The sequence below is a fragment of the Haloterrigena turkmenica DSM 5511 genome (assembly GCF_000025325.1).
Lineage (GTDB): Archaea > Halobacteriota > Halobacteria > Halobacteriales > Natrialbaceae > Haloterrigena > Haloterrigena turkmenica.
In genome coordinates, this window is record NC_013743.1 from 670,353 (window position 1) to 780,171 (window position 109,819).

Below are 109,819 nucleotides of genomic sequence, written 5' to 3' on the forward strand. Positions count from 1 at the left end.
CGCTTTTCTTTCGACACCCGACGGCGCCAGCGACCGCACTCGTGTCGGGGGGCACGACGGGGGCGTGGCCCGTTAGTGTACCCGAACCCGAACTCGAGTCCGAGTTCGACGTGCTTTTGCCCCCGTCGGGACTAGCGTCGATCGATGCAGGTCGTCGTCCCGTTCGCCGCGACGGAGCCGAAGACCCGGCTCGCCGACGTCCTCACGCCCGCGGAGCGGACGGCGTTCGCACGCGCGATGCTCGCGGACGTCCTGACCGCGGTCGTCGAGGCGGGCCACGAGCCGACGGTCCTCGCGACGGCGCCGCTCGACCTCGAGACGCTCGACCTCGAGGCCGCCGTTCGAGACGCGGGCTCGGTCGCGGTCGACGACCGACCGCTCACCGAGGCGGTCAACGCGCGGCTGCCCGAGCGCGGCGACGGCGGTGACGACGGCACCCATATCGACCCCGTGGCCGTCGTCATGGCCGACCTCGCGCTGGCGACCGCCGACGCGCTCGAGGCGCTGTTTTCCGCCGCGGCCGACGTCGCGGTCGTCCCGGGTCGGGGCGCCGGGACGAACGCGCTCGTCGTCGACCACCCCGAGTTTCGGGTCGACTACCACGGCGCGTCCTACCTCGATCACCGCGAGATCGCCCACGACGTCGGGGCGACCCTCGAGACGGTCGATTCGTTCCGGCTGGGGACCGACATCGACGAGCCCGCGGACCTCGTCGAGGTGCTCGTCCACGGGACCGAGACCGACCGCGCGCCCGCCCGGCTCCGCGAGTTCGGGTTCGAACTCGAGCGAACCGACGGTCGCGTGACCGTCGCGCGACTCGAAGAGTCCCGGCCGAAGTAGCGCTGTCGACGGACGGCGTTGTCACTCGTCGATGCGTGTGAACTCGAAATCGGACGGCTGAGAGGCCTCACTCGGTCGCCGGGTCGGCTTCGGGACGGGACCACGCTCGGATCCGATCCGAGTACGCGCCGAGGCCGAGCCCCGAGATAAACGTCAGGAGGCTGGGAACGAGGATCCACAGGAGGTCGGGATGTTCTGTACCGGTGTGAAGTGCGATATCGAGCATACGGATCCCCCTTTGCCGGACCACTGACGTAATACAATCGGTTGCCGCCCTTATCGCCGCCTGCGACTGTGATCGGCCGACCTCCTCCACCGCGCTCGGCGAGCCGTCCGGAAGTGAAGGGCTTATGTATCGAGCGCCGGGATTCGGAGGTAATGTTCCCCGGGGCGAGCGAGTACGGCGTCGACATCGCGGTCGACGACGCGGCGGTCGAGGACCTCCTCGAGGTCACGCCCGCCGACGTCGACGCGCCGCCCGCGCTGACCTTCTCGCGAAACGTCTTCGTGCCGCTGACGACGGCCTGCCGCTACACCTGTACCTACTGTACCTACTTCGATCCGCCGGGACAGGCCTCGCTGCTCTCTCTCGAGGAGATTCGCGAAATCTGCCAACGAGGGGCCGACGCGGGCTGTACCGAGGCGCTGTTTACCTTCGGCGACGACCCCGACGAGCGCTACACCGAGATCCACGCGCAACTCGAGGAGTGGGGCCACGACTCCATCCACGAGTACCTCCGCGAGGCCTGCGAGGTCGCCCTCGAAGAGGGGCTGCTCCCCCACGCCAACCCGGGCGATCAGACCCGCGAGCAGCTGGCCGAGGTCGCCGACGTCAACGCCAGCATGGGCGTGATGCTCGAGACGACCGCCGAGGTCCGCGCCCACGGCGGCCCGCGCAGCAAGGAGCCGGGTCAGCGCCTGCGGACCATCGAGAACGCCGGGAAACTGGACGTCGCTTTCACGACCGGGATCCTCGTCGGCATCGGCGAATCGTGGCGCGATCGGGCCGAGAGCCTGCTCGCGATCCGCGAACTGCACGACCGCTACGACCACATCCAGGAAGTGATCGTCCAGCCGGTCGTCGACAACGAGCGCTGGTCGGAGGGGTCGCCCGACCTCGCGACGATGCGCCACGTCACGGCGATGGCCCGCGTCGCCCTTCCCGAGGAGGTCTCGGTCCAGGTGCCGCCGAACCTCGCACGCGCCGAAGAGCTAATCGACTGCGGCGTCGACGACCTGGGCGGGGTATCGCCCGTGACGGACGACCACATCAACCCCGAGTACGAGTGGCCAGCGCTGCGCGAACTCGAGGAGATCGCCGCGTCCGCCGAGCTACCGCTGGGCGAACGGCTGCCGGTCTACGAGCGATTCCTGCCCGCGGATCTGCGCACGGACGGGTTCGACGGCGTGGCCGCCGACGGAACTGCGTATGCGAACGACGGGCGAGATCCGAACGTAGACCGCGAGTGGATCTCACCGACGATTCGGGAGGCACTCGAGGCCGACGACGAGGCCGGGGAGCGCTACCGGCGCGTACTCCGTCAGGAACCCGACGAGTAACGATCGCTTGCAGTAACCGTTCATCCGAGTTGTGCCGGATAGCTTATAGTGAACTGGGCGCTATGGTCCACCATGGTGTGTCATACCATGTCAATGCTGATCGACAGTCGGAACGTGAGGGGTGATTCCCGATGAGCGAAGAACGGTCGGACGAGAACGGGGACGAGGACGACCCTCCCCCGTCCCGATCCGACGACGAAGAAACGGATCCGAGCGGCTTCCACCTCGATGCCGGGTTACGGCCGTTGAGGGATCTCCTCGGACATCTGGTCGAAGTCACCGTCACCGACTCCCCGCCGCCGTCGGAAGAGACCACCGACTGGTCGTCCGTGGACGACGACTCATCGGGGCGATCCGTGAGCGAACCGAGCCAGCCGGTTGACCACGACACGAATCGGCCCCGAAAGAGGCGCCGGCGCACGTCGCCGTCCGACGGATACCTCGTCGACACCCGACGCGAAGACGGGGAGTTCGTCGTCACCGCCGATATTCCTGATGCGAGCAGGGACGATCTCTCCATCGGGATCGATCCCCGGACGAACGAACTGGTAATCGGCGTGGCGGGAACCGCCCTCGAACGCATCGATCCGCCCTGGCGGTCGGTCGAGGCAACGAAGGTATGGTTCAACAACGGCGTCCTCGAGGTTCGACTGCGGCCGGACGGGTCGTAACCGCGCCGGCCCGCGCCGTTCGCGCTCGCTGCCGGCGGCGAGTGCTATCACACGGTACTCGAGTCGACGTCCGCACCGCGCTAGAAGAACTCCTCGTGGACCGCTATCCCTTCTTCCTCGAGGATTGGACCCGCTACTGTCGTCGAGCCATCGGCCCGGTCGACGACCTCCTCGCAGGGGATCTCGATCACGCCGTCGCCTCTGAGTTTCGCGAGCGAGTCGACGGAAACGCTGTAGACGACCCGGCCGAGTCCCGCGTAGACGATCGCGCTCGCACACATCGGGCACGGCTCGGTGCTGGGTCCCTTTCGGCGCCGGCGTTGAAACGATCCCTCTCGTCGCCGACTGGTGTGGTGGACTGTGGGTCTCGGTTCCCTCGAAGTCGAGGCCGCCGTTCGCCACCGGACTGAACGACTCAGTCGTCGGCCGGTAGCGCCCGCTCGGCGCGTTCGTCCGCGGTGAGCAGCGGCGTGCCGTCGGCCTTCGGCCCGAGTTGCGGACCGAACGGCGGGTCCTCGGAGTCGATGACCCGTCGCGTCTCGTAATCGGTCGATCGCTCGACCGGGACGCGGCCGATCGAGGAGATCATCTCGACGTAGTCCTCGAACGAGCGGAACTCGCCGTGCTCGCCGCCGGCGCGGGTCGTGATCTCCTCGGAGAGGATCGTCCCCATGTAGTCGTCGGCGCCGCAGGAGAGCATCTTCAGCCCCTGTTCGTCGCCGTACTTGACCCACGAGGACTGGACGTGGTCGACGTTGTCGAGGAAGAGCCGCGAGACGGCGATCATCAGTTCGTCCTCGTCGATGCTCGCGCCGCTCGAGACCACGTCGTGTTCGAACAGCGGCGTGTTCTGGTGGATAAAGGAGAGGGGGACGAACTCGGTGATGTTCCCCGTTCGGTCCTGCAGATCGCGGATCCGTTTCAAGTGTAGCGCGCGGTGTGCCTCGTTCTCGACGTGGCCGTACATGATCGTCGCCGTCATTCCGAGGCCGACGTCGGCGGCGGCCTCCATCGCCTCGAGCCACTCCTCGGTGCCGATCTTGCCGGGACAGATGACGTCGCGGACCTCCTCGACGAGGATCTCGGCGGCCGTCCCGGGCACGGTGTCGAGGCCGGCGTCTTTCAGCCGTCGGAAGACCTCCTCGTAGGACCAGTCGGTCCCGCGGCGGGCGTGGTAGGCCTCCTCGGGGGTCATCGAGTGGACGTGGACGCCGTCGACGCTCATCGCCGAAATCTGGTCGACGTAGGTGCCGGGGCTCGTGACGTAGCGTTCGGGCGGCTTGTAGTTGATCTCCTTTGGCTCGGGGTGGGCCTCGAGGATCTCGCGGTGCTCCGCGTCGAGCGCGAATGCGGGGTGGAGACCGGAGACCGAGGTGACCTCGTAGATGCCCCGTTCCACGGCGTCGGCGACGATTTCGCGGGACTCGTCGGGCGTCTTTGTGAAGCCGGCGGTCTCGACCTCGGCGTCGCGCTCGAAGGTGTGGGCGGCGTCCTTGAAGTTACAGAACAGACAGCCCACGTTACACGCGGTCGTGACGTTGTTGTTCAGGTTGGCGACGAAGGTGACCTCCTCGCCGACGTCCTCGGCGCGCCGGCGATCGGCGGCCTCGAGAACTCGCTCCTTGCGCCGCTGGTCGATGCCCTCGCTGTCGGTTCCCGTCGTGAACAGCTCGATGGCGTCGTCGACCGTTAGCCGGTCGCCGTCGCGCGCCTTCTCGAGTGCGTTCTCGAAGGACTGGTCGGTCTGGGGGACGTGGTCGAACGTGAGGTCGGCCTCGGTCACCGGTCGCTCCATCGGCGTATCAATGCCGGTACAGTGAGAAAAGGATGATGGATCGCTTCCCTCACGACTCGTCGAACGCCTCGCGGGCCGTGGCGGAGAGGATCACCCGCGTGGCCTCCTCGGGGGCGTCCCAGTGCGGGTAGTGTCCGCTGCCTTCGAACCAGTAGAGTCGCGCGTTGGGGAATCGGTTCGCGGCGCGCTTGGCCTGTCGCGGGAGGGTGACCCGATCCTTACGACCCCAGCCGATCACGACCGGTCCCGGCGTCGACTCCGTTCCCGGCTGACCGGGTCCGAAGGCCAACCGCCGCAACAGTTCGTCGAACGACGGCGACTCGGCGAAGGTCCGCATCTCTTCGCGGGCGACGTCGGCCGGGAGGTCCCAGGGTCGCGCCGAGAGCTGCGCCAGGAGCAGGGTGCGACCCGCGGCGCTGCTCACGAGTCGATCCATCACGGGCTGCAGCGAGCGGACGAGACGGATCGACGGGGCGAGCGTCGCGTAGAAGAAGTACCGTTCCCAGCCCGTCCAGAACCCGCCGGGATCGAGCGCGACGGTCGCGCCGACGTCGCCTCGACGCGCGAGTTCGAGGACGAGCCGTCCGCCCATCGAGTTCCCGACGACGTCGACCCTCTCGAGATCGTGCGTTTCCAGAAACGACGCGACGGCGTCGGCGAGGGTGTCGATCGAAACCTCGCCGGACAGCGGCGGCGTCTCGCCGTGGCCGGGGAGATCCACGGCGATCACCTCGCGCTCGGCGGCCAGCCCGTCGAGAACCGGCGTCCACGTCCGCCAGCTTCCGCCGAGCCCGTGAACGAGGAGCAGTGGCTCGCCGTCGCCGCGACGAATGTGATCCATTTCCATACGCGTCGAAGGAGCGCCAGCCGTGTCGAAGTTTTGCACCGATACGGACGGGAAGAGCGCGAAAATTTGTCGACTCGCGGACGGACCGGTGTCGCGTCAGTCCTCCGGTCAGTCGTCGGACGGTCCCGCGGTCCGTCCGTCGAACGCAGGTCCCGGAGTTATCGGCGGTGGCCGCGAACGATCGTCTATGAGCTCACGGACGCCGGAGGAGTGCACCGACCTCGCCCTCGACGAGGGGGCCGACGAAGCGAAGCGCGCGGGTGCGATCCGCGAACTGAAGACGGCCAACGAGTGCGACGAACTCGCGGATATCGTCCGCACGGAGCCCATCGCCGACCGGTACCGACGGCAGGCGCTCGAGGCGCTGGCGACGCCCCAGTGCGATTCGGCCCTTCGACATCTCGTCGAGGACGAGGTCCTCGAGGAATCGCTGCAGCGGGACGCGGAGGAGCTGCTCGAGACCGTCGACGGCGAGTGAACGAGGTCTCGGTGGTCGATCCGGACGCCGGTTCGACGCCGCGTTCCTCTGACCGGGGGTTGCTGCGCGATACTGAAACCTTCTTAGGGGCCGGCCACGGCAACTGGGATATGAACTGCGGCGGCGGACACGTCCTGAGGTGTCTCGCATGACTGCTCTCGCAGCAGAGCTGCTCAAACACCACGTTCGGAACCATCGGAGGTGTCTCACGTGACGAGTGTCAAGGAGTTCCGGATCGAGGAGGAAGCGAACGCCGAGGAACTCGGCGCAGGGTCGTTCGTCTTCACCGACGCCTACTCCGTCTTCGACTGGGGCCAGATGCCCGATCGCATCCCCGATAAGGGCGCCAGCCTCTGTACGATGGGCGCCTTTAACTTCGAACTGCTCGAGTCCGAGGGCGTCCCGACCCACTACCGCGGAGTCGTCGAGTCGGGCGAGGTCGTCCCGCTCGAGGACGCCTCGAGCCCGCCCTGGGAGATGGCCATCGACCTCACGCAGGTCCCCGACCTCCCCCACGAGGGCCGGGAATACGATTACGACAGCTACCACGAAGCCGCGGGATCGAATTACCTCGTCCCGCTGGAGATCGTCTTCCGGAACCGCGTTCCCGTCGGCTCGAGCCTGCGCCACCGGACCGAGCCCGCAGACCACGGCCTCGCGTTCGACGAGTGGCCCGACGAGGCTGTCGACCTCGAGGAGCCGATCGTCGAGTTCACGACGAAGTACGAGGAGAGCGACCGCCAGCTCGACCGCGCCGAGGCCGACGAGATCGCCGGCCGAGCCGACATCGAGGAGCTCGAGTCCCTCGCCCGCGAGGTCAACCGAATCGTCACCGAGCAGGCCGAGTCGGCCGGACTGACCCACGAGGACGGCAAGATCGAGTGCCTCTACTACGACGGCGAGATCCGCGTGGGCGACGTCGTCGGCACGTTCGACGAGAACCGCTTCAGCTACGAGGGCACTCAGCTCTCGAAGGAGGTTCTTCGGCAGTACCACAAGCGCACCCAGCCCGACTGGGTTCAGGCCGTCGACGAGGCCAAGGCCGAGGCCAAACGGACCGATGTCGCCGACTGGAAGTCGCTCTGTGACGAGAAGCCCGAACCGCTCGACGAGAGCGTCATCGAGACCGCTCGCGACCTCTACTGCGCCGGCGCCAACGCCTACACCGGCCGGGAACTGTTCGACGCGCCGCCGCTCTCGAGTGCGATCGGCGCTGTCAGGCGGCTCTAGTCTGGGCGGACTGCGACTGGCCGGCCGTTCTCGGATCGACGACCGACTCGTCGAGCGGAGACCGCTGCCGGCGAAGTGAGGGCTGTGATAGCAATCCGCACTCGAGTTCTGAGAAGTAACCCTCATATTGGGGGCCGAAACACATTCGAGCGAGCGCAAATGTCTCTCACCGCCAGCGGAATCGCAGCGGGTATTGTCCTGTTCAACCTCACGGCCGGGATCGGTACCGTCGCGAGCGCCGTACTGGGGCTGTTCGTCCTCGTGATGCTCTACTTCACGCTCGCGTCGGCGTTCTCCTCGGACTGGTCCGGCCGGGAAGAGGCGGCGGCGACGAACGCGACCGGCACCGAACCCAGCGACGACTGACGACCGATTCGATTTCGATTTTCGCGACCAGACGAACAACGACCCGCGTCACGTTCTATATGTTTTCCGTCGCTGAAAGGGGAGTATGGAAACCGAGATCACGGTCTACGGGCCGCTCCGGAGCGCGACCGGCGAGAAGACGGTCTCGCTCGAGTGGGCGGGCGGCACCGTCGCGGACGCCATCGCGGCGTTCGTCGACGCCTATCCGCGAGCGGAGTCACAGCTCTACGACGGTGAGACGGTGCGGCCGAGCGTCAGGGTGACAGTCGACGGCGAGCGCGCGGCCCTCAAGGACCCGATCTCGGCCGACGCGTCGCTGACGCTGATGCCCGCCGTTCAGGGCGGTTCTCGAGACGGTCCGCTATGATTCGGACAATTGGGCGATCGAGACACTGCTCACGTGGCAACTAGGGAGGCCACACCCTCCCCAACCGATTCGCTCGGTCACTCCGTTCCCTCGCTCATCCCTCGCACGATATCGAATCGGGGTTTGTCAGTGACTCACCCCGATTCAGCGCGCGCCACCGCAGTACGACCACCGAGCCGTTTCTCGCCTACAGTCCGTACTGATCACGCACTAGATGCGCCATGCCCCGCTCCTCGAGTACGTCCAGCGGCGCGAGCATATCGAGCTGTACCACGCCCGGCAGCCGCCCGATCTGGACGCCGCCGGTGAACGTACACCGCGAGCGGATCTCGCCTTCGCTCATGTCCAGCAGCTTCGTGGCGCGGTCGAAGGCGTTCTGCGTGGCGTCGTTGACCGTCGCGCCGGAACCGATCACCTGAATCGGGCCCATGTCGTCTTCGATATCGACGCCGTGTTCGGCGCCGAGTTCCGCTCCCGCTTCGCGCTCCTCGTCGCTGTAGGGTTTGCTGATAAAGGGCAGGTCTTCCTCGGGCGGCAGCAGGACGGGCCCATCGAGTTCGAGGTCCTCGATGACCTCCACGTCCATCGTGACGGTCCCGCTCACGTCGGTCGTATGCAGGGAGAGTTCGCCGTCGCCCTGGTTCGCGTGGAGGTCGCCGACGTAGACGCCGGCGCCGTCGACCTTGACGGGACAGAGTAGCGTCGCGCCCGGCCGGACCTGCGGAATGTCCATGTGGCCGTCCGTGCGGGCCTCGAGTTCGTCTTCGCTCTCGACGCCGTAGTCGTGCTCGGCGCCGATGAGGTACTGGCCGAAGTCGCCCGCGTTGTGCGAGTCGGGCATCGTGATCGGCGGCGTCGTCCCGACGTTCCCGATGAACGGGCGCAGCCGCCCCAGCGTGCCGGGCATCTCGCCGGGCTCGTACAGCAGGATGGGGTGTTGGCGGGAGTTCTCGGGGATGTCCATCACCTCGTCGGCGTTCTCGGCGAGTTCGTGGGCGGCGTCCTCGTCGAGCGTGATCCCGACGGTGTGGTCGTCGTCGAACGCGACCGTATAGCCGTACTCGAAGCCAAACGAGGAGGCGTTCGCGCCGCACTCCGCACATTTGATCGCCTCCTCGCCGGTTCCCTCGACGACCGTCTCCGGCCACTCGGTGCCGCACTCCGGACAGCGGTGATCGACGAACGGATCGTCGTAGAACGCGTCCTCCCGCTCGGCCATCGAGCCCGTGCTCGTGGCCATACTCGTCACCTCGACGTCCCGGATATGGAGCGCGACGGCGTCGCCGACCTCCGCGCCCTCGACGCGGATCGGGCGCGTGACCTCGTGGCCGCCGCGGAACTCGGGTGTCACCATGGGCCCCCAGCAGCCCGGCGGCGTGTACGTCTTTATCGTCCCCCCGTCCGCGACGGTTCCGGCCCACTCCTGATCGGGCCCGACGAGGCCGAGCGTGTACCGATCGACGGACAGTTCCTCTCGGACTTCCCGCTCGTCTTGCTGTGACATACCACACGAAACTACGACGGAGACCGCGATAAGCCTACTGTCGCCGGAAGCCGCATTTCGAACCCGTTACTCCTTGATTTTGACAATCGTAGCCCGCGCTTGCAATCGATGGCAACGCCGGTAGTGGCGGGGACCGCGTCACTAGCGATCGGTGGTGACCGAGACGGACGAATCCGACTTCCACGACCGCGTCGCGCAGTCCAGCGAGATCGACGAAGTGGAACCGATCGCGAAAGCGACCGCTCCCGGTTCGCTTCGCTCACCGGTCGCTGTCTCCGTGGCGCGTGGCGCCACGCTCTCGAGACCCTCGGCGAGACGCTCTCGAGCGGGCAGGCCGAAGACGTCGCCGAGTACCTCCTCGAGGGATACGCGTCGACGCTGACGGACGCGAGCGAGCGCGCCGGCGACGCCGAAAGCGATACCGATGTCGAGCCCGACGACGCCGAGCAGTTCGCCGAGGCAGTTACCGACGCCGTCGCCGCTGCGCTCACGGAGGGCGAGGTCCGAGACCTCAAGTCCCAACTCGACGACGATCTCCACCCGCTGTTCGAGGATGTGACGGTCGACCCCGAGCAGCTCTGAGCGGGTTTTCGCCGTCAGATGGCTTCAACGGGCGGATCTATCGGCCGGTGGCCGTATCAGCCGCGATAGGTGCGTTCAAGTGGGTCTTGTCCCTTCAGTCACCTAATGGCTGATTCGACGGACGAGGACTCACAGGAGTGCCGCGTGTGTGGCGACACCGTTGCATCGTCTGCTAACTACCGCGTCGTGACCGCCGTCGAGGACGGCGAGACGGTCTACAAACACTTCTGTAGCGGCGACTGCCTCGAGAGCTGGGAGTCGTAGTTCGCGGACTCGAGAACGAACTTGAACTTCGCGGACTCGAGAACCGAAATCGGACTGCGGACGGACGGGGTGTGGGAACTTCCCGTCTACTCCCGGCCGATCCGACTCGTTACTGTTCCTTCGCGACGACGTCGCCGATGCCGTCGACCGGTCGGTCCGGCGTGACCTCGTCGATCTCCTCGGGGAGGCCGAGCTGGTACTCGCTCTCGTTCTCCCGGACCGAGGTCCGACCGCGGTGGACCGAGACGTCGCCGTTGAGGTGGAGTTTGACCGCCTCGAGTAGGGCGTCGGCTTCGAGGGGCTGGCCGCGGCGTTTCATCTCCTCGATGTCGGCGTCGTCGGGGACGTCGAACGCGCGCTGGGTGATGATCGGCCCCTGATCCAGATCGGTCGTCACGTAGTGGGCGGTGACGCCCGCGACGCGGACGCCCTCCTCGAGAGCCTGACGGTACGCTTCGGCCCCGGGGAACGCGGGCAGCAGAGAGGGGTGGACGTTGATGATGCGGTCCTCGTAGCGGAAGACCACGTTGGGCGAGAGGATGCGCATGTACCGCGCGAGCACGATCAGGTCGACGTCGTACTCGGCGAGCAGGTCGAGCAGTTCGTCCTCGTTTTGCTGGCCCTTCTCGTCGCCGATGTCGTGGAAAGGGACGTCGTAGTGTTCGGCCAGCGGCTGGAGGTCGTCGTGGTTGCCGATGACGACGCCGATGTCGGCGCCGAGCTCGTCGTTGGCCCACGCCTCGAAGATGGCCTCGAGACAGTGGCTCTCCTTCGTGCCGAGAACGGCGATCTGCTGAGTCTCGCGGTCGGCGGGGAACCGAACCTGAACGTCGAGTCCGAGGTCGTCGCCCAGTTTGCGGAGATCCTCGCGGAGCGTCTCCTGGGTACAGACCATCTCAGAGGTATCGACGGCGAGATACATCCGGAAGACGCCGTCGCGGACCGCCTGATCGAGGTCCTCGATGTTGATTCCGCGCTCGAACAGGAGGCTGGTCACGTTGGCGACCAATCCCGTGTCGTCGTCTCCGATCACGGTGATTTCAGTGATATCGGTCGTCATCGGGGCCACCTCCGCTCGAGCGAAAGTATAGTCATCAGTATGGAGTCAACGGATGGGTCGTCAAAAGTCCTGCTTTCCGTGGTTAGTTCTGAGAATACTACTGACAGGCGCACCGACACGTCCCCGCCCGGTCCCTCTCCGCCGCGCCCGACCGGTCGGGGAAAACCGACGGCTGCATCGGCTCTCGACGGTCGGTTACTGCCGAGACGAAACCCCGCGGACTCGCTCTCGGTCTCGTCCGACCGGGGAGTATCCACGAACGTGTATTACGAATTCAAGACGAAAGCGTTTTTGAGCACGGATACGGGGGTACAGGTAATGACCGCCTACACCGCGACGGTGACCGTTCGGCTCAAACACGGCGTCCTCGATCCCGAGGCAGAGACGACCCAGCAGGCCTTAGAGCGGCTGGGCTTCGACCTCGAGGACCTGCGTTCGGCGGACCGCTTCGAGGTCGATCTCGAGGCCGAATCGGCCGAGAGCGCCCGCGAGCGCGCAGACGAGATGGCAGAACGGCTGCTGGCGAACCCGACCATCCACGACTACGACGTGGAGGTCGACGAGCGGTAGATGACGGTTTCCATCGTTCGCTTCGGCGGCTCGAACTGCGACCGGGACGCCGAGCGCGCCCTCGAGCACCTCGATATCGACGCCGAGATCGTCTGGCACGAGGACGGCCTGCCGGCCGACACCTCGGGGATCGTCCTGCCGGGCGGGTTCTCCTACGGGGACTACCTGCGTGCGGGTGCGATGGCCGCGCGCTCGCCGATCATGGCCGAGGTCCGCGAGGCCGCGGCCGAGGGGACACCCGTCCTCGGCGTCTGCAACGGCGCCCAGATCGGCTGCGAATCGGGCCTCACCGAGGGCGCCTTTACCACCAACGAGAGCGCCCGCTTCCAGTGTGAACACGTCTACCTTCGCGTCGAGCGGGCGGACACGCCCTGGACCGCCGCCTACGACGAGGGCGACGTCATCGAGGTGCCCATCGCCCACGGCGAGGGACGCTACGAGATCGACGACGACCGCCTCGACGAACTCGAGGACGAGGGTCGCGTCCTCTTTCGCTACTGCAACGAGAACGGCGAGACCGGGCCCGAGGTCAATCCGAACGGCTCGAAACACAACGTCGCGGGCGTCCTCGGCGAGCGCGAGAGCGTCGCCGTGTTGATGCCCCACCCCGAGCGGGCGACGCTGCCCGACGTCGGTCCGACGGACGGACAGGGGATCCTCCGCGGCTTCGAACTGGCCGAAACGGAGGCGTAGACGTCCGCTGGACCCCATTAATCACCCATTCGCCTTCCCCGTCGGAGTGCCGACCGCGCCACGACTCAATTTTTGAGTCGAGTCGAACAGTAATGACATGGCAGTTCGTTGAAGCCGGTATATCCAACTGGAGGGGACGAGCGCATGGGATCTGAAACGGGGGTCGTCTACGTCTGTCCCGCCGCCGACGGGACCGTCCGAGAACTGCGCGAACGCGTCGGTCGAGTTACGACCGTCGACGCTATCGCGGAGCGTCAGGCCGTTCTCTCGAATGCCGACTGCGTCGTCGTCGGCGACGGCTCGCCCGACGCCGATCCGGTCGAGTGCTGTCGCCGGCTCCGGGACCAGTGGTCCGACCTTCCCGTGATCGTCTTTCCGGCCGACGGCAGCGAGTCGCTGGCCGGCGCGGTCGTCGCCGCCGGCGCTGACGGCTACGTTCCCCGCGCCGACGGTGTCGACACGCTCGCGAGCCGTCTCGACGCGCTCCTCGCGGACGACGGGACCGAGACGCCGACTGTCGACTCCTCCGCGTCCGATTCGGCGACCGCGCTCTCGAGTCAACTCGAGTCGCTGATCGACCAATCGCCGTTCGCCATGATCGAGTGGTCCCTCGAGTTCGACGCTGTGAGCTGGAATCCGGCGGCGACGGAGCTGTTCGGCTACACGGCGTCAGAGGCCCACGGTCGGGCCGCGACCGAACTGATCGTTCCCGCCGACATTCGGGACGAGATCCGCAAGCACTGGGAACACCTACTCGACGGGGAGTTCGACGGAAACTCCGCGTGGCGGACCAACGAGAACGTTCGCAAGGACGGGTCGACGATCACCTGCGAGTGGCTCAACACGCCGCTGACCGACGACGACGGCGCGGTCGTCAGCGTCCTCTCGTTCGTTCAGGACGTCACCGCTGAACGCAAGCGCGCGAACGCCCTCGAGGCGCTGCAGGGGACGACCCGCGAGCTGATGCGCGCCGAGTCGGCCGACGAGATCGCGCGGATCGTCACCGATGCGACCGACCACGTCATCGACCGCCCCCTCGCGACGGTCCGGTTCCACGACGAGGATCGCGAGACGCTCGAACCCGCCGCAGTCAGCGAGACGCTCGACGAGGTCTCGGGCGAGATCGCCGCTCTCGGGCCGGGCGACGGGATACTCTGGCAGTCCTACGAGGACGGCGAACCGGCTATCGTCGAAGACGCCTGGACCGAGCGGCTCCCCTACGATGTCGGGGTCGATGTCGGCACGACCGTTTTCCAGCCGCTGGGTGACCACGGGGTGCTGACGGTGGCATCGGTCGGCGACGCCGACCTCGATCCCGCCGAAATCCACCTCGTGCACGTCCTCGCCGCGACGGCCGAAGCCGCGCTCGACCGCGCCGCCCGCGAACGGGAACTCGAGCGGACCCAGACGATCGTCGAGACGGTCGGTGACTGCGTCTACCAGCTCGATGCCGAGGGCCGGTTCGTCACCGTCAACGACACGATGGCGAAGACGTGTGACTACGGTCGCGACGCTCTCGTCGGCGAGCACATCTCGACGGTCCTCACCGACGAGAGCGTCGAGCGCGGACAGCGCCACATTCGCCGTCTCCGCTCGAACGATCGACGTATTGCGACCTACGAGGTCACGCTGGTGGGGCGCGACGGCGAACGCACCCCGGCCGAGGTCAACATGGCCCTGTTGCGCTCGGACGGCGAGATCGTGGGCTCGGCCGGCATCGCTCGCGATATCAGCGAACGCAAGCGGATGGAGCGAGAGCTGGTCAAACGGAAGGCGAAGATCGAGCGTCTTCACGAGATCGCCTCTCGCCTCGAGAACTGTCGGAGTCGACAGGAGATCTACGACTGCACCGTCGAGGCGGCCGAAGACGTCCTGAACTTCGACGTCTGCGTCGTCAAGCGTCTCGAGGGCGAACACCTCGTCACGGTGGCTCTCTCCTCGAAACTCGACGCCGAGTTCGACCGGCGGATGGGGATCGACGAGGGGATCGCCAGCAAGACGTATCGAACAGGGGGGACCTACCGGATCGACGACCTCCGGACGGCGCCCGACGCCGCGCCGGTCGACGGCACGCTGCGCTCGGTGCTGTCCGTCCCGATCGGCGACCGGGGCGTGTTTCAGACGGTCTCGAAGACGGTCGACTCGTTCAGTCGGGAGGACGAGGAGCTGGCGGAGCTCCTGTTGTCACACGTCACCGACGCGCTCGATCGACTCGCGTTCGAGGAGCAGTTGCGGGCGGAACGCGACCGGTTCGCGGCACTGTTCGAGAACGTCCCCGACGCCGTCGTCAGCGCGCGCCAGACGGCCGACGACGCGATCGTCGAGGCGGTCAACCCGGCGTTCGAACGAACGTTCGGCTACGAGGAGTCGGCGGTCGTCGATCAGTCCCTCGATCAAATCATCGTCCCGCCCAACAGGACCGCGGAGGCGGAAACGATCACCCGCCGCGGCGGCAACGGCGAGACCGTCGAGACCGAGGTCAAGCGGCGGACCGCCGACGGATTGCGCGATTTCATGATGCGCGTCGTTCCGGTCGACCGCGGCGAGTCGACCGACCACACGTTCGGCCTCTACACCGACGTCACCGACCGGAAACAACGGCAGAAGCGCGTCGAGATCCTGAACCGCGTCCTGCGCCACGACATGCGAAACGGTATGAACATCATCGACGGCTGCGCCGAGATGCTCGCCGACGCCGTTGACGACGACGATATCGAGTACGCGACTACCATTCAGGAGCGGGCTAGCGAACTCGTCTCGCTCGCCGAGAAGACCCGCACCGTCGAGCGCGTCCTGGACCGCGAGCCGACGACGACGGGGCCGACCGACGTCGCCCAGACGATCGCGGAAACCGTCGACCGCCTCGAGTCCGACTATCCCGGCGTCACCGTCTCCCGTTCGGTCCCCGACCGGCTGTTCGTCCGGATCGACGCCTCGCTGGAGACGGCGCTCTACCAGGTGCTCGAGAACGCCGTCGAACACCACGACGGGACGGCGCCGACGATCGAGGTGTCGGTCTGCGACCGGAGCGACGACGGAATGCTCTCGCTGTCGGTCGCCGACGACGGGCCCGGAATGCCCGACGAGGAGCGGGAGCTACTCCAGGGCGACCGGGAGATCACGCAACTGCGCCACGCCAGCGGGCTCGGCCTCTGGCTCGTCAACCTCGTCGTCACGCAGGCCGGCGGCCAGCTGTCCTTCGACGCGAACGAGCCGCGAGGCACCGTCGTCACGCTCGAGATTCCGCGCGCCGACACGGAGTTGGTGCAACCGACCGGGGACGAGGCGGCTACCGGCGACTAATGGGGTCGTCTCCGAACGCAAAATAGCAGAGCGTCGGCGGCGACGACGACTTAGCGAGTCAGCGGCTGGTTGAAACTCCGCTCGCGTTCCATCACGGTCTCCCAGGTCAGTTCGCACTCACAGGAGACCTGCTCGAAGACCGAGGGGTCCTGCCGGAGGTCGAAGTCCTTGATCGCCTTCTGGACGAGGTCGTCACACTCCGTGCAGTTGTGCGGTCCGCGGTCGGAGCCGTGGCCGACCGGGTCGGAGACGACGATCGCGTCGACGTCGGCCGTCTCCTCGAGCACGTGGGCGACCGACCAGAGCCACGGCGGGCGGTAGCCGTCGTTGAAGTAGAGCTCGTCGACCATCGTGTAGCGCTGGACGTTACAGGGGTTCATCGAGACGGTGTGACAGCCCTCGACGTCGGCACAGCGCTCGATCGACGAGATCATGTCGTCGACGGCCTCGGACTCGGTGAGGAACGGCGGCTTCATCAGGAGGTAGGCCTTGATCCCCGCCTCGGCGTCGTCGGCCTCGTCGTCCGCCGTCGCGGCCTCGGCGCAGGCGTCCTCGAAGTCCGCGAAGTCGAAGTACTTGTTCACGCAGTCGTGGCGGACGCGGTCGGTCGCCGTCTCGAGGCCGATCGCGATGTCCGTGTCGATCCCGTACCCGGTGAAGTCGCCGATCTTCTCACGATCGACGAAGTCCGGCAGCGACTCGAGGACGATCCGGTCGCGGTCGGCGAAGGTCTCGGCGATGGCGCGGCGGCTCTCCGCGCCGATCTCGCGCTCGTCCAGGAAGGAGCCGGAGGTGTAGATCTTGATGAGCTCGGCCGGCTCGTCGGCGTTCTCGTCTTCGTGTGCGAGACAGACGTCGATCTGGTCCATCAGCGCTTCGTGGCTGACGCTCCCGCCGTCGACGCTCTCGGCGACGTAGCCGCACATCGTACAGCCGCCGGCGCGGGCCCACCGGCAGCCCCCCGTGTTCAGAATGATCGTCAGGCTCCGCTTAACGCCGCCGGGGGTGTTGTCCTCGTCGAGCCAGACGCGGGTGGGCTCGTGGGGATCGTAGCTGGCCTCCTTGCGCGATCGGATCTCGCGCATGACCTGATTGTGGGCGTCCATGCCCTTGCCCTGCTCGTAGACATCGGGGCTCGGTTTGCTCATTACGAGGGGCAAGCAGTCCGGCGCGTAAAGCGCCTTCGTCTGGGGTCACGAGTACAGCGCTACGATAGTGGCCGGCGTCACTCGGAGACGACGACACCGCCATCTGCGCCGACGCGAACGTCGTATCCGCAGTACGTGAAGCGGATCGTCGATTCGGTCCGTGCGCCGTCGGCAGCCGACGACTGAACGAGCGAATCCAACGCGTCGGGATCGATGGTGTCGTACAGCGGGGGTAACGCCAGCGGATCGGTCTCCTCGAGCGAGGCGACCCGTTCGATGATCTCCAGACTCGGTGTCTCGCTCGATGGCTCCGCAGAGAGAGCTGGTTTACTCATTACCTGATGGTCTCCTTCGATGGTCTCGTATCTACTGTCGTATTCTTCCCCCATTTATATTGGAACGGATATTTGGGGATCGACTATCCCTCGGATCCGGTCAGTCGTCGAACAGGTGGCGAAACACTTTGGCCATGATCCGCCGCAGATGCGTCGATAGCGTCGATTGTGAAATATCGAGTTCGTCGGCGACTTCGGCCGCACTCGCGCCCTTCGGTTCGTAATAGCCCATTCGGGTCGCGGTCCGGGCGACCTCTCGCTGGCGTTCGGTGAGAGCGACCTCGGCGCGACCGCCGGAGACCGCATTCGCTCGCGATTCGGTGCTGTAAATCTTCTCAAGATCGAATCGAATGTTCTCCTCGCGACAGAACTCCCAGTAGTCGCCGAGCCGTTCTCGATCGGGCGCGTGTAATCGCAGTCCCCAGCCCCGGCCGACGGTCTGACTGGAGAGCACCTGTAGTCCGAGATCGGCGATTTCGGGGGTCGTGAACTTCGTCTCTCGGGTGTGATAGATCTGGTAGACGCGGTGGTCTTGGAACTCCATCGTCACTTCCCATTCGGCTACCGTGTGATCGGTCTCGAGCGCGGAGTCGAACGCTCGAAAGTCGCAGTCCGTTACCGAATAAAAGAGGATCGATCCGGACCGATCGGGATAGGTCAACGGTTCCGATTCCACCACTATTTCCGCGCCGTCGACGGTCCGGATCGTCGGCGTCAGTGGGAGGTCGGGGTGAGAGATCGTCATTTCGGCGATGAAGCTCTGCGTCATCGGTCTCACCTCGATGACGAGGGCACGAGACGGGAAAGTGTTGGGCTGCCACGCCGAGACGCGGCGATGGCACTCGGGCCCCCGGAGCGACCTCCGGCTGGCCGTCCGTCGCCGACCGTCCTAGTCGAGTCGCATCTCTCGAGTTTCGATCGCGTCACAGGTCGGACAGACGAACTGGTAGGTGACGCGGCTCCCGGTCGTCTGGACGCGCCAGCCCCCCTCCGTGTCGACGTAGCCACACGCCGGACATTTGGGGTCGGAGTCGAACTTCGCCTTGAGTTGCTCGAAGGGTGACCGATAGGTAGACATGTGTTTAGCTATGCTATGGCAACACATAACAACCTAGGGTACCAGTCCGATCGTTGAACCGTCCGGCCGAGCACCGCGGTTCTTACGGCGTTGCCGTCCCAAGGAGCGCTATGGAGAACGCCGATGCGGCGGAGAACGAGGGTCAGGTCGCGCCCGCAGTCGCTGCGCTCGAGGCCGTCGTTGACCCCGTCGTCGCCGTCGTCGACGGGACGATCACGTACGCGAACGACGCGGCGCTGACGGCTTTCGATCTGGCAGCATCGACCGAGAGCGAGGCCGACGACGAGGCCGGCGAGTGGGACGCGGCGAGCGCGCTCGACTCGTGGCCGCGACTCGAGACGGCCGTCGACGAGACGACCGTCGGGACGGTCCGCCGGGTGCCCCTCGAGGACGAGACGTACGACGCGCGCGTCCACCGGGACGCGGCGATGGCGACGATCACGTTCGACCGCGAGCGCACCGCGAGCAGCGAGTCGGCGGCGGAGACCGACAGCGCGGCGCTCGGCGAGGGCGACCGGACGGTCAAGGATCGCGCGATCAACGAGGCGCCGGTCGGGATCACTATCTCCGATCCAGATCTCGAGGACAACCCGCTGGTCTACGTCAACGACGCCTACCAGGAGATCACCGGCTACGGCTACGACGAGGTCGTCGGCCGGAACTGCCGGTTCCTGCAGGGAGAGGACTCCCAGGAGGTGGCCATCGCCGAGATGGCCGCGGCCATCGACGAGGAGCGGCCGGTCACCGTCGAACTGAAGAACTACCGCAAGGACGGCACCGAGTTCTGGAACGAAGTGACGATCGCGCCCGTCCGCGACGAAGACGGGACGGTCACCCACTACGTCGGCTTCCAGAACGACGTGACGGCGCGCAAGGAGGCCGAACTCGCCCTCGAGCGCCGTACCGAGGAGCTCGACGATCTCTTAGAGCGCGTGGAGGGGCTGATCCAGGATGTCACGGACGTCGTCGCGGGCTCGACGGACCGGTCGGAACTCGAGGCCGCGGTCTGCGAGCGGATCGCCGCGGAGGCGGGCTACGACGGCGCGTGGATCGGCGAGCGAAACCCCGCGACGGGGTCGATCGACGTCCGAGCGAGCGCCGGCGCGTGCGACGATCCGGAGGGTGAGCCGATCGACGCTGACCACCCCGCCGCCGCGGCGCTCGAGGAGCGCGCTGCTACGACCGAGGCGGTCGAGGAGGGGACTCACGCTGCGTTCCCGCTGTCGTACAACGGCATCGAGTACGGCGTGCTCACTGTCCGCACCGACCGGGACCGCGAAATCGACGAGCGCGAGCGGGTGATTCTCTCAGCGCTGGCCCGCGCGGTCGCCAGCGGCGTCAACGCCCGCGAGACCAGCCGCGTGCTCGAGACCGACGCCGTCGTCGCCGTCGAACTCACGCTGACCGATCGCTCGGTCGCGCCCGTCGCGCTCACCGCGGGAGCCGACTGCCGACTCGAGTACCGCCGCTCGGTCCACCGCACCGACGACGAGACCGCGTCGCTGTGTACCGTTACGGGCTCCGAGGCCACCGCGGCCGACCTCGTCGCAGCGGCCGACGCCGCCGAACTGGACTGCCGGGTCGTCCTCGAGCGCGAGGGGGAGTGTCTGGTCGAACTCGCCGGCGGCGACGACCTCGTCGGCTGGCTCTCCGAGCGGGGCGTTCGCCTCCAGTCGATCGAGAGCGAGGACGGGCGGGCCCGCGTCACGCTCGAGATTCCGCGCTCGGCCAACGTCCGTTCGATCGTGGAGGCCCTCGAGGACCGGTACGCCGGGACCGACGTCATCTCGTTCCAGCAGCGCGAGCGCGAGGGCGAGACCCGCCAGGAGTTCGCGGCCCGCCTCGAGCGGGACCTGACCGAGCGCCAGTTCGCCGCGCTCCAGCGGGCGTACCTGAGCGGCTACTTCGAGTGGCCGCGTCCGACGACGGGCGAGGATCTCGCCCAGTCGATGGGTGTCTCCCGGCCGACGTTCCACGAACACCTTCGAACCGCGGAAGCGAAGCTGTGTGGCGCGTTCTTCGGAGACACTGAGTCTTCGGGCTGACACTGCAGGGCTGAATGCCCGTCTTAACCGACTGTAGCCCGGCGCTAGCGGTTGGACGGTCGCCGAGGTTTATCTGTCCCTTCGTGATAGACCAGCCTATGTTCCACCTCACAACGGCGGTACCGCTTCAGACGGGCGGCGGGTTCCTGTACTGGGCAGTGATCTTCTTCGTCCTGGCGATCGTCGCGGCCGCCGTCGGCGCCCGCGGCGTCGCGGGGATCTCGATGGAGGTCGCGCGGATCTTCGTGCTGATCTTCATCATCCTCGCGATCGTCTCCCTGTTACTGTAGCGGGCGACGGCCGCCGTGGAATCGGCGACTCCGGCGGCCGACTCGAGTTAGTGTAGTTACGACGTCGCAGTATTTGCGAGTCCCACCCGATCCGTTAGTTCGATGCATCGTCCACTCGTCCCGCGATCGCTCGAGCGACGACTCGAGCGAGGTGATAACCGGATCCGGTTACACTAGGGTGAGAACGACTAACAGGATAGACGACTAATTGAACGGTGAGGAGTTATCATGACTGATATCGGTGGATTCCAGGATCACGTCGCCCGCATCGATCTCTCGGAGGGGGAGGTCGCGTACGAGTCGATCGACGACGAGGACGCGAAGAAGTATATCGGCGCACGCGGCCTCGGGGTAAAGCACGTCTTCGAACAGGGTCCCGACGTCGACCCGCTCGGGCCAGACAACCTGCTGGCCTTCATGAACGGGCCGCTGTCGGGGACGCAGACGACGATGAGCGGTCGGATCGCCGTCTGCACGAAATCGCCGTTGACGGGCACCGTCACGGACAGTCACCACGGCGGCTGGTCGGGTGCCCGGCTGAAGTGGGCCGGCTTCGACGGCCTGCTGTTCGAAGGCGAAGCCGACGAGCCGGTCTACGCCTACATCGAGGACGGCGAGGTCGAACTCCGAGACGCCTCTCACCTCTGGGGGGAGGGCTTCCACGACACGCGTGACACGATCGAGGAGGAGGTCGACGGCGCCTACGGCAAGAACCTCTCGATCATGGGGATCGGCCCCGGCGGCGAGAACGGCGTCAAGTACGCCTGCATCATGAACGAGGACGATCGGGCCTCCGGTCGCGGCGGTACGGGCTGCGTCATGGGGTCGAAGAACCTCAAGGCGGTGGTCGTCAAGTCCGGGACGAAGATGCCCAAACCGGCGGACAAGGAGACGTTTATGGAGGGCCACCAGCAGGCGATGCAGGCCATCCAGGAGTCGGAGGTCACCGCGCCCAACGAGGGCGGCCTCTCGATGTACGGCACCAACGTCCTCATGAACATCGGCGAGGAGATGGACGGCCTCCCGACGAAGAACGGCCGGTACACCTCCACGGAGAGCATGCGCGAGGCCGAGGGCGCCGACATCGACGCCGAGCGCGTCTCCGGCGAGAACGTTCGCGAGAACATCCTCGTCGACGAACCGACCTGTCACTCCTGTCCGGTCGCCTGCAAGAAGGAAGTCGAGGTGACGGCGATGCACAAGGGCGAGGAGATGAACGTCCGCACGGAGTCCTACGAGTACGAATCGGCCTACGCGCTCGGCCCGAACTCCGGGCACACCGACCGGGACAAGATCGCCCTCATGATCGATCGCTGTAACGACATGGGCGTCGACACTATCGAGACCGGAAACATGCTCGCGATGGCCATGGAGATGTCCGAGGAGGGCAAACTCGAGGACGAAGGCGAACTCGAGTGGGGCGACCACGAGACGATGCTCGAGCTGATCGAGCGCATCGCCTACCGCGAGGACGACCTCGCGGACCTGCTCGCCGAAGGGCCGCGCCGCGTCGCCGACCGGAAGGACGCCCACGACAACTCGCTCGCAGTCAAGGGCCAGACCATCGCGGCCTACGACCCCCGCTGTATGAAAGGGATGGGCATCGGCTACGCGACCTCGAACCGCGGTGCCTGCCACCTGCGCGGGTACACGCCGGCCGCCGAAATCCTCGGCATCCCCGAGAAAGTCGACCCCTACGAGTACGAGGGCAAGGGCGAACTCACCGCCCAGTTCCAGGACCTCCACGCGATCAGCGACTCGTTCGACATCTGCAAGTTCAACGCCTTCGCGGAGGGCATCGAGGAATACGTCACCCAGTACAACGGGATGACCGGTCTCGACGTCACCGAGGACGAACTCCTCGAGGCCGGCGAGCGCATCTACAACCTCGAGCGCTACTACAACAATCTCGTCGGCTTCGACGGCAGCGACGACTCGCTGCCAGAGCGCTTCCTCGAGGACGGCATCCCCGGCCAGGGTGCCAGTGAGGGCGAGTACTGCGAACTCGAGGAGATGAAAGAGGAGTACTACGACCACCGCGGCTGGGTCGACGGCGTCGTCCCCGACGAGAAACTCGACGACCTCGGAATCGATATCGGCCCCGGAACGGGTGTCTCCGCAGGCGACTCGGCGGCGCCGGCCGACGACTGATCGCCGACACGACGCGGTCGGCCGGATCGTCGGGCCGTTCGGAGACGGCGTTTCCGCGATAGCGTTCCGGACGATGGCTTCGCGATACAACTTCGGTGTCTATCACTGGCGGCGACGGTTCCGTTCGATAGCTGTCGCGCTCGTCGCGGCCGTCGTCGGTGTCGCCGTCCGACGGCGGACGAACGACGCTCGAGTTCGGCTGGCCGCGGCCGGGGTGACGATCGGTGCGGCCGGTTACATCGTCCGCGTGCTGCGTCGCCTCCTGTCGCCGCCACCGTGGGCGCTCGAGCGAGCGAAGTACGACGCGCTCGCGACGCGACTCCCGCTGGCCGACGCGGATCGCGTTCTCGACGTCGGCTGTGGGACGGGCCGGTCGCTCGCGGGGCTCGCTCCGCACGCGTCGCCCGATTCGGTCGCGATCGGCCTCGACGTCTTCGACGATCGCATCATTCTCGGGAACGGGCCGGCGCTCGCGCGGCGCAACGCCGACCGCGCCGGGCTCGCGGCGACCCCGATCATCGGCGACGCAGCGGCGCTCCCGCTCGCGGCCGATTCGATCCCCGTCGTCACCGCCTGCCGCGTCCTCCACGACCTCGAGGCGACGGCCGCGGATCGAACGCTGCGCGAGATCCGCCGCGTGTGCGAACCCGACGGAACGCTCGGGATTCTCGAGTTGCCGTTGACCCCCGACGGCGTTTCCCGTCATCCCGAACCCTACTGGACAGATCGCGTCACCGCGGCGGGCTTCCGAATCGAGTCGCTCGAGCGACTCGAACGCGATACCGGGACCCCCTATATCGTGATCGTCGCGACGCCGCGAATCGAGAGTGACGACGGATGACCCGCCCGCCGCCGGCTCCCGCCGGCCGGACCGCCGGCAGGCATCGACTCGAGACGGTCACCGGAAACGGACTACTTAACGGAACGTACAAATCCTTTATTCCGGGGTTCGTGGTTAGCACCTCCTGTGGGAGATAATGGCAAACATACGCTACGATCGCCGCCGATTCCTCGCCGTCGCGGGGGGCGTAACTTCGACCGTCGCTGGCTGTCTCGGCGGTCCAGGTGAGAGCGACTCGAGCGATACCGCCGACGGCGAGCCCACCGTCACCGACGTCTCGCTGCTGCTCAACTGGCGGATCAGCGGGCTGCACGCGCCCTACGTCGCGGCCCGTGAGAACGGATTTTACGCGGACGAGGGGTTCGAGAGCGTCGATATCGAGAGCGGGGACGGCTCGGACTTCGCCGCGAATCAGGCCGGACTGGGGAACGTCGAGTTCGCGATCACGAGCGCCGATCAACTGCTGAACGTCAACAGCCGCGGTCTCTCGCCGCGCTGCGTCGCGGTCGTCATGCAGCGCAACCCGAACGTGGTCTTCGCGACCCGCGACGGATTCGGCGAGCTGACCGACCCCGAGCAACTCGAGGGAACGACCGTCGGCAGCGGTCCCGGGATGGTCCGCCAGATGACCGAGGCGTACCTCGATCGCCACGGCGTCCTCGAGAGCGTCGACTACGTCGACGCCGGTTTCGACACCGTCCAGCAGCTGCTCGCGGGCGACCTCGACGCCGCCGGCGGCGTGTTCGGCGACGTCGTCGACGCCGAACATCAAGGCGCGACGGTCGACGTGCTCTCGATCGACGAGACGATCCGCTCGTACGGCCACCTCATCGCGACCGACGCGGACTTCGCCGGTTCGAACGAGGCGACCGTCCGCTCGTTTCTCCGCGCGACCGCGAGGGGTGCCGCCTGGGCGAGCACCAACCCCGCTGACGCGGTCGACCTCCTCGTCGACGCCCAGCCCGAACTCGAGGAGGTCCGCGAGAACCAGGCCGACAAGTGGGATCGGATGCACGCCGAGTACATGTTCTCGGAGACCGTCCGCGAGCGCGGCTGGGGATACAGCGAATCGGGACCGTGGGAGGAGACCTACGAGACGCTCGCGGCGGCCGACGTCTTCGAGGACGACGTCGATCCCGAAACGGTGTGGACGAACGACTACCTCGATGATGAGTCCGAACACATCGCCGACTACGCGGCACGGGTCGAATCGTAACCGCCCGCGAGCCTCGAGGCCCGCCGCGAACCGGTGGCCGATCGAGGGACAGCGGATTCGACGGAGCCGACGGAACGGCACCGAACCGACGCCGGAAACGGAGCGAAATCGATGAGCGACGGACGGAGTGAGTCGATGCCCGACGGTGATAGACCGGGAACGGGAGCGGGAGCGATGCCCGATGGTCGAACCGACCGCCACCGCCATCGCCCGGTCCGGACGCCGTCGATCGGGCGATCGCGATCCGTCCGCGATCGAGTCGCGCCCGTCGGGAAACGCGTCGGACCGCCGGCGCTCGTCCTCGTCGTTCTGCTCGCCGCGTGGCAGGCGGCCGTCGTCGCCACCGGGCTCCCGACGCTGCTGCTTCCGTCGCCGACCGACGTCGCGACCGCGCTGCTCGAGACGTATCCGACCCTGCTCGGCGATGCGGTCGTGACGGGCGTCACCGCCGCAGCGGGGCTGCTCGCCGGCGGTCTCGTCGGCTTCGCGCTCGCGTTCGCGATGACTTACTCGCGGACGGCGACGCGGACGCTGGTGCCCTACGTCGTCGCCTTACGGATCGCGCCGCTGATCGCCGTCGCGCCGCTGCTGTTCCTCTGGTTCGGCCGCGGAATCCCGGCACGGGCGCTGCTCGTCGCGACGCTGACCGTCTTCCCGATGACGATCGCCGCGCTCGACGGACTGCGGGAGACGCCGGCGGCGTACCTCGACCTCGCCGACTCCGTGGGCGCGTCGCGGCTCGAGACCTTCCTGTTCGTCCGCGTGCCGGCCGCCGCGCCGAGCGTCGTCGCCGGGTTCAAGATCGCGGCCACGCTGTCGGTCATCGGCGCGGTCGTCGCCGAGTTCGTCACGCTCCGGGCCGGGCTGGGCTACCGGGTGTTCGACACGGCGACGTACCTCGAGACGGCCGAGACCTACGCCGCGCTGGTCGTCCTCGCGGCGCTGGGGATCGGGTTCTATCTGGTCCCGGTGGCGCTCGAGCGGTTGCTGTGGTCGGCTTCCGAACGATAGTCGCGAACGGTAGCGGCTCTCAGATGCGCGTGCCGGTTTCGACACCGCGTAATGGAACGCGCGTATTCGGCACCGAGGACAGGTAGAAGATCGCCCCGAACGATACAGACGTCTGGATCGGGCGTTACGGCTCCTAACTCACACGTTCGTACACGCCCTGGACGACGGCGATCCGGTCTTCTTCGAGGTTCCGGACGACGTTCGCCGCTTTGACCGGCGTTTCCGATCCCATCAGGAGGTTGAGTCCGAGCGGTGGCGGCGCGTCCGCTGGCCGCGATCGCATCGACTCCACCACGTTCCGAAACCACTCGAGGCTCGGCCCCGTGACGTCCCTCCAGGCGATCTCGTCGAAGCCGCGACCGAGGACGATCTCCCGGAGTCGCTCGGGCGGATCGAGGTGGCTGAGGGACGCATCCGACGCCCAGGGGACCGGGAACACCGGTTCGCCCCGCGGCCCGGCATAGATTTCGTACAGTGCGAGCGTACCCCCTGGTCTGCAGACGCGCCCCGCTTCCTCGACCGCCGCTTCCGTGGCCTCGACGTTCAGCAACGTGTGCTCGAACCAAACGACGTCGAACGTCTCGTCCTCGAACGGCAGGTCGAGGGCGTTTCCGCGCTGGAAGCGGACCTCGTCGGTCAACCCCACTCGATCGGTAAAGAGCGTCGCAGCCCGACAGTACTCCTCGACGATATCGATTCCGACGACGTCGCAACCGAACTCGGAAGCGAGGGTGCGAGCGGGCCCACCGATCCCGCACCCGATGTCGAGGACGCGAGAGTTGGCTTCGACCGCCGCGAGGTCGGCGACTTCTCGGGTCGCCTCGCGGCCGCGGATGTGGAACTCGTCGAACGACGCGATATCGTCCCGAGTGAGCGCGTCGACGTCTTTCCCGGCGGCTTCGAGGGCGGCGAGGATTTCGTCGCCGAGGTCGGTCACTCCGTAGTGTTCGTTCAAGGCCGCTTCGCGGGGGCTGTCCGCTTTCGATTCATCGCTCGTCATGTCGTACCCTCCCTCGACAGGAGACGTCACAGTGGCCGGCCACCGCGTTGCTCCCGTCGTCTCTCGAGTCGGCCATCATCTTCGGTTCCCTGGCACGACATCGACTGAGTGCGGTGAGTTCCTGCGGCAGGACATCTCGATTTCCCGTGGACGTCGTTCGTATAGTTCCATTCTAGATGGCTATGGCATCAGGCACCATAGCGTTTACACGACCGTCGCTGATTCGCGGTTGATTTCGTCTCAGCAGGATGGGCGCGAGATCTGCCCCTCTGTATGCAGCAGGCGGTTTTCGGCGGACGGCTGGTTATCGATAGTCGGTCCGGTAACTGCTTCGCCTGTACTCGTCGCGGGATTCGCGAGCGACGACGAAGAAGGAACATCGACGACTACCTGTCGCGATCAACCCGCCATTTCGAGCCCCAGCCACCGCTTCACACCGCGCTGGACGAGCACCACCGCCCCGTACAGTGCCAGTCCCAGTGCCAGCAACACCGCGAGCGCCGCGAGCATGACGTCCGGGCGGACGTTCTCCGAGCCCATCAGGATCAGAAAGCCCAGTCCGCGGTCCGCGATCACCCACTCCGCGACGACCGCGCCCACCACCGCGAGGGTCACCGACTGCTTGAGCCCCGCGAAGACGTCCGGCAGCGCGTACGGGAGGTCGACGTAGACGATCCGCTCGAGCGGGCCGGCGTCGACCGACCGCAGCAGGTCGCGGTGGGCCGACGGGGCGCGCTCGAGGCCGGCGGCGGTGCTCAGCACGAGCGGGAAGAAGGTGATGAGCGCGACGAAGACGACGGCGGTCTCCGTTCCCGTCCCGAGGTAGATTAACAGCAGCGGCGCGACGGCGATCTTCGGCAGGACTCTGACGGCCACCAGATAGGGGTAGACCGCCGTCCGGAACCAGGGGAGGTAGGCGACGAGCACCGCCAGCAGGAAGCCGGCCGCGATCCCGACGCTGCCGCCGTAGAGGACCGTCTCGAGGGTATACCAGGCGTTGTGTGCGTACAGTGTCGGATTCCCCGTCAGTCGAGCGACGACGGCGCCCGGCGAGGGCAGGACGAACGACGGTACGTCGCCGACGACCGTCACCGCCCACCAGCACAGCGCGGCGACGGCCAGCGCGGCGGTCGGGAAGAACACGTCGCCCGCGAGCGTCCGGATTCGCGCCGTCATCGGTCTCGCCCTCGATCTCGCTCCCGGTCTCGGTCGTGGGCCTCGTGAAGCGTCCGTCGGACGGTCGCAACTTGTTCCTGGAACGCCCGCGAGCCGAAGACGTCCGCGTCCCGCGGTTCGGGCAGGTCGATTTCGTAGGCGGCCTCGATCCGGCCCGGTCGCCCGCAGACGACGAGACAGCGATCGGCGAGAAACACCGCTTCGGGAACGCTGTGAGTGACGAAGACGACCGTCTTCCGCTCGCGGCGCCAGACGTCCCGGATCTCGACCCCGAGTTCGTCGCGTGTGATCTCGTCGAGTTCGCCGAACGGCTCGTCCATCAGGAGCACGTCCGCGCCGAGGTGGAGCGCGCGAGCGATCGCGACCCGCTGGCGCATCCCGCCGGAGAGCGCCGCCGGTCGGGCGTCCGCGAACCCCCCGAGGCCCATCGTCTCCAGCAGCGCCCGCGCGTCGGCCTCGTCGGGTTCCTCGCCGGCCAGTCGCCGGAGAAAGGTGACGTTCTCGAGGGCGGTCTTCCACTGGAAGAGAGTGTGGCGCTGGAAGACGAAGCCGAGGTCGGCACCGGCCTGTGCGGCCGCGGGCGGCTTCCCGTCGATGCGCACGCGGCCGGTCGTCGGCGTCTGGAGGCCGCCGATCGTCCGCAGCAGCGTCGTCTTCCCGCAGCCCGACGGACCGACGACCGTGACGAACTCGCCGTCGTCGATCCGGAGATCGACGTCTTCGATCGCGGTGATATCGTCGAACCGAACCGTGACGTCCGCGAGATCGATCACGCCGCATCACCGAGCAGCGAACCCTGCGCTAAGGCCGTTCGGAGGCGGTCCCACATCTCGGGTCGATGCCAGCCCCAGCCGCGTTCGCGGACGGCGTCGCTGCTGCCGAAGTCGGACGCCGCGCGAGCGAACGTTCGCCGAATTCGCTCCGGCGGGTCGTCGCTCTCCGCGGCGATCCGCTCGGCCGCCGGGCCGGGATCGCGACGCGCCGCGGCCCAGCCGCCGGTCGTCCCCGCGAGGACGTTCCCGATCTCCCGCGCCCGCTCGTCGAGCGTCCGCTTATGGGCGACGATCGTCGGCCCGTAGATCGGGAAGTGATCGGTAATCGGGAGCACGTCGACGGTCGCTCCATCTCGCTCGAGCTCTCGCGGATCGGCGATCGATCCGGTCACGACGTCGGCCTCGCCGCGACGGAGGGCGTCGCGCTCCTCGCCGTTCGTATCGACGACGGTGACGTCCTTGTCGAACGCTCTCTGCGAGAGAAAGAGTCGTCCGAGCAGGCGCGTCTCGGCGTTCGGCGGCATGCCGACTCGTCGGCCCTCGAGCTGATCGACGCTGCGCAGGGGCTCACCGAACGCCTCGCGGACGGTGTAGAGGACGGTCATCGCCCGCTGGTAGAGCGGCGCGACCGGGACGATCGGCTCGCCGGCCTCGCGGGCGCGGACGACCGTCGCGGCGCCGGCGAGGGCCAACTCCGCCGTTCCCGAGACGACGCGCTCGAGCGCTCGCCGGGAGCCGTCACGATGCTCGAGCCGGACGTCGATTCCGAACGCGTCGTACCACTCGGCCGCGATCGCCGCGTATATCGGGAGGTGAAGCGCGTTCGGTCGCCAGTTCAGCGCGAGTTCGATCGGCGAGTCTGACGGTGCTGCCGCGCCGGACCGCGGTTCCACTGTCGCGCCGCCGCGGAAGCCATCGGCGAGTTCGAGCAGCGCCCGTGCGTGACTCTCGTAGGTCGTTTCGATCGTCGGCTCGATGCCGGCGGTCGGTCGCCACGCGGTCCGCGGTCGACCGCCGGACGCGGCCGCGTTGACGGTCGTCCGCTCGACCAGGTCGCGGGACTCGAGTCGCGCCATCGCCTCGCTGATCGTCGTTCGGTTCACACCGGTGCCGATCTGCAGGTGAACGTTCGTCGTCGGATCGGTCTCGCGCTCGGCTCGCAGGAGCAGATACGCGAGGAGTCGGGCCGGCGTTCGCCCGATCCCGGCCGCGATACTGTCGACGACCGGGTCGTCCTCGTCGTCGAGTGCCCAGACGGAACGCGTTCGCATTGAGACATGATATCAATCCACGCCCAATTGCATAAGGCTAGCACTACGTGCGAGAAGTGTACCCGAACACGGCAGCATCGACACGCGGGGTCCGTCCTCGGATTCGCCGTCGGTGACTGGCCCGCGTGAGTTTTGGCTACCCTACTGGATGGTGCGTTCAGTTAGATATTCATTTCTGCTGTCTCCGTATTAGTTTAGATATTATATTTTGATGCCGATTCCATTGATAAGTATTATCCAAACACGTGATGGCTCATTATGTGTGGTGGTAACATGAGTCAGACACCAACGACGTCGAACACGAAACTCGCAGAACGAGGCGATCTGGCAACGGTGCTCGGCGTCGATACGGCGGGTGAGGAGGACGTAACGTGGACGAACCTCGCGGGGCGGGTCGAACCGCGACCGGATCCAACGTTCGCCTCGAGGGGGGCGACGATCCGCGATGACCTCGGCGACCGACTCGATCCCGACCTGCTCGAGCGCGAGCGCGAGCGGATCGCGGACGAGATCGGTCGGCTGCCGGACGTCCGCGCGGCGGGCGTTCCGGACGAGCCCGAGGGGCTGTATACGGAGGTAGCCGAACCCGGTTGGCGCCTCTACGACCACCTGCTCGAGGTAGGGTTCTTCGAGCGCCTCGACGAGACCCTGCCGCGGTTCACGGCCGAGCACGTCGAGACCACGGCACGCGAGCTGGTCCTGACGGAACCGCTCTCGTCGGCGCTCGACGACGTCGGCTTCGACGAGGGCGAGAAGACGGCGCTGCTTTCCGCCGTCGCCAACGACAGCGAACGGCTCTCTCGGTGGGTACCGTCGAATCAGATTCCGGACGACGTCGAGTTCGATACATCGACGATTCCCCCGTTACATCAGCGGGCGATGGGCGGAGCGCTGCTGTGGATCCGCGGTCTCGACAGACACCTCTGGCAGAACGAGGTGCTCGTCACCGAGGAGATCCTCGACGATGCGGCGTGGTACGTCAAGGCGATGCTGGGCGGCCTGTTCGTCTCGGCGACCGCCGCTCACGATCTCGCCACAGCGGAACGGTTCACGGACGAACAGCTGACCGCCGCGCTCACCGCGGGGACGGCCGTACAGATCGTCAGTCAGGAAGAGCTGCTGCACGCCGTCTTCTACATCACGGACGAGATGCGCGCGCCGAGCGAACTGAGGTGATTATCCCATGGCACTTCGCAACGACAGGGCCGTTCAGGCCGCACGCGACATCGAACTGGTAGAGATCGAGGACGGCTATACGCTGGTCGGTGGGCCGGAGGAATCGATCACGCAGCAACACGACAGCGACCGAATCCCGGAGGTCGACGTCGATCAGGAGATGTTGAGCAACTCGGGCGAGGATCCGGAATCGTGGCTGATGTACGGCGGCAACTACGAACAGCACCGGGTCACGACCGCCGATCTCATCACGCCCGACACCGTCTCCGACCTCGAGCTCGAGTACGAGCTGTCGGTCGGCACCGGCTCGAGCATGGAGGGGACGCCGATCGTGGTCCCGGGCGACCCGCCGGTCATGTACCAGACCAACGGGCCGAATCACATGAAGGCGATCGACCCCCGCGAGGGGGAGGTCCTCTGGAGCTACACCTACGCGGTCCCGATGGGGGTCGAACTCTGCTGTGACGACAACAACCGCGGGGCCGCCGTCTGGGGCGACAAGGTCTACATGACGACGCTCGACTCGGGGGTCGTCGCACTGAACCGGTACACCGGCGAAGAGGAGTGGTACACGAGCACCGCCGATCACGAGGTCGGCTACTCCGCGACGTGGGCGCCCGTGATCCACGACGGGACGATCTACACCGGAAGCGCCGGCGGCGAGTACGGCGTCCTCGGATTCGAGGCCGCGATCGACGCGGAGAGCGGCGAGATCCAGTGGCAGACCGACACGCTCCCCGAGGACGAGTGGGTCGGAGCGAGCCGGGAACACGGTTGCGGGACGACCTGGATGACGCCGACGATCGACGAGGAACGGGGAGTCCTCTACACGGCGGTCGCGAACCCCGGACCGGACTTCGACGGAACGGTGCGGCCGGGACCGAACTTCCCGACCTGCGGTACGATCGCGCTGGACTTAGAGAGCGGCGAGTTCCAGTGGGGTTTCCAGAGCAGTCCCCACGACGTCTGGGACTACGACGCGGTCGCGCCGCGAGTGCTGCTGCGCGACGTGGACGTCGACGACGGCCCGTCGGAGATGGTCGTCGGCTCCGACAAGACCGGCTGGGTCTACATGATGGACGCCGAGTCCGGACAGCTCCACGAGCGAAGCCAGGAGATCTGCCAGCACATCAATATGTGGGAGATGATCCCCCACATCAGCGCGGACGAGCGGATCCCGTTCGTTCCCGGCGCACCGGGCGGAAACGACTGGCAGCCGCCGTCGTACAACCCCGAGACGGGGTACGTGTACGTCGTCCACCAAAACTTCCCACAGGACCTCTACTGGCGCTACGAGGAGTACAGCGAGGGCAACCCCTACTGGGGCGGCGGCCTGGACGATCCGGCCTCCGAGATGCCCGATGAGTGGAACGAGTCGATTACGGCCTTCGCCGCGGTCGATCCCGCGACGGGCGAGCGCGTCTGGCGCGACTGGATCGAGAGCGAAGACGAGTTCTACATGTGGGGCGGCTCGATGTCGACGGCGACGGGCCTGGTCTTCAACGGGACCCAGAACGGAAATCTCGTCGCCTACGACGGCGAGAGCGGCGACCGCCTCTGGGAGCACGAGTTCGACGTCCCGATCAGCGCCTCGCCGATGAGCTGGTACGACCCCGGCGAGGAGAAGCAGTACGTGGCCGTCCAAGTCGGCGGCAGCGGCTGGCTCCGACAGGGAACCCGCGGCGACACGCTCGCCGTGTTCTCGATGGGGGCCTGAGGGGATCGACAGACGACCAACAACCGACACAGAACACAACTATGACCAACGAACAACGCTCACGCGAGGACGTTTCCCGTCGCGGCGTGCTGAAGGGAACGGCGGCGCTGGCCGGGACGGCCGCGCTCACGGGCCGTGCCGGCGCCTACCGCGACGTCGTCGACTACCCGCTGCCGGCCGCGCAGGGCGATGTCGAGGGCCGGACGCTCTCGCTGCTCGGCATCGTCGGCGGCTGGGTCGGCGTCGCGCCCGCGGAGATCGACGGCGCTTCGAACCCGCCGCTGCGACTGATGGAAGGCGTAGAGAACGAGATCATCTGGACGAACGGCGACGGCTCGCGCCACAACTTCACCATCGGTGACGACCAGGACGAAGTGATCGAGGCGACCGAGTTCGTGGAGGAACAGGGCGAGTCCACCTCGCTCACGATCACTCCCGAGGAGGGAATGGCCCAGTACTACTGCATCCCGCATCCGGTTCAGATGCGCGGTCCGATCGAACTGGTCGATCCGGGGGAGGTCCACGAACTCAGCGTCCGCGTCGAGGACGAGAACGGCGACCCGCTGGGCGCGGAGGTCTTCGTCGGCGATCACCACTCCTTCTCCAACGTCGTCGCCCGAGGGGGTCCGGACCAGGAAGGCCAGAGCGGAGAGTCGCAGGAATTGGAACCGGGCGACGACGAAGGCGGCAACCAGACGGCCAGCAACGAAACAGTCGGTAACGAAACGGCAGGTAATGAGACGGTCGGCAACGAAACGGCAGGTAATGAGACGGTCGGCAACGAAACGGCAGGTAACGAGACGGTCGGCAACGAAACGGCAGGTAACGAGACGGCCGGCAACGAAACGGCCAGTGACGGCGTTCAGGAGGAGGAAACGCCGGCCGACGAGGACGCGCCGGCGATCGCCCGTTTCGACATGCTCGAGGACGGCGAGTACGACCTCGAGGTCTGGACCTACGGCCACGAGCGGGTCACCGACACGGTGACGATCGACGGTGAGGATCAGGAGATCACAGTCACGCTGCCCGCAACGGATCCGGGCGAACCGACCGAGACCTTCTCGATGCGTCTCGAGGAGGGCCAGTGGGTCGGACAGGAGCCCGAGGCGATCGCCGACCAGACCAACCCGACGCTCGAACTCGAGGCGGACGAGACCTACGCGATCGAGTGGGAGAACGGGATCGGTCGCCTCCAGCCCGAGGGGGAGAACCGGGTCTTCGAACCTCTTCCCGGCCACAACTTCGTGATCGCCAGCGGCGGCGACACCAACGAGTGGAACACGTACGTCCGGTCGGACTTCCTCAGCGAGGAGGGCGAGACCCAGACCGTCGAGTTCGTCGCCAACGAGCAGATGGGCGTCTACTTAGACCAGTCGCAACTCGAGGCGGTCGGCGAGATCGCCATCGGCGGTGCGGCCGACGGCGAGGCGGTCCCCGCCGGCGACGAGACGGCCGGTAACGAGACGGGTGGCAACGAGACGGCCGAGGGAATCGGCAACGAAACGGATGGCAATGAGACGCTCGAGACGGTCGACAACGAGACGCTCGAGACGGCAGACAACGAGACGATCGAAGCCGCCGGAAACGAGACGGAGGGCAACGAGACGCTCGAGACCCCCGGCAACGAGACGGGCGACGACGACTGACGCCGGTCCGCCGTCCGACACCGGTCGGTTTTTCGGTGTGGCTCCGACGCGCACAGCGCGTCCGCCGGGTCGAAACCCGATCGAGCGCGTCGCACCGTCCGCGTCCGCGGAGTCGCGAGCGAAAGCCGCGCCCGTCACGCGTAGTTCGCGATCCAGTAGCCGACATAGAGCGCGAGCAGCGCCGCGCCGCCCGCTCGCGTCACTCGACCGCGAGCGAGCAGCCCGGCGACGACGAGCAGACACGCGGCGAGAAACGGCCAGTGGACCGTCATCACCGCGCCCGCGGTATCGATGGGGCGCAGCAACGCGATGAGGCCGACGTTGGCCGTCACGTAGAACACCGTGCTCCCGACGACGTTCCCCACGGCGAGGTGCGCTCGGCCCTGTCGAACCGGTTCGACGGTGAGCGCCAACTCCTCGATCGAGGCGATAAAGGAGAGCACCGTCGCGCCGAACGCGAGCCCTGAGATGCCAAGCGCCACGAAGATCCCTTCGGCGCTCACCACGGTGAGTCCGGAGCCGATCGTCATGCCGACGATCGCGAGGAGCGCGACGGCGAGGCTGAACCGTCCGCTTTTCCCCTCGAGGTCGGGGACGAACTCGTCGAGGTCCAGATCGAGATCGAGGTCGCGATCCGCGCGTCGGTCGTCGCGCTCCGAACCGAGAGCGGGCGCTCGATCGCCACCGTTGGGTTCCGCGCCCGCACCTGCGACCGCTGTCGATTCCGCCGCTGCGCCCGCCTCCGCGTCCGCCTCGAGGTCGACGACCTCTTCGACCTCTCCCGAGAGCAGGAACGTCGTCTCCGACCGTCGTTCGCGCCAGAAGATGCCGGCGAGCAGCGGGACGAACAGGACCGTCAGGATCGCGCCGTCCGTCCAGTCGAGCGTGCCGTCGAGCGAGAGCGCGAACGCCGGGAGGGGGACGAGAACGAGCAACAGCAGGTAGATCCGGGGGACGGTCATCCGAAACGGGACGGCCAGCCCCGCGACGCCGACGGCGACCGCGAGGACGAACAGCGACTCGCCGAACACCGTCCCGAGCGCGAGGGACGGGAGGTCGACGAACGCCGCCGTAACGCCGAGGATCGCGTTCTCGAGGTCGATTCCGGCGAGGAGGACCGCGAGGAAAAACCCGGAGATGCCGAGAGAGACGGCGCTCCGGGCGACGGCCTCGATGAAGACCTCGACGCACCAGATCACGAGGACGACGCCCGTCAGAAACAGGGCGGCGAGACCGACGAGCTCCGCGGCGCTCATACGGAGACCGAACGGCGCCGGCGAACTTAATTCCCGAAGCCGCGTTCAGCGTTTCGAGACGGCCGTCCCGCGACGGTCGTCGGCGATCCGAACGCTCAGTCCGGAACCGGGACGCCGCCGAAGACGAGGAGTGCGACGATCCAGTACGCGACGTACAGTCCGACCAGTAGGTAACCGTGCCCCCGCCGGAGTCGCCCCGTGGCGATGGCGTAGGCGGCGACCGCGGTCAGGACGATCACCGCCGGGAGGTGGAAGACGAGCACGGACGACGGAATCACGACGTCCGCGACGAGCGCGATGACGCCGACGTTCGCCGTGACGGAAAACATCACGCTGCCGACGACGTGACCGATCCCGATCTCCGGGATCCCCCGTCGGACCGGTTCGATCGTCAACAGCAGGTTCTCGAACGTCAGAACCAGCGTGAGCACGGTTGCGCCGAAGACCGTCTCCTCGATCCCCCACGACGCGATGATCGCTTCCGAACCCGCCTCGAGCAGGAGCGCGCCCGCGGCGACCCCGACGAGCGCGAGCAGCGACAGTCCGAGCCAGAACGCCCCTTCGTGGCGCGATCCGGTGACGAACCGGTCCTCGGGAATCTCCTCGAGAATCGTTCCGCGGTCGATGTTCGCGAGGTCGAGTCGGTCGATCGGCACGCCGCCGTCGGCCTCGATGCGTTCCGCGATCTCCGAGTCCCTGAACACCGGGACGTCGCGCTGGTACTCCCGACCGACGACGTAGCCGAGGAGGGCGACGAACGCCGCGACGAGGACGAGGCCGTGGACGACGCCGAGCGTGCCCGCGAGGACGAACGGAACCAGGAGAAACGGCGAGAGGACGAACAGCACCAGGTAATCCCCGGGCACCTCTACGGGAAACGGCCGAACGATCGCCGCCACCGCCAGCGTGATCCCGGTGATCGCGAGGGCGGTCCCGAACGCCGTCCCGAGCGCGACTCGCTCGAGACCGCCCGCGCCGAACACCAGTGCGACGACGGTGTCGTCGAACTCGAAGCCCGTGAAGATGATCGCGAGCGTGAAGATCGAGACGCCGAGACCGATCGCGGCCCGAGTGAGGTAGCTGATGAGTTTCTCGACGCTGTAGGTGAGCACGACCGCGCCGGCGGCGAGGACGACGTACGCGAACCACGGCCCCTGGCCCTCGATGGCGCTCTCGAGGAGGTCTTCGACCATGGGCTACCGGATGTTACCTGATACCATATAGCTAACAACCCGGAGAGAGAATTCCGTTGGAAATCTATACACGCGTCGCGGACTGATCGCCGGAGCGACCGTCGGGACGGACGAACCGACGGCCGTCGAGTGAACTCCCGTCGTCGGGGCTGGGTCCGCTCGTTTTCGACGCGAAAATCAGTCGTTCAGGTCGGAGCGCGAAGACCGCTGAACGCCGTCGTTACGGAGAGCGTTCGTCGAATCTGTCGACGCCCGACTCCGCGACGTCCATGTCCTGCTCGACCGCGCCGCCGCTAACGCCGATCGCCCCGACGATGTCACCGTCCCGCTCCAACGGATAGCCGCCGCCGAAAATGACCATCCGTCCCTGGTTGGTATTCTGCAGGCCGTAGAGCGATTTGCCTGGCCGGGTCGGATCGGCCAGATCGTGCGTCGGCATGTCCAGGGCGGCCGCCGTGTAGGCCTTGTTCCGCGAAATATCGATCGACGCGAGCCACGCGCCGTCCATCCGGTGTTGGGCGACGAGATTGCCCTCGGAATTCGAGACCGCGATCACCATCGGATTGTCGATCTCTTCCGCTCGCTGCTCGGCCGCGTCGATGACCTCCTTCGCCGTCTCGAGTTGTACTGACTCAACCATGCGGAAGGCTACCACACTTCGAGGATTCATAAATACCCGCCATGGAAAGCCGACTAGATACTGTCAGTGATCAATGGGAAATCGAGCGACGAGACTGTCGCTCTCGCTGGTGGTTTTCCGGCGACCATCGCGACGTGCGACCTCGTCTCGTGACGGCGATCGCGCGCAACGGACGAGGGAGAACGAGGCGGCCGACCGACGGTTCCAGTCACCAGCAGAGTGGGCGTGCTAGCACGCTTTCCACGGACCGAACGGGTGGTGACGGATCCGACTCGAGCGCAGCGACCACGCGAAGGTTTACAACGGAGTTCGTAGTCCGTTCATCGAGGTTTGATAACCAATGTCAATGGACGCCGTCGTCTATCAGGGACCGCAGGAGGTAGCCGTCGAGTCGGTCGACGAGCCCGAGATCGAACACGAGAACGACATTATCGTCGATATCACGACGACGTGCATCTGTGGATCGGACCTCCACATGTACGAGGGGCGGACCGCGGCCGATCCGGGGATCGTCTTCGGGCACGAGAACATGGGCAACGTGATCGAGACCGGTGACGCCGTCACGTCGCTCGAGGAGGGTGACCGCGTCGTGATGCCGTTCAACGTCGCCTGCGGGTTCTGCCGCAACTGTGAGAACGGGTATACCGGGTTCTGTACCAACGTCAATCCCGGCTTCGCCGGCGGCGCGTACGGCTACGTCGCGATGGGACCGTACAAGGGCGGACAGGCCGAGAAACTCCGGGTTCCCTACGCCGACTTCAACGCGTTGAAACTGCCGGAGGGCAACGAACACGAGGACGCCTTCGCGCTCCTCGCGGACATCTTCCCGACGGGATGGCACGGTACCCGACTCGCGAACCTGCAACCCGGCGAATCGATCGCGATCTTCGGGGCCGGTCCCGTCGGCCTGATGGCCGCCTACAGCGCCAAGATCCAGGGCGCATCGGAGATCTACGTCGTCGATCGCGTCGAGAGCCGCCTCGAGATGGCCGAGGACCACTGCGACGCTCGCCCGATCAATTTCGAGGAGAGCGATCCAGTCGAGCAGATCAAGGACGTACACGGCGGCGGCGTCGACAACGGCGTCGACGCGGTGGGGTATCAAGCGATCGACCCCGAGACGGATCCGGGTGACGACGCGTACGATCCGGCCCGAGAAAACCCCGCGGTCGTGCTCAACCAGCTCATCCAGGCCGTCCGACCGACCGGCGAGCTCGGGATCCCGGGGTTGTACGTCCCGTCGGACCCCGGCGCGCCCGACGAGATGGCGGCCCAGGGCCGACTCGGTATCGACTTCGGCAAACTCTTCGAGAAGGGGCTGAAGTTGGGCACCGGCCAGTGTAACGTCAAGGAGTACAACCGGGAGCTGCGTGACATGATCATCGAGGGACGCGCCGACCCAAGCTGGGTCGTCTCCCACCGCGTCGACCTCGATCGCGCTCCGGAGATGTACGAGAAGTTCGACGAGCGCGAGGAGGGCGTTATCAAGGTCCTGCTCGAGCCGTAGCCGTCTCGCCGTCGGTTCCGGTCGGTAGCGGTCGTCTCGAAGCGACCGATCGGACCGGGCCCTCGCCGCGGTCCGCGGGTGTGCCCCGACGTCAGCTTCGCATCCACGCCATCGGGTGTTCGTCGCGGAGGTGATCCTGATACCGTTTGATCAGTTCCGGATAGGATTCCGCGATCACGTGCCACTCGCAGTGATCGCACGCTCGTTCGACCGTATCGTCCGCGTTACTGACGTATCCGCCCTTCCGATTCATTTTTATCGTCGTTCCATTGAGATCGCATAGCGCTTCCGGCCCGTCCGACGCTCACTCGCGTTCGATGCCGCCGTGACTTCGCTCCGTCGCTTGCGACCGGCCGGAGCCAACTCGAGCGGAGAAACGGGTATACCGCCGGCCGGCGTAGCCCGACGCATGTGCCAGTACTGCAGCTACTCCCTCCACGACGGCTGGACGCGGCTGCTCGAGTACGACGACGTCTACCAGAACGCCCTCTCCGACCGAGCGACGGACCAGTCGACTCACGGCTTCCACGAGTCCTGGGACGAACTCAGCGACCAACTGGAGTCGTAGGGATCGGGAAGCGGTCATAGCGGGAACGGATCGACCGACGGTTCCATCTCCGCCACTTCGTCGCCCGCGATCACGCACGCCTCGAGTTCCTCTCGAATCCGCTCTTCATCCATCTCTCGGCCGATGAACACCAGTTGCGTGCGCCGGTCGTCGTCGGGCCGCCACTCGCCGATCGGACCGGCCCTGACGGACGGGCCGGCCTGGCTGACGCCGATCACGTCCTCGCGGTCCGCGACGTAACAGACGCCCTTGGCGCGAACGATCGATCCGTCCCACTCCTCGAGCCAGTCCGCGAGTCGCTCCGGGTGAAACGGTCGGTCGGACCGGAAGACGAACGACGAGACGCCGTGCATCTCGGCAGCGGTGCGCTCTCCGTTGTGGGCGTCCGGCCCGTCTCCGTGATCGTGGCCCTCGCCACGCAGGTGACGTTTCCAGCCCTGCGAGCGCTTGGCCGACTCGAAGTCGAACCGACCGGTGTCGAGGACGACGTCCGGATCGATCTCGCAGTAGCTCGTTCGGAGCCGTTTCGCTCGCGGTTGGAGGGTCTCGACGACCGCTTCGATCTCCTCGAGGACGTCGTCGGGAACCATGTCGGACTTGTTGAGCAGCAGGACGTCGCAGAACTCGATCCCCTCGACGAGGACCTCGCTCAACGGTCGGTCGGCGTCGGGTTGTGCACCCTCCGGAAGCCGCTCTCCGGCGTCGAACTCCTTCCAGAACCCGTACGTATCGAGAACGGTCACCATCGTGTCCAATCGAAACAGCGTCGTCGGATCGACGTCGCTCTCGTCGGTCCCCTCGGTGAAGACCTGTGCCACGGGAATCGGCTCGCTGATCCCCGAGGACTCGACCAGCAGGTAGTCAAACGTTCGGCGTTCCGCCAGCCGCCTTGCTTCCTCGAGGAGATCTCCCCGTAACCGACAGCAGATACAGCCGTTCGAGAGGTCCACGATCCCGTCCTCATCGTTTTCCCGCGCGATGCGGTCCGCATCGACGTTGATCTCTCCCATGTCGTTGACGATCACCGCTATCCGCCGTCCGCCCGGATTCGACAGCACGTGATTGATCAACGTCGTCTTTCCCGCTCCGAGGTAGCCGCTGACGACGGTGACGGGAATTGGGCCGTTCTCTGTCATACGGTATCTCCTATCACGACAGGAGCGCTACTAAGTGACCGGTCGGGATCCGCCGACAGTATCGAACGCGGGACTATTAGGTGTCGATCGGACGAGTCTCGGGACGACCGCGTTGCGTCACTGCTCGAGCGGCGACCGCTGCCGTGACGGCGGACACGAACCGTGCCGGCGATCCGATCGCTCACCGATCGGACGGTTCCGACGCGTTGATCTCGTCGGCCTGCAGGACGAACGTCCGCTCCGGCGGCGGTGCGATCCGTAACTCGAGTGAACTCGTGAGTCGGTAGTACTTCCGGTTGCCGCGCATATACCACTCGACTAAGCCGGCGTCCTCGAGCGTCGAGAGGTGGTGGACGGCGCTCGTTCCGTCCATGCCGACCGCCTCGGCGAGTTCGGAGACGTACTTCGGCCCCCGGGAGAGTTCGCGCAGAATCTCGAGTCGGGTCCCGTTCCCCAGTACCTCGATCAGGGACATGGAGTCACGTGGGTCGCCGGCCCAAGAAGGATTTCGCCGGTACGCTCCCCCTACATACAGGATTCGAAGGACGTTGGTGCAGGTTTATGCCAATAAGTGTGGTACCAAACACCATGTCGGATCGAGTTACCCTTCCGGAAGACCGCGATCGAGACCGGCGGACGATCACCGACGGGTTCTTCGAACGAGAAGTCTACCTCTCGCGGCAGGAGACGGCCGCCTTCCTCCGGGAGCTCGCCGATCAACTCGAGGCCGACACGACGGTGACGGTCGCGGGGTCGACGTGGGAGATCCCCTTCGAGTACCGCGATCCGGTCGAGGTCGAGATCGAGTTCGCCAGCAAGCGCGAGCGCGAACTCGAGATCGAACTCGAGTTCACCGAACGGGGCGACGGGTCGGATCTCTCCGTCCGCTGACGGCCCTGGCGAGGGCTAGTCCCGGTCCTTCCACAGCCGCCAGAGCGCGCGGTACAGCGTCCACATGTCGCAGTCGAATCGGTCCGCCAGCGAGCGACAGGTCTCGAGGTACGGCTCGTAGTCCGCGACCGACGGCGGCTCGGGGTACAGTTCGGACAGTTGCTCGCAGTCAGCGAGGACCGCCCACTCGCGCTCGCTGACGACGATGCACCGCTCGGGATCGGTAAAGAACAGGAACGCCGACGCCACCGGGACGTCGACGCCCTCGAGGGCAGTCAGTCGGTCGATTCGATCGGCCGGATCGGTCGCGGCGGCGACGTCGGTGATCGCGTCCCGAACGGTCTCGAACTCGTTTCGTCCGAACCGATCTTCGCGCTCCCGACGGCGGGCGTCGGGGATCGCACCGAGGAGGCGACGGTAGTACCACTGGACGACCCACTCGGCGTCGCGTCGACTGAACTCGCCCGCGGCGAATGCGTCCGGAAGCGTCTCGATCGACTCCCGTTCGACGGGATAGAGGGGTTCGCGCTCACGGTACTCGTCGGCTTTCGCCTCAACCAGTGATCGGGTGAGCTCCATCGCCGTTGGTACGATTTGGCACGCGTGGCCGTGAGCGTTCCCCCTCTGTCTCGCTTCGGCGACGAGCAGCGGGGTTCGATCCGACGTTCGTTCGATACGGATCGCGTCCATTCGGTAATTGGTATCGATTTTCGCGATATGTGCTAGAAAGACTCATGGGTGCGGACGAAGTCAGTCCACGTGGCACCGAACCGCAGGCCGACAGCCAGAACTTAGACCAATGTCCAGCGATCAGCAAGAGCACCACGATCCGGTCGAGACGATCTGCCCGTACTGCGGCGTCGGGTGTGGCATTCAGATTCAGCAGGGCGACGACCCCGGCGACGTCCAGTTCATGCCGTGGGGCGACGCGCCGGTCAACGAGGGCCGCATCTGCATCAAGGGCGGCGCAGCAACGGAAGTGATCGACCACGAAGACCGACTCACCGAACCGCAGATCAAGGAGGACGGCGAGTTCCGCGAGGCGACCTGGGAGGAGGCCTACGAGTACGTCGTCGACGAACTCGAGCGGATCCGCGCCGAGTACGGCCCGGACGCGATGGGCTTTTTCGGCTCCTCGAAGACGATGAACGAGGAGAACTACCTCCTCCAGAAGCTCGCGCGCCGGTACGGAACGAACAACGTCGATAACTGCACGCGGATGTGCCACGCCTCGACGGTCTGGGCGCTGCGGACCAGTCTGGGCGCCGGCGCGATGACCAACAGCATGCGCGACCTCCGCGAGGAGTGCGACCTGTTCTGGATTCAGGGAGCCAATCCCGGCGAGCAACACCCCATCGCCAACAGCCAGTACTTCCGACAGGCGGTCCTGGACGGCGCGACCGTGATTCAGGTCGATCCGCACGCGAACAAGACGACGCGGTCGTTCAAGATCGACGACACGGAGCGCCACCAGCACCTCCAGTTGAATCCCGGCACCGACATCCCGCTGCTGAATATCGTCCTGAAGACGATCCTCGAGCACCACGAGGACCATCCCGAAGACGGTTGGATCGACGAGGAGTTCGTCGAAGATCGCACGGAGGGGTTCGACCACCTGAAAGAGACCCTCGAGGAGTTCGACAAGGAGGCCGCGGCCGAGGAGTGTGGCCTCCCGCTCGAGGAGATCGAACTCGCGGCGGAGAAGTACGCGGCGGCCGACAACGCGGCCATCTTCACGGGGATGGGGATGAGCCAGCACGCCTGCGGCGTCGACAACGTGCAAAACGAGATCAACCTGGCGCTGATCACCGGCAACCTCGGCCGGCCCGGGACGGGGGTCAACCCGCTACGCGGTCAGAACAACGTCCAGGGGACCTGCGACGTCGGCGCGATGCCGAACGTCCTCCCGGGCTATCAGCTGGTCGACGACGACGAGGCCCGCGAGTCCGTCGAGGACGTCTGGGGGTTCGAGATTCCGGACGAGCCGGGACTGACGAACGTCGAAATCTCCTACGCGGCCGGCGACTCGATTCAGGGGCTGTACGTCATGGGCGAGAATCCCGTGATGAGCGAGCCCGACGCTAACGCCGTCGCCGAGCGCCTCGCGGACCTCGAGTTCACGGTCGTCCAGGACATCTTCCCGACCGAAACCGCGGAATTCGCCGATGTGCTCCTCCCGGCGACGACTTGGGCCGAACGCGGCGGCACCGTCACTAACACCGATCGTCGCGTCCAGCGCATGCGCGGCGTCGAGAAAGTCCACGAGAACACGAAGCACGACCTCGAGATCCTGACCGAAGTCGGGAAGCGGCTCTTCGACGACGGCGACGACCTGTTTGATTTCGACGACCCGGAAGAAGTCTTCGAGGAACTGCGGCAGGTCTGCCCGAGCTACCACGGGATGACCTACGACCTGCTCGGCGAGGAGGGGCTGCACTGGCCCTGCTACGAACTCGGCGACGAGGGCGATCCGTTCCTCTACGAGGAGGAGTTCGAGACCGAGAGCGGACTGGGCCACATCGAGGGCGTCCAGCACACCCCGCCCGCCGAAACCCCGGACGACGAGTACCCGCTGATCCTCACGACCGCGCGCCTCGAGGAACACTACAACACGGGGACGATGAGCACCCGATCGCCGACGCTCAATCGCCAGACGCCGGAGAACTTCGTCGACGTCCATCCCGACGACGCCGAGCGCTACGGGATCGAGGACGGCGAGTACGTCCGGCTCCACTCGCGACGCGGCGAGATCACGCTCGAGGCTCACGTCACCGAGGACACCAAGGAAGGGGTCGTCTGGACGACGCCGCACTTCGCGGCCGCCTCTGCCAACCGGCTCACGAACCACGTCCTCGACGAGCGGGCGAAGATCCCCGAGTACAAGGCCGCGGCCGCGGAGATCGAGGTCGACGTCGAACCGCTCGGCGAGACCGCCGATCCGGCGGCCGACGACTGATCGACGCTCACTGCCGGGTGTCGTCAGTTCGGAACTCGAGGTCCCCGAACCGCTCGCGGTTCATCGTGGTGATTCCCTTATTTTCTATATACAAAACATAACATGCTAAGGTGAAAGGTCGGAATCGTCGCCGGCGGTCACGCCCCGCCGTCCCCCGCCGATACCCACTCGAGGAGCGGACTGGACTCGCCGACGGCGAGCGCGGCGATCGATCGCTCGCAGGTCTCGCAGTCGGTCTCGAGGGCCACCCGCGGCCGTCGACAGCAGTGTTCGACGCGCTCGCAGCGCGTCTCGAGACGACCGTCGCAGGCGGGACAGCGCTCCCGGAGGAGTCGCAGCCCCGTGAGCACGTCGCGGCGATCCGCCGGCTCGAGCGTCTCCCAGCCGTTCAGGCGGGTCCGGAGTTCTCGGTCCGCGGCGACGTCGGCCGCGAGCGCCGCGTCCGATTCCCACCTGAGCCGCTTCGTCCCGTTGAGTTCGACGGTAGCCTCGCCGTACGAGTCGATCTCGTCGGCGTCGACGAGGGGTGCAACGGCGTCTGCGGCCGATTCCACCGCGCCGCCGGCCGGGAGGCGGTCGGTCCATCGCTCCCGGAAGTCGTCGGTCAGGCGGAGCCCGTCACCGTTCGCCGTCGAGCGCACTACGTCGGCCGCTGAGAGGGTCTCGACGGCGGCCCCGAGGTCAGCCGTCTCGATCGCCGGCCGTCGTTCGGGCTCCGGGGCGTCGGCTTTGCCGAACCACGCGAGGATCCGGTCGGGGAGGTAGCGCCGCGTGAGCGTCGGCGTGCCCGGAATCAGATAGCCTCGGAGGTAGACGAGAAGCAGACAGCACGCGAACGCGATCGCGCCGACGAGCGCGGAGCCCGCGATACCGATCCCGACCGCGAGGACGAACGCGATCGCGACGTTCACTGCCGTACACGGGAGACACCGGTTCTCACCGGTGTACTCCGGTTGTTCGAGTCGCGCGAACGCGTCGGGGACGTCGATCACCGGGACTCACCGCCAACGACTACGCGCCGAACGGCGAAAAAAGGCCACCGCCCGACGACCGTCTGCGTCGACTCGAATCGCCGTCTCTCACTTTATCCAGCAGATCTCTGGTATGATTTCGGAACAGTTCGTTGATATTCGTTCCACGACTATCGGTCGTTCGTAATGAATGTGAGGCAACAACTAACACACTTCGGCGGGAAGAGCCGAGTGTGAACGACGATGACTGAACTCGGCGGATTCCAAGACAACGTCGCACGTATCGATCTGAGCGATGGGGAGGTGAACTACGAGTCGATCGACGACGAGGACGCGGAGAAGTATATCGGGGCTCGCGGCCTCGGTGTGAAGTACGTCTTCGAACAGGGTCCTGACGTCGATCCGCTCGGGCCGGACAACCTGCTGGCCTTCATGAACGGGCCGCTGTCGGGAACGCAGGTAACGATGAGCGGTCGGATCGCCATCTGCACGAAATCACCGCTGACGGGCACCGTCACGGACAGCCACCACGGCGGCTGGTCGGGTGCCCGGCTGAAGTGGGCCGGCTTCGACGGCCTGCTGTTCGAGGGACAGGCCGACGAGCCGGTCTACGCCTTCGTCGAGGACGGCGAGGTCGAACTCCGGGACGCCTCCCACCTCTGGGGGAAGGGCGTCCACGAGACCCGCGATACGATCGAGGAGGAGGTCGAGGGAGCCTTCGGCAAGAACCTCTCGATCATGGCGATCGGTACCGCGGGCGAGAACCTCGTTCGCTTCGGGAACATCATGAACGAGGACGATCGGGCTTCCGGTCGCGGCGGCACCGGCTGTGTCGCCGGCTCGAAGAACCTCAAGGCGGTGGTCGTCAAGTCCGGGACGAAGATGCCCAAACCGGCGGACAAGGAGACGTTCATGGAGGGCCACCAGCAGGCGATGCAGGCCATTCAGGAGTCGGAAGTCACCGCACCCAACGAGGGCGGCCTCTCGATGTACGGCACCAACGTCCTCATGAACATCACGGAAGAGATGGACGGCCATCCGACGAAGAACGGCGTCTACACCTCAGGGAACGCCTACAACGAGAGCGAGGCCGATCGACCGCACGACCTCGACGCCGACCGCATCAGCGGCGAGAACGTTCGGGAGAACATCCTCGTCGACGAGCCGACCTGTCACTCCTGTCCGGTCGCCTGCAAGAAGGAGGTCGAAGTCGACGTGATGCACAAGGGCGAGGACATGAACATCCGGATGGAGTCCTACGAGTACGAGTCCGCGTGGGCGCTCGGGACGAACTCCGCCAACGACGACCGAGATCAGATCGCCCTCATGATCGACCGCTGTAACGACTTCGGGATGGACACCATCGACACGGGCAACATGCTCGCGATGGCCATGGAGATGAGCGAGAAGGGGAACGTCGACGAGGACGTCAACTGGGGCGATACCGAACAGATGGTCGAGATGATCGAGCGCATCGCCCACCGCGACGGCGACCTCCCCGACGCGCTCGCGGAGGGCGCCGAGGGCGCGGCCGAGCGGTTCGACGCCCACGACTGCCGACTGGACGTCAAGGGCGAGACCATCGCCGCCTACGATCCCCGCTGCCTGAAGGGGATGGGCATCGGCTACGCGACCTCGAACCGCGGTGCCTGCCACCTGCGCGGGTACACCCCCGCTGCGGAGATCCTGGGTATCCCGGAGAAGGTCGACCCCTACGAGTGGGAGGGGAAGGGCGAACTCACCGCCCAGTTCCAGGACCTCCACGCCATCTCGGACAGCTTCGACATCTGCAAGTTCAACGCCTTCGCGGAGGGCATCGAGGAGTACGTCACCCAGTACAACGGGATGACCGGTCTCGACGTCACCGAGGACGAACTCCTCGAGACCGGCGAGCGCATCTACAACCTCGAGCGCTACTACAACAATCTCGTCGGCTTCGACGGCAGCGACGACTCGCTACCCGAGCGCTTCCTCGAGGACGGCATTCGCGGCCAGGGTGCCAGCGAGGGCGAGTACTGTGAACTCGAGGAGATGAAGGAGGAGTACTACGACCACCGCGGCTGGGTCGACGGCGTCGTCCCCGACGAGAAACTCGACGACCTCGGCATCGACATCGGCCCCGGAACGGGCGTCTCCGCGGGCGATAGCGGCGCTGCGGCACCGGGCGACGACTGAGTTCGGCGTCTCCCGACCGGTTTCTTTTGTGGACCGCAGATAGCGTGGTCAGTACAGGCGAAAGGGTGTGCACTCACCGTGAGCGAACGAAGTGAGCGAACGGGCCGAGGAACCCCCGAAGCCGCGCCATTGGCGCGGCTTCGGGGGTGACGTGGTTCGAAAGACGCTATGCGTCTTTCGTCATCAAGCGAGACGGCTTTGCCGTCTCGAACGACCGCGCTTTTCATCAACGCTAAGCGGAATCTTCGATCCCGCGAGGTCGTCGGTGCGAAGCGCCGACTGCAAGCGATTCCGAAGGAATCGCCCAGTCCAAAAGAGCGCGAATCGCTCTTTTGAGGATTTTGCCGAGTGCGGTCGCGAAGCGACCGCACGCAGCGCGAAAGGTTGGTGAGCGACGTAGTTAGCCCCCAGTATCAAACCGGCGCGAGTGGAACGGTTCACATGGCGACCGAACGGTCCGACGTCAGGATCCACGAGCCGCGGGGCGACAACCAGTGGCTCACCGGGCTCGTGTTCGTCGCGCTCGCGGCCCAGTTCATGACCGTCAGCATGCTCGCCGCGTCGATGGCACCCGGCTACGATTTCGCGCAGGGGGCGATCAGCGATCTCGGCGTGATCGACGAGACGGCGCCGCTGTTCAACGCGTCGCTGGTCGCCGCCGGCGCGCTGAACCTCGTCGGCGGCTACCTCTTCTACCGCTCACACGGCACACGATGGATTCTGGCCGTCTACGTACTCGCCGCCATCGGGGCGACCGGCGCGGGCGCCGTCCCGCTCGACACCGGCGACCTCCACGGGCTGTTCGCCCTCGCGGCCTTCCTCGGATTCAACCTCGAGGCGATCGCCAGCGGGACTCGCGTCGCCGGCCCGATGAAGGCGATTTCGGTCCTCGCCGGGGTCGTCGGACTCGCCTTCGTCGCGGTGATGGCCGTCGGCGACGCCGGCACTCCTGCGGTCTTCGGCCCGATCGGCCACGGCGGCGCGGAGCGGCTGATCGTCTACCCGCCGATGCTGTGGCTGCTGGCCTTCGGCGGCTATCTGCTGGCCGAGCCGCCGATTGACGCTGCCGCGGACTGACTCGAGTACGGCCCCGCTCGAGGATGTGCCGGTTACTCGCTCGCGGATCGCGCCTCGAGCGAACCGACGGCGGATCCGATACGAGGGGCCCTCGGTCGGCGGTACAGCACGTAGTTCCTCGTGAAGATGGGAGGCCGTCCTGCCCACCGTGGCAACAGGGATTTCCACACCCACCCCAGCCGATTCGCTCGCTCCTTGCAGTCGCTCGCTCATCCAGAGGAAGACGCTTCGCGACTTCCAGGCCTTCACTCACAGGTTCGCGAAGACCTCGCACGACATCGATGACCGTTCTCGCATTTGCTCACGGGTCACTTCGTTCCCCGTTCGCTTTCGAGGTGCTCCCGTCGGTCGCACCTCGCTCCCCTCGGACGGCCAATAGCGCGCGCCACCGCAACGGTAAACTGTCGAATCAGTAGTCGACCACTAGAAGCGCGAGCGCCGATGAACGTATCCCCGCTCCGTTCCTACGGGGTCTCCCATGATGGCTACGACCCACGTCTTCGCGGGACTCGCGATCGCCGCCGCCGTCGCCGTCGTCGCGCCGCAGTTCGCGGTCGTCGTCGCGAGCGCGGCGATCCTCGGGGGGCTGCTCCCCGACTTCGACCTCTACGCGGGCCACCGGAAGACGCTCCACTTCCCCGTCTACTACGGCGCGCTCGCGGTTCCCGCGAGCCTCATCGCCGTCCTCGTCCCGACCGACGTGACCGTCGGCCTCGCGGTCTTCCTCCTCGCTGCTGGACTCCACTCCGCGAGCGATCGGTTCGGCGGCGGCCTCGAGCTGAAACCCTGGCGGGCGACCTCCCAGCGGGCGGTCTACAGTCACTATCACGGCCGGTGGCTCGCGCCTCGCCGGTGGATCCGTTATGACGGCGCACCCGAGGACCTCCTCCTCGCGGGTGTCCTCTCGATCCCCGCCCTGCTCGTCTTTGAGGCGCCGATTCGGACGGTCGCGCTCGCCCTCCTCGCTATTTCTGTCGGCTACACGGTCGTGCGAAAACCCCTCGTCAGCGTCGCCCAGCGGCTCCTCGAGCGCGCGCCGGATACCATCCTCTCGATCGTGCCGGACCGGCTGCTCCCGCTCGAGGATGACTTCGAGCAGACGGCCGATTGAGCCGTCGAGCCGTCGCTACTGGCTAAGTACGGTAGTTCAAAAGATCGATCCGCGGGCCGTCGGGACGTCCGCTACGACGTGATCCGAGCAGTGGTGTTCCCAGCGGCTCGTCCGGTCACGTCGGGGGACGTTAGTCGTCGGCGACGGCGTAGTTCGCGCTGGCGTCGGTTTCGGCGTCGGGTTTCGTCATCTCGATCTCGATCTCGCCGCCGTCGATCGAGACGTGGACGTCGTCGAAGGACTTCCGGTACTCGGTCGCGTGTTTGCCGGAGGTGTTGATCCGGACGCGCTCCTCGACGAGTTCGGCCTCGGTCAGTTTCTCGACCTTGCGGTAGGCCGTCGACATCGGAATGTCACACTGCTCGGACAGTTCCGTCGCGGTCAGCGACTCCTCGCTCGTCGCCTCGAGGATGGCGCGGCAGGCGTCGTCGTCTAGCGCACCGAGCACGGCGCCGGCGTCGATCGCGTCGTCGGTTGCGGGCCATCCTCGCTTCGTGGTGGAGTTCGTAGCGGACATCGTCTTCACTCTCTACTATCGGCCGGACCCCCTCCAAATGAGTCCCACTAAATCTGGGTCCTTTATATGCGGATGCGAAAACCGGCGTGTGGCGTGCTATCGAGCTGGTTCCGCGTGGGGGCGAATGGTGGGTTCCGTGGTACCCACCAGCACGACCCCCGAAATGTCGGGTGTCGCCGGCGAGCGAGACGGGACGCAGGGTTTAGGAGGCCGGCTCCCCCAGCAGTAGCTATGCCTTCGGGGATTCGAGCGGAGATCAAGATCGACGATCCGGCCGACTGCGTCGTCACGGCGGCCTCGGCGGCGGCGAGCGGTCGCGTCCTCTCCGTCTCGAAGAGCACGAATCCGGACGCGCCCGAGCGCGTCACCGAGGAGTTCACGCTCGAGGCCGAGGAGTATCCCGACGAGTTCGATGTGGACGCCGACGTCGACATCGAACCGGTCTTCTCCTACGGCTCGAGCGAGGTGTATCGGTTCGGTCGCGAACTGGGGTGGGGCTGTCCCTGCGAGTGTATCGAACGCCACGACTCGCCGCTGGTCGACGTCCGCACGAAGGGGGCGTCGTTGTATCTGACCTTCCACGCGTCGGATATGCACGGCCTCCAGGCGATCATCGGCGACCTCAAGGAGCGGTACTCGAACCTCGACGTCCAACGGCTGTTGCAGTCCCAGCAGGACCACGGCGAGCGCAACCTCGTCTTCGTCGACCGGAGCACCCTGACCGCCCGCCAGCTCGAGGTCCTCGAGACGGCCCACCGAATGGGCTACTTCGAGCACCCGAAGCGAGCCAACGCGGGCGAGGTCGCCGAGGAGCTCGGGATCACTAGCACGACGTTCACCGAACACCTCGCGGCCGCGCAAACGAAACTCCTCGACGCGATCCTCGAGTACGACGACTGAGCGCGCCGATCGTTCATGATTCAAAAACGCTTCGGGACCTACTGCGGATCGGCGTCGAACCGCAACCCTATATATAGTGGACGCACAGCTATGAACGTAGACGATCCACGAGACACACGGAATACGCCCCTCTCATGAGCAGATACGAATTTACCTGTCCAGAATGCGGCCAAGCGATCGAGGTCAACGAGGAGATGCGCGAGGCCACGCTCGAGCACGGGTGTCCGGTCTGCGGTGCGGACGTGACGACCGCGGCCTTCGTCGCCGAGCAACAGACGAACTGAGAACTCGATCGCTACGCGCCGATGGCACCTACCTGCCGACGTCACTCCTCGCGATCGACTTCGGTTCGCCGTCCTTCCAGGGTGTCCGGATCGAGTCGGTAGAGTTCGATATCCAGATCTTCCTTCCCCTGCGCCCAGATCTCGAACAGCGGCCGCTTCGCCTCCCCGTACTGGGCGATCTGGTCCGGCGTCAACTCCGCCGGCGGAATGTCCTCTAACCGCCCCGTCGCGATGACGCTCCGGTAGGTCGAGTCCTGCTCGTCGTAGACGACGAGCCGCGCCGTCGGCGAGGACTCGAGGAACGCTCGTTTCTCGCTTTCCGGCGTCGACACCAGCCGCATATAGAACACGCGCTCGTCGTCGTCGTACCCGTACGAGATCGGAATCGCGTAGGGGTCGTCGGTCCGTGCGAGCGATAACACCCCCGTCTCGTGGTCGCCGAGGAAGTCGTCGATCTCCGCGTCGGCCATGTCGGTCTCCTGATCGATAGCCATCGTCTCAGTGCATTGAGCAAGGGTGAACACGCTCTTTATAGTTGCCATCGGCGTCGGCCGCCGGTTCGGCCCGGCGCCGCCCGCTCACCGGTCCGTGTCACCGTCGGTCATGCCGCTGTCGGTCGTCTCCCTCGAGTCACCGTCCGCCGCGTCCGAGGGGCCGTCCTCGCGCGGGCCGTCCGAGTCCTCTCCTCCTCCAGCGTCCGATTCGTCCCCGTTCGCGCCGCTCGTCCCGATACAGACCGGTTCTCGGATCTCGAGGGCCGTCTCGAACGTCTCCTCGCGGTCGGTTCGGCGCCCGATCCGCAGCAGTTGCTCCTCGTGTGCGCGGCGGACGGCCGACCGCTCGCGGTCGGTCATGCCGAGTTCCTCGCCCAACTGTTCCCAGTGTCCCCACTCGACCAGAAACGCCTCGCGCCGGTCGTCCGCGTGGACGCGCTCGTACTCCCGCCGGTAGCGCTCGCGGTCGGCCGCCAGACGGCTCTGGGCGCGGTCGACGAGTTCCGGCAGCCGCGTCGGCGCGACGCTCGCCTTCGCCGCCGTGAGCACGAGGATCTGGCCCTCGATCGGCTCGTCCGACATCGATATCAGCCACCCGCGCGCATCGCCTTCTGGGCGAAGTCGTCGACGAGCGACTCGAGGCGCTGTTCGTCGCCCTCGAAGACGACCGTCACTTCGGTCAGTTGCAGCGACGGGCCGATACCGACTTTCTCGGAGGAGAGCGTCGCCGTCCAGTCCTCGCCCGCGACGGTGTCGTCGTCGACCCGCTCGCCGCCGAGGTTCGTCAGGTACCGGATCGCCAGCCGTTCGGAGATGCCGCGAAAGGAGCGTTCGACGCGCGTTGCCATGGTCGCCGATACGGCGGCCGATCGGATAAACTCGAGCGTGGCGGCAGCGCCGCGTCGACCCACGACGATCAGAACAGGGTCCGCAGCGAGACCACGGCGACGACGCCGGTCACCAGCGCGAGGATGATGCTCTCGGTCCGCCACATCACCGCCAGCACGAGCGCGGCCGCGCCCCACTCGGCCGGCCCACCGGACGCCAGCTCCGGCCCGAGGACGGCGATCACGATCGCCCCCGGCAGGACGTCAAGCCCCGCCTGCAGGCGGTCGCTCACCTCGACGTGGCGGACGAGCCAGATGCCGCCGACCTTCGCGACGACGGTGACGACGGTCATCGCGAGGATGACGACGACGACCAGCGGATCCAGCGAGAGGACGTCAGCCATCGTGTCTCACCACCTCGACGACGGCCGCGGCGAACCCGCCGAGGGGGATGTACCACTGGCCCGGGAGGACGGTCGCGGCGAGGACGCTCGTGGCCAGCGCGACGAGCCACGGCGCCAGCGTCGACCGGCCGTCCCAGAGCTCGACGGCGAGCGCGACGAAGACGGCCGCGAGGATGAAGTCGACGCCGTACCGCGCCGGATCGCCCACGGATTCGCCGGCGAGGACGCCGAGGACGGTCGACGCGACCCAGCACAGCCAGAGCGCGATCCCGCTGCCCAGCAGGAAGGCGCCGCGGCGACTCCCCGACGCGAGCTCCTGCATCGACAGCGCCCAGTTCTCGTCGGCCATGAGTACGAGACTCGAGTAGATCTCGCCCGGCGAGAGGTGGCGAAACCACGACTGCAGCGCCGCGCCCATCAGAGCGTAGCGCACGTTGACCGCGAACGTCGTGGCGACGATCGCCGCGATCGGGAGCGGGTCCGCCCACAGTTCGACGGCGATGATCTGGGAGGCGCCCGCGAAGACGGTCATGCTCATCAGCGCCGCCTCCGCGAGGCTCAGCCCCGCCTGGTTCGCGAGGACGCCGAACGCGACCCCGTAGCCGCCGACGCCGACGGCGACCGGCAGACAGGCCAGAAAGCCGGCCCGCAGCCCATCCCAGCCGAACGTGACGCGCCCCGGGTCCGAATCCGGTCCGTCGCCGCCGGTCGCGTCGCTCGCGGTGGTCGGAGCGGCCGCATCGGGTTCGGTGTCCGTCGCCATCGCGTCGTTCTGTTTCACTCTCGACGGATCGTCGACTAAACGTTCTCGGAACCGGCGTCGGGTTGTGGCTCGTTCCCGTTCGACTCGGCACCGAACCGCTCACGGGGTGTGCCGATCTTCGACCGACTCGCGCAGCGGCGGCCGTTCGTCTCGCGTCGAAGACGCGTGCACGTCGGCGTTCGCGTCCGCCACCGCGTCGACGGGCGCCGCTTCGCGCCAGTCGACCGGTTGCTCGGCGCCGCTGGCGCGGTAGCCGAGGTCGGCCGGTCCCACTCCCTTGAGGACGCCCCGGTCGAGTTCGGTGAGGACGTCCTGCACGAAGGGCCAGGGGTCGTCGCGGCTCAGGAGATCGAAGTTGGGCTGCTCGTAACAGGAGCGGCCGATCGCCCGAAGCGTGTCCGCGATCGACGGGCGATCGATGAGGTCGGAGTCGTCGTGCAAGTGGCTCAGGACGTGGGCCAGTTCGCCCTTGAGATAGTGACAGCCGACGCCGACGTCGTAGCCATCGTCGATCTCGTCGGCGCGACCGGTCGCCATCTGCCAGTAGTACCGCGGAAAGTCGGCGCCCATCCGCGCGTTCGCGGCGAGCGAGGTCCACAGGCGGGGGTTGATCTCCGTGAGGTAGAACTCGCCAGTCCCGGGGTGGCGCATGTATTCGATACAGGCGAGGCCGTGCCACTCGAGTTCATCGAGCAGCGACAGCGCGGCGTCCTCGAGGTCATCGTTGTGGATCGATTCGCGGTAGACGCCGCCGCCACCGGTGTAGGACGCCCCGCGGAACTGCCTGTGCTGGACCGTCGCCACGGGCTCGCCGCGCTCGTAGAGGGCACCGACCATGTACTCCTCGTCGATCGGGACGAACTCCTGGACGATCGGATCGTGGCCGAACGTCTCGCGCAGCGACACCGGCTCCACCGCTGCGCCCGGCCGCAGGTGTTCGACGGTCTTGCTCTGCCGCACTCGCCCCGGTGGAACCGACTCGACGTACTCGTCGACGAGAAGATTGTATCGGGACTTGACGACCGATGGCCGAGCGATCGTATCGACCGCCTCGAGCGGTCGCGTCTCGGGAACCGGGACGTCGGCGGTCTCGGCCGCCTCGGCCAGCCGAACCCGATCGTGAACGCGGCGGAGCGTCTCGAGGGTCGGCCACGGCGTCGCGACGTGTTCGGCGAAGGCGTCTCGGTACTTCGAGAGAACGAACGCGTCCGGCTCGCGGGTGGGAACGACGGTCCGAACGTCCTCGCGCCGAGCGAGCGCGAACAGGGCCGTCGCGTACCCCTCGAGGTCGGTCGCCGGATCGGGAACCAGCACGGCTTCGTCGCAGTGTCTCGAACAGAACGACTTCGCCGTCGGTTCCTCGGAGACGACGATCGTGTGAACGCCGGTCGGTGACAGCGAGCGGAGACAGCAGTCGGAACTCGGGACGGAGACGGCCGGGACGACGATCGAGCCGCGATCGCTCCCGGCGCGCTCGCGGCTTCGGGTGAGTTGATCGGACATTTATCTAGAAGCTCGAGTGACGTCTCCAGTGCCGCTTTCGATAGACGGGTCGCATGAGACTGCAAGTGTCGAAATAAGGAGTCTCCGTCGATATGATAGGTGACCGGCGCGGACGCTACTGGAGGGCGACTCGATCGTCTCTCGAGAACCGGTTCGACGACAGCCGACGACCGGCGTCGTCGGGAGTCGGCCGTCGGTATCGACGGGCGCGCGATAGTACCGACGGACCGCGATACGGCTACCCGCCCGCGACCGGCGGGAACACCGAGAGCCGGTGGCCGTCTTCGAGCGGCGTCTCCGGGCCCGCCATGTGAGTCACGTCGCGGCCGTTCTTCAGCACGCTCAACTGCGGCCTGATCGCTCGCCCCGACTCGTCTTCTTCGATCAACTGCCCCTCGAGTCCCTCGTACTCGGCCTCGAGGGCGGCCAGCACGTCGCCGACCGTGGCGTCGTCGTCGAACGTTTCGGTCCGTTCCTTCTCGCCGACGGCCTCTCGGAAGGTCGCGAAAAATCGCAATTCGAGCTCCATATTTATCGATGATCACGGAATCGCATAAGTTCGGGTGGCTTCCGTCGCCGATCTGGCTCGCGGATCGATCAGGCGACCGAGGCCGCCGCCGAGGACGTGTAGCTGACGGCGTCGAACTCGGCGGTCTCGAGCGCGTCGTCGATCGCGCCGGCGCCGCGCTCCGCCGCCGCGTCGGCGTCCTCGGCGTCGACGACGACGGTCACGGAGAACTCGAGGGCGATCGTGTACGGATCGAAGGGCGCGGTCGGATGCTCGTACACGTCGGCGTCGTCGATCTCCCAGTCGGAGATGGTTCCCTCGGCCGCGAGGCGCTCGAGGTTCTCAGCGAGTTGGTCGGTCGCGTCGTCGCAGGCGGTCGTGTCGCTTCCCCCGTGGAGGGTGATCCGTGTCGTCCCGGCCCGCGAAACTGCAAACTCCATACTTCCTCCTATCAACCGCGCGAATTTGAAGCCTTGGTCTGTATTCACACGCCGCCGTCCGCGACGGACCGACCGCCGCGATTCCGCGTTAGTCGTCGCGAACCGCGTCGTACAGCGCCGCCAACTGCTCGAGCGAGTGATCGACCGCGAGCATGTCTCGGCGACGCCGACAGAGGTCCGAGAGCCGCTCGCGTTCGGCCAGCGTCCGGCGGATCGCCCACCGAAACGCCTCGCGGTCGCCGGGCGCGTACCGGTAGCCGGTCTCGCCCTCGATGACGCCGTCCGCCAGCGCCCCGGCGTCGGCGGCGACGACCGGCGTCCCGCAGGCGGTCGCCTCGAGCGCGACCAGGCCCTGCGTCTCGACCGGACTCGGGAAGACGAACGCGTCGAGCGCCGAGTAGAACGCCGGCAGTTCTTCGCGCTCGAGGAAGCCGAGAAATCGGACGTCGGCGTCGGTCGCCGCGGCACGACCCTCGAGGTCGTCGCGGGCGGGCCCGTCGCCGGCGATGACGAGCGTCCAGTCGGTGCCGTCGACGGCGTCGATCGCCTCCTCGAGGTTCTTTTCGGGGCCGTGCCGGCCCGTGTAGCCCAACAGCGGCCCCTCGCCCGAGAGGCCGTAGCGCTCCCGAACGGGCGTCGACTCGACCGGCCGGAAGAAGTCGACGTCGATGCCGTTCGAGACGATCGTCGCGTCGATGTCCGCACCGACGCGCTCGAGCAGATGCCATCGGGCGAACGACGTCGGCACGGTCACGTGATCGACGCGTTCGAAGAACGCCCGCTCGTAGGCGCGGCAGACGCGCTTGAGCGGCTCGACTGCTCCGTCGGGGACGTGCTGGTTCACGCGGTCCTCGAGGAGCGTGTGGTAGGTTGCGACGACGGGAACGTCGCGCTCGCGCGCGAATCGAACGCCCGCGAACCCGACCGTGAAGGGCGTGTGGACGTGGACGATGTCGGGTGTGTCGAGGCCGTCGGGAGCCACCGGCACTCCGAGACGATAGCGCGGGTACAGCGGCGCGCCGACGCTCGGGAGCGCGTACTCCCCGTCGCCGGGCTCGTATCCGTCCATCTCGGGGAAGACGATCGCCATCGATCCCCGACGGCGGGTCCATCGCTCGCGCCAGAGCGCGACCGTGTAAGTGACGCCGTTGACCGTCGGTCGGTAGAGGTCGGTGAACGCGGCGACGACGTTCGTCTTCGCCATCGCTCGACGCTCCATCGCCGCCCGTCAAAGCCGTTGCGAAAGCGACAGCTCCGCTCGAACGGCGATTTCTCGCTCGCGACTCGTCGTCAATCGTCGGCCGCGACGGAGTCGGTGGTACCGGATCGTCGGCGATCGATCCGGAACGTCACGTCGTGGTCCGCGAGTAGCGATCGCACCCGCTCGACGCCGCCCTCGGTGTCCCACCCCTCGCACGTGTAGTGTCTGTACGGGTGGCGCAGCCACGAGTACTCGCGGTGGGCGAACACGTCGACGGCGTCGGCGCCGTCCTGAAACAGCGCGACGTGGAGTTGCCACGTCGCCAGCGGCGACCGCCGTCGGGCCCAGCTACCGGCCGACAGCCGGCCGTCGCGGTGGACCTTCAGCGAGGCGATCGGTTCCGGTTCGAACGCCATCGCCTCGAGGTCCGCGCGGAACGACTCGAGACCGTACGGGATCGTCCCGACGTACTCGTCGGGGTGCTGGAGACACTGTGCGAACCCGCCGAGGGGCTCCTTGATGCGGTGAAGCGTCGGAAGGACGCGACGGCGCACGCGGGTCGTCAGATCGATCGCGTCGGCGGCGTCGCGGTCGTCGGTCGAGGCCACGGGTCACCTGTCGGGAGCGAGCGCAAAATCGTTGTGGCTCCCGGCGATCCGACGCACGGAATCGGTCAACGAGCATGAATTCCACAGCCGGAGGACTATATAGTCCTCCAGAACTGGCGTCTCGAGGGAGCCGAGCGCCGGTGGCGGCCGGTGCCCGCTACAGATCCTGCAGCCGGATGCCGTCCTCGACCAGCCGAGCGTTGCGCTCGCGCTCGAGGTGATCGGCGAGGTCGTCGTGATCGTAGAGCTGGGCGATGACGTCGGTGTACAGCGTCCGCCATGCGATCGCGTAGATCGGCGACTGGCCCCACGCACGCAGTTCCGGCACGAGATCGTCGTAGGTGTCGCGGCGCTCCTCGAAGCGCTCGATCGCCTCGAGGACGCGGCCGGCCGCCTCGCGGTCGTCGTCGGCGTCTTCGATCGCGCGATTCAACCGCTGTTCCCAGCCGGCGACGGCCTCCTGCATGTCCGCTGCAGCGGTCTCGTCGTCTTCCGGCAGTCGATCGAGGACGGGTCTTGGCACACCGAGTGTGAGTTCGTCCATACCGCGAGTATGGGACGCGGTCGGCAAGAAAGTACGGTCGCGTGGCGCCGTCCCGCGGCCACTGGTCTCGTCCCTACGGCCACGCCGCCAGCATCACTTCGTCGACGTACTCGTCGTCGATGCGGTACTGCTCCTCGTGAACGCCCTCGCGCCGCCAGCCGTTGTCCTCGAGGAACTCGACGGCGGTCTCGTTGGTCGCCGGCAGGTTCTGGTAACACTTCCGGTAGCCGGCGTCGCCGGCCCACTCGAGGCCGTACTCGAGGAGGCTCGAGCCGATCCCCTCGCGCCGGAACGCGGGCGCGACGCCGAGGGTGAGTTCGGCGGTGTGAGAAAGCGACGGCAGTTCGTGGGCGTCGAGGTGGAGCCAGCCGACGACGTCGGAGTCGGTGTCCGCGCCGGCTCCGGTGGCCGCGTCGACGTCCGATTCGTCGTCGCCACCGCCCTCATCGGATTCCGACTCGAGACTCGCGACGAAACAGACCCGCGAGCGCTCCTCGTTGGCCCGCACCAGCGCCGAATCCCGCTCGAGTTGCGTCGCGACGTTCTCGGCGACGATGTAGGGGCCCTCGTCGGCGACCTCGCGCATCGTCTCGACGATCCCCTCACGGTCTTCCTCACGCGCCGGCCGCACCGTGACGGTCGCGTCCTCGAGAGCCAGTTCCGTCGGCGTTCCGCCGAGCGCGAGGCGGATCTTCCCGTCGGATTCGGTCAGGTATCCCCGCTCCGTCAGTGCTTGGACACAGGACTCGAGGTCCTCGGCGGGCGGACAGATCGATTCGGTGTAGGTGCCGGATCGGGCCGGTTTCGAGTGGGTCGTCCCCGACTCGATGCGGATCGCTCGCGCCAGTTCGGCGGGCTCGACGGCTCCGTTTCGTTCGACGTACTCGTAGATCGTCCGTTCCAGTTCGTCGTCGAACTCTTCGGGCGACATCCGCGGCTGGACGCTCATACCCCCACGACCACCAACGGGCGGTATTATTATGGACGCCGTATCGTTCCGCAATCGGCCATGACGCCGGCCGAAATCCGTCGTTCCTCGCAGCTGTGAATCGTTTCATTCCGCGGCCGACCCCGCCGCGGTCCGCTAATCGCACGTTAGGTTCGGCCACGGAGCGAGTTCGTCCCCCTCTTCGCGACGGAGACCGGTTCGGGCCTCGCCTCGAGTCGGTCACTCGAGAGCGGATGAACCCGCTGGCAGCAGTTCGGACACGAGTCGCTGCTTGCTACCGCCGGAATCGAATTCTATATCGCGTTATGTGATTTATCGGTAGTGGCGAGGCCGTTGACTCGCTCCCAGTGACTCGTCGCGGATTCGCGACGAACGGGGTGAGAGCGCGGTCTCGAGTCGGTTCCCTCGCGATAGCGTTGGCGATCCGGGTCTCAACCACACCGGGCGACCTCAACCGGTTGCCCGGTTCGAATCGATGCGGAGACGGTATCGAACGCGGGTCATCGATTCAGCGTCGCCGACCGCGTGAGCGAACACGACCGATCGTCCGAGCCACTCCCCTCGACACCAGATACTGAGCGGTCACCGATCGACCGATCGACTGGTGCCGTAGCGGCCGGTTGAAGCTGTAACTCTGCAGGCGTTCCGACGGAATTGGCTGACCGGCAGCCCATCGCTTCGGACCAACGGGCGCGAGGCTCGATATCGGGCGTTCGATCTCGAGGGCCATTCCAACGCCTCGAGCGCCGGGGTTCGAGGGGCGAATCGACCGTCGCTCGCCGGCGGTTCTCGAGTCGAGCCGTCGGTCGCGATCCGCTGGCTCGTGCGGTTCGGTGCCGAAACGATCGCCGTTTCGGTGACCGCGAACCGGCGACCGTTCGCGTATCGAGTATCGTGCGGCCGTTTCGAGTACGGTGAGCGACCGCTTCTCGGTCGAACGGCCGGTCGATGATCGCCGCTATCGGACCGTTCACTCCGTCGGCCGGTTGTTCACAGCCGTCGAACGGCCGCGTCCGAAGCGGCCGAGGGATATCCCACCATAGACTGCCCAAATCAGTTCCGCTCGAGTCTGTGGCTATCGTCCCGTCCCGAGCCAAAACACTACCTATAAACCACATACGGCGATACAGAATCACTGATCGTTTCGGAAGTTTCGGAATCGGGACGGCATCGTTTACAACGGCCGACGTGTAACCGAATCGGTGTGATCGTCGACGGCCGCGTCCTGCGCGAGGATTTCGTGCCCAGCGAGGTGGTTCACCGCCACGACGAGGTGAACCTCCTCTCGGAGTCCCTGGAGCCGCTGCTGTCCGACCGGCGGGCCGACCCCGCCTTCCTGTTCGGCCCGACCGGCGTCGGGAAGACCTGCATCGCCAGATACGCGCTCGCCCAGTTGCGCGAGCAGGAGCCGTCGATCGACGTCGCCTACGTCAACTGCTGGCAGGAGTACACCCGATTTCGAGTGCTCTACGGCGTCCTCGAGGCGGTCGGCCGGACCGCCGACATCCACCGCTCGACGCCGAAGGACGAACTGTTCGATCGGTTGCGCGAGACGGACGCCCGGCCCGTGGTCGCTATTTTGGACGAGGTCGACCAGCTCGAGGAAACGGCCGCGCTCTACGACCTCCACCGGCTGGGACACGTCTCGCTGGTATTAATCGCCAATCGCGAGGAGGAGCTGTTCGCGAGCTTCGACGACCGGGTCCGCTCGCGGCTGCGGGCGGGGACTCGCGTCCGGTTCGACCGCTACGGGACCGACGAACTCGCCGCGATTCTCGCCGAACGGGCGGAGAAGGCCCTCGAGCCCGGCGTTGTGAGCGACGGCCAGTTGCGGACGATCGCCGACGCCGCGTCGGGCGACGCCCGCGTTGGAATCGGCATCCTCCGGTCGGCCGCCCGCCGCGCGAGCCGGCAGGGACTCGAGTCGGTGACCGACGACGTCCTCGAGGCGGCGATCCCGGACGCGCGGACGGCGATCCGGCGCAAGACTGTCGAGGGGCTGATCGAACACCAGCGTGTGCTGTACGACGTCATCGCCGAGGCCGGCGAGATCGACCCGGGCGACCTCTACGAGGAGTACGAGCGGCGGGTCGACGACCCCAAGACCGAGCGGACGCTTCGCAACTACCTGACGAAGATGGTCCACTACGACCTGATCGAGGCCGTCGGCGAGCGCCGCGGGCGGACCTATCGACTCGTCGACGGCGATGCGGTCGGCCGCGAGTAACGGACGCCCCAACGTTCTGTCCGTATGACTGTCAGACGGCGGTGAAACTGGACACAGGCGATGAATTCGAGCACTACATTTATACTCGTTAGTCGATTTTTGGATAGCAATCCACTATGGCAGCTGTCGATTCTTCGATAGGTCAGCAGGCCCTCGAGTCGCCCGATCACGGTCGGGTGCTGGACGACGCCGCCGGTAGAGGCGTCCTCAAGATGGAGTACGCAGTGGCTCTCGAAAATGCGCTGACGGATCTCGAGGACGTGTTGACCGATCTCGAGGAACGAACCGAGAAGACGGGTGCCAAAATCACCGTCGACTCGTTTTCCCGCCGTGACGGCGATCCGGGCCGGCTCCGGCAGGAACTCCGGAACCCGCTGGACAGCGCGATCACGTACGCCGGTCAGCAGACCCCACGTATATCTGTGCTCGCGGATAAGCATAGACAAGAGTGGACGATTTCAGTTCGCGACCGGGGGATCGGGATCGATCCGGCGGACGCAGATCGCCTCTTCCAGGTGTTCGACCGACTCCACAGCAGCGAGGCATCCGAGCGAACCGGAACCGTGCCGGCGCCGTCCGAGACCGACACCGCGACTGGAACCACGACCGACTATGAGTGATTCGAGACAGTTCAAACCGGAGCCAGCACAGATCCTGTTAGTCGAGGACAATCCGGGTGACGTCCGACTGACCGAAGAAGCGTTCAAACAGGGCCGCATCGAGAACGACCTCCACGTCGTCTCCGACGGCAACGAGGCGCTGGAGTTTCTCTACCAGCGCGGCGAGTACGAGGACGCGCCGCGACCGGATCTCATCCTTCTGGACCTCAACCTCCCGCGGAAGGACGGCGAGGACGTCCTCGAGGAGCTCAAGGGGGATTCGGAGCTACGATCGATCCCGGTGATCGTCCTGACGAGTTCCCGAGCCGAGGAGGACGTCGTCAGGTCGTACGAACTCCACGCCAACGCCTACCTGACGAAGCCGGTCGATCCGGACGACTTCATCGAGACGGTTCGGGCGTTCGAGAAGTTCTGGTTCTCCGTCGTCCGGCTTCCGCCGGAGGGTGAGGGCCAATGAGCGGAACGGACACGCGGGCCGACACGGACGAAACGACCGCCGAGGTCGATACCCTGGATATCCTGCTGATCGAGGACAACCCCGGCGACGCGCGCCTGATCCAGGAGATGCTCCGGGGCACCGAGGAGCTCGCCCAGCGGGTCAGCTCCGACGAATCGGCGGGGCGAACGCCGGAAATCACCCGCGAGAACCGCCTCGAGGACGGCCTCGAGATGCTCGAGGGGGCCCCGGTCGACGTCGTCCTGCTGGACCTGAATCTGCCCGATAGCGAGGGGTTACAGACGCTCGAGACGGTCCACGCCGAGAGCGAGTCGACGCCGATCGTCGTGCTGACGGGCGTCCGCGACCAGCAGGTCGGCGTGCAAGCGATCCAGCGGGGTGCACAGGACTTCCTCGTCAAGGACGAGGTGACCAGCGAACTGCTGGTGCGGACGATCCACCACGCGATCGAGCGCGCCCGGCAAGAACGGGAACGCCGCCGTCAGCGCGAGCAACTCGAGGCGTTGAACCGGCTCAACAAGATCGGCCACGACATCACTCACGCGGTGATCACGACCGAAACGCGGGCCGATCTGGAACAACAGGTCTGCGACCGGCTCGCCGAGTCCGACGCCTATCGGTTCGCGTGGATCGGCGGCGTCAACCCGGGCAGCGATCGCGTCGTTCCGAAGGCGGCCGCGGGCGTCGAGGACGGCTACCTCGACGCCGTCGAGGTCAGCGTCGACGAGGACGACGTGACCGGACAGGGACCATCGGGGAAGGCGATCCGGACCGGATCAGTGCAGGTGATGAGCGACGCGCAATCCGACCCCGAGTTCGAGCCGTGGCGTGAGGAGGCGATCGAGCGCGGCTACCGGTCGACCGCGGCGATTCCGATCGTCCACGAGGATCTGGTCTACGGCGTATTGAACGTCTACTCCGAGTCGCCGCGGGCGTTCGAGGGGCCGGAGACGACCATCCTCGCCCGGATCGGCGACGTCATCGCCCACGCGATCACGGCGATCGAGCGCAAGGACGCGCTGGTCAGCGACGCCGTCATCGAACTCGAGTTCCGCGTCGAGGAACTGGCCCAGCCGCTGATTCAGCTGTCGACGACGGAGGAGTGTACGATCGCGTTCGAGCAGCTGATCCATGGGGACGAGACGCTGCTCGCGTACGGCTCGGCTCACGAAGTCGATCAGGATGCGTTTCAGGAGGCGGTCGACGAGACCGACGGCTTCGGCGACGTCCGCTTCCTCGCGGTCAGGCGCGACGCCTTCGAGTTCGAACTCGTGGCGCCGGCGGCCGTCTCGCTGTTCGAGACGATCGCGACCCACGGCGGCCGCGTCCAGTCGGCGACCATCGACGACGGCGAGTTCCGCTTCGTCGTCGAACTCCCGCGAGGTCGGGACACCCGCCAGATGATCGAACTCATCAAGGAACAGCGCGACGACGTCACCTACCTCGCCCAGCGGACCCGCGAGCGCGGCGACCGAAGCGATTCGGGCTCGTCGTCGGTCCTCGAGGACGATCTCACCGAGAAGCAGCGGGCGGCCCTCGAGACGGCCTACTTCGCGGGCTACTTCGACTGGCCCCGCGAGAGCACCGGCGAGGAGATCTCCGAGCGACTCGGCATCGCGCCGGCGACGTTCAACCAGCACCTCCGAACGGCCGAGCGGAAGTTCTTCGATTCGGTGCTCGGCGAGCAGTAGTCGGCGACCGCGTCCCGATTTTTGAGACGGTTCCGTGCTCGATCGTTCGTGACGCGCTCGCGATCGAGGACGCACTCACGTGGACCGATCACGATCGAGAGATGTCACGCCCCGTAGTCGGCGGACGGATACCGGACCGACTGCGGGCGGAGTTTTAGGTCGTGCGAAAAATTGTAAGTATATTGAAAAGTTATATGTAGGTGGGTGTTCTCTGCTAGGGTGTAATGAGTACGCAGAAGTCCGTTCAGCAGGAGGCCGGCACCGTCGAGGAGAACGCGCTCAGACTCGAGCCCGAGAAGGCCGAGCAGATCATCGAGGCGCTGAACCGCGACCTCGCGGATTCCTACGTCCTCTACCACCAGCTCCACAAGCACCACTGGAACGTCGAGGGCGCGGAGTTCCTCGATATTCACGTCTTCCTCCAGGAGGTCTACGAGGACGTCGAGGAGGCGGCCGACGATCTCGCCGAGCGGCTCCAGGCGCTGGGCGGCGTTCCGCACGCGAACATGACGACGCTGGCCGAGAAAGCCACCGTCGAGCCCGAGGACGAGGACGTCTACGACATCCGGACGTCGCTCGAGAACGACCTCGAGATGATGGGCGACATCATCGAGAGCAACCGCCAGCACATCGAACTCGCCGAGAACTTAGGCGACCACGCGACCGCCCAGATGCTCCGCGAGCAGCTCGTGACCATCGAGGAACACGCCCACCACATCGAGCACTACCTCGAGGACGACACGCTGGTCCTCGAGTCGGCGACGAACTAACGGGCCAGTCGACGCGAACTCCCGCGACTACTCGACGGACGGCGGCCGTTCGTCCGCCACCGCTTTTTCCGCATCGAGCAGTGTTTCGGCGACCCGGTCGGTGACGACCGAACTGACGCTTCCCACGAGTTCCATCGCTTCTCGCCGCGGCTCCGGGAGCTCGAGGACGTCCCGAAAGAACGCCGACAGGACGACGTAGCGCTCGTAGAGCTCGGCGGCCGTCTCCCGCCCGCGGTCGGTGAGCGTCGCCCCCTCGTACGGTTCGTACTCGAGATAGCCCTGCGTCTCGAGTCGCTGCAGGGTCTCCGTCGCGGTCGACGGCGACCGGTCGAGCTCCTCGGCGACGTAGCCGGGCGCGATCGGTTCCTCGTCGCCCGCTTCCCGGATCGCGCGATAGATCACCAGCAGGTACTGGGGTGCGTCGGTCATGCGCGACGGCGGCGGTACTGATCGGCGGGCGGCTGGGTCCCACTGTCGGGCGCATCGAGCGAGCGCTCGTACGCCGGCGGGGCCGACGGTCGTCTCGGACTGCGCTTCCGAACCGAATCGCCTTCCATGCGATTTAGGCTTACCTAAAACGTTAAAGTAGTTGCGACTATCGACTATTCGAGCTCGACCCATCGAGGGCGGGATTTCGACGGCGTCGATCGATCTCCGAGTCCCTCCACCGAACGGCGTGGTCACTCGTTCGGAGTCTCCGTCACTGCGTCGATCGGTCCGTCCGGCGATCACGCCGACTCGAGACGGCGGCGGAGTCGGCCGGCGAGGTTCCGCAGGAGGACGCGACTCGAGAACCGGAGCGTCCGCCGCCGGTCACGGTAATAGAACGGTCCGAGTTCCGCGTCGGAGATCGACCGAGATTCGATGGTCGGGTCGCGCAGGTTCTCGATGCCCTCGGACAGGAGACGGATCTGGAGCGCCGCGAGACGATCGAAGACGTCCCAGAGCGTCCGGCAGTCGGCGATGCTCGTCTCCTCGTAGGCGACGAGCTCGCCGCCGTCGATCGACTCGTTCAGCCGCTGGAGCGTCGTTCCGGCTCGATCCCGCCCGTCGTGAAAGATCGCCGGCGGCCCCATCCCGCGATAGCGACGGATATTCGCCGGATGGAAGCTCACTACGCCGTGCTCCGGCGCGGTCAGGACGTCGCCGCGGAGCAGTCCGAACCCGAAGCGGACGACGACGTCGCAGCGATCCGCGAGCCGGGAGACGATCCCCGGCGGGAGCTCGTTCCAGCCGTCTTCGGTCCGCGGCCGACATCGGACGTGATCCGCGTCGGCGAGCGCGTCGACGCTCTCGGTCGCGCGTCGGTGCCACAGCGGCCGCTCGTCGCCGAACAGCCGTCCGAGGCTTCGCTCCGCGAGGACGGCTGTCCACGCTCGCTCCTCGCGAAAGACCTCGACGAGTTCGACGACGTCTGCGAGCGAGAGGCGGTCCTTCCCGCCGTCCCACGACTCGTCCCCGACCGCTGTGCCGGCGGCGTTATGGACGACGAGCGGAATCTCGATGTCGACGGCGGCCTCGCGGCGGAGTCGCTCGAGCGCGCGGACTTGCCACTCGTAGAGGGACGGTTCCGCCAGTACGCCGACCGTCATCTGCCCACCCCTGGACATGCAGCGGACTACCGGCATTCTACCCTTTGTTACTTGCGCCATTCTCGTCGAATATTCATCCGAAATAGAGACACTCCGTGTGAGGGACGAGTTCGGCGGCCGAAAGGTCGAGGTGTTCGGCGGTCGAACGACCGGCTGTGAGCGACGGAACCGACGACCGCAGTGACGACGGTGACGGAACCGCCGCGCGTCGCGAGTGCGACGTTTGCGGGGAGTCCGTACCCGCGGCGATCTACCGCGAGCACCTGCTCAAGGAGTGTCCGGGCGACCCTCGTTGATGGCCTCGAGTCCGAACGCCGGTCTCACGCTGCCCGCAATCCCTTTCACCGATCTCTCCGTACGGTCCGTATGAAATACGCCGTGTTCGGCGCCGGCGGTGTCGGCGGCTACCTCGGCGCGCGACTCGCCGACGCGGGCCACGACGTTCACCTGATTGCGCGAGGCGACCACCTCGAGGCCCTCCGGACCGACGGGTTGTGCCTCGAGAGCGTTGCCGGCGACACGACCGTCGATCTCCCTGCGACCGACGATCCGACCGATATCGGGCCCTGTGACTACGTGCTGTTCTGCGTGAAGTCGTACGATACGCGCGACGCCGCCGGCGACCTTGAGCCGCTGCTCGAGGACGGGACGGCCGTCGTCTCCTTTCAGAACGGCGTCGACAATGAACAGTGGCTCGCCGAGGAAATCGGCGACGAGCGCGTCGTCGGCGGCGTGGCCTACATCTTCTCGACGATCGGTGAGCCGGGCGTCGTCGAGCACACCGGCGGCCCGGCGCGGTTCGTCTACGGCGAACTCGACGGGCGGCGAACGGAGCGGATCGAGGCGCTCGACGACGCGCTGACGGACTGCGAGGGCGTCGACGCGGTGCTGGCCGACGACGTCCGCGTCGAACTCTGGCGGAAGTTCGCGTTCATCTGTGCGCAGGCCGGAATGACCGCCGCGACTCGGCTCCTGGTCGGCGAGATCCGGGACGTCGACGCCTCGTGGGAGATGTACCGGCGGCTCCTCGAGGAGGTCTGCACCGTCGCTCGGGCGGAGGGCGTCGACCTCCCGGACGGACTCGTCGACGAGTGGCTCGAGTTCGCCCGGGAGCTGGATCCAGAGATGTCCTCCTCGCTGCAGTACGACCTGACTCACGGCAAGCCGATGGAGCTCGACGCGCTCCACGGCTCGGTCGTCCGTCACGCGGCCGACTGCGGCGTCGACGTGCCGATGAACGAGGCCGTCCACGCGATCCTCCGTCCGTGGGCCGACCGGAACCAGTAGGAGACGGCGACGCGTGAGCAGCGGACCGACGCCTCGAGAGCGGGGGATGAACTGGGAGGTAGAAACGTTCTCCCGCAGTGAGACGCGGGGAAAACGCTATGCATACCGTTGGACTCACACCGACCAGTGACGGGACAGCACGGCTCTCGGCTCTGGGAGTGTCCGGAATGTGGGCGCTCGGTGAACCGTTTCGTGAACGGCTGTCGGTGTCCGTCCTGTCGGGAGACCGTCGCCGACGAGTGTGACTGCGAGACGGTTCTCACGGCCTGACCGCGAGGTCCCGCCTCGAGTTGCAGGTAGCGATTTTCGGCTCGAGTTGCAAGCTGCAATTTTCGGCTCGCGTTCCGCGGTTTCGGCCGCTCTCTCGAGCGCGCTCGCTACTTCTCTTCGACGTGGCGGATCTCGCAGGCGATTCCCCGAGAGCTCTCGCACATTTCGCGGCCGAACATCTCCGCGCGGCCGACGGCGAAGGCCTTCGGCCCCTCGACGACGACCTCGTCGCCGACGCGGATCTCGTCGTCGGCGTCGACGACGCCCGGCGCGAGCACGCTGCCGTGGGGGACGAAGCCGTCGATCTCGACGCGCTTGGTGGGCGCGTCGCCCTCGACCCACCGCTTCGCGCCCTCGAGCGTGAAGGAGAGCGTGCCGTACTGAGGGACCATCGTCGCCAGCTGGGTCTCCTCGCTATCGCGGACCTGGATCTTCGGGTAGCGACTGGTCGTCTGGATGTCGTCGAAGAGGTCGTCGCCGGCGCCGTCGCCGAGCAGGTAGTCCGCGATGGCGCGGACGGTGTTGTGCTCGCGCTCGCGCTTGGAGTACTTCAGTTCGCCCGACAGCGCCGTTCCGAGATTGGAAAGGGACTCGTCGTCGGTGGGGTGGCCGCCCTCGGGGACGGTGTACGTGATATCGAGGTCGAGGGCCTCCTCGACGCGTCCGACGATGTCGCGGTAGCCCTCGTCGGGGACGTGGGCGATGATCTCGGGGTAGTCGTTGCGCTCGAGGTAGCGCCGCAGGACCTCGCTCACGAACTCCTTCTCGTCTTCGGACCACCGCCCCGTGACGACGGTGTCGTAGTGTTGGGCCGGATAGGTCGTCTCGAGTTCCTGCGGGACGACCCCGATGGGGCTGGTCATCGAGACGAGGTGGGCTCGCCACTGGATGACGTCGTGGAACTGGCCGTGGCTCTGGGATTCGCTGTACGGCTTCGTTGCCGAACAGGGGACCAGCACCAGCGGATTCCGAAAGCGATTCTGGTAGCGCGTGGTCACGCGGTCGGCGTACCGCTGGATCTCGACGCGTCGGAGGGTGTCCTCGGTCGCGGCGGTGATCTCCGCGTCCCGGAGGATCGGCGTTCGCTCCTCGAGGTAGCCCCACTCCGAATCCAGTTCGCGCACGGCGGCGGTGAGCCACTGGTCGTGGCGGGCCTGTCCCTCGACGTAGTCCCGGAGGCGGCCGTCGCGGATGCGTCGGCGGACGATGCCGAGTTCGGCCGCGAGGGCGTTTCGGTTGTGCTCGGCGCAGTCCTCGCGGGTGAACTCCTCGCGGGGCTGCTGGCAGGCCGAACACGAGCAGGGGAGTTCCTCGAGGTCCTCGAGGAAGTACGCCTCGTCGGTCGTGAGATAGCGGCCCTCGGTGCCCTTCACGACCGCGGCGGTCTCGTCGAAGAGGTCGACACCGGCGTAGGCCAGCACGGCGACGTTGCGCGGCGTGGCGACGCCCGAGAAGTAGAGGGCGGTGTCGGTCGGAATCTCCTCGCGGACGTTCACGACGGCCTCGACCAGCGCCGCGCCGTGACCCGTAATCGACTGGACGTCCGAGACGGCGTAGGCGTCGGTGCCCTGCTCGTCGACGTGCTCGCTCGAGACGACCGCGACGCTGGGGTAGTCGACATCGGGCTGGTCGACCGCGAAGGACTCCCGGACTTCCTCAGCGGTGCCGCCGGGGAACGCCCGGTGGGGGAGGACAGTGAGTGTCGATTCGTTGCCCTCGGGAAGCTCCCGATCGGCGCTCCACAGCGAGCCCGCGTCCTCGAGGACGTCGTCGACGAGCGCGGGGGTCGTCACGGGCGACTCGAGGCGGAGTTCGCCCACGCGAGCGGCCCCGTCGCGCTCGTGGACTTCGAAGTAGTCGGTCATACCCGATATGGGCGGGGGAGCGCGAAAGAGGCTGTCGGTCGCGACGCCGGAATCGCAACGAACCGAGAACACTCCGTGTCCGAATGTAATGATTAATACAGCCGAGAAAATTATATGAACGTCGAGTTCCTTGCCTCTATCAATGACGGAATACTACACGTGTTCGAACTGTGGATCCGAACTCCACTACCAGACGACGAAGCACAACGGCTGCCCGGACTGCGGAACCGTTCCGCTTCACAGCGCCGACTAAGGGCTCGCCGGGCGATCGGTCGCTCGCGCTACCTGATCAATCGTCGTGAGCGTGCCGTGTGTAGGCCGGCCACGTCGCTATTTGCTGTTCTATTCGATCGAATGTGCGAGTCGGTAGCAGAGGTCAGGTGAGCCCGCGACATCAGGGCTCTCTACCCGATTCCGCGAAACCGGCCCCTCTAGGCGATTCCACGGAATCGCGCCGTCGCCGACGTCCGTCCCCGGTTGAACGAGAGGATCTCGAGTTCGATCACGTCGCCGACCGAGAGATTGCCGGGAATCTCCTCGACGAAGACGACAAACCCCTCGATTTTGCAGACGGCCCGCCGCTCGCCGGTGTGGTGTTCCGTGAACTCGTGGACGGCGGCCTCCCTGACGTCGCCGAGATCGACCGGGGGCTCGCGCTCCTGGGCCGCTTTGTGTTTCTCGTAGGACTGCTGTCGTCCCGCCGACCGACCGCCCCGGACGCGCTTGCGAAGCCACGATCCGACGACGAGAACGACGAGCACACCCGCGACGAGGCCGAACACACCGACGGGCGACGCGGCACCGAGCATACGCGAGGGTGGCGTCGCGTGTACCTTTGCTGTTCCGATGCCGCGCCGTCACGGCACCGTCGGCGCCGGCGCGGCGACAGGCCGAACCAAAAGCGCTTGCTGCTGGCCCCGAAATTAGTGCTATGGCGTTCGAACTCGACGAGATCGACAGGGGGATTCTCCATCGGCTACAGGGCGACGCCCGCCACACGACGGCGGCAGATATCTCCGGTGAAGTTGGCGTCACGGCCAACACCGTCCGAAACCGGATTCAGCGACTCGAGGAGGCGGGCGTGATCACCGGCTACGTCCCGATCATCGACTACGAGCGGACGGCGAAGTCGATACACATGGTCGTCCAGTGTACGGTGCCGATCCACGAGCGCGGCGACCTGGCCGAGACGGCCCTCGAGGTCGACGGCGTCGTCGGCGTCCGCGAACTCATGACCGGACACCGGAATCTCCGGGTCGACCTCGCCGCCGAGAACAGCGACGAGGTCACGGCCGCCGTCAGTCGCCTCCAGCGCGCCGGACTCGAGATCGAGGCGGAGGAACTCGTCAAAGCCGAGTACCACCAGCCGTTCGATCACTTCGGAACCGACGCCGTCGATAGCTAACTGCGAGCCCCACTCGTTCTCGATCTCCTCTCAAATCCCGGTGTAAATTTCGGAAACCGAGATTAGTAGCGATATTACTGCGTTAAGCCGAGAATAGCCGCTAGCCTTTTATGCATGGATCGGATTGAGTATGACGTGAGTAATTCATTCATCGGTTCGACCGACGACGGGTTCGACGGGGACATCAGTATCGCCGTCGTCACCGCGATCGCAGCGAAGCGCGGCGTCGAACCGACCGAACTCCCGCCCCTCTACGAGTCGATCGATCCCGACGCCCTGGACGCCCTCTTCGCGCCGACGCGAACGGGCGGTCCCCGGCGCGGTCGACTCGAGTTCACCTACGACGGCCACGCGGTCGTCGTCGAGTGTGGCTCCGGCCTCGAGATCACGATCGACGGCACCCCCGCGACGGCCGAGCCGGTTTCGGCGGACAGAGCCGATCGGTTCGGCGAATCCCGGACCGGCGTCTGAAACGCCGGTCGACCGTGACGCTGCCGTCGTCTCCGCGTCAGCCGATCGCTGAATTGCTTTTTTCTCGAGCGGTTACGGGAGTGAGAAGAGAACGTCCCGTACGTTAACGCGAGGTGATCCCTGTCAGTCGCGACGCTGGTCCGCTCGAGGCCGTCGATCAGTCCTCAGTGAAATCGATTAGCTCGACCGACTCGGGAACGCGCTCGAGGACGTCGGCGGGCCAGCCGCGGTGTCCGAGCGCGAGGTCGGCGTCGGGGTTCGTCTCGGCGAGTCGCGCGACGCCGTCCGCCGCGGCCGACAGGGCCGCGCGGTCGGTCCGCTCGGGAACCTCGGCCGTGAGCGGGTAGGACCGCGAGAGCGCCCGCGGGAAGGGGCCGAACGGCGGTTCGACTCGCCAGGAGTCGTCGAACTCGTCGCCCCGGGCCGGCTGCCCCTCGGTGAGAAACAGCGAGTCAGGGACGGACAGACGCTCGAGGCGCTGGTGGTGGCGGACGACCTCCGACCGGCGGGCGCTCTCCGACGAGACGTGGAAGAACGCGCCCTTGGAGACGGGATCTGAGCGCTCGAGTTGGTCGGCGTGGTCGAGCAGCGCCCGGTAGCCGTCGAGCATCGTCGGGTGCGAGCGGGCGCGTTGCTCGACCAGTTCCAGCAGGTTGCCCGCGCGAATGGCCTGTTTGATCCGGCGGATCTCCGCGAACGTGACGTGGAGGTTGTGGGCGGCCAGTTCCTCCTCGCGTTCGTCGTCCGGCAGCGCGCGGAGGTCGTCGGGCGAGTGGCTGGTACAGACGGAACACGAACACGGCAGGTACTCGAGGTCCTCGAGCAGCCGCGTGCCGCGGACCGTGAGGTAGCGGTCGTCGCGGGCGTAGAGCGCGTAGGCGGCGGAGTCGAACAGGTCACAGCCCATCGCGACGCCGAGTGCGAACATCATGGGGTGGCCGGCGCCGAAGAGGTGGACCGGCGCGTCGGCGCCCAGGCCGCGCTTGGCGGCGGCGACGGCGTCGACCATGTCGTCGTAGCGGTAGTCGTTCATCAGGGGGACGACCGCGCCGACGGGGAAGACGTCGAGGTCGGTGCCGTCGGCGTGGCGACCGGCCGCCTCGCGGAGGTCTGGGTAGGTCGATCCCTGCACGGGCGCGCTGACGAGCATGTCGCCCGTGTCGACGTCCTCGGCGATCTCGAGGCGTTCCTGGGTCGTCTCGAGTTCCTCCTCGGCCCGCTGACGGGGGACGTCCGGCGGCGTCGGAATGTCGACGGGCGTGGCGATGTCGGAACCGATCGCGTGCTGGAACTCGAGGATCTCCTCGGTCGTGACGTCGATGTCGCCGTACTCGGAGAGCTGGAAGGAGCCCGAATCGGTCATGATCGCGCCCGGGAAATCGAGCAGCTCGTGGAGGCCGTCGGCTAACGCCTGTTTGCGGACGTCGTCGGTCCCGTGGATGATGTAGGAATTCGTGATGAGGATCTCGGCGCCGAACTCGTCGGCGAGACGACGAGGGGCGATCGTGTCCAGATTCGGATTGATCACCGGGAGCAACGCCGGCGTTTCGACGGTGACGTCGGCCCGCGGAACGGTGAGTTCGCCGATACGTCCGCCCGCGTCAGTGTCCCGGAGTTCGAAGCACTCGCGCATCGACTCCCCCTTCGCCCGTCGGACGTAAGTCAGTGAAGGTTTGCGACCGATCAGCTGTCGGGATGGTATAATTTCTGGGGACGACGGCACCGAACGCGCCAGTAAACGTCTCATTCCGTCCGGTCTGGTATAATCCGCCATCGTCTGCAAGCACAAGTTCGATTTCACTCACCGAAGTGACAATTACCATCCGATTTGCCTCGCTCGACTCCGGATCCGTGACCGTCATCGATCGAGATAGGTGAACGCGGGATTAGGGACCGTTGCACGATTCCAACACTACTTTTCTCCGAGATAATCTCGAAACAGTCGACTCGTTTTAGCCGTAAACCGGTGGTAGGATCTATCGCAATGGTTTCACGACTACAGAAGCTCGGCGTCGCGTTCGTCGCACTGATGGTCGCACTGTCCGGGGGTCCTGCCCTGGCCGGTGCGTCATCGGGCGCGAACGACGATGCCGGAGACATGGGCGAGTCGAGCGCGACACTCGAGAACGTGCAGGTCGAGACGCTCGAGCTCGACAACGTCACCGTCGAGAACGCGACGATCGAGGAGCTGAACGTCTCGGAGTTCGACGCCAACGTGACGGCGCTGCAGGAAGAACTGGACGGTAACCAATCGAACGCCTCCGAGGATAACGCCACGGGCGAGGCGAACCTCACTGGCATCGAGTTCGAGCACCTCGAACTCGAGGACGTCGAACTCGAGGAGTTCGAGGAGATGAACGAGTCGGAGAACGCGACGAATGACTCCGTGATGAACGAGACTGAGGACAACGAGTCCGAAGATGACGGTCTCGGTCTCGACGACAACGAGTCCGAGGACAACGAAAGCGAGAACGAGTCCAGCGGTCAGAGCCTGATCAACGAGAGCACCGAGAACGTTACGATCCAGAACCTGACCATCGAAACGATGGACGTCGGGGAGCTGACCATCGACGAGCTGAACGTCGGCGACGACGCCGAGATGAACGCCTCCGCGAACGAGTCGGAGATGAACGAGACCGAGGACAACGAGTCCGACGACGGCCTCGGTATTCTCGGCGACGAGGAAGACAACGAGTCCGAGACGGCCGCAGCGATCCAGGAGGACGAGGACGATGGCATCGGTCTCGAAGACGACAACGAGACCGAAGATAACGCGACTAACGAGACGGAAGACAACGCGACTGAGGACAACGCGACTCAGGAGTTCGAGAACCTCACAGTCGAGCACTTCGACGTCGAGGAGATCACGATCGAATCGATGAACGTCACCTCCGTCGAGGAGGCCGACAGCGGGATGAACGCGACCGACGAGATGAACGAGACCGAGGACAACGAGTCCGACGACGGTCTCGGCATCCTCGAGGACGACAACGAGACCGAGGAGAACGCGACCGACGAGATGAACGAGAGCGAGGGCGAAACCATCTCCAACCTCTCCGCCTCCTCGATCACGATCGGTAACTCGACCGTCGATACGCTGACGTTCGGCAACGCGAGCGAACTCGACGAGATCGGGAGCGAGGAGCCCGTAGATAACGAGACGACCGAAGACAACGTGACCGAAGACAACGCGACCGAAGACAACGCGACCGAGGAAGACAACGCAACGGAATCCGAGAACGATAGCGAGGACGACGGCGGACTGCTGGGCTGATCGGAACGAACGCCGCGCGGTCGATTCCGTTCCGACCACCCTGTAATTGCGCTTTTTTCCGGCCGCTACCGATCGCGAGTGGAGACACTGTCCGTCGATAGCGGACGGACTGCTATCGTCGTCGACGGACGCGAGTCACCGGCCTCGACCGGCTCGAGTACGGGACGAAACCTCCGAGAGGGCCGGGAACGAACGGCTGATTAGCGGCTGCTAGTCGCGATCAAACGCGGCGTTTCTCCGCGAGAATTCCGTAACGATCGCCTCGTTTTAGCCAGAATCGACTGGTACGTCTGGCCGTAATGACTTCACGAGCGCATTCGGTCGGCGTGGTCTTCGTCGCGATAGCGGTCGCGCTTGCGGGGGGTCCTGCCCTCGCGGGGGCCGCGACGGGGACGAACGCCGACACCGGAGACATGGGCGATGCGGGTACCGCGGCGACACTCGAGAACGTACAGGTCGCGACGCTCGAACTCGAGAACGCGACCGTCGAGAACGCGACCATCGAGGAACTGAACATCGCACAGCTCGACGCCGCACAGGAGGACCTCGAACGGCTCAACGAGTCGGTCGAACGGAACGGCGAGGGTGAGAACGAGAGCGGGAACGAGACCGGCGCCGAGAACGACACCCAAAGTGGTGTGACAATCTCAAACATCGAACTCGAGCAACTCGCGCTCGAGAACGTCTCGCTGACGGACCTCGAGTTCGACGGTGAACCGGTTGGAAGCACCGCTGAGAACGCGTCCGGCGGGAACGCGACCGACGAGAACGCGACCGGTGAGAATGAAAGCGAAAACGCTTCCGACGGACAGCAAGCGGTGATCAGCGACGACGCCGAGACGGTCGCCGTCGGGAATCTGACCATCGAGACGATGGACGTCCAGCAGATGACGATCGACGCCATCGAAACCGAGGAGAACGGCGGGATCCTCAGTGAGATCGGCGACTTCATCGGCGGTATCTTCGGTGGCGGCGGCGACGGTGAGGGGGCGGCGAACGACTCCGCCAACGAGTCGGCCGACGAAGAGATCGAGAACCTCACGATCCAGCAGTTCGATGTCCAGACCGTCTCGGTCGATACGATGTCGATCCAGTCGATCGAGGAGGCCGACCCGACCGACGCGGACGGCAACCAGACCGAGGACAACGAGTCCGAAATGAACGAGACGGCTCCGGACAACGCGACTACCGGTAACGAGACCGGCGAAACCGTCTCCGAGGCCTCCGCGACGTCGATCTCGATCCAGACGCTGGACGCCGACACCGTTACTCTCGAGGACGCGAGCGATCTCGAGGCCGCTGTGCAGGAGGGCAGCGGAGCGAACGAAACCGTCACCGACGGGACTGGCAGTAACGAGACTGGCGGGGACGAGGGGAACGAGACGGGCTAGCGCCGTCGACCCCATCGACATAGGCGACTCGAACGCGAGCGCGGTCGGTCCGATCGCCAGCGACGACTGAACGATCGACGGCTCGGCCCGCTGATCGATTTTTCACGACCCTGTCGCCGTCGACCGACTGTCCTCGAGGCTACGCCTCGGCGTCGAACAGCCGGTGGTAGGAGATAGCGAGGACGGTCCGCCCGTCGCGAATCTCGCCCTCGCGGACGGCCTCGAGCAGATCCTCGTACCCCGTCGGCGCCACGCGAATGCTCTCGTTGTGATCGAGTTGCTGTTCGGCGGTCGGCCGACAGCCGCGGGCGACGAAGAAATGCAACAGCGTGTCGGCGATGCCGTTCGCCGGCTCGACGGTTACCAGTTTCTCGAGGGTCTCGGCCTCGTGGCCGGTCTCCTCGGCCAGTTCGCGCCGGGCGGCTGCCTCGAGATCGTCGTCGTCGGATTCGGTGCCGCCGACGGGGAGCCCGCGGTTGACGCGGCCGACGGCCTGGCGCCACTCCTCGATGCAGACGACGTCGCCGTCGGGGGTGAACGGAAGGATGCAGACGCTGGCGGGTTCTGAGAGGTAGTCGAACTCGGTTTCGGTGCCGTCGGGCAGTCGAACGCGTTCGTTAACGATGTCGAAGCCCGGACAAGTGTAGGCTATTTGGCGGTCGCGGGTCTCCCAGGCGAGTGGATCCGTCGGCATACCGGGCCGTACGGCCGTGGCTCTCAAAAACGCCCCGTCACGAGAGACGGACCGAATCTGGCCGGTGATAGGTGTCGTTACTGTGTCTATGTCCGGCGTTCCGCCTCAGCGGCCGTCCGTACAGCCTCTATAACAAAGTCACAGATGAGTGAACGTCGTCACTCAGAGGGTGATCCATGGATCAGCTAACTGGCTTCCAACGTGACTTGTTGTACGTGATCGCAGGGAAAGATCGGCCGTCCGGTCAGGAGATACTCGACGACATCAACACCTACATCGATCAGCCGGTCACCCACGGCCGGCTGTACCCCAATCTCGACACGCTCGTCGAGAAGGAACTCGTCGAGAAGGGGCAACTCGACCGGCGAACGAACTACTACGCGCTGACGCCGAAGGGGCGACGAGCCCTCCAGCGCCGCCAGGAGTGGGTCGACCAGTACGTCGACGTCTAACCACTCCCGGGCGTCTTTCGTCTCGACACTTCTAGCGGCTCCGTCGTGGCTCGACCGTCGATGAGTAGCCGTCCCAGTCAGTTCGCCGCCGTTGTCTCCGTTACCGAGCGTCCTCGAGGTCGACGACCGTCTCCAGATCCGCGCTGAGCCACGCCGTCAGCATCGCCTCTGGCGGTCCGTCCCGCGGCACGAGCGTACAGCGATCGCTGTCGGCGCTGTACCGGACGACGACCGCCTCGAGGCGGACGTCCCGCTCGGGCCCGTCTCGGGGATCGTCGGTATCGGTCGTCCGCGCGCCGGCCGTGCCGGATTCCGTCCGTTGATCGGGTATCTCGTCCATGATCGTCCGAAGCGTCACTGACGCAACACCGTCTATAGGAGCGGAACGGACAAAACGTCATCTGATGGAAACCGACCGCGAACGTCCCGTCGCCGGGGCTTTCGGCTGCAGCAATCGACGGAGAAGAACGGGACGGCGGCTATCGAGGACGACCGAAAGCCCCTCGAAAAACGGATCGAACGGCCGTTAGCGGCGTCCGGACCTCAGTAGTCGGTCGTCGCCGACTCGTTCTCGGCGTGCTCGTGCGTGTCGTTCGTCACGTTGTCGGACGCCTGCTCGTCGGTCGACTCGGTAACGTTCGTCGCGTTCTCGTCGGACGCCGCGTCCTCGTCTCCGGTACTCGAGTCGTCGCCCTCCGTCTCGCTGCCCGGTTCGCCGTCGACGGCGACGAGCACGCTGAACGAGCGGTCCTCGTCGTCCGTTTCGCCGTCGTCTTCGCTCGCCTCATCGGGCATCGACCCCGCTTGTTCGGCCGTTACCGTCTCGTCGTCTAACTCCGCGAGGTAGCCGATGGCGAAGGCCGTGTACGCCGTGTCCGCCTCGAGGTCGAGTTCGACGCTGACGACGGGGTCGGGCTGGGAGATCACGCCGCCTTCGCCGACGGTCTCGTTGGCGCTGGCGGTCTCGTTGGCGCTGGCGCTCTCGTTGGCGCTGGCGCTCTCGTTGCCGTTTCCGGATGCGGCATCCTCGCTCATCTCGGTACTCTCGCCGGCCGGGAAGAGCTCGAGCGTCTGGCTCCCGGGTTCCACCGGGACGTAGCCGGACGGCTCGGTGAAGCCGACGTCTTCGAAGATCAGCGCGCCGGTCTCCCCTTCGGCGATGTCGACCGCCGGGGCGTCCGGCACCGCGTGGACGACCCGGACCGGGGCCGTCCCTTCCTCGATCTCGTTCGACGGGGAATCGACGAGCAGCAGGACGTCGAACGTGCCTACGTCGGTATCGGCCTCGATGTCGCCCATCTCGCCGGTCTCGTCCGTCTCGTTGGCGAGCGCGTCGCCGCCGTCGGAGACGTTCCCCGTCTCGTTGCCGGCGGTGTCGTTGGCTGCGTCGTACGCGGAGACGTCCATGCCTTCTTCCGCGGTGCCGGCGGACTCGCCCTCGAGTTCGCCGAGAGCGGCGGCCGTGTAGAACTCCGCGTCGACGACGATGGTCCCCTCGTAGACCGGCTCGTCGTCACCGGCGGCCGTGATCGCGACCGAGTACGTGCCCGGAACGATCTCGAGATACGGCGTGAGGTCACCGTAGCCCACGTCCGAGAGGATCTGCTGGTCGTCGATGTAGACGTCGACGTTCGGGGCGTCCGGCGAGAAGTGGCCGACGCGGATCGCGCCGAGTTCCTCGTTGTCGGCCGTCGCTTCGTCGGCCTCCCGTTCGTCGTCTTCGTGTTCGTTAATGGCCAGAGCGGTTCCAGTGAGCGCCGATCCGGTACCGACGACACCGATCGCCTTGATTGTCGAACGTCGTGATAGTGTCATACTACGCCAGTAAGGGAGCGCGAAACGGGCAAAAACGGCTCAGTCAGTTTGCCTGATTGTCGTCTCGTTTACTCGAGACGGGCCACCGTAGACGACCCATAACGATCGAAAGCGGCACCTACAGCGAAGTAGCGGGACCGAACAGCAGATCGCTTACCGATCGCCGTCCAGCGACACCGTCGAGAGATCCGCCTCGAGGTCGTCGACGTGGTCGTTGAACGACTCGACGAACGCGGCCACGTCGTCGGCGAGCCGACGCACCTCGGTCGCCGGCGGAGGACCGTACTGCGAGATGAGGTAGACGCCGTCCGACCCGCCGACCCGCAGGTAGCTGGCGGTGTCGCCGTCGAACTTGAGTTCCCAGCGGCTGCCGTTTACGGTCGTCGCGTAGGTACCGTACTCGCCCTCGTAGCGGTAGAGTTCGCTCGCCATTGCGTTCCCGACCTCGCGGATCCGCTCGAGAATCCGGTCGCGTTCGGCGACCAACTCCGCCGTCGATTCGATCTCGGGGAACTCCTCGGGAACGTCCGCGAGCAGCCCCTCGAAGGAGCGGACGTACTCGTTGTACGCGGCGACGAACGCCCCGTAGTCGGCCATCGCCGTCTCGAGTGCCTCGGGTTCGGGCGGCTGTTTGCTCGAGACGACGTAGGTCTCGTCGCCCGATTTCGGCTCGAACCGGAGGTACTGGACGTCGCCGGCCTCGTACTTGATCGTCCAGGTTCCCGCGTCGGTCTGGAACGCCTGTTGGCCGTAGTCGCCGCCCTGAAAGACGGCGAGTTCCCGCGCGATCTCGCCGGCGTGGGTCCGGACGCGGGCCGCCAGTTCGTCGCGTCGCTCGGCGACGTCCGCCATCCCCTCGACGTCCGTCTCGAGTCCCTCGGTCATCAGTCGTGAGAGGGAGCGGATCCAGATACCAGTTGCGTCTCCGCTCGGCGCCGGCGCGTCGGCTCGGCCGCCGACCGACTCGCGGCGATCCGACCGGCGACCGGTGGTCCGAACCTACTCGGTCTCGGCGTACTCGGACGCGAGCGTCTCCGGTCCCACGACCTCGAGGTCGCCCTCGGCGACGAGCTTGTCGAGGTACGTCACCGTTTCCTCGAATCGGTCGACGGCGTCGCCGTCGAGTCCGTGGTAGCAAAGCGTCGTGATCCCGCCCAGATCGGCCGTCCGCTCGAGCAGTTCTTCGGCCGCCTCGGGGTCGACGGCCCGCGGATAGCGAGCGGTATCGACGACGCGGCCCTGAACCGGCTGGCCCGCGGCGAATCCGAGGTCGTAGGTCTCGTCAACGAGGTCGAGCGAGGCGGCGTCGTACTGCCCGGCCGGATAGGAGACGAACCGGGCGCCGTCCGCGTAGCCCTCGTCCTCGAGCCACGCCCGCGCGTCGGTAAGCTGGTCGGCCCGTTCGTCGGAGTCGAGGTCCGGAAGCAGCCTCCCGTTGGCCGTGTAGCTGCCGATCGTCCAGCCGGCGTCGGCGAGCGTTTCGAGTTGCGATTCCGTCATCCGATCCCCGTCGTGGTCGGCCGACGAGCGGATCAGATCCGTCGGTACGAACGCCGTCGCCGGATAGTCGAACTCCTCGAGCACCGGGAGCGCCGCGTCGTAAATCGACTCGTCGCCGCCGTCGAACTGGAGGGAAACCAGTCCCTCGTCGGGTCGGGAGACGAGGTGGAGATCGTCGAGTCGGAGCTCTCGCTCGGCGTCGCCGGCGGCGACGACGGCGACGTGGATCTCGGTGATATCGCCGAGATTCACCCCGCTCTCGAGGCCCGAGACGCCGAAGTTACTCCGCCGGAGATCGGTGCCGCCGTGGACCGTCGCTCGGAATTCGATCGCGTTCCCGTCGTCGTCGAACAGCTGGACGATCGGCGTGGCCGTCTCCTCGGTCCCCACCGCCAGTCCGGGGTTCTCCCCCGAGAAGTCGACCGGCCCGGGAAGTCGGCGGACGATCCGGGCCGCCTCGTCGTCGCCGTCGGCCTCGAGGAGAAGGGACCGCTCGCCGACGGACGCCTCCTCGTCGACCAGCGACGCCCGTCCGGCGACCACCGACCACGCGCTGAAGTCGGAAAAGTCGTCGATCGTCCCGGTGTCGTCGGGCCCCTCGAGCGGCGGCGGGGTATCGGTCGTCCGCTCGTCCGGCTCCGTGTTCGACCCGCTCCACCCCAACTCCGCACAGCCGGCCAGCGCGACCCCCGTCGCGGTCGCCGTCGCGAGATACGTCCGCCGTCTCATACGACCGGTGTGGGGACGGTACGAGATTGTTATTGGCAAAGTAGCACGATCGATCGGCAAGTCGGCCGGCGCGCTTCGTGTTCCACCGCGCGTTCTCAGCTCTCGTTGCCGGACTCGTTTTCGGTTCCGGTCTCGTTCTCCTCGCCGCCGCTCTCGCTCTCGTTCGTCATCTCACCGGTCTCGTTTTCGGTTTCGTTGTCGGTATCGTTCGCCTCTTCGTCGTCGACCAGCCCCTCGTCTTCGTCCCGGTCCTGCCCGTTCCCCGTTCCCTCTTCGGCGGCCGGTTCGTCATCCTCCTCGCCGCCACCGCCCGGGCTGCCACAGCCAGCGACCAGTGCCGTCGCCGCCGTCGCACCCGTTACCTGCAACAGCCGTCGTCGCGTCCGCTGCCGTGGACTCATATCACGTGCAACTATTCCGAGACCGATAAGTCGACAGCCGACACTCGCGTGGGTCGGGCTCTCGTCGGAGAGGGCAGGACGGCGACGGGACGACTTGCGGCGTCAGAGAGGGGCGAGTTGAATGCGGGTGCCAGTTGGGTCCCTGCCCGTGAGTCACCGAGTGCGTCGACGGGGGACCCCGCGCCGGCGTCGAACCGCTCGACTCGAGGCCCGGGCTCGAAGACGTCTCCGCGGTCGTCGTAGGCGACCCACCCCTCGAGGACCATCGTTTCCAGCACTTCCCGGACGAGTCTCGGATCGTAGCCCTCGATCTCGCGGGGACGAAGCGGGAGCCCTCGACAGATCATCCACTCGAGGGCGGCGTTCCAGATCACGTCGCGATCGGGATTGCGCGCGTACGTGTGTTGGCTGCCGATTCCCGACGGCAGCCATCAATCTTCTGCCTGGTCCGGTGACGAGCCGAGGCGGGCGTGCCTCTCAATGTAGGCAGTAGGCAGAAGCCCAACGCGAGTAAATCGCCGCCCGTGACAGCAATTCCTGACGCCTTCCACGACCTGTTCGAGAAGCGAACGTTCGCGCACGTCGCGACGCTGACCGAGGAGACCGATCCCCACGTCACGCCAGTCTGGATCGGCTACGACGCCGACGACGACCGGCTCTTGGTCAACACCGAACGCGGTCGCCGCAAGGAGCGCAACGTCCGCGAGGACCCGTCGGTCGGCGTCAGCATGGTCGACCCCGAGAACCCCTACCGGCGACTCTCTATCATCGGCGAAGTCGAGGAGATCACGACCGAGGGGGCTCGAGAGCACATCGACGAACTCGCGCAGCGCTACACGGGCGAAGACGAGTACGGAATGCCCATCGAAACCGAACGGGTCATTCTGCGGATCCGGGTCGACGAAGTCGTCGACGCACAGGACACGAGTTGATCGCCGCGCGGCTCGCCCCCGCCGAACCAGTCGCCGTCACCCGTCGTCGGGTTCGGTCTCCGGCGTGTCGTCCGGCGAATCGCCCGGCGGAGTCTCGTCGGCGGCCGACGATTCCGAATACTGACATTGAGTCTCTTGGTTGAGCAGTTCCACCTCGTGGCTGCGCTCGGCGTGCCGATTGAAAACCGTCTGGGCTCCTTCGAGGCCCTCGATGAGTCGTTCCGTGCCGCAGGTGTGGCAGACGCACCGGTACAGATCCTCACTCATCGATCGATGCTCGTGAGGAGGGCGGTGGCTATCGGCCGGACGCGGCGAGCGTCGGTCTCAGGGCGAGGTCGGGTGGCGTTCATGGATGGTCCGGTTGCGTCGCGGCGGTCGGAAAACGATTCTCGCTCTCGTCGCAATCGGTGCTTCTGATCAAGGTAGGTGTGTCGGGACGGTGGCTGTATCCGGTTCGATACGACAGTCATTGTCCACGACTTGTTCGTCAATACAAAAATCCCGCCCCTAATCTATTTGGAGGAAAGAGATTACTTATACGTGTTTGAATTTTCGAAGTGAAATCGAAGGAATTTATTCCTGGCGGTCGCCGGGTCGGTGTTCTTCGACGACGTCTCCAGCGAAGGAGTCGAAGGGACGACCCCGCGTCTTCCGCAACAGCCGTTCTCGCTCGATCGTCAGCGGAAGGTCGTCCAGGCGGCTCGTGATCTCGTTTACCTCTTCGGTGTTGTTCGCGACCGCCAGCGCCTGAATGTTCTCTCGTGCGCTCAGCATCTCGTCGACCTTGACGATCTGGGGCAGTTCGAGCGCCCGCTCGGCGACCTCCTGGCGGTCCTCGGTCGCGGCCGTACAGGAAAACTGGAGGCGGATCGGGAACCCGGCTTTCTCGTAGTCGATGATCGGCACGTAGCCCTCGATGATCCCGTCGTCTTCGAGCCGTTCGATCCGGTTGCGAATCGTCGTATCCGTCACCGGCAACTGTTCGGCCATATCGACCGGCGTGGTCGCTCGAGCGTTCTGCTGGAGAAGATGGAGGATTCCGTAATCGATCTCGTCGAGTCCGTCGGCAGCCATACTCGGGGTATCCAAGCAGTTGCTAAAGGATCTTCGGGTCTCGAAGCGGTAAGCGGGACGTACGCACGCACCAGCCTAAGTCCGCATATCGATCAACGGCGTGTCACGAGCAGCGCTGGAACCGAAAACGCGTCGCGCCGATTAGGTGTCGTCGCAGTCGTCCGTACACTCGGTGTCGGTGTCGGCCTTCTCCGTGTCGACCGCCTCGCCCTCGTAGGTGACGGTCACGGACGTCTTCTGGTCGTCGAGCACGGTCACCCGGAACGAGTCCGAGTCCTTGGCGTCGACGTTGGCCTTCCCGCCCTGCTTGTCGCTGTTGACGGTCCAGCCGACTTTCACGTCCTCCTTGCCGTGGTTGTGGACGCGGAACTCGGCTTCCTTCGTCTTTTCGACGCCGCCGTCGCCGGTGCCGTTCTCGGTGTCCTGCTTTCGCGTGCGGTAACAGATCGCCTCGAGGTCGATCTTGTAGTTGTAGTCGACCGCCCACGCGGGAAGAAATCGGTTGCCATCGTCCGTAACGTCCACCTTTCCGTTCGAATCGGCAGCGAGGACCGTTTCACACCGTGGCGTCCCGGACGCGCCGCGTCACCGATCGCCGGTCCCTACTCGTCGGCGGGCGAGTGGCTCGATGCTGTAGCGAGCGGTTTTCGATCGCCCCGTCGACGCCGTGTGTGCAGGGTGGACGATTAATGACAGGGCCGTGGAGGTGGCGTTCATGGCGACAACAGCCGAACTGCTCGTCGATTGTCTCGAGGCGGAAGGCGTCGAGCGCGTCTTCGGCGTGCCGGGCGAAGAGATCGAAGACCTGCTGTTCGCGCTGCGCGAGTCGTCGATCCCCTTTCTCCCGACGCGCCACGAACAGGGGGCGGCGTTCATGGCCGACGTCCACGGCCGGCTGACCGGCAAGGCCGGCGTCTGCCTGTCGACGCTCGGCCCGGGCGCGACGAACCTCATGACCGGCGTCGCCGACGCCCAACTGGACAAGAGCCCGGTCGTCGCCATCACCGGTCAGGGCGGCCGCGAGCGACTGCACAAGGAGAGCCACCAGGCGTTAGACGTCGTCGACGTCTTCGAACCGATCGTCGCCTGGAACACCCGTATCGGCGAGCCCGAGATCGCGCCCGAATCGATCCGCAAGGCGTTCAAACTCGCCGAGTACGAGAAGCCCGGCGCGACCCACCTCGAGTTCCCCGAGGACGTCGCCGCCGAGGAGATCGACGCGGAGCCGATCGAGCGCCGCGACCCCGTGCGCCGACCGGACCCGGACGACGAGTCGGCCGTACACGCGGCGCGGCTGCTCGAGGAAGCCGAGCGTCCGATCTTGCTGGCGGGCAACGGCGCCGTGCGGACGCGCGCGTCCCAGACCATTCGGTCGCTGGTCGACCGCGTCGGGATTCCCGTCGTCGAGACGTACATGGGCAAGGGGGCGATTTCGGACCGCGAGGCGGCCTCGCTGATGACGCTGGACTCGGGGCCCGAGGAGGAGGCCGCGCGGGCGATCGACCGCGCCGACTGCGTGATCGCGGTCGGCTACGACATCGCCGAACACGACCCCGAAGGGTGGAACCCCGACCTCGAGAAAACGATCGTCCACGTCGACTACGAACCCGCTGAGGTCTACCGCCACTACAACCCCGACGTGGAGATCGTCGCCGACGTCGGCGCCGCGCTGTCGGCCATCGACGAGCGCCTGCCCGACGACGCCTGTGCGCTGTGGTGTGACGACCTCCACGAGCAGTTGCTCGAGTCGGTGACCGAGTCGCCGGCAGACGGCGATCCGATCACCGTCTGGAACTGCCTGCCGCTGTTGCGCGAGGCCATGGACGACTCGGACGTGCTCGTCTCCGACGTCGGCAGCCACAAGATGGCCATCGCCCAGTCGTTCCCGACCTACGAGCCCAACACCTGCGTGATCTCGAACGGGCTGGCCAGCATGGGGATCGCCGTCCCCGGCGCGCTGGCTGCCGATCTGGTGACGGATGCGAACGTGGTGGCCGGGACCGGCGACGGCGGGTTCATGATGAACGCGGCGGAGCTCGAGACCGCCTCGAGGCTGGACTGTAGCTTTACGACGGTCGTTTTCAACGACGACGACTACGGCCTGATTTCCGAGAAGCAGGAGGGCCACCGGGGCGAGCACACCGGGACCGAACTGTCGAATCCGGATCTGGTGACGTTCGCGGAGAGCTTCGGGATCGAGGCCTATCGGCCTGAGGGATGGGACGAGGTGGAGGAAGCGTTTCGCGAGGCCGTGCCGTCGGATGAGTTGGCGTTGATTGAGGTGCGACTCGAGTAAGGCTGATTAGCTGAAATATCTCTTTGTGCCGTAGACGCGCCGCTTCAAGAAATTAAGATGCGGGAGAAGTGGGCCGGCGCAGATTCGAACTGCGGTTACGGCCACCCGAAGGCCGAAGGATACCAAGCTACCCCACCGGCCCGCATTTGTGAGTGAGAGTCCCCGATTGTTTAACGCTTCCGAAAGCGTCTATCGGTTCGGTTGGTATCGATTCGCACACTCGAGCCCCTCCCCTAGAACCGCTCGTACCCCTCCGTATCCAGGTAGTGGTGCGCGACCGTGATCGCCTGATCGGCGTGCAACAACTCCGGACCCAGCCGTAGGCGCTGGTCGACGACGTCCTCGAGCACCTGTTCCTCCTCATCAGTAAAGTCCCGATGGTCAGACAACACGAACACGGGGTCCTCGAGGCCGTCGACGCCGACGTCGACCACGGCGTCGCCGTCCTCGTGTAACTGCACCACGGTCCCGTCGGCGAGTTCCTCGAGGGTCGCTTCGAACCCGCGCCGGTACACTTCGATGCCAGGGCTGGGCTCGGCCGGGAGCGCGCCGATGGCCTCGTCGCGGTGCTCGAGGGCGGTCCGCACCAACGCTGCAGTGCTTCGCTCGTCGGGGTTGAGCCGGCGGAGTTCGCTCCCGTCGAAGGTGATCGTGAGCTCGTCCCGGACGATGAGATGCGTCCGGACGTCCTCGCGGATCCCGTGGGAGGTGACGAACGAGGCGGTGATCGATCGACAGAGCGCGTCGAGGCGTCCGGCCCCGCCCGCGAGGTCGTCCAGCGAGAAGTCGGGGTCGGTCGGGACGTCGTGGCCGATGCAGACGAACTGGCGCATACCGGTACGCGGCGGTCCGGGGAGATAGCCGCCACGGTTCGCGGCAACCGGTCGCCGTCGACCGCCCGCCTCGGATCGAGAGCACAGCTGTCGCGTCTGTAGCCCGCGAATACCGGCGACCCGCGCCGCCGTCGTGCGGTGTTGTCCCCGCCGTAACGCTGCATAGGCATGGCCAACCGTTTCCGTCCTCTCGGGAGTGCAATGCTACTATGGCGAAATCACAGTCGTCAGCGATAGACGGCGAAGATACGCAGTTGCTCGCGATCCTCGAGGGGCGACCGTGTCCGTACTGCTCGGACGGTGAACTCGAGCGCGGACGCTACAAGGACAAACGAGCGGCGGTCTGCGACAGCTGCGACACGCCCCACGCCCAGCTGTGGCAGCCGGGCGAGTAAGCGACCGAACTGCGCCCGCGGAATCCCGCGAGCGATCCGGACGCCGTTGGTACTATTTTTGTCGAGTCACGCGAAGCGCAGCCGGTCGAGCCGACCGCGCGAACGCAGTAGAATAGCCGATACCGAGACGTTACGACGTCTGTCCCTCGGTCCGTCACCGCGATCGCGATCCGGAGTAATCGTGGCCGACGATCAGGGCGAGGGCGTGGATCGCGAGGAGACCGACGACCAGCGAGAGGGAGCCGGCGGAGTCGATGCCGGAGAGAAAGACCGGGAGGTAGGCGACCGGCAGCAGGGTGCCGATCCAGAACCCGACGGCGGTGACGGAGTTTCCGAGGTGCATCGTCGGGACCTAGCGCATCGACTCGAGCGAGACGAACCCGTCGTCGTAGGCGACGATCCAGGCGGTGTCCAGTTTCTCGTCGCTCGCCTCCCGCGGGAAGATCGCACACTCGTCGGGGGCGTCCTCGTTCTCGATCGTGACGTGATCGAGGTCGGTCAGCGATGCGTCGGTCGGTCGGGCGGTGTCGGCGTCGGGAGTCATACGTGACAGGCGATGGGTGATCGCGCTACCGATAGCTACCGGAGTCTCACCTATTGTTATCGACCCGCTAAACCCCACTGCCTGTTGATTACGGCCAGTTGACTCCCAGTTCAACGCAGTCGTTCACGAATTCGAGACTGAAACTGAATCTGACCTGTACGGGCCGGCTACACCGGATTATCGTCCCGACACCGTCGATTGCGCTCGTCTAGGCAGTCGTTTCAAACGGTTTTGGTTGTTCATCGTCTCGACAGAACCGGTCGCTGGTTCCCGACCCCCACCCGCCTCAGTTGGCCGACGGTCGCTCCCCGAGCGTCAGCGAGACCGTGGTCTCGTCGCCGTAGCGCCAGCGCTCGATCTCGATCGTATCCCCCGGACTGGTCCGCAAGGCGAGGTGGCTCGAGAGCGCGTGGCGGTCGGGGATCGGCTCGCCGTCGATGGCGTAGATGACGTCGCCCCCGACGGGGATCGAGTCGCGCGGGCGGGGCGTTGCGGCCCGGAGGACGCCGTCGGCCGGGTCACCGGATTCGACCCCCGTGACGATGACGCCGGTCGCCTCGGGGAGGTCGTTGGCCTCGGCGATATACCGGTCGACGGTTGCGAGGGTGATCCCCATGTAGGAGTGGTCGTAGGTTCCGGTCTCGATCAGCGAGGGGACGACTCGACTCGCGACCGCCGACGGGATCGCGAAGCCGATGTTGTCCCCGCCGCCGGCGGTGATGACGCCAGCGACTTCGCCGTCCAGGTTGACCAGCGGCCCGCCGCTGTTGCCGGGGTTGACCGCGGCATCGGTCTGGATCGCGTTCGAAAACGAAAACGTCCGGTCCGGCATGTCGAGCGTACGATTGACGCCGCTGACGATCCCCTTCGACATGGAGCCCTCGAACCCGTAGGGGTTGCCGATCGCGAGCACCTCCTGACCGACGACGGAGCGCTCGGCGGCCAACTCGAGGGGCGTCGCCTCGTCGGGGACGTGATCGACCTTCAGGACGGCCAGGTCGCTGTAGAAGTCGGCGCCGACGATTTTGGTGGCCGACCAGTCGCCGTTGATGTACTGGAGGTCGACGGTGTCGGCGCCGGCGACGACGTGCTCGTTCGTGACGAGGTGGGTGTCGTCGACGAGAAAGCCCGAGCCCTGGCCGCCGCTCCGGTCGCCACCGTACGGGCTCCCGGCGCCTAGCGCCCGCACCTGTGCGACCGAGTCGATGACCGCCTCGTAGACGTCGGTGTACGTCGAGCCGTCCGCGCGCTTGTCGGGATCGATCTCCTGCGAAATCGAGTGCGAGGACGAGCCCTCCATCGAGTCGCTGGCGGTGGGCTCGGTACAGCCGGCGACGGCGCCGACGAGGCCGGTACCGGCGAGCGCGAGGAACTCGCGACGATCCGGGGTGTGTCCGTTCATAGCCGAGGCTAGCACTCGACCCATTTGAACGTCCGGGCCACTTGAGAGTCTGCTTATCGATACCCTCCTCCGAGAGGGAATGACGCGCCGGCCGCGGGAACGATCCGAGCGACTCTCCCCACCGACGGACCGAAGGGAAAACGTGTTACCCGCGGCCGCCCGATTCCCGTGATATGATCACGGAAGACGCCCGCGCGCTGCTCGAGACGGGGCCGGTCTGTGACTCCTGTCTCGGTCGCCCCTTCGCCGAGCGGAGCTTCGGACTGACCAACGCCGAGCGCGGCCGGGCGCTGCGGACGACGATCGCGATGGAAGACGACGCCGACTTCGAGCCCGACGACCCCGCCGACTGCTGGGTCTGCGAGGGGTACTCGGGCACCGTCGACGCGATCGCCGAGACCGTCGTCGACGCCCTCGAGGACGCCGATTTCTCGACCTATCAGGTCGGGAGCCGCGTCCCGCCGTTGGTCGAGGAGAACGATCGGCTCCTCCGCGAGGACGCCGGCCTCGAGCCGGATGTCGGCGAGGCGTTCAAACGAGAGATCAACCGCGAGGTCGGCCGTCGCGTCGGCGCGAAGACCGGCACCGACGTCGACTTCGACCGCCCCGACGTCCTCGGGATCGTTGACCTCGAGGCGTTCGATCCCCTCGAGGCCCTCGAGGCCGAGACGGTGACGAGCCACGCGGTCGATATCCAACTCAACCCCGCCTTCGTCTACGGCCGGTACCGCAAACTCGAGCGGGACATCCCCCAGACCGAGTGGCCCTGCCGTGAGTGTGGCGGCAGCGGAACCCAGTTGAGCGACGACGGCGAGGAACCCTGCGACTACTGCGGCGGTTCGGGCTACATGTACGACACCAGCGTCGAACAGGTCGTCCGCCCGCACGTCGTCGAGGCGATGGACGGCGACGAGGGAACCTTCCACGGCGCGGGCCGCGAGGACGTCGACGCCCGGATGCTCGAGGAGGGGCGACCGTTCGTCCTCGAGGTCAAACGTCCCAAAATCCGCGACCCCGACCCGGAGAAGCTCGAGCGCGAGATCAACGACGCCGCCGAGGGGAGCGTCGAGGTCGAGGGCCTCCGACTCGCGACCTACGAGATGGTCGAGCGCGTCAAGGAACACGACGCGAGCAAGCGGTACCGCGCCGACGTCGAGTTCGCCAACCCCGTCGACGAGGCCGACTTCGAGGCCGCCCTCGAGGAACTGTCGGGCACGAACGTCCAGCAGGACACCCCCCAGCGCGTCGACCACCGGCGGGCCGACCTCACCCGCGAGCGGACCGTCTACGACATCGACGGCGAGCTCCGGTCGCCGACCGAGGCCGAGGTCCGCCTCCACGGCGAGGGTGGACTGTACGTCAAGGAACTGATCAGCAGCGACGACGGCCGCACGGAGCCGAGTCTGGCCGGCCTGCTCGAGACCGACGCCGAGGTCACGGCGCTGGACGTGTTCGGCGTCGAAGGCGAGGACGAACCGTTCGAACTCGAGGAGTACTTCCTCGACGAGCCGCGGGACGACGGCGAGGCGGCCTCGGCGGACGCCTGACGGGAGCGGTTGCCGACAGCGAATCTTCTTCGAGTCGCGACCGAACAGCGCAACGGTTTAGCCGTCGGCGACGGATCCTCGAGGCATGCCATTCGGCGTCGACGAAGCCGGTAAGGGACCCGCGCTCGGATCGATGTTCGCCGCGGCGGTCCACTGCGAGGATCCAACGGCGCTCCCCGACGGAATCGCGGACTCGAAGCGACTCAGCCCCGAGCGCCGCGAGGAACTGGCGGCGGCGATCCGCGAGGACGACGGGATTCGCGTTGGCGTCGCCGAGATCACGCCGGCGCGAATCGACGATCCGGAGACGGACATGAACTCGCTGGCGGTGGCGGCCCACGCGGAAGCGATCGACGGCGCTCTCGAGGCCGACGCCCTCGAGACGGCACCGATCACTGGCCTCTGTGACGCCTGCGACACCGACGCCGAGCGGTTCGCTCGTCGCGTCACTGACGCCTGTACGGACCTGTTCGCGGACGCGTCCAGCGCCCTCGAGATCAATATCGAGGCCCGCCACGGGGCCGACGACGAGTCGCCGATCGTCGGTGCGGCAAGCGTCGTCGCCAAGGTCGAGCGGGACGCTCACGTCGCCGCCCTCGCTGACGAGTACGGCCCCGTCGGCAGCGGCTACCCGAACGATCCGAACACGCGCGAGTTCCTCGAGTCCTACGTCGGCGAGTACGGCGACCTGCCACCCTGTGCCCGCGAGTCGTGGTCGACCTGCGAGGATGTGCTCGCCGAGGCCCAACAGACCGGCCTCGGCCAGTTCTGAGCGTCGACTGGCGCGCTCGACTAGCGGTGATCGCGCTCGCGGTCGCGCCTACCGCCGCCTGACCGTCCTCGGTCGCGTCCATCGATTCACGTCGAGACCGGGACATCGTTCGAACACTATACATTCGAAAATATTTAATTCACGTAATATAATATCAATGCGATGTTTCGATCGATCGTAACTGGGATCGTGGATGTGCTGCTCGGACGACTGGCTGTCTTCCTCGCACTGTTCGTTCCGGTGCTGGGCGTCGGACTCATGCTGGCCGTCGGGACGGACGCGCTCGTATCGCTGGGCCTCTCGAGGGAGATCGCCGGCTCGATCACCGCGGCGGTCGCCACGGTGGGAAGCATCGCCGGACTGGCCGCGTTTGGATACTATCTGATCGACTGGTAGCGACCGGTGATCCGGACCGATCGTTCCGGTCTCGGTACGTGTCGACCGTTTTATATCATCGCTCGCACCACTCTCGAGCATGCTCGACGTGGTCGGCCTGCTCGCGCTCGCCGTCGTCGGAACGGCCGTCGTCTGGAAGGGAAGCACGTGGCTCGAGACGTCCGCGAACCGCCTCGCTGCGGGGTACGGCGTGCCAGCGGTCGTCCAGGGAGCGATCATCGCCGCCGCTGGCTCGAGCATGCCCGAACTGGTGAGCGTGCTCGTCTCGACGCTGTTACACGGCGAGTTCGAGGTCGGTATCGGGACGATCGTCGGCTCCGCGGTGTTTAACCTGCTGGCGATCCCGGCCGTGTCGGTCCTCGCGGCCGACGGTGACGGGATGTCGACGGGCCGGGATCTGGTCTACAAGGAGGCGCTGTTCTACATGCTCGCGGTCGCCTCCCTGCTGTTGACGTTCTCGCTGGCGGTCATCTACTACCCGGTCGCGGGCGCGGGGCTTCAGGGGGACGTTACGCGGCCGCTCGCGCTGTTTCCGCTGGTCCTGTACGGACTCTACGTCTTCACCCAGTACCTGGACACCACCGAGGACGAGACGGCGGCGGACACCGACGTCGCCATCGGGCGGGCCTGGCTCTGGTTCGGGCTCGGACTGGTACTGATCATTGTCGGCGTCGAGGGGCTGGTCCGGGCCGCGGTCGGGCTGGGCGAGGCCTTCGGCACCCCCGCGTTCCTCTGGGGGATGACCGTCGTCGCCGCGGGCTCGAGCGTCCCCGACGCGTTCGTCAGCGTCGCCGCCGCCCGGTCGGGTCGATCCGCAGTCAGCCTCGCGAACGTGCTGGGGAGCAACGTCTTCGACCTGCTCGTCGCGGTGCCCGCGGGCGTGCTGGTCGCCGGCACCCTGTCGATCACCTTCACGCACATCGTCCCGATGATGGGCTTTCTGATCCTCGCGACGATCGTCTTTTTCACCATTATTCGAACCGATATGCTGCTCTCGGAGCGCGAGGCGCAGTTGTTGCTCGGTCTCTACGGCCTGTTCGTCGTCTGGCTAGTCCTCGAGAGCGTCGGCGTGACGACCGTCGTCCCGACGTGAGCCGAAGGAGGCGACTCGACGAGATCCACGCCGACGTTCCGCTGCATTTGCAGGCGCCCCGCTATTGTCGTTGGGCGGATCAATTGCAGTGTTCAATATGCCAGTCTGCACTAACTGCGAGAACCCAGTTTCTCTCGACTTCGAGCGCGCCTACGGCGAGGACGGAACGGTCGAGTGGTGTCCGCGGTGTCGAGACGGAACGTGAATACGGGCGACTCGTTTCTGTCGGCCCCACAATTGCTACCCATCCGCGTCGAGCGAAGCGTCGGCTAGCCGGTTCGCGTCTCGAGTGATCCGCACAGGACACAGTCTTTCACCGCACGTCTCTACGTCAGGAGTCAAAGGGCCTCGAGTGAAACCGATACCCGTTGAAAGCCGATATCCGCTGAAGACCGATCTCCGCTAAAAAGACCGCTGCGTGTCTGTCTGCGCTACTTGTCCGTCAGCAGCCGCTGGAGGATGTCCCCGTAGGCGGGTCGGGTGATGAGCACGCCGACGAGCACGCCGAGGATGGTGATGATGGCGAACCCGCGCAGATCCCCGAGGCTCAGGACGGCCAGCGGCGACATGGCGATGACCGTCGTCGCCGCGGCGGCGCCGATGACCCAGAACGCCTTCCGGAAGCGGGATTCGAACACCCGCCTCGAGCTGACGTCGCCCTGGTCCATCACCTCGTCGGCGATGATGACGAGGTCGTCCACCCCGGTCCCGACCACGGCGATGAAGCCGGCGACGTGAGAGAGATCGAGCGGCATGCGTATCAGCGCCGCGAAGCCGAGCAGAATGATCACCTCAGACATCGCGGTGACGATCATCGGCGCGGCGACGCGGGGGTTCCGATAGCGCAGGAAGACGACGCCGCTGACGGTGATCACCGCCAGCGCGCCGATTACCAGCGAGTAGAGTTTGAACTGGTCGGCCAGCGCCGGGGACAGCGAGTAGGTCTGGGCCTCGCCGAAGTCGAGCGGCGCGGGCAGCGAACCGGACTGGAGATTCACCGAGAGCGTCTGCGCTTGCTCGAGGTTCTGTGCGCCCATCTGGAACGAGGGATCGTTCTCCCAAGAACCGGCTCGCATCGAACTCGCCAGATCGGGGCCCATGGAGTGGGCGTCGACGACCTTGCCGTCGATGACCGTCAGGAGACAGTATCGCTCTCCCTCGTGGTCGAAGTTGATGCTCTCGCCGTCGCCGCGGAGCCCGCACTGACCAACCCCCTCGTCGGTGAAGCCGAGTTCGTTCAACCGCGACTGGAACTCCGGCGCGGCGTTGCTGTCGACCTGAACTGGAACGATATCGTTTCCGTTCCTGTCGGTCGTCGGCGGATCGACGTTCTCGATATCGTCGCCCGACAGGATCGTCTCGTTCTCCTGGGTACCGTTCTCTGGGTAGTAGGCCTGCACTTCGACGATCCCTCGCTCGCCGAGCAGGCTTCGGAGCTCGTCGGCGTCCATGTCCGGCGCCTCGGTGACGATGTAGTAGCCGCCGCCGAGTCTGGCCGACTCGTAGACGTTTCCGCCCGAGAGGCCGGCCGCGTTGATCCGCGACTGGATCGTATCGACCATCTGCTGGCGCGTCTCCGGCGTCACGCCGGTGCGGATGTCATCGTCGGGATCGACCTCGACGCCGGCCTCGGCGAGCGCGGCGGCGAACTCCTCCTCGCTCACGTTCTCGGTGAACAGCTCGGCGTGGGCGTTCCCGTCGTCGTCGACGCTGACGCGGACGTTCCCCGTCTCGAGGCCGGTTTCGTCGTACAGCGTTCGCTCGATTTCAGTCAGTCGCTCCTGATCGACGCTGCCGTCGTCGCTGACGGCGCCGGCGTCGATGTTCTCGGCGGTCATTCCGGTGACCGGGGCGCTGATTCGCGTCCCGCCCTCGAGGTCGAGCCCGTACTCGAGGTTCGTCGCCCCGCTGTCCTGGGTCTCGACGTAGTCGTTGCCCCCCATGACGCCGCCGGGGACGAACAGGGAGACCATCGAGCCGGTGATGAAGACGACCAGCAGCAGTAGCCGCCAGTGATTTTTGACGAACGCGACCGGGCCGGTCATGATCGAATCCCCTCGAACTTGTACCAGCGAAGCAGACTCAGGTTGAGCATGTAGGTGTTCATCAGGTCGGCCGCGAGTCCGACGAAGAGGACGATCCCGATCGACGAGAGCAACTCGACGCCGAACAGTCCCGCGGCGATGCCCATGACGAGCATCGCCGCCATCGACGTCACCGTCATCGTGATCCCGGTCCGCATCGCGCGGTGGGTGCTCTCGTAGAAGTCACCCTGGCGGCGCAGGATGTGGTTGTTCAACAGGATGTCGGAGTCGACCGAGTAGCCGATCAACATCAGCAGTGCGGCGACGGTCCCCAACGACAGCGAGATGTCGGCGACCGTCATGAACGCCAGCGGGATCATTAGGTCCGAGAACGCGGAGAGGACGATGGCGATCGACGGCACGAACGTCCGGAACAGCAGGAAGGTGATGACGCTCATCCCGACGAAGGCGACGGCGATTCCCAGCAGCGCCGTCTGCTGGGTCTGTTGGCCGAAGCTCCCCGAAACCGTCGACTCGAGCTGGACGACGTCGTTATCGCCGTCCTGCTCCAAGTTCTCCTCGGCCTGCTGGCTCAGCGACTCGAGGTCGGTCGAGGTGAACTGGACGACGTACTGGTTCTGGGAGTCGGGCGCCGAGACCGACTGAATCGACTCGGGCTCCTCGTCGAAGGCGTTCGCGATCTCCTCCTGGGAGGAGGTCGTCTGAATAGTCAGTTCGGAACCGCCGGCGAAGTCCATCCCCAGCGGCACCGGCGTGCCCGTCATGAGGAACGTGCCGGTGAGAACGAGCAATGCAACCGCGAGTACCGCAAGCGGCACCGCCGCGAGTTGGCGGTTGCTGTACCGGGAGTAGGGAAGCTCCGGTACGTCGAAATACCCCATATACTCGACCACTGGTGGGCCCCTGAGGTAAGCCTTCTCAATTTCTGCAGCATGTTTCAACCGTATCGGGGATGAGAAATACCGTAGGCTGAAGCCGCTCGAGTCCCTCCGGTCGGGTATCATGACCGAGTCCGACCAGCAGTCCGGAGTCGCGGACGACCGATCCGATCGCTCGGACGCGGCGAGCGCCGGACGTGTCGTGGTCTCGTACCCGGCCGCCCTCTCGGAGGCGGGTCGCCGGCAACTCGAGAAGCGGTCGTTCCGGTCGTACCTGCACAAGACCCGTGACGAGGCTCGCGAGGGCGACGTCTGGGAGGAGTTCGTCGGCGTCGGCTGCGGGACCACGCGGGACGTGTCGCTGCGGGTCGAACGCGTCGACGGCGGCGCCGAAATCACCGACGAAACGGCGATCGGCTACGCGTCTCGCGACGACGGCGAACTCGAGGACGGGTGAGACGTCCGGGACCGAACTGCGCGAACCGGGCGTGAGGACTCGGCGAGCGCTTCAGTCGGGCAAGTACCGCACGCTCAACACGCCGTCGTCGGCCGACCGACGGACCTCGACGCGGACCGCCTCGAGTCGGGCCGCTCGCGCGATGGTCTCCTCGTCCTCGAGGATGTCTTGAGCCGCCGACTCCACCTCGGCTTCGGGAACGCGAAAGACGTGAATCTCGCCGGTGCCGGCCCGTTCCTCCTGAATCAGGTCGCCGACGTCGGCGTCGGCGGCCAGCTCCGTCGCGTGCTGAGTCGGTGCGAGGTCGCTGTCGACTAACTCGATCGATCGTCGGTCGTCGACGTCGATCACTTCCCAAGTGACTTCGAGAGGCGGTTCGGGGGCGACGGTCGCCTCGATGACGTCGTGGACTTCGAGGCCGGGGTTCGAGCCGAGCGTGTGGACCTGTGCGGTCTCGACGTCGCGGACGACGGCCGACTCGCTCTCGGCGTGGGTGACGACGAACGTGCTCGTCTGTTCGGTCATGAGCGGTCGTAGCGGGCGGATCGGTTTCCGGGTTTCGGCTTTCGGTCGGGATCGGCGACGCGAACGGCCGCTCTCCCTTCGCGCTCGCTCGAATCGGGGGCGCCCATTCACCCGGTTAATCAAAAGCCATCTGCGTGTGAAAATGACGTGGGTACAACCGTATCTACGCCAAATTTCTGCTCGCATATGGAAGCGATACAGAACCAACTGTTCGATGCACTGTCGGACGAGCGACGGCGGCGAATACTATACGTCTGCCTCAGGCGAGAGGGGCCGATCAACATCGATTCACCGCCCGACGGAGTCGACGACCAGTACGACGCGGCGGTCGAGCGACGCCACGTTCACCTCCCCAAATTGGCGGAGTACGAGTTCATCGAGTGGCATCGGCAGGCGAGCACCGTCACGAGGGCCCCCGATTCGCGGAGATCGAACCGATGTTGCGATTGGTGGCCGACAATCGAGAGCTCCTGCCGGCGACGGTGAAATAGCGGGCCGATTCCTATCGGAAAGAATCTGGAATAGTACATGTCCACGTTCACTCATCAGTGCAGCGCTGTCGAACCGGTCGATATCCTGTTCGTCGAAGACAACCCTCACGACGTGACCCTGCTACGGGACGCGTTCGAGAGCGTGGTGTCGGATCGAGAGACGAGACTGCACGCCGTTGTCAGCGGTAGCGACGCGATGTCGTTTCTCTGTCGGTCGGTCGAGTCCGATTCGGATTCGCCGCCGAACTTCGTTCTCCTGGACCTGAACCTGCCGTCCTACGGCGGAACCGAGATCCTCGAGGCGATCACCGCCGTCCCGCAGTTGCGGCGGCTGCCGATCGTCGTCCTCAGCGGATCGGACGATAGAAGCGATATCGCGCGCTGCTACGAGGGGTACGCGAACGCGTATCTGACCAAACCGTCGGATCTGGACGAGTTCATTTCGCTCGTCGAGACGATCGACCGATTCTGGTTCACGCAGGCGACGCTTCCATCGGCGTCGATCTGATCGGTTCGCCGCCTCGGACCGGTTACGTCCCCCTCCGGTCGATGGTCCGCAGTACCTCTTCCTGGGTTTTCCTTACTCTCTTTCTCTCGGCTCGCTCGTCGAGAACGGCGCCTTCGCGACTCGATTCTCCCCGCTGAATCTTCTCGAACCGGTCGATACGAGCCGACCGCACGCTCGAACGCCGTCCCGGTGCTGCGCGTCCCGGGGAGCGTCGCCAGATCGGCCCGCCTCGTCACACGAGCGGTGTGACTCTCGGACGAATGGACAGTGAAACGTTCGTGAACGACCACTCAGATAACTGATGGAAAACGGCGGGCCCCGACGTGGTTGGGCCAGAACGGGGCCGCCACTGTCACCTACCGAACGTGCACTCAAGTAGTTTGTGTGATAATCTGGGTGAATTGTATATTCTACCTGTTCCCCCAGTGAAAATAGGGGCGCAGTCCACGAACGCGAATTCTTTTCCATCCACGCATCCTAGTCCGCGTGTTCGGTTATCCGAATTCGTGGTTGGGCCATGACACAGGACGAAACAACGGTAGAGGCGATTAGTCTGTTGCAGGACCTCGGCCTGCAGGAGTACGAGGCACGCTGCTTTATGGCGTTGAACAAACTCCCCAACGGAACCGCAAAGGAGATCCACGAGATCTCCGACGTTCCGCGGACGCGGGTGTACGACGCGATCCGGGTCCTCGAGTCTCAGGGGCTGGTCGAAGTCCAGCACTCGAGTCCCCAGCGGTATCGCTCCGTGGAGATCACCGAGGCGACGCGGATTCTGCGTGAGAGGTACAACGATCGGATCGACACGCTCGAGCGGTATCTCGAACAGACGGACGTGGAGGAGGCTGGAGACGACGATCACCTCCAGGAGATCTGGTCGCTGAGCGGCCACGAGGCGATCGAGTCGCGGACGCTCGAACTGATCGGGAACGCGGAGTCGGAGATCGCGCTGCTCGTCGTCGACGACGACGTCCTCTCCGAGGCGCTGTTCGACGGCGTCCAGCAGGCGATTCAGCGGGACCTCACCGTCGTTATCGGCGGCCAGACGCCGGCGACGACGACGACGCTGAAGACGCGACTCCCCGAGACGAGCGTGTTCGAAACCGAAATGGAGTGGCTCACCGGGAGCGAACTGGACGCCGAGGTCGCGATCAGCCGAATCCTGCTCGTCGATCAGGAGACGCTCCTGATCGGCACCTACTACCCCGCCGCCGGCGGCGAGGCGAAGGAGCAGGCCGTCTTCGCCAAGGGGCTCCAGAACGGCGTCGTGGTACTCCTGCGCCGACTCGTGACCGCCGGCCTGTCCGCGATCAAAGACCCCGGGAAGTGAGTCCCGACGACGGTCGGTCGCTGACGGAACGCCTTTACCGCAGGCGGTCGCCGTCTCTCGTATGAACGTCGACATCGGTAACGCGCTCGCGTCAGTCGCGTCACCGGGCGCCTCGAGGGACTCCCTCGAGCGCCTGGACGAACAGGTCGCGGACGCCCACGAGCGCATCGTCGCGGGAATGGAAAATGCAGAGCACGGCTACGAGGCGCTGAACCTCCCGGAGCGGACCGATCCCGACGAGATCCGGGCGGCGGTCGAACCGGTCGCCGACAGCGAGGCGCTGATCACCGTCGGCATCGGCGGCAGCGCACTCGGCGCGGCGACGATCACGGACGCGCTCGCTTCGGAGAGCGACACCGAAGCCGTCTACCTCGACAACGTCGACCCCGCTTGGGTGTCGAACCACCTCGAGCGACTGCCCCTCGAGGAGACGGCGATCAACGTGGTCTCGCGGTCGGGAACGACGGCGGAGACGCTGGCGAACTTCCTCGTCGTCCGCGACGCCTTCGAGGCCGCGGGCGTCGACTGGACCGAACGCACGATCGTGACGACCGGCGAGTCCGGCCCGCTCCGGAACCTCGCGGACCGTCACGACCTGCCGTCGCTGAAGGTCCCCGACGGCGTCCCCGGCCGCTTCTCGGCGCTGTCGGCGGTCGGTATGGTCGCGGCGGCCGTCTGCGGCCACGATCTCGAGGCGCTGCTTGCCGGCGCCGCCGCCGAGCGCGAGAGCCTGACCGGCTCGCTGTTCGACTGCCCGGCCTACGCCTACGGGGCGACGGCCTACGCGCTCGACCAGCGCGGCGCGGGCATTAACGCCATGGTCCCCTACGCGGAGTCGCTGGAGACCTTCGCCGAGTGGTTCGCCCAGCTGTGGGCCGAGAGCCTCGGCAAGGACGATCTGGGCCAGACGCCGGCGCGGGCGCTCGGCGTGACCGACCAGCACTCCCAGTTGCAGCTCTACCGGGCCGGCCAGCGAGACAAACTCGTCACCTTCGTCTCGCCGGGCGAGACCGACGACCGACCGATCCCCGACACCGACGTCGACGAACTGGCGTACCTCGGCGATTCGACGCTCGGCGAACTGCTCGAGGCGGAGTTCGAGGCCACGGAGGCCAGCCTCGCTGCGGCCGGCCGGCCGAACGTCCGGCTTGAACTCGAGACCGTCGACGAGTACGAACTCGGCGGCCTCCTCTACGGGATGGAGGCCGCCTGCGTCCTCGCTGGCGAACTGTACGGCGTCAACACGTTCGAGCAGCCGGCCGTCGAGTGGGCCAAGAAGGCCACCCGCGGCCTGCTCGGTGGCGGAGACTTCGAGGAGGCCGACGCCGTCGCCGAGAAGACCGAGCTTCGAATCGGGCGATAGGCCGGATCCGGTCCCGGACCCGGCCCCAGCCCCATTGCGGTGCGCCTATGGGTTCGCGCTCGAAGACTCACGTATGAGCGATCTCACCCGGACCGCCGACGGCGACGGTGACGCCGGCTCGGCCGCGTCCGACGTCGTCCCGACCGTCGGAACCGTCCTCTCGGCCGTCGTTCTCGTCGCGCTCTTGTTGCCGGTCCGCCGCGGCGTCGACGCCCCCGCGGTCTGGCTCGCGGCGGTCGGCGCCCTCGTCGCCACGGCCGCCTTCGTCGGTCGCCGCCACGGCCTGCTCGAGCGACGCGTCGCCGGGCCGGTCGCCGCCGGCGGGAGCCTCCTCGTCGTCGCCCTGTCGGGATACGCGATCACCCGGGGCGTCCTGGGATCGGTCGTCGTCCCCGGCCTCGAGGGGTCGGTCTCGCTGCTGTTCGTCGCGTTGGTCGCCGCGATCGGTGCGGTCGGTATCGCCGTCGCCGATCGCGGCGGCGTCTCGGGTCCGGGATTGTACCGCCGGCTCGCACGGACGGTCGAGATGTGCATACTCGCCGTCGTCGGCCTGTTCAGCCTGTCGATCGCGACAGTGTTCCTCTCGCTGCCGGTGACCACCCTCGTCGGCGAACCCACGCCGCTCCAGCAGTCGTTGGTCGAGTACCCCGCCTACGCGCTCGGCCTCGGCGGGGTCGCGGCGGGCTACCTGGCCTACCGCGGTCACGATCGGTCGTTCATCGACCTCGAGCGACCGACGCTCCGGACGGTCGGCTGGATCGTCCTCGGACTCGTCTTGCTGTTCGGCGTGAACATCGGCATCTCGCAGGTCATGACGGCGCTGGGCATCGACGCCTCGGACCACACCACGACCCAGCGGCTGGCCGAGAACCCCGAACTGGCGATGGTCGCCGTCCCGTCGATGCTCCTGTTCGTCGGACCGTTCGAGGAGCTGTTCTACCGAAACGTGATCCAGAAGAGCCTCTACGAGCAGTTCTCCCGGGCCGGCGCCGTCCTCGTCGGGAGCCTCGTCTTCATGATCGTCCACTTGTTCGCCTACGCGACCGCGGGACCGGGTGCGATGCTCGCGAGCCTCGCGCTGGTGTTCGCGCTCGGGCTGATCCTCGGGACGATCTACGAACGGACGGACAACCTGCTGGTGCCCGCGCTGGTCCACGGCTGTTATAACGCGTTGCTGTTCGTCGAATATCTCGTGTGAGAAAGCCGGGTGCCGACGGCGATTGCCCAATTACGACGGGTTCTTCCGGGCCAGTTCCGAGCCACAGATCGGACAGCGGTCCTTCTGTTCGTCGAACTCGCGACCGCAGCCCTGACACTGGTAGCGCCAGTGGCGCTGTTCGTCGATGCCCTCGCGGGCGATCACTTCCACGTCGACGTTCAGCTTCTCCGCGACGTTTTGCATCGCGTAGTCGTCGGTGACGAGCGTTCCGTCGAGTTCGAAACTCGCCGCGACGAGGCGAACGTCGGTGTCGGAGAGGACGTCGAGATCGCCCGATTCGCGGGCCGCGCGCTGGACTTTCTCGGTGGTGTCGTCGTTGGGAATGTGGATGTGCATCCCCGAGCCCTCCATCGCGTCGTAGCGATAGGCGCTCTCGTCTTCGAGTTCTTCGCGGACGAGGGGGATGGTCGCAGTCTGTTCTGTCGTGTGAAAGTCGTGGATAAACGCCGAGGAGTCGAGAACGTACATACCGTTAGCGCTGGACGACGATGTAGTCTTTGACCGCCTGAACGCGGTTGACGGGGACGAGGAATCGGCCCGCGTCGTCGACGTCGAAGTCGACCGTTCGCGGGGAGATTTCGTTATCGGGATCGATAACGAGATCGTGGAGTTTACCGGATTTGAGGTCCATGGTGATGTTGTAGAGCAATCCGAGCTCGGTGCCGTCGGAACCCATGACGGACTTCCCCGAGAGATTTTCAGCGAGTATATCGCTCATGCGTACCCGTACTTACTAATCGGTATTAAAGTCCACGGGGTCGACAGCGAGCCGCCGTTTCCGCCCTCGTTGTACCGCTCGAGGGCCGTCCGGTCGCGTCGATTCAGACGAACTCAGTTTCGCGTCGAGCGACCAGCCAGACCGGCGATCGAGCGCGGATGACGATGGGTTTAACTACCGCTCTACCGACCCCTTAGATAAGACCTTCTCGGGTGGTTCACCATGTCGAATACGGATACGCACGACCCCACATCTCTCAGAACGCCGATCGTCGCCGTCCTCGGACACGTCGATCACGGCAAGACCAGTCTCCTCGACAAGATACGCGGCTCCGCGGTGATCGAGGGCGAAGCGGGCGCCATCACTCAGCACATCGGCGCGACGGCCGTCCCGCTGGACATCATCTCCACGATCGCGGGCGACCTCGTCGACCCCGACGACTTCGACCTGCCCGGCCTGCTCTTTATCGACACGCCGGGTCACCACTCCTTTACGACGCTTCGCTCGCGGGGCGGCGCGCTCGCTGACATCGCGATCCTCGTCGTCGACGTCAACGACGGCTTCCAGCCCCAGACGCTGGAGGCGCTGGACATCCTCAAACGCTCCCAGACGCCTTTCATCGTCGCGGCGAACAAGATCGACACCGTCCCCGGCTGGTCGGTCAACGAGGACACGCCGATCAACGACACCTACGAGTCCCAGTCCGACCGCGTCCGCCAGCGACTCGACGAGAAACTCTACGAGATCATCGGGAACCTGAGCGACGAAGGGTTCTCCGCCGACCTCTACTGGCGGGTTCAGAACTTCCAGCGCAACGTCGGCGTCGTCCCCGTCTCGGCGATGACCGGCGAAGGCGTGCCGGACCTGCTGACCGTGATGATGGGCCTCTCCCAGCGGTACATGAAAGAGGAGATGGAGATCGACGTCTCCGGCCCCGGCGTCGGCACCGTCCTCGAGGTCAAAGAGGAGAAAGGGTTCGGGAAGACGGTCGACATCGTCCTCTACGACGGCACGATCAGGGAGGACGACACGATCGTCGTCGGCGGACAGAACGATCCGATCGTCACCGAGGTCCGCGCGCTGCTCCAGCCCCGCCCGCTCGCGGAGATTCGAACCGAGAGCCGCTTCGAGAACGTCGACGAGGTCGGCGCCGCGGCCGGGATCAAGGTCGCCGCGCCCGAACTCGGTGACGCGATGGCCGGCGCACCGGTCCGAGTGGTCCGCGACCGGGACCTCGAGGACGTCATCGAGGAAGTCCAGGCCGAACTCGCCTCGATCGCGGTCGACACCGCCGAAGAGGGCGTCGTCGTCAAGGCCGACACGCTGGGGAGCCTCGAGGCGATGGCCGACGCGTTAGACGAGGCGGAGGTGCCGATCGTCCGCGCGGAGGTCGGCGACGTCGCGCCGCGCGACATCTCGGTCGCGTCGACGGCCGAGGACCCGAAACAGCAGGTCATCCTCGGGTTCAACGTCGACGTCCTCTCCGACGCCGAACACCGCGCCGAGACCGACGACGTGACGATCTTCACCGACGAGGTCATCTACCAGCTCGTCGAGGAGTACGACGAGTACGTCGAGGGGATCGAACAGGCCCAGCAGGACACAATTCTCGAGAACATCTCGCGGCCCGCTCGATTCCGCATCCTGCCGGACCACACGTTCCGCCAGAACGACCCCGCGGTCGTCGGCGTCGAGGTCAACTCCGGCACCGTCCAGAACAACGCCACCGTCGTGAAGTTCGAGGGCAACGAGCCCGAACGCGTCGGCCAGATCAAGGGCATCCAGGAACAGGGTGAGGACGTTGACGAGGCCCGGGCCGGTAACCGCGTCTCCGTCGCCATCGACGGCCCGACCGTCGGCCGCCAGATCGAGGAAGACGACGAGCTCTGGATCCAGATCCCCGAGAAACACGCGAAGATCTTAGAGCAGGAGCTGGCCGACGAGATCCCCGCCGACGAACTCGAGGCGCTGAACATGTACCTCGACAAGCAGCGCAGCCGGGATCCGTTCTGGGGCAAGTAGCGCCGGCGCGAACGTCCCCGTCGGAACCGACGATCGACCGGCCGCTATCCTTATCGTGACAGGTTACGTATAACTCTCATGAACCGTCTCGTCTGGCTACTCGCCACGTCGTACGTCGCGCTCGGGACCGCGCTCTTCTACGGGCTCGCGATCGACTCGACGACGGTGTTTCTCGGCGCCGCCGCGTTGCTCGCGCTGCTGGGCGTTCCCCAGTGGCTGCTCCTCTCGAGGACCGGCGGCCGAACGCGGACGCCGGAGCGGGCGCCGCGGAATCGCACCTGACGCCGAAGCTCACTCCGCGCGCTCGAGTCGCAGCCGCGCTCCGCCCTCGAGATCGGCCAGCGCGTCGCAGTCCTCGACTCGAGCGACGACGGTAACGGGCGCGGCGGCGCGCGGTTCGCCGTTCTGGCTGGCGGGTGTCTCGCCCCAGAACAGACACAGCTTCCCGCCGGCCGGCCAGTACGCGATCGCGCCCTCGGGAACGACCTCGCGGGCGTTTTCGGGCGGAACGTCGAGCGCGACGTCGAAATACAACTCGTCGCCCCAGCGGACGGCGTCGCCGCCGACCGGCAGGGCCGTCTCGAGCGCCGCCCTCGTCTCGGGGGCGTCGTCGGTCCAGTCGGCCGCCAGCGTTCGGTCGCCGACGGTAACGGTGAGGTCGGTCATGCAAGGGGGCACGGACGGACGGCCCTTCAATCCGCGCGGTCCGTTCGCCCGCGGGCGCGATGGATTCCCTCGAGGGTCGCCTCGGGGTCGTCGATCGCCGCGCGATCACAGCGCAGGTCGAGCCACCGGCGCTCGAAGACGAGTTCGTCGTCGGTCAGCCGCACGTCCGCGACGTCGTCCCACGGAACGAACGTGCTCGAGACGGATCGCTCGACGACGAGCCCGGCCTCGTGGGCGCGGATCGTCGGGGGTGTCCCCTGTTCGTTCTGCTCGAAATCGAGCCATTCGCCGCCGATGCCGTACCACTGGAGGAGAAATATGAACCCGTAGAGGACCATGAATGGACCGACGCTCAGTCCCCACGCGATCGTGCTGTAGAGGCCGCCGCCGATCGTGATCACCAGACAGGCACCGAACACGATCCCGCCGGACGTGAGGCCGGTCCGTCGCCACGTCCAGACCGCGGCGGGCTCGTCCGCCGTGATCGCGTCGATGTACCGGTTGCGGGCCATCCGATCGACGCCGTACGCCGCGACGCCGGTTAGGAGCGTCACGACGAGCGTCAGGACGACGAACCGGCCGGTCGCTTCGATCGGCGCGACGAGCGGGAGCGCCAGCGTCGCCGCGAACGCGATCGGCGGCGCGTAGCAGGCCAGTCGTCGCCAGCGGCTCCGGCCGATCCGCTCGGGCAGGCCGCGGGCCCGTCTCGTGAGGATGTGGCCGGCGATCGCGACCGCCGTCACCGTCGACGGCAGGATGCCGAGCAACGTCGCAGTGGTGACGCCGGCCAGGAGCCCCGCAGTCGCCGCGACGCCGGCCGCGACGAGGCCGACGTAGAACCCGAATCCGGCCTGAAAGCCGGTGTCCGGCTCGTCGAACTCGAGGGCTGTTCGTCGTTCGTGAGACGCCACTATATCTCGGTGTACGAACGCACAGTATAAAATAAATGTGGAAGTGAGAGGTAGCCGACACCTCCGTTCGACGATCGACGGTCCGAGACGTACAATCGGGTACTGGACGGCGTAATCGCTATCAGTACGGTCGAGACGGGGATCACGCGACGGTTTCGACCGGCGGCCCCACCGCGGCACTCATGAATTGGTTGAGCCTTCCACTAGAAGCATTAACTGGCTACTGCTGGTGGCCAGTAGTATGCTCGTTCATCTCCGGCAGTACAAGCACGAGGAGGTCCAGTTCGACGATAACAGAACGACGGGCGAGTCCCAGACCGAAGACACGGTCAACCCTGACGCGGAGGACTACTTCGGCAAAGACATGGACGAGTTCGATGTCGAGACGTGGGACACGGTCGAGTACGAGGGCGACCCGATCGAGCGTCGCTCCGTCACGATCGAGGGGGTCACCGCCGTCTCCGTCCCGCAAGAACCGACCGACGAGGACGATCCGGACCTTCCCGGGCGGACGCTCCAGTTGCGCATGGGCGGCGGCATCGAGTTCATGGAGCAGGCCGAAATCGTCGAAGTACAGGACATGGAGGTCACGGAGTCGGAGGCCGAGGGGAAGGTGTCCAAGGAGGACGATCCACAGGGGAAGGCACCCATGGACGAGGAGCCCTAGTCGCCGATAGCCCCCTTCTTTCGGTCACGGAGTAGAGCGGAACAGCCGCGATCGAATCTATCAGCGTTAGGGATGACAACGCCTATCGGAGACGGTGCGGTCCCGAAATCGTTTTCAACCGGTCGCGCGCACACTCGGTATGCCGACGGAATCGGACACTCATTATGACCCCTCACTGGGGAACAAGTTCATCTTCGTCACCGGCGGCGTCATGTCGGGACTCGGCAAGGGGATTACGGCCGCGAGCACCGGCCGTCTCCTCAAAAACGCCGGGTTCGACGTCACCGCGGTGAAGATCGATCCGTACCTGAACGTCGACGCGGGGACGATGAATCCCTACCAGCACGGGGAGGTGTATGTCTTGGAGGACGGCGGCGAGGTCGACCTCGATCTGGGGAACTACGAGCGGTTCCTCGACATTGACATGACCTCGGACCACAACATCACCACGGGGAAGACCTACCAGCACGTCATCGAGCAGGAGCGTGCGGGCGACTACCTGGGCAAGACGGTCCAGATCATCCCTCACATCACCGACGACATCAAGCGTCGCATCCGCGAGGCCGCGGAGGGCACCGACGTCTGTATCATCGAAGTCGGCGGTACCGTGGGGGACATCGAGGGGATGCCCTACCTCGAGGCCTTACGCCAGTTCGCCCACGAGGAACCCGAGGAGAACGTCCTCTTTACCCACGTCACGCTCGTCCCGTACTCGAAGAACGGCGAGCAGAAGACCAAGCCCACCCAGCACTCGGTCAAGGAGGTTCGCTCGATCGGTCTCCAGCCCGACATCATCGTCGGCCGCTGCGAGGACCGACTCGACCCCGAGACCAAGGAGAAGATCGCGCTGTTCTGTGACATTCCCACGGAAGCGGTCTTCTCGAACCCCGACGTCGAGGACGTTTACCACGTCCCGCTGATGGTCGAAGAGGAAGGGCTCGACCAGTACGTCTTAGAGCACTTCGGGCTGGCCGACGAGGCCCTCCCCGAGGGCGAACGCGCCAACCAGTGGCGCGAGATCGTCACGACCGAGAAGGAGGGGACGGTCGACGTCGCCCTCGTGGGGAAATACGATCTCGAGGACGCCTACATGTCGATCCACGAGTCGCTGAAACACGCCGGCTTCGAGGTCGGCGTCGACGTCGACGTTCACTGGGTCCCGGCTGATGAACTGGCCGACGGCCACGAGGGCCAACTCGAGGGAATGGACGGCGTCATCGTCCCCGGTGGCTTCGGAATGCGCGGCTCCGAGGGCAAGATCGAGGCCGTCCGCTACGCCCGCGAGAACGACGTGCCCTTCTTGGGGCTCTGTCTGGGCTTCCAGATGGCCGTCGTCGAATACGCCCGGAACGTGCTGGGCCTCGAGGGCGCCCACTCGGCGGAGATGGTCGAGGACA

At 66.2% G+C, this 109,819-nt stretch carries 118 protein-coding genes, 1 tRNA gene and 2 pseudogenes (1 of these 121 running past the window's edge); 59 read left to right on the top strand and 62 right to left on the bottom strand.

The window, feature by feature from the left end:
* Positions 1-144: 144 nt before the first annotated feature.
* Positions 145-840 (top strand): 2-phospho-L-lactate guanylyltransferase, encoded by a 696-nt coding sequence (cofC, locus tag HTUR_RS03215; protein ID WP_012941859.1) that lies wholly within the window; start codon positions 145-147, stop codon positions 838-840.
* Positions 841-907: 67 nt separating this feature from the next.
* Here cofC and HTUR_RS27200 read toward each other — a convergent pair whose 3' ends face one another.
* Positions 908-1,066, bottom strand: coding sequence for a hypothetical protein (locus HTUR_RS27200; protein ID WP_012941860.1), 159 nt, complete (start codon positions 1,064-1,066; stop codon positions 908-910).
* Between the two features lie 152 nt (positions 1,067-1,218).
* Between HTUR_RS27200 and cofG the strand changes: the two genes are divergently transcribed.
* Entirely contained in the window at positions 1,219-2,400 is a 1,182-nt protein-coding gene (cofG, locus tag HTUR_RS03220) for a 7,8-didemethyl-8-hydroxy-5-deazariboflavin synthase subunit CofG (protein ID WP_012941861.1), read from the top strand.
* Between the two features lie 131 nt (positions 2,401-2,531).
* Positions 2,532-3,071 carry an Hsp20/alpha crystallin family protein gene (locus HTUR_RS25400; protein ID WP_012941862.1) on the top strand — a complete coding sequence of 180 codons (540 nt, stop codon included), beginning with the start codon at positions 2,532-2,534 and terminating at the stop codon, positions 3,069-3,071.
* A gap of 80 nt (positions 3,072-3,151) precedes the next feature.
* On the opposite strand, the pseudogene HTUR_RS03230 reads toward HTUR_RS25400, so the two are convergent.
* The 3 genes and pseudogenes from HTUR_RS03230 to HTUR_RS03240 all read right to left on the bottom strand — a co-directional run.
* Positions 3,152-3,370: pseudogene (locus HTUR_RS03230) on the bottom strand (nucleoside deaminase); the annotation flags it as partial.
* A gap of 116 nt (positions 3,371-3,486) precedes the next feature.
* Positions 3,487-4,866, bottom strand: a complete 1,380-nt coding sequence (cofH, locus tag HTUR_RS03235; RefSeq protein WP_012941863.1) for a 7,8-didemethyl-8-hydroxy-5-deazariboflavin synthase subunit CofH — start codon at positions 4,864-4,866, stop codon at positions 3,487-3,489.
* Positions 4,867-4,915: 49 nt separating this feature from the next.
* On the bottom strand, positions 4,916-5,713 hold the full coding sequence (locus tag HTUR_RS03240; protein ID WP_012941864.1) for an alpha/beta fold hydrolase: 798 nt from the start codon (positions 5,711-5,713) through the stop codon (positions 4,916-4,918).
* 187 nt (positions 5,714-5,900) lie between these two features.
* Between HTUR_RS03240 and HTUR_RS03245 the strand changes: the two genes are divergently transcribed.
* The 4 genes from HTUR_RS03245 to HTUR_RS03260 all read left to right on the top strand — a co-directional run bounded on the left by HTUR_RS03245 (position 5,901) and on the right by HTUR_RS03260 (position 8,154).
* Positions 5,901-6,191 (top strand): hypothetical protein, encoded by a 291-nt coding sequence (locus HTUR_RS03245; protein ID WP_012941865.1) that lies wholly within the window; start codon positions 5,901-5,903, stop codon positions 6,189-6,191.
* Between the two features lie 210 nt (positions 6,192-6,401).
* Positions 6,402-7,421 (top strand): phosphoribosylaminoimidazolesuccinocarboxamide synthase, encoded by a 1,020-nt coding sequence (locus tag HTUR_RS03250; protein WP_012941866.1) that lies wholly within the window; start codon positions 6,402-6,404, stop codon positions 7,419-7,421.
* A 159-nt stretch (positions 7,422-7,580) separates the two neighbouring features.
* Positions 7,581-7,787 (top strand): hypothetical protein, encoded by a 207-nt coding sequence (locus tag HTUR_RS03255; RefSeq protein WP_012941867.1) that lies wholly within the window; start codon positions 7,581-7,583, stop codon positions 7,785-7,787.
* Positions 7,788-7,872: 85 nt separating this feature from the next.
* Positions 7,873-8,154, top strand: a complete 282-nt coding sequence (locus tag HTUR_RS03260) for a MoaD/ThiS family protein (protein WP_012941868.1) — start codon at positions 7,873-7,875, stop codon at positions 8,152-8,154.
* A gap of 187 nt (positions 8,155-8,341) precedes the next feature.
* Here HTUR_RS03260 and HTUR_RS03265 read toward each other — a convergent pair whose 3' ends face one another.
* The gene (locus HTUR_RS03265; protein ID WP_012941869.1) at positions 8,342-9,658 is read right to left on the bottom strand and encodes an acetamidase/formamidase family protein; all 1,317 of its coding nucleotides are present in this window, start codon (positions 9,656-9,658) and stop codon (positions 8,342-8,344) included.
* A gap of 108 nt (positions 9,659-9,766) precedes the next feature.
* On the opposite strand from HTUR_RS03265, the gene HTUR_RS03270 reads away from it, so the two are divergent.
* Both HTUR_RS03270 and HTUR_RS27205 read left to right on the top strand, forming a co-directional pair.
* Entirely contained in the window at positions 9,767-10,240 is a 474-nt protein-coding gene (locus HTUR_RS03270) for a DUF2267 domain-containing protein (protein ID WP_012941870.1), read from the top strand.
* A 105-nt stretch (positions 10,241-10,345) separates the two neighbouring features.
* Positions 10,346-10,504 carry a DUF7576 family protein gene (locus tag HTUR_RS27205; protein WP_012941871.1) on the top strand — a complete coding sequence of 53 codons (159 nt, stop codon included), beginning with the start codon at positions 10,346-10,348 and terminating at the stop codon, positions 10,502-10,504.
* Positions 10,505-10,613: 109 nt separating this feature from the next.
* Here HTUR_RS27205 and HTUR_RS03275 read toward each other — a convergent pair whose 3' ends face one another.
* Entirely contained in the window at positions 10,614-11,564 is a 951-nt protein-coding gene (locus HTUR_RS03275; RefSeq protein WP_012941872.1) for a formyltetrahydrofolate deformylase, read from the bottom strand.
* Between the two features lie 318 nt (positions 11,565-11,882).
* On the opposite strand from HTUR_RS03275, the gene purS reads away from it, so the two are divergent.
* The 3 genes from purS to HTUR_RS03290 all read left to right on the top strand — a co-directional run bounded on the left by purS (position 11,883) and on the right by HTUR_RS03290 (position 16,130).
* On the top strand, positions 11,883-12,134 hold the full coding sequence (gene purS / locus HTUR_RS03280) for a phosphoribosylformylglycinamidine synthase subunit PurS (protein ID WP_012941873.1): 252 nt from the start codon (positions 11,883-11,885) through the stop codon (positions 12,132-12,134).
* Complete coding sequence (purQ, locus tag HTUR_RS03285) at positions 12,135-12,827, top strand: phosphoribosylformylglycinamidine synthase I (protein ID WP_012941874.1); 693 nt, start codon at positions 12,135-12,137, stop codon at positions 12,825-12,827. It abuts the gene before it with no gap.
* 144 nt (positions 12,828-12,971) lie between these two features.
* Complete coding sequence (locus HTUR_RS03290) at positions 12,972-16,130, top strand: PAS domain S-box protein (protein ID WP_012941875.1); 3,159 nt, start codon at positions 12,972-12,974, stop codon at positions 16,128-16,130.
* A gap of 50 nt (positions 16,131-16,180) precedes the next feature.
* Here HTUR_RS03290 and HTUR_RS03295 read toward each other — a convergent pair whose 3' ends face one another.
* From HTUR_RS03295 to HTUR_RS03310, 4 genes are all read right to left on the bottom strand, one after another.
* Positions 16,181-17,278 (bottom strand): archaeosine biosynthesis radical SAM protein RaSEA, encoded by a 1,098-nt coding sequence (locus tag HTUR_RS03295; RefSeq protein WP_012941876.1) that lies wholly within the window; start codon positions 17,276-17,278, stop codon positions 16,181-16,183.
* Positions 17,279-17,355: 77 nt separating this feature from the next.
* Positions 17,356-17,613: a HalOD1 output domain-containing protein gene (locus HTUR_RS03300; RefSeq protein ID WP_049941582.1), complete on the bottom strand. Its 258-nt coding sequence runs from the start codon at positions 17,611-17,613 to the stop codon at positions 17,356-17,358.
* A gap of 100 nt (positions 17,614-17,713) precedes the next feature.
* Complete coding sequence (locus tag HTUR_RS03305) at positions 17,714-18,382, bottom strand: helix-turn-helix domain-containing protein (protein ID WP_012941878.1); 669 nt, start codon at positions 18,380-18,382, stop codon at positions 17,714-17,716.
* 120 nt (positions 18,383-18,502) lie between these two features.
* The gene (locus HTUR_RS03310; RefSeq protein ID WP_049941583.1) at positions 18,503-18,691 is read right to left on the bottom strand and encodes an HVO_0649 family zinc finger protein; all 189 of its coding nucleotides are present in this window, start codon (positions 18,689-18,691) and stop codon (positions 18,503-18,505) included.
* Between the two features lie 110 nt (positions 18,692-18,801).
* On the opposite strand from HTUR_RS03310, the gene HTUR_RS03315 reads away from it, so the two are divergent.
* The 6 genes from HTUR_RS03315 (at position 18,802) to HTUR_RS03340 (ending at position 26,245) form a co-directional block, all read left to right on the top strand.
* The gene (locus HTUR_RS03315; protein ID WP_012941880.1) at positions 18,802-20,736 is read left to right on the top strand and encodes a bacterio-opsin activator domain-containing protein; all 1,935 of its coding nucleotides are present in this window, start codon (positions 18,802-18,804) and stop codon (positions 20,734-20,736) included.
* 98 nt (positions 20,737-20,834) lie between these two features.
* Positions 20,835-21,026 (top strand): DUF1328 family protein, encoded by a 192-nt coding sequence (locus tag HTUR_RS03320; RefSeq protein WP_049941584.1) that lies wholly within the window; start codon positions 20,835-20,837, stop codon positions 21,024-21,026.
* Positions 21,027-21,254: 228 nt separating this feature from the next.
* Positions 21,255-23,177, top strand: coding sequence for an aldehyde ferredoxin oxidoreductase family protein (locus HTUR_RS03325; RefSeq protein WP_012941882.1), 1,923 nt, complete (start codon positions 21,255-21,257; stop codon positions 23,175-23,177).
* Between the two features lie 73 nt (positions 23,178-23,250).
* Positions 23,251-24,018 carry a class I SAM-dependent methyltransferase gene (locus tag HTUR_RS03330; protein ID WP_012941883.1) on the top strand — a complete coding sequence of 256 codons (768 nt, stop codon included), beginning with the start codon at positions 23,251-23,253 and terminating at the stop codon, positions 24,016-24,018.
* Positions 24,019-24,154: 136 nt separating this feature from the next.
* Positions 24,155-25,234 (top strand): ABC transporter substrate-binding protein, encoded by a 1,080-nt coding sequence (locus HTUR_RS03335; RefSeq protein ID WP_012941884.1) that lies wholly within the window; start codon positions 24,155-24,157, stop codon positions 25,232-25,234.
* Between the two features lie 111 nt (positions 25,235-25,345).
* The gene (locus HTUR_RS03340) at positions 25,346-26,245 is read left to right on the top strand and encodes an ABC transporter permease (RefSeq protein WP_012941885.1); all 900 of its coding nucleotides are present in this window, start codon (positions 25,346-25,348) and stop codon (positions 26,243-26,245) included.
* A gap of 133 nt (positions 26,246-26,378) precedes the next feature.
* On the opposite strand, the gene HTUR_RS03345 is transcribed toward HTUR_RS03340, so the two are convergent.
* The 4 genes from HTUR_RS03345 to HTUR_RS03360 form a co-directional block, all read right to left on the bottom strand.
* Positions 26,379-27,245, bottom strand: coding sequence for an SAM-dependent methyltransferase (locus HTUR_RS03345; protein ID WP_012941886.1), 867 nt, complete (start codon positions 27,243-27,245; stop codon positions 26,379-26,381).
* 399 nt (positions 27,246-27,644) lie between these two features.
* Positions 27,645-28,421: an ABC transporter permease gene (locus HTUR_RS03350; protein WP_012941887.1), complete on the bottom strand. Its 777-nt coding sequence runs from the start codon at positions 28,419-28,421 to the stop codon at positions 27,645-27,647.
* A complete protein-coding gene (locus tag HTUR_RS03355) occupies positions 28,418-29,194 on the bottom strand; it encodes an ABC transporter ATP-binding protein (protein WP_012941888.1) in 777 nt (258 codons plus the stop codon). Before HTUR_RS03355 ends, HTUR_RS03350 begins: the two co-directional genes overlap by 4 nt.
* The gene (locus HTUR_RS03360; protein WP_012941889.1) at positions 29,191-30,465 is read right to left on the bottom strand and encodes an ABC transporter substrate-binding protein; all 1,275 of its coding nucleotides are present in this window, start codon (positions 30,463-30,465) and stop codon (positions 29,191-29,193) included. Before HTUR_RS03360 ends, HTUR_RS03355 begins: the two co-directional genes overlap by 4 nt.
* 273 nt (positions 30,466-30,738) lie before the next feature.
* Here HTUR_RS03360 and HTUR_RS03365 point away from each other — a divergent pair, with 273 nt between their 5' ends.
* The 3 genes from HTUR_RS03365 to HTUR_RS03375 are packed head-to-tail and all read left to right on the top strand — an operon-like array spanning position 30,739 to position 35,004.
* Positions 30,739-31,641, top strand: a complete 903-nt coding sequence (locus tag HTUR_RS03365) for a hypothetical protein (RefSeq protein ID WP_049941585.1) — start codon at positions 30,739-30,741, stop codon at positions 31,639-31,641.
* 7 nt (positions 31,642-31,648) lie between these two features.
* Positions 31,649-33,358 carry a pyrroloquinoline quinone-dependent dehydrogenase gene (locus tag HTUR_RS03370; protein ID WP_012941891.1) on the top strand — a complete coding sequence of 570 codons (1,710 nt, stop codon included), beginning with the start codon at positions 31,649-31,651 and terminating at the stop codon, positions 33,356-33,358.
* Between the two features lie 41 nt (positions 33,359-33,399).
* On the top strand, positions 33,400-35,004 hold the full coding sequence (locus tag HTUR_RS03375; RefSeq protein WP_012941892.1) for a cupredoxin domain-containing protein: 1,605 nt from the start codon (positions 33,400-33,402) through the stop codon (positions 35,002-35,004).
* A 134-nt stretch (positions 35,005-35,138) separates the two neighbouring features.
* On the opposite strand, the gene HTUR_RS03380 is transcribed toward HTUR_RS03375, so the two are convergent.
* The 3 genes from HTUR_RS03380 to HTUR_RS03390 form a co-directional block, all read right to left on the bottom strand.
* Positions 35,139-36,260: a sodium:calcium antiporter gene (locus HTUR_RS03380; protein ID WP_012941893.1), complete on the bottom strand. Its 1,122-nt coding sequence runs from the start codon at positions 36,258-36,260 to the stop codon at positions 35,139-35,141.
* Between the two features lie 95 nt (positions 36,261-36,355).
* The gene (locus tag HTUR_RS03385; RefSeq protein WP_012941894.1) at positions 36,356-37,453 is read right to left on the bottom strand and encodes a sodium:calcium antiporter; all 1,098 of its coding nucleotides are present in this window, start codon (positions 37,451-37,453) and stop codon (positions 36,356-36,358) included.
* Positions 37,454-37,673: 220 nt separating this feature from the next.
* Entirely contained in the window at positions 37,674-38,093 is a 420-nt protein-coding gene (locus HTUR_RS03390; protein ID WP_012941895.1) for a GlcG/HbpS family heme-binding protein, read from the bottom strand.
* Positions 38,094-38,439: 346 nt separating this feature from the next.
* On the opposite strand from HTUR_RS03390, the gene HTUR_RS03395 reads away from it, so the two are divergent.
* On the top strand, positions 38,440-39,600 hold the full coding sequence (locus HTUR_RS03395) for a glutathione-independent formaldehyde dehydrogenase (protein ID WP_049941586.1): 1,161 nt from the start codon (positions 38,440-38,442) through the stop codon (positions 39,598-39,600).
* A gap of 91 nt (positions 39,601-39,691) precedes the next feature.
* Here HTUR_RS03395 and HTUR_RS26640 read toward each other — a convergent pair whose 3' ends face one another.
* On the bottom strand, positions 39,692-39,853 hold the full coding sequence (locus HTUR_RS26640; RefSeq protein ID WP_012941897.1) for a DUF1059 domain-containing protein: 162 nt from the start codon (positions 39,851-39,853) through the stop codon (positions 39,692-39,694).
* Between the two features lie 156 nt (positions 39,854-40,009).
* On the opposite strand from HTUR_RS26640, the gene HTUR_RS27210 reads away from it, so the two are divergent.
* Positions 40,010-40,168: a hypothetical protein gene (locus HTUR_RS27210; protein WP_012941898.1), complete on the top strand. Its 159-nt coding sequence runs from the start codon at positions 40,010-40,012 to the stop codon at positions 40,166-40,168.
* A 14-nt stretch (positions 40,169-40,182) separates the two neighbouring features.
* Here the strand turns inward: HTUR_RS27210 and HTUR_RS03400 are convergent, their stop codons facing one another.
* Both HTUR_RS03400 and HTUR_RS03405 read right to left on the bottom strand, forming a co-directional pair.
* Positions 40,183-41,304 (bottom strand): CobW family GTP-binding protein, encoded by a 1,122-nt coding sequence (locus HTUR_RS03400; protein ID WP_012941899.1) that lies wholly within the window; start codon positions 41,302-41,304, stop codon positions 40,183-40,185.
* Positions 41,305-41,485: 181 nt separating this feature from the next.
* Positions 41,486-41,779: an ArsR/SmtB family transcription factor gene (locus HTUR_RS03405; protein WP_012941900.1), complete on the bottom strand. Its 294-nt coding sequence runs from the start codon at positions 41,777-41,779 to the stop codon at positions 41,486-41,488.
* Positions 41,780-41,892: 113 nt separating this feature from the next.
* On the opposite strand from HTUR_RS03405, the gene HTUR_RS03410 reads away from it, so the two are divergent.
* A complete protein-coding gene (locus HTUR_RS03410; protein ID WP_012941901.1) occupies positions 41,893-42,195 on the top strand; it encodes an amphi-Trp domain-containing protein in 303 nt (100 codons plus the stop codon).
* Positions 42,196-42,210: 15 nt separating this feature from the next.
* On the opposite strand, the gene HTUR_RS03415 is transcribed toward HTUR_RS03410, so the two are convergent.
* The gene (locus HTUR_RS03415) at positions 42,211-42,774 is read right to left on the bottom strand and encodes a hypothetical protein (RefSeq protein WP_049941825.1); all 564 of its coding nucleotides are present in this window, start codon (positions 42,772-42,774) and stop codon (positions 42,211-42,213) included.
* Between the two features lie 220 nt (positions 42,775-42,994).
* Here HTUR_RS03415 and fdhF point away from each other — a divergent pair, with 220 nt between their 5' ends.
* Positions 42,995-45,151 (top strand): formate dehydrogenase subunit alpha, encoded by a 2,157-nt coding sequence (gene fdhF, locus HTUR_RS03420; RefSeq protein ID WP_012941903.1) that lies wholly within the window; start codon positions 42,995-42,997, stop codon positions 45,149-45,151.
* Positions 45,152-45,288: 137 nt separating this feature from the next.
* Here the strand turns inward: fdhF and HTUR_RS03425 are convergent, their stop codons facing one another.
* Complete coding sequence (locus tag HTUR_RS03425) at positions 45,289-46,143, bottom strand: hypothetical protein (protein WP_012941904.1); 855 nt, start codon at positions 46,141-46,143, stop codon at positions 45,289-45,291.
* Positions 46,144-46,365: 222 nt separating this feature from the next.
* Between HTUR_RS03425 and HTUR_RS03430 the strand changes: the two genes are divergently transcribed.
* The 3 genes from HTUR_RS03430 to HTUR_RS03440 all read left to right on the top strand — a co-directional run bounded on the left by HTUR_RS03430 (position 46,366) and on the right by HTUR_RS03440 (position 50,485).
* On the top strand, positions 46,366-48,297 hold the full coding sequence (locus HTUR_RS03430; protein ID WP_012941905.1) for an aldehyde ferredoxin oxidoreductase family protein: 1,932 nt from the start codon (positions 46,366-46,368) through the stop codon (positions 48,295-48,297).
* Positions 48,298-48,738: 441 nt separating this feature from the next.
* A complete protein-coding gene (locus tag HTUR_RS03435; RefSeq protein ID WP_012941906.1) occupies positions 48,739-49,374 on the top strand; it encodes a DUF998 domain-containing protein in 636 nt (211 codons plus the stop codon).
* A gap of 478 nt (positions 49,375-49,852) precedes the next feature.
* Positions 49,853-50,485 (top strand): hypothetical protein, encoded by a 633-nt coding sequence (locus HTUR_RS03440; protein WP_012941907.1) that lies wholly within the window; start codon positions 49,853-49,855, stop codon positions 50,483-50,485.
* Positions 50,486-50,615: 130 nt separating this feature from the next.
* Here the strand turns inward: HTUR_RS03440 and HTUR_RS03445 are convergent, their stop codons facing one another.
* Positions 50,616-51,002, bottom strand: a complete 387-nt coding sequence (locus tag HTUR_RS03445; protein WP_012941908.1) for an ArsR/SmtB family transcription factor — start codon at positions 51,000-51,002, stop codon at positions 50,616-50,618.
* A 231-nt stretch (positions 51,003-51,233) separates the two neighbouring features.
* Here HTUR_RS03445 and HTUR_RS03450 point away from each other — a divergent pair, with 231 nt between their 5' ends.
* Together HTUR_RS03450 and HTUR_RS03455 are read left to right on the top strand one after the other, a co-directional pair.
* Entirely contained in the window at positions 51,234-51,902 is a 669-nt protein-coding gene (locus tag HTUR_RS03450) for a helix-turn-helix domain-containing protein (RefSeq protein WP_012941909.1), read from the top strand.
* Between the two features lie 134 nt (positions 51,903-52,036).
* Positions 52,037-52,186 (top strand): DUF7560 family zinc ribbon protein, encoded by a 150-nt coding sequence (locus tag HTUR_RS03455; protein WP_012941910.1) that lies wholly within the window; start codon positions 52,037-52,039, stop codon positions 52,184-52,186.
* A 41-nt stretch (positions 52,187-52,227) separates the two neighbouring features.
* On the opposite strand, the gene HTUR_RS03460 is transcribed toward HTUR_RS03455, so the two are convergent.
* From HTUR_RS03460 to HTUR_RS03515, 12 genes and pseudogenes are all read right to left on the bottom strand, one after another.
* Positions 52,228-52,680 carry a pyridoxamine 5'-phosphate oxidase family protein gene (locus HTUR_RS03460; protein ID WP_012941911.1) on the bottom strand — a complete coding sequence of 151 codons (453 nt, stop codon included), beginning with the start codon at positions 52,678-52,680 and terminating at the stop codon, positions 52,228-52,230.
* A gap of 228 nt (positions 52,681-52,908) precedes the next feature.
* A pseudogene (locus tag HTUR_RS03465) lies at positions 52,909-53,262 on the bottom strand (hypothetical protein); the annotation flags it as partial.
* A gap of 5 nt (positions 53,263-53,267) precedes the next feature.
* Positions 53,268-53,528: a hypothetical protein gene (locus HTUR_RS03470; protein WP_012941913.1), complete on the bottom strand. Its 261-nt coding sequence runs from the start codon at positions 53,526-53,528 to the stop codon at positions 53,268-53,270.
* A gap of 68 nt (positions 53,529-53,596) precedes the next feature.
* Complete coding sequence (locus HTUR_RS03475; protein ID WP_012941914.1) at positions 53,597-53,911, bottom strand: AzlD family protein; 315 nt, start codon at positions 53,909-53,911, stop codon at positions 53,597-53,599.
* Positions 53,904-54,674 (bottom strand): AzlC family ABC transporter permease, encoded by a 771-nt coding sequence (locus HTUR_RS03480; RefSeq protein WP_012941915.1) that lies wholly within the window; start codon positions 54,672-54,674, stop codon positions 53,904-53,906. Before HTUR_RS03480 ends, HTUR_RS03475 begins: the two co-directional genes overlap by 8 nt.
* Positions 54,675-54,773: 99 nt before the next feature.
* Positions 54,774-56,177 (bottom strand): ATP-grasp domain-containing protein, encoded by a 1,404-nt coding sequence (locus HTUR_RS03485; protein WP_012941916.1) that lies wholly within the window; start codon positions 56,175-56,177, stop codon positions 54,774-54,776.
* A gap of 238 nt (positions 56,178-56,415) precedes the next feature.
* On the bottom strand, positions 56,416-56,706 hold the full coding sequence (locus tag HTUR_RS03490) for a ubiquitin-like small modifier protein 1 (RefSeq protein WP_012941917.1): 291 nt from the start codon (positions 56,704-56,706) through the stop codon (positions 56,416-56,418).
* A 68-nt stretch (positions 56,707-56,774) separates the two neighbouring features.
* The gene (locus HTUR_RS03495; RefSeq protein ID WP_012941918.1) at positions 56,775-57,125 is read right to left on the bottom strand and encodes a hypothetical protein; all 351 of its coding nucleotides are present in this window, start codon (positions 57,123-57,125) and stop codon (positions 56,775-56,777) included.
* An 88-nt stretch (positions 57,126-57,213) separates the two neighbouring features.
* On the bottom strand, positions 57,214-58,329 hold the full coding sequence (locus HTUR_RS03500; protein ID WP_012941919.1) for a glycosyltransferase: 1,116 nt from the start codon (positions 58,327-58,329) through the stop codon (positions 57,214-57,216).
* A gap of 86 nt (positions 58,330-58,415) precedes the next feature.
* Positions 58,416-58,934, bottom strand: coding sequence for a hypothetical protein (locus tag HTUR_RS03505; RefSeq protein ID WP_012941920.1), 519 nt, complete (start codon positions 58,932-58,934; stop codon positions 58,416-58,418).
* Between the two features lie 157 nt (positions 58,935-59,091).
* Entirely contained in the window at positions 59,092-59,478 is a 387-nt protein-coding gene (locus HTUR_RS03510; protein ID WP_012941921.1) for a hypothetical protein, read from the bottom strand.
* A gap of 73 nt (positions 59,479-59,551) precedes the next feature.
* The gene (locus HTUR_RS03515; protein ID WP_012941922.1) at positions 59,552-60,427 is read right to left on the bottom strand and encodes a GNAT family N-acetyltransferase; all 876 of its coding nucleotides are present in this window, start codon (positions 60,425-60,427) and stop codon (positions 59,552-59,554) included.
* A 1,204-nt stretch (positions 60,428-61,631) separates the two neighbouring features.
* Between HTUR_RS03515 and HTUR_RS03520 the strand changes: the two genes are divergently transcribed.
* The 5 genes from HTUR_RS03520 (at position 61,632) to dpsA (ending at position 66,192) form a co-directional block, all read left to right on the top strand.
* Positions 61,632-62,654 carry a Cdc6/Cdc18 family protein gene (locus tag HTUR_RS03520; protein ID WP_012941924.1) on the top strand — a complete coding sequence of 341 codons (1,023 nt, stop codon included), beginning with the start codon at positions 61,632-61,634 and terminating at the stop codon, positions 62,652-62,654.
* A gap of 116 nt (positions 62,655-62,770) precedes the next feature.
* Positions 62,771-63,274 (top strand): ATP-binding protein, encoded by a 504-nt coding sequence (locus tag HTUR_RS03525; RefSeq protein WP_012941925.1) that lies wholly within the window; start codon positions 62,771-62,773, stop codon positions 63,272-63,274.
* Complete coding sequence (locus HTUR_RS03530; protein ID WP_008896088.1) at positions 63,267-63,731, top strand: response regulator; 465 nt, start codon at positions 63,267-63,269, stop codon at positions 63,729-63,731. Before HTUR_RS03525 ends, HTUR_RS03530 begins: the two co-directional genes overlap by 8 nt.
* On the top strand, positions 63,728-65,422 hold the full coding sequence (locus tag HTUR_RS03535) for a bacterio-opsin activator domain-containing protein (RefSeq protein WP_012941926.1): 1,695 nt from the start codon (positions 63,728-63,730) through the stop codon (positions 65,420-65,422). The genes HTUR_RS03530 and HTUR_RS03535 overlap by 4 nt, the downstream gene beginning before the upstream one ends.
* Before the next feature lie 224 nt (positions 65,423-65,646).
* Positions 65,647-66,192 (top strand): DNA starvation/stationary phase protection protein DpsA, encoded by a 546-nt coding sequence (gene dpsA, locus HTUR_RS03540; RefSeq protein WP_012941927.1) that lies wholly within the window; start codon positions 65,647-65,649, stop codon positions 66,190-66,192.
* A 27-nt stretch (positions 66,193-66,219) separates the two neighbouring features.
* On the opposite strand, the gene HTUR_RS03545 is transcribed toward dpsA, so the two are convergent.
* A complete protein-coding gene (locus HTUR_RS03545; protein WP_012941928.1) occupies positions 66,220-66,621 on the bottom strand; it encodes a metal-dependent transcriptional regulator in 402 nt (133 codons plus the stop codon).
* A gap of 299 nt (positions 66,622-66,920) precedes the next feature.
* Positions 66,921-67,784 (bottom strand): formyltransferase family protein, encoded by an 864-nt coding sequence (locus tag HTUR_RS03550; RefSeq protein ID WP_012941929.1) that lies wholly within the window; start codon positions 67,782-67,784, stop codon positions 66,921-66,923.
* A 155-nt stretch (positions 67,785-67,939) separates the two neighbouring features.
* Here HTUR_RS03550 and HTUR_RS27215 point away from each other — a divergent pair, with 155 nt between their 5' ends.
* Positions 67,940-68,080: a hypothetical protein gene (locus HTUR_RS27215; protein WP_187291468.1), complete on the top strand. Its 141-nt coding sequence runs from the start codon at positions 67,940-67,942 to the stop codon at positions 68,078-68,080.
* A 70-nt stretch (positions 68,081-68,150) separates the two neighbouring features.
* Entirely contained in the window at positions 68,151-69,071 is a 921-nt protein-coding gene (locus HTUR_RS03555; protein ID WP_012941930.1) for a 2-dehydropantoate 2-reductase, read from the top strand.
* A gap of 377 nt (positions 69,072-69,448) precedes the next feature.
* Here the strand turns inward: HTUR_RS03555 and arcS are convergent, their stop codons facing one another.
* Positions 69,449-71,206, bottom strand: coding sequence for an archaeosine synthase subunit alpha (gene arcS / locus HTUR_RS03560; protein WP_012941931.1), 1,758 nt, complete (start codon positions 71,204-71,206; stop codon positions 69,449-69,451).
* Positions 71,207-71,637: 431 nt separating this feature from the next.
* Positions 71,638-72,015 (bottom strand): TRAM domain-containing protein, encoded by a 378-nt coding sequence (locus HTUR_RS03565; protein ID WP_012941933.1) that lies wholly within the window; start codon positions 72,013-72,015, stop codon positions 71,638-71,640.
* Between the two features lie 122 nt (positions 72,016-72,137).
* On the opposite strand from HTUR_RS03565, the gene HTUR_RS03570 reads away from it, so the two are divergent.
* Both HTUR_RS03570 and HTUR_RS03575 read left to right on the top strand, forming a co-directional pair.
* The gene (locus HTUR_RS03570) at positions 72,138-72,611 is read left to right on the top strand and encodes an Lrp/AsnC family transcriptional regulator (protein WP_012941934.1); all 474 of its coding nucleotides are present in this window, start codon (positions 72,138-72,140) and stop codon (positions 72,609-72,611) included.
* A gap of 135 nt (positions 72,612-72,746) precedes the next feature.
* Positions 72,747-73,082 carry a HalOD1 output domain-containing protein gene (locus tag HTUR_RS03575; protein WP_049941826.1) on the top strand — a complete coding sequence of 112 codons (336 nt, stop codon included), beginning with the start codon at positions 72,747-72,749 and terminating at the stop codon, positions 73,080-73,082.
* 157 nt (positions 73,083-73,239) lie between these two features.
* Here HTUR_RS03575 and tgtA read toward each other — a convergent pair whose 3' ends face one another.
* Complete coding sequence (tgtA, locus tag HTUR_RS03580; RefSeq protein ID WP_012941936.1) at positions 73,240-74,715, bottom strand: tRNA guanosine(15) transglycosylase TgtA; 1,476 nt, start codon at positions 74,713-74,715, stop codon at positions 73,240-73,242.
* A gap of 351 nt (positions 74,716-75,066) precedes the next feature.
* Between tgtA and HTUR_RS03585 the strand changes: the two genes are divergently transcribed.
* The gene (locus HTUR_RS03585; protein WP_012941937.1) at positions 75,067-76,356 is read left to right on the top strand and encodes a hypothetical protein; all 1,290 of its coding nucleotides are present in this window, start codon (positions 75,067-75,069) and stop codon (positions 76,354-76,356) included.
* Positions 76,357-76,655: 299 nt separating this feature from the next.
* Positions 76,656-77,747, top strand: coding sequence for a hypothetical protein (locus HTUR_RS03590; protein WP_012941938.1), 1,092 nt, complete (start codon positions 76,656-76,658; stop codon positions 77,745-77,747).
* 139 nt (positions 77,748-77,886) lie between these two features.
* Here HTUR_RS03590 and HTUR_RS03595 read toward each other — a convergent pair whose 3' ends face one another.
* Entirely contained in the window at positions 77,887-78,441 is a 555-nt protein-coding gene (locus tag HTUR_RS03595) for an NUDIX hydrolase (protein ID WP_012941939.1), read from the bottom strand.
* Between the two features lie 176 nt (positions 78,442-78,617).
* On the opposite strand from HTUR_RS03595, the gene HTUR_RS03600 reads away from it, so the two are divergent.
* Positions 78,618-78,893: a PadR family transcriptional regulator gene (locus tag HTUR_RS03600; RefSeq protein WP_012941940.1), complete on the top strand. Its 276-nt coding sequence runs from the start codon at positions 78,618-78,620 to the stop codon at positions 78,891-78,893.
* A gap of 100 nt (positions 78,894-78,993) precedes the next feature.
* Here HTUR_RS03600 and HTUR_RS03605 read toward each other — a convergent pair whose 3' ends face one another.
* The 6 genes from HTUR_RS03605 to HTUR_RS03630 form a co-directional block, all read right to left on the bottom strand.
* On the bottom strand, positions 78,994-79,233 hold the full coding sequence (locus HTUR_RS03605) for a DUF7511 domain-containing protein (protein WP_012941941.1): 240 nt from the start codon (positions 79,231-79,233) through the stop codon (positions 78,994-78,996).
* Between the two features lie 203 nt (positions 79,234-79,436).
* Entirely contained in the window at positions 79,437-80,708 is a 1,272-nt protein-coding gene (locus HTUR_RS03610; protein ID WP_012941942.1) for a DUF4397 domain-containing protein, read from the bottom strand.
* 153 nt (positions 80,709-80,861) lie between these two features.
* On the bottom strand, positions 80,862-81,593 hold the full coding sequence (locus HTUR_RS03615) for a hypothetical protein (RefSeq protein ID WP_012941943.1): 732 nt from the start codon (positions 81,591-81,593) through the stop codon (positions 80,862-80,864).
* Between the two features lie 114 nt (positions 81,594-81,707).
* Positions 81,708-82,937 carry a polysaccharide deacetylase family protein gene (locus HTUR_RS03620; RefSeq protein WP_012941944.1) on the bottom strand — a complete coding sequence of 410 codons (1,230 nt, stop codon included), beginning with the start codon at positions 82,935-82,937 and terminating at the stop codon, positions 81,708-81,710.
* Positions 82,938-83,032: 95 nt separating this feature from the next.
* Positions 83,033-83,338: a hypothetical protein gene (locus HTUR_RS03625; RefSeq protein WP_012941945.1), complete on the bottom strand. Its 306-nt coding sequence runs from the start codon at positions 83,336-83,338 to the stop codon at positions 83,033-83,035.
* An 11-nt stretch (positions 83,339-83,349) separates the two neighbouring features.
* Positions 83,350-83,712: a hypothetical protein gene (locus HTUR_RS03630; protein WP_012941946.1), complete on the bottom strand. Its 363-nt coding sequence runs from the start codon at positions 83,710-83,712 to the stop codon at positions 83,350-83,352.
* Positions 83,713-83,862: 150 nt separating this feature from the next.
* On the opposite strand from HTUR_RS03630, the gene HTUR_RS03635 reads away from it, so the two are divergent.
* A complete protein-coding gene (locus HTUR_RS03635; RefSeq protein WP_012941947.1) occupies positions 83,863-84,270 on the top strand; it encodes a PPOX class F420-dependent oxidoreductase in 408 nt (135 codons plus the stop codon).
* Between the two features lie 36 nt (positions 84,271-84,306).
* Here the strand turns inward: HTUR_RS03635 and HTUR_RS03640 are convergent, their stop codons facing one another.
* From HTUR_RS03640 to HTUR_RS03650, 3 genes are all read right to left on the bottom strand, one after another.
* Positions 84,307-84,537, bottom strand: a complete 231-nt coding sequence (locus HTUR_RS03640; protein ID WP_012941948.1) for a hypothetical protein — start codon at positions 84,535-84,537, stop codon at positions 84,307-84,309.
* A gap of 306 nt (positions 84,538-84,843) precedes the next feature.
* The gene (locus tag HTUR_RS03645) at positions 84,844-85,344 is read right to left on the bottom strand and encodes an Lrp/AsnC family transcriptional regulator (protein WP_012941949.1); all 501 of its coding nucleotides are present in this window, start codon (positions 85,342-85,344) and stop codon (positions 84,844-84,846) included.
* A gap of 141 nt (positions 85,345-85,485) precedes the next feature.
* Positions 85,486-85,869, bottom strand: coding sequence for a hypothetical protein (locus tag HTUR_RS03650; RefSeq protein ID WP_012941950.1), 384 nt, complete (start codon positions 85,867-85,869; stop codon positions 85,486-85,488).
* Between the two features lie 190 nt (positions 85,870-86,059).
* On the opposite strand from HTUR_RS03650, the gene HTUR_RS03655 reads away from it, so the two are divergent.
* Positions 86,060-87,640 carry an acetolactate synthase large subunit gene (locus tag HTUR_RS03655; protein ID WP_012941951.1) on the top strand — a complete coding sequence of 527 codons (1,581 nt, stop codon included), beginning with the start codon at positions 86,060-86,062 and terminating at the stop codon, positions 87,638-87,640.
* A gap of 69 nt (positions 87,641-87,709) precedes the next feature.
* Here the strand turns inward: HTUR_RS03655 and HTUR_RS03660 are convergent.
* A tRNA-Pro gene (locus tag HTUR_RS03660) sits at positions 87,710-87,782 on the bottom strand.
* A 91-nt stretch (positions 87,783-87,873) separates the two neighbouring features.
* Entirely contained in the window at positions 87,874-88,473 is a 600-nt protein-coding gene (trmY, locus tag HTUR_RS03665; RefSeq protein WP_012941952.1) for a tRNA (pseudouridine(54)-N(1))-methyltransferase TrmY, read from the bottom strand.
* Between the two features lie 209 nt (positions 88,474-88,682).
* Between trmY and HTUR_RS03670 the strand changes: the two genes are divergently transcribed.
* A complete protein-coding gene (locus HTUR_RS03670) occupies positions 88,683-88,868 on the top strand; it encodes an HVO_A0556 family zinc finger protein (RefSeq protein ID WP_012941953.1) in 186 nt (61 codons plus the stop codon).
* A 154-nt stretch (positions 88,869-89,022) separates the two neighbouring features.
* Here HTUR_RS03670 and HTUR_RS03675 read toward each other — a convergent pair whose 3' ends face one another.
* From HTUR_RS03675 to HTUR_RS03685, 3 genes are all read right to left on the bottom strand, one after another.
* Complete coding sequence (locus tag HTUR_RS03675; RefSeq protein ID WP_012941954.1) at positions 89,023-89,211, bottom strand: hypothetical protein; 189 nt, start codon at positions 89,209-89,211, stop codon at positions 89,023-89,025.
* Positions 89,212-89,220: 9 nt separating this feature from the next.
* Positions 89,221-89,412 carry a DUF7511 domain-containing protein gene (locus HTUR_RS03680; RefSeq protein ID WP_012941955.1) on the bottom strand — a complete coding sequence of 64 codons (192 nt, stop codon included), beginning with the start codon at positions 89,410-89,412 and terminating at the stop codon, positions 89,221-89,223.
* A gap of 286 nt (positions 89,413-89,698) precedes the next feature.
* Positions 89,699-90,814, bottom strand: coding sequence for a S1C family serine protease (locus HTUR_RS03685; protein ID WP_012941956.1), 1,116 nt, complete (start codon positions 90,812-90,814; stop codon positions 89,699-89,701).
* A gap of 173 nt (positions 90,815-90,987) precedes the next feature.
* Between HTUR_RS03685 and HTUR_RS03690 the strand changes: the two genes are divergently transcribed.
* The 5 genes from HTUR_RS03690 to HTUR_RS28780 all read left to right on the top strand — a co-directional run bounded on the left by HTUR_RS03690 (position 90,988) and on the right by HTUR_RS28780 (position 94,827).
* Positions 90,988-92,361 (top strand): tRNA pseudouridine(54/55) synthase Pus10, encoded by a 1,374-nt coding sequence (locus tag HTUR_RS03690; RefSeq protein WP_012941957.1) that lies wholly within the window; start codon positions 90,988-90,990, stop codon positions 92,359-92,361.
* Between the two features lie 85 nt (positions 92,362-92,446).
* Positions 92,447-93,133, top strand: coding sequence for a ribonuclease HII (gene rnhB / locus HTUR_RS03695; RefSeq protein ID WP_012941958.1), 687 nt, complete (start codon positions 92,447-92,449; stop codon positions 93,131-93,133).
* A gap of 162 nt (positions 93,134-93,295) precedes the next feature.
* Positions 93,296-93,529 (top strand): hypothetical protein, encoded by a 234-nt coding sequence (locus HTUR_RS03700; protein WP_012941959.1) that lies wholly within the window; start codon positions 93,296-93,298, stop codon positions 93,527-93,529.
* A 79-nt stretch (positions 93,530-93,608) separates the two neighbouring features.
* The gene (locus HTUR_RS03705) at positions 93,609-94,622 is read left to right on the top strand and encodes a sodium:calcium antiporter (RefSeq protein ID WP_012941960.1); all 1,014 of its coding nucleotides are present in this window, start codon (positions 93,609-93,611) and stop codon (positions 94,620-94,622) included.
* A gap of 97 nt (positions 94,623-94,719) precedes the next feature.
* Entirely contained in the window at positions 94,720-94,827 is a 108-nt protein-coding gene (locus HTUR_RS28780) for a DUF7563 family protein (protein ID WP_449271832.1), read from the top strand.
* 226 nt (positions 94,828-95,053) lie between these two features.
* Here HTUR_RS28780 and HTUR_RS03710 read toward each other — a convergent pair whose 3' ends face one another.
* Together HTUR_RS03710 and secF are read right to left on the bottom strand one after the other, a co-directional pair.
* Positions 95,054-96,667, bottom strand: a complete 1,614-nt coding sequence (locus tag HTUR_RS03710) for a preprotein translocase subunit SecD (protein ID WP_012941961.1) — start codon at positions 96,665-96,667, stop codon at positions 95,054-95,056.
* Positions 96,664-97,548 (bottom strand): protein translocase subunit SecF, encoded by an 885-nt coding sequence (secF, locus tag HTUR_RS03715; RefSeq protein WP_012941962.1) that lies wholly within the window; start codon positions 97,546-97,548, stop codon positions 96,664-96,666. Before secF ends, HTUR_RS03710 begins: the two co-directional genes overlap by 4 nt.
* 121 nt (positions 97,549-97,669) lie before the next feature.
* Here secF and HTUR_RS03720 point away from each other — a divergent pair, with 121 nt between their 5' ends.
* Positions 97,670-98,002 carry a hypothetical protein gene (locus HTUR_RS03720; RefSeq protein ID WP_012941963.1) on the top strand — a complete coding sequence of 111 codons (333 nt, stop codon included), beginning with the start codon at positions 97,670-97,672 and terminating at the stop codon, positions 98,000-98,002.
* Positions 98,003-98,053: 51 nt separating this feature from the next.
* On the opposite strand, the gene HTUR_RS03725 is transcribed toward HTUR_RS03720, so the two are convergent.
* Positions 98,054-98,527 (bottom strand): DUF5812 family protein, encoded by a 474-nt coding sequence (locus HTUR_RS03725; protein ID WP_012941964.1) that lies wholly within the window; start codon positions 98,525-98,527, stop codon positions 98,054-98,056.
* A 528-nt stretch (positions 98,528-99,055) separates the two neighbouring features.
* Between HTUR_RS03725 and HTUR_RS03735 the strand changes: the two genes are divergently transcribed.
* The 4 genes from HTUR_RS03735 to HTUR_RS03750 all read left to right on the top strand — a co-directional run bounded on the left by HTUR_RS03735 (position 99,056) and on the right by HTUR_RS03750 (position 103,417).
* Positions 99,056-99,526 (top strand): response regulator, encoded by a 471-nt coding sequence (locus HTUR_RS03735; RefSeq protein WP_012941966.1) that lies wholly within the window; start codon positions 99,056-99,058, stop codon positions 99,524-99,526.
* A 517-nt stretch (positions 99,527-100,043) separates the two neighbouring features.
* Positions 100,044-100,856 carry a TrmB family transcriptional regulator gene (locus tag HTUR_RS03740; protein ID WP_012941967.1) on the top strand — a complete coding sequence of 271 codons (813 nt, stop codon included), beginning with the start codon at positions 100,044-100,046 and terminating at the stop codon, positions 100,854-100,856.
* Between the two features lie 61 nt (positions 100,857-100,917).
* Positions 100,918-102,219 carry a hypothetical protein gene (locus HTUR_RS03745; protein ID WP_012941968.1) on the top strand — a complete coding sequence of 434 codons (1,302 nt, stop codon included), beginning with the start codon at positions 100,918-100,920 and terminating at the stop codon, positions 102,217-102,219.
* Positions 102,220-102,292: 73 nt separating this feature from the next.
* Positions 102,293-103,417 (top strand): CPBP family intramembrane glutamic endopeptidase, encoded by a 1,125-nt coding sequence (locus HTUR_RS03750; protein WP_012941969.1) that lies wholly within the window; start codon positions 102,293-102,295, stop codon positions 103,415-103,417.
* A 30-nt stretch (positions 103,418-103,447) separates the two neighbouring features.
* Here the strand turns inward: HTUR_RS03750 and HTUR_RS03755 are convergent, their stop codons facing one another.
* Both HTUR_RS03755 and HTUR_RS03760 read right to left on the bottom strand, forming a co-directional pair.
* Positions 103,448-103,906: an NOB1 family endonuclease gene (locus tag HTUR_RS03755; RefSeq protein ID WP_008896138.1), complete on the bottom strand. Its 459-nt coding sequence runs from the start codon at positions 103,904-103,906 to the stop codon at positions 103,448-103,450.
* 4 nt (positions 103,907-103,910) lie between these two features.
* Positions 103,911-104,156, bottom strand: coding sequence for a PRC-barrel domain-containing protein (locus HTUR_RS03760; protein WP_012941970.1), 246 nt, complete (start codon positions 104,154-104,156; stop codon positions 103,911-103,913).
* Between the two features lie 222 nt (positions 104,157-104,378).
* On the opposite strand from HTUR_RS03760, the gene infB reads away from it, so the two are divergent.
* A complete protein-coding gene (gene infB / locus HTUR_RS03765; RefSeq protein WP_012941971.1) occupies positions 104,379-106,178 on the top strand; it encodes a translation initiation factor IF-2 in 1,800 nt (599 codons plus the stop codon).
* A gap of 78 nt (positions 106,179-106,256) precedes the next feature.
* A complete protein-coding gene (locus HTUR_RS03770; protein ID WP_049941590.1) occupies positions 106,257-106,460 on the top strand; it encodes a hypothetical protein in 204 nt (67 codons plus the stop codon).
* Between the two features lie 9 nt (positions 106,461-106,469).
* On the opposite strand, the gene HTUR_RS03775 is transcribed toward HTUR_RS03770, so the two are convergent.
* Together HTUR_RS03775 and HTUR_RS03780 are read right to left on the bottom strand one after the other, a co-directional pair.
* Positions 106,470-106,844, bottom strand: coding sequence for a cyclophilin-like family protein (locus HTUR_RS03775; protein WP_012941972.1), 375 nt, complete (start codon positions 106,842-106,844; stop codon positions 106,470-106,472).
* Positions 106,845-106,870: 26 nt separating this feature from the next.
* A complete protein-coding gene (locus tag HTUR_RS03780; RefSeq protein WP_012941973.1) occupies positions 106,871-107,755 on the bottom strand; it encodes a PH domain-containing protein in 885 nt (294 codons plus the stop codon).
* 241 nt (positions 107,756-107,996) lie between these two features.
* Here HTUR_RS03780 and HTUR_RS03785 point away from each other — a divergent pair, with 241 nt between their 5' ends.
* Together HTUR_RS03785 and HTUR_RS03790 are read left to right on the top strand one after the other, a co-directional pair.
* Entirely contained in the window at positions 107,997-108,422 is a 426-nt protein-coding gene (locus HTUR_RS03785) for a hypothetical protein (RefSeq protein ID WP_012941974.1), read from the top strand.
* A 139-nt stretch (positions 108,423-108,561) separates the two neighbouring features.
* Positions 108,562-109,819 carry the 5' portion of a glutamine hydrolyzing CTP synthase gene (locus tag HTUR_RS03790; RefSeq protein ID WP_012941975.1) on the top strand. The gene runs 431 nt beyond the window's last position, so the window shows 1,258 of its 1,689 coding nt (coding positions 1-1,258); it begins with the start codon at positions 108,562-108,564; its stop codon lies beyond the right edge, outside the window.

Bases quoted from the DNA above. Each gene is read 5' to 3' on its own strand.
- cofC (WP_012941859.1), top strand. From the start codon at position 145: ATGCAGGTCGTCGTCCCGTTCGCCGCGACGGAGCCGAAGACCCGGCTC.
- HTUR_RS27200 (WP_012941860.1), bottom strand. From the start codon at position 1,066: ATGCTCGATATCGCACTTCACACCGGTACAGAACATCCCGACCTCCTG.
- cofG (WP_012941861.1), top strand. From the start codon at position 1,219: ATGTTCCCCGGGGCGAGCGAGTACGGCGTCGACATCGCGGTCGACGAC.
- HTUR_RS25400 (WP_012941862.1), top strand. From the start codon at position 2,532: ATGAGCGAAGAACGGTCGGACGAGAACGGGGACGAGGACGACCCTCCC.
- cofH (WP_012941863.1), bottom strand. From the start codon at position 4,866: ATGGAGCGACCGGTGACCGAGGCCGACCTCACGTTCGACCACGTCCCC.
- HTUR_RS03240 (WP_012941864.1), bottom strand. From the start codon at position 5,713: ATGGAAATGGATCACATTCGTCGCGGCGACGGCGAGCCACTGCTCCTC.
- HTUR_RS03245 (WP_012941865.1), top strand. From the start codon at position 5,901: ATGAGCTCACGGACGCCGGAGGAGTGCACCGACCTCGCCCTCGACGAG.
- HTUR_RS03255 (WP_012941867.1), top strand. From the start codon at position 7,581: ATGTCTCTCACCGCCAGCGGAATCGCAGCGGGTATTGTCCTGTTCAAC.
- HTUR_RS03260 (WP_012941868.1), top strand. From the start codon at position 7,873: ATGGAAACCGAGATCACGGTCTACGGGCCGCTCCGGAGCGCGACCGGC.
- HTUR_RS03265 (WP_012941869.1), bottom strand. From the start codon at position 9,658: ATGTCACAGCAAGACGAGCGGGAAGTCCGAGAGGAACTGTCCGTCGAT.
- HTUR_RS03270 (WP_012941870.1), top strand. From the start codon at position 9,767: ATGGCAACGCCGGTAGTGGCGGGGACCGCGTCACTAGCGATCGGTGGT.
- HTUR_RS27205 (WP_012941871.1), top strand. From the start codon at position 10,346: ATGGCTGATTCGACGGACGAGGACTCACAGGAGTGCCGCGTGTGTGGC.
- HTUR_RS03275 (WP_012941872.1), bottom strand. From the start codon at position 11,564: ATGACGACCGATATCACTGAAATCACCGTGATCGGAGACGACGACACG.
- purS (WP_012941873.1), top strand. From the start codon at position 11,883: ATGACCGCCTACACCGCGACGGTGACCGTTCGGCTCAAACACGGCGTC.
- purQ (WP_012941874.1), top strand. From the start codon at position 12,135: ATGACGGTTTCCATCGTTCGCTTCGGCGGCTCGAACTGCGACCGGGAC.
- HTUR_RS03290 (WP_012941875.1), top strand. From the start codon at position 12,972: ATGGGATCTGAAACGGGGGTCGTCTACGTCTGTCCCGCCGCCGACGGG.
- HTUR_RS03295 (WP_012941876.1), bottom strand. From the start codon at position 17,278: ATGAGCAAACCGAGCCCCGATGTCTACGAGCAGGGCAAGGGCATGGAC.
- HTUR_RS03300 (WP_049941582.1), bottom strand. From the start codon at position 17,613: ATGAGTAAACCAGCTCTCTCTGCGGAGCCATCGAGCGAGACACCGAGT.
- HTUR_RS03305 (WP_012941878.1), bottom strand. From the start codon at position 18,382: ATGACGCAGAGCTTCATCGCCGAAATGACGATCTCTCACCCCGACCTC.
- HTUR_RS03310 (WP_049941583.1), bottom strand. From the start codon at position 18,691: ATGTCTACCTATCGGTCACCCTTCGAGCAACTCAAGGCGAAGTTCGAC.
- HTUR_RS03315 (WP_012941880.1), top strand. From the start codon at position 18,802: ATGGAGAACGCCGATGCGGCGGAGAACGAGGGTCAGGTCGCGCCCGCA.
- HTUR_RS03320 (WP_049941584.1), top strand. From the start codon at position 20,835: ATGTTCCACCTCACAACGGCGGTACCGCTTCAGACGGGCGGCGGGTTC.
- HTUR_RS03325 (WP_012941882.1), top strand. From the start codon at position 21,255: ATGACTGATATCGGTGGATTCCAGGATCACGTCGCCCGCATCGATCTC.
- HTUR_RS03330 (WP_012941883.1), top strand. From the start codon at position 23,251: ATGGCTTCGCGATACAACTTCGGTGTCTATCACTGGCGGCGACGGTTC.
- HTUR_RS03335 (WP_012941884.1), top strand. From the start codon at position 24,155: ATGGCAAACATACGCTACGATCGCCGCCGATTCCTCGCCGTCGCGGGG.
- HTUR_RS03340 (WP_012941885.1), top strand. From the start codon at position 25,346: ATGAGCGACGGACGGAGTGAGTCGATGCCCGACGGTGATAGACCGGGA.
- HTUR_RS03345 (WP_012941886.1), bottom strand. From the start codon at position 27,245: ATGACGAGCGATGAATCGAAAGCGGACAGCCCCCGCGAAGCGGCCTTG.
- HTUR_RS03350 (WP_012941887.1), bottom strand. From the start codon at position 28,421: ATGACGGCGCGAATCCGGACGCTCGCGGGCGACGTGTTCTTCCCGACC.
- HTUR_RS03360 (WP_012941889.1), bottom strand. From the start codon at position 30,465: ATGCGAACGCGTTCCGTCTGGGCACTCGACGACGAGGACGACCCGGTC.
- HTUR_RS03365 (WP_049941585.1), top strand. From the start codon at position 30,739: ATGAGTCAGACACCAACGACGTCGAACACGAAACTCGCAGAACGAGGC.
- HTUR_RS03370 (WP_012941891.1), top strand. From the start codon at position 31,649: ATGGCACTTCGCAACGACAGGGCCGTTCAGGCCGCACGCGACATCGAA.
- HTUR_RS03375 (WP_012941892.1), top strand. From the start codon at position 33,400: ATGACCAACGAACAACGCTCACGCGAGGACGTTTCCCGTCGCGGCGTG.
- HTUR_RS03380 (WP_012941893.1), bottom strand. From the start codon at position 36,260: ATGAGCGCCGCGGAGCTCGTCGGTCTCGCCGCCCTGTTTCTGACGGGC.
- HTUR_RS03385 (WP_012941894.1), bottom strand. From the start codon at position 37,453: ATGGTCGAAGACCTCCTCGAGAGCGCCATCGAGGGCCAGGGGCCGTGG.
- HTUR_RS03390 (WP_012941895.1), bottom strand. From the start codon at position 38,093: ATGGTTGAGTCAGTACAACTCGAGACGGCGAAGGAGGTCATCGACGCG.
- HTUR_RS03395 (WP_049941586.1), top strand. From the start codon at position 38,440: ATGGACGCCGTCGTCTATCAGGGACCGCAGGAGGTAGCCGTCGAGTCG.
- HTUR_RS26640 (WP_012941897.1), bottom strand. From the start codon at position 39,853: ATGAATCGGAAGGGCGGATACGTCAGTAACGCGGACGATACGGTCGAA.
- HTUR_RS27210 (WP_012941898.1), top strand. From the start codon at position 40,010: ATGTGCCAGTACTGCAGCTACTCCCTCCACGACGGCTGGACGCGGCTG.
- HTUR_RS03400 (WP_012941899.1), bottom strand. From the start codon at position 41,304: ATGACAGAGAACGGCCCAATTCCCGTCACCGTCGTCAGCGGCTACCTC.
- HTUR_RS03405 (WP_012941900.1), bottom strand. From the start codon at position 41,779: ATGTCCCTGATCGAGGTACTGGGGAACGGGACCCGACTCGAGATTCTG.
- HTUR_RS03410 (WP_012941901.1), top strand. From the start codon at position 41,893: ATGTCGGATCGAGTTACCCTTCCGGAAGACCGCGATCGAGACCGGCGG.
- HTUR_RS03415 (WP_049941825.1), bottom strand. From the start codon at position 42,774: ATGGAGCTCACCCGATCACTGGTTGAGGCGAAAGCCGACGAGTACCGT.
- fdhF (WP_012941903.1), top strand. From the start codon at position 42,995: ATGTCCAGCGATCAGCAAGAGCACCACGATCCGGTCGAGACGATCTGC.
- HTUR_RS03430 (WP_012941905.1), top strand. From the start codon at position 46,366: ATGACTGAACTCGGCGGATTCCAAGACAACGTCGCACGTATCGATCTG.
- HTUR_RS03435 (WP_012941906.1), top strand. From the start codon at position 48,739: ATGGCGACCGAACGGTCCGACGTCAGGATCCACGAGCCGCGGGGCGAC.
- HTUR_RS03440 (WP_012941907.1), top strand. From the start codon at position 49,853: ATGATGGCTACGACCCACGTCTTCGCGGGACTCGCGATCGCCGCCGCC.
- HTUR_RS03445 (WP_012941908.1), bottom strand. From the start codon at position 51,002: ATGTCCGCTACGAACTCCACCACGAAGCGAGGATGGCCCGCAACCGAC.
- HTUR_RS03450 (WP_012941909.1), top strand. From the start codon at position 51,234: ATGCCTTCGGGGATTCGAGCGGAGATCAAGATCGACGATCCGGCCGAC.
- HTUR_RS03455 (WP_012941910.1), top strand. From the start codon at position 52,037: ATGAGCAGATACGAATTTACCTGTCCAGAATGCGGCCAAGCGATCGAG.
- HTUR_RS03460 (WP_012941911.1), bottom strand. From the start codon at position 52,680: ATGGCTATCGATCAGGAGACCGACATGGCCGACGCGGAGATCGACGAC.
- HTUR_RS03470 (WP_012941913.1), bottom strand. From the start codon at position 53,528: ATGGCAACGCGCGTCGAACGCTCCTTTCGCGGCATCTCCGAACGGCTG.
- HTUR_RS03475 (WP_012941914.1), bottom strand. From the start codon at position 53,911: ATGGCTGACGTCCTCTCGCTGGATCCGCTGGTCGTCGTCGTCATCCTC.
- HTUR_RS03480 (WP_012941915.1), bottom strand. From the start codon at position 54,674: ATGGCGACGGACACCGAACCCGATGCGGCCGCTCCGACCACCGCGAGC.
- HTUR_RS03485 (WP_012941916.1), bottom strand. From the start codon at position 56,177: ATGTCCGATCAACTCACCCGAAGCCGCGAGCGCGCCGGGAGCGATCGC.
- HTUR_RS03490 (WP_012941917.1), bottom strand. From the start codon at position 56,706: ATGGAGCTCGAATTGCGATTTTTCGCGACCTTCCGAGAGGCCGTCGGC.
- HTUR_RS03495 (WP_012941918.1), bottom strand. From the start codon at position 57,125: ATGGAGTTTGCAGTTTCGCGGGCCGGGACGACACGGATCACCCTCCAC.
- HTUR_RS03500 (WP_012941919.1), bottom strand. From the start codon at position 58,329: ATGGCGAAGACGAACGTCGTCGCCGCGTTCACCGACCTCTACCGACCG.
- HTUR_RS03510 (WP_012941921.1), bottom strand. From the start codon at position 59,478: ATGGACGAACTCACACTCGGTGTGCCAAGACCCGTCCTCGATCGACTG.
- HTUR_RS03515 (WP_012941922.1), bottom strand. From the start codon at position 60,427: ATGAGCGTCCAGCCGCGGATGTCGCCCGAAGAGTTCGACGACGAACTG.
- HTUR_RS03525 (WP_012941925.1), top strand. From the start codon at position 62,771: ATGGCAGCTGTCGATTCTTCGATAGGTCAGCAGGCCCTCGAGTCGCCC.
- HTUR_RS03530 (WP_008896088.1), top strand. From the start codon at position 63,267: ATGAGTGATTCGAGACAGTTCAAACCGGAGCCAGCACAGATCCTGTTA.
- HTUR_RS03535 (WP_012941926.1), top strand. From the start codon at position 63,728: ATGAGCGGAACGGACACGCGGGCCGACACGGACGAAACGACCGCCGAG.
- dpsA (WP_012941927.1), top strand. From the start codon at position 65,647: ATGAGTACGCAGAAGTCCGTTCAGCAGGAGGCCGGCACCGTCGAGGAG.
- HTUR_RS03545 (WP_012941928.1), bottom strand. From the start codon at position 66,621: ATGACCGACGCACCCCAGTACCTGCTGGTGATCTATCGCGCGATCCGG.
- HTUR_RS03550 (WP_012941929.1), bottom strand. From the start codon at position 67,784: ATGACGGTCGGCGTACTGGCGGAACCGTCCCTCTACGAGTGGCAAGTC.
- HTUR_RS03555 (WP_012941930.1), top strand. From the start codon at position 68,151: ATGAAATACGCCGTGTTCGGCGCCGGCGGTGTCGGCGGCTACCTCGGC.
- arcS (WP_012941931.1), bottom strand. From the start codon at position 71,206: ATGACCGACTACTTCGAAGTCCACGAGCGCGACGGGGCCGCTCGCGTG.
- HTUR_RS03565 (WP_012941933.1), bottom strand. From the start codon at position 72,015: ATGCTCGGTGCCGCGTCGCCCGTCGGTGTGTTCGGCCTCGTCGCGGGT.
- HTUR_RS03570 (WP_012941934.1), top strand. From the start codon at position 72,138: ATGGCGTTCGAACTCGACGAGATCGACAGGGGGATTCTCCATCGGCTA.
- tgtA (WP_012941936.1), bottom strand. From the start codon at position 74,715: ATGCGCGAGTGCTTCGAACTCCGGGACACTGACGCGGGCGGACGTATC.
- HTUR_RS03585 (WP_012941937.1), top strand. From the start codon at position 75,067: ATGGTTTCACGACTACAGAAGCTCGGCGTCGCGTTCGTCGCACTGATG.
- HTUR_RS03590 (WP_012941938.1), top strand. From the start codon at position 76,656: ATGACTTCACGAGCGCATTCGGTCGGCGTGGTCTTCGTCGCGATAGCG.
- HTUR_RS03595 (WP_012941939.1), bottom strand. From the start codon at position 78,441: ATGCCGACGGATCCACTCGCCTGGGAGACCCGCGACCGCCAAATAGCC.
- HTUR_RS03600 (WP_012941940.1), top strand. From the start codon at position 78,618: ATGGATCAGCTAACTGGCTTCCAACGTGACTTGTTGTACGTGATCGCA.
- HTUR_RS03605 (WP_012941941.1), bottom strand. From the start codon at position 79,233: ATGGACGAGATACCCGATCAACGGACGGAATCCGGCACGGCCGGCGCG.
- HTUR_RS03610 (WP_012941942.1), bottom strand. From the start codon at position 80,708: ATGACACTATCACGACGTTCGACAATCAAGGCGATCGGTGTCGTCGGT.
- HTUR_RS03615 (WP_012941943.1), bottom strand. From the start codon at position 81,593: ATGACCGAGGGACTCGAGACGGACGTCGAGGGGATGGCGGACGTCGCC.
- HTUR_RS03620 (WP_012941944.1), bottom strand. From the start codon at position 82,937: ATGAGACGGCGGACGTATCTCGCGACGGCGACCGCGACGGGGGTCGCG.
- HTUR_RS03625 (WP_012941945.1), bottom strand. From the start codon at position 83,338: ATGAGTCCACGGCAGCGGACGCGACGACGGCTGTTGCAGGTAACGGGT.
- HTUR_RS03640 (WP_012941948.1), bottom strand. From the start codon at position 84,537: ATGAGTGAGGATCTGTACCGGTGCGTCTGCCACACCTGCGGCACGGAA.
- HTUR_RS03645 (WP_012941949.1), bottom strand. From the start codon at position 85,344: ATGGCTGCCGACGGACTCGACGAGATCGATTACGGAATCCTCCATCTT.
- HTUR_RS03655 (WP_012941951.1), top strand. From the start codon at position 86,060: ATGGCGACAACAGCCGAACTGCTCGTCGATTGTCTCGAGGCGGAAGGC.
- trmY (WP_012941952.1), bottom strand. From the start codon at position 88,473: ATGCGCCAGTTCGTCTGCATCGGCCACGACGTCCCGACCGACCCCGAC.
- HTUR_RS03670 (WP_012941953.1), top strand. From the start codon at position 88,683: ATGGCGAAATCACAGTCGTCAGCGATAGACGGCGAAGATACGCAGTTG.
- HTUR_RS03675 (WP_012941954.1), bottom strand. From the start codon at position 89,211: ATGCACCTCGGAAACTCCGTCACCGCCGTCGGGTTCTGGATCGGCACC.
- HTUR_RS03680 (WP_012941955.1), bottom strand. From the start codon at position 89,412: ATGACTCCCGACGCCGACACCGCCCGACCGACCGACGCATCGCTGACC.
- HTUR_RS03685 (WP_012941956.1), bottom strand. From the start codon at position 90,814: ATGAACGGACACACCCCGGATCGTCGCGAGTTCCTCGCGCTCGCCGGT.
- HTUR_RS03690 (WP_012941957.1), top strand. From the start codon at position 90,988: ATGATCACGGAAGACGCCCGCGCGCTGCTCGAGACGGGGCCGGTCTGT.
- rnhB (WP_012941958.1), top strand. From the start codon at position 92,447: ATGCCATTCGGCGTCGACGAAGCCGGTAAGGGACCCGCGCTCGGATCG.
- HTUR_RS03700 (WP_012941959.1), top strand. From the start codon at position 93,296: ATGTTTCGATCGATCGTAACTGGGATCGTGGATGTGCTGCTCGGACGA.
- HTUR_RS03705 (WP_012941960.1), top strand. From the start codon at position 93,609: ATGCTCGACGTGGTCGGCCTGCTCGCGCTCGCCGTCGTCGGAACGGCC.
- HTUR_RS28780 (WP_449271832.1), top strand. From the start codon at position 94,720: ATGCCAGTCTGCACTAACTGCGAGAACCCAGTTTCTCTCGACTTCGAG.
- HTUR_RS03710 (WP_012941961.1), bottom strand. From the start codon at position 96,667: ATGACCGGCCCGGTCGCGTTCGTCAAAAATCACTGGCGGCTACTGCTG.
- secF (WP_012941962.1), bottom strand. From the start codon at position 97,548: ATGGGGTATTTCGACGTACCGGAGCTTCCCTACTCCCGGTACAGCAAC.
- HTUR_RS03720 (WP_012941963.1), top strand. From the start codon at position 97,670: ATGACCGAGTCCGACCAGCAGTCCGGAGTCGCGGACGACCGATCCGAT.
- HTUR_RS03725 (WP_012941964.1), bottom strand. From the start codon at position 98,527: ATGACCGAACAGACGAGCACGTTCGTCGTCACCCACGCCGAGAGCGAG.
- HTUR_RS03735 (WP_012941966.1), top strand. From the start codon at position 99,056: ATGTCCACGTTCACTCATCAGTGCAGCGCTGTCGAACCGGTCGATATC.
- HTUR_RS03740 (WP_012941967.1), top strand. From the start codon at position 100,044: ATGACACAGGACGAAACAACGGTAGAGGCGATTAGTCTGTTGCAGGAC.
- HTUR_RS03745 (WP_012941968.1), top strand. From the start codon at position 100,918: ATGAACGTCGACATCGGTAACGCGCTCGCGTCAGTCGCGTCACCGGGC.
- HTUR_RS03750 (WP_012941969.1), top strand. From the start codon at position 102,293: ATGAGCGATCTCACCCGGACCGCCGACGGCGACGGTGACGCCGGCTCG.
- HTUR_RS03755 (WP_008896138.1), bottom strand. From the start codon at position 103,906: ATGTACGTTCTCGACTCCTCGGCGTTTATCCACGACTTTCACACGACA.
- HTUR_RS03760 (WP_012941970.1), bottom strand. From the start codon at position 104,156: ATGAGCGATATACTCGCTGAAAATCTCTCGGGGAAGTCCGTCATGGGT.
- infB (WP_012941971.1), top strand. From the start codon at position 104,379: ATGTCGAATACGGATACGCACGACCCCACATCTCTCAGAACGCCGATC.
- HTUR_RS03770 (WP_049941590.1), top strand. From the start codon at position 106,257: ATGAACCGTCTCGTCTGGCTACTCGCCACGTCGTACGTCGCGCTCGGG.
- HTUR_RS03775 (WP_012941972.1), bottom strand. From the start codon at position 106,844: ATGACCGACCTCACCGTTACCGTCGGCGACCGAACGCTGGCGGCCGAC.
- HTUR_RS03785 (WP_012941974.1), top strand. From the start codon at position 107,997: ATGCTCGTTCATCTCCGGCAGTACAAGCACGAGGAGGTCCAGTTCGAC.